Origin of the sequence: Natrinema sp. H-ect1 (genome assembly GCF_041821105.1) — an archaeon.
In the GTDB taxonomy this organism is placed as follows: domain Archaea; phylum Halobacteriota; class Halobacteria; order Halobacteriales; family Natrialbaceae; genus Natrinema; species Natrinema thermotolerans.
In genome coordinates this window covers 1-98161 of sequence record NZ_JBGUBA010000011.1, presented here as the reverse complement: position 1 = coordinate 98161, position 98161 = coordinate 1, and the positions used below count along the sequence as shown (strand labels likewise).

Here is a 98161-nt window from a genome sequence, read left to right as displayed (position 1 = left end):
TGACGAACAGCACGAACGCCTCAGCGATCTCAAAGACGAGCGCGGCTACACCTGGAAGGGCTTGATGCTCGAGGGCGCGAAGTGCCTGGAACGCGACGGGTCATAGTTGGTGGACAGACAGTCAAGTGTCGCATTCCTCCGCGCCGTAAACGGCGCGGTTTCCTGCTTGAAGAAAGATGAGCGCTCACCGGTGGTTACAGCGGACAACACGCTAACACTATTGAAGAAGCCGACAGGAATCGGGTAGTGAGGTACTCTGTTCGGGTCAGCATGCCAATTGAGTGGCTACACTATTCGAGGTCTCCAAAATTTGCCCTTACGATTGGAAGTGTGACGAGAATGGCCACTTGGAGAGTGATTTGGAGCAGTTTCTGTTGACCGAATCGGCTAAATCCGCGCATCACAGGCCCACTAAACCCGGTGTAGTCTCAACTTCCAAAGCACCCAGGAGTTGAGACTGACCTTCTCAATGCACAGAGGCAATATCGGTTTGAGTCAATTACATCACATCACGTCTTCCTCACATCATCACTGTCTCACTCAAGGAGAGGAACAGCATCGGTCCACAGTCGTTGGAAGTACTGCTCAAACTCGGAGACCACTTGCGAATCTTTGATCCCGATCACACCAACCCTGTCTTCACCAGATACTGGATGTAGCACATCGATCGTCGTCTCCACATTATCCACGATATCAAACGAAAGCGCAATCTCAGGGGTCGTTCTGACAGTTATGTCTGCGGGCTGGTTTTCAATTAGATGTGGGAATCGATCAGGGAGGACGGTAACTGCCTTTTCACTGAAGAGGAGGTCAACAGCCAAATCGGTATTAGCACCCTCGAAAAAGCCTTCCACTTCAGATTGGAGTGTCTCCCACGTCGCATCCTCGTAGGGAGGCCCGACAGTTGCTTTGACAACGTTCTCCGCGGTTCGCATATGCTGCTGGAGCGCTGTACTCATTTCGTCACTCCCGAGCGATCCAAGCCAGAAACTACTCTCTGTTGGTGGTGTCGGCAAAAGGTTCGAACGAACTGTTTCTGCTTTCTCGCGGTAACGATCCCACTCTTGTTTCAGTTCATACGCTCGTTCAGCCAGAAGCCTGTCGACGACGGTTTCTGGCTGTACGGCCACGTACTGATTTGGGTCGCTTGACTGTCTCCAGATCAACTTGCGAGCTTCAAGGCCGTTTAGTACGTCGTAGATCCGGCCTTTTGGGACTCCACTAGTATCAGAGAGTTCAGCTGCCGTCACTGCTCCTGTTACGAGAAGGGTTCGATAGGCCTTCTCCTCGTAACTTGAGAGTCCAAGCTCGCCCAATTCCGTCATGCTTTGTCATTGTGCCTCCAAACAAATTGTAAGTGCTGTTTTGTTTCAATAGTCGTATCTCGGGGGCTTCGAGACCTAACAATATGCATCCATACGTACTGCTCGCTGGTGCAATACTCTCCGAATTATTCGGGACAACTGCCCTCAAACTCTCGGAGGGATTTTCACAACCGGTTCCCAGTATTGGGGTTGTCCTCGGATATGGGGCGGCGTTCTATCTACTATCCCTGACGTTAGAGGAATTACCGATGGGTGTCGTCTATGGGACATGGGCAGCATTGGGTATTGTCGGTGTAGCAGGTATCGGGGCCGTTGTTTTTGATGAACCAGTTGATCTGGCAGGCCTTCTCGGAATTGGCCTCATTATCGGTGGCGTCTACTGCGTCAACGCGGTGTCACAGATGTCTGCCCACTAAGATGGTGGGCACCGGGCCTGTGTGGAAACAACCGAAAAGTGGCACTGTGTTCCAACATCTTGTTCGTCCGCTCCTGAGTAGTTGTTCTCCAACGATGTCAAACAGGTATGATGTAATCATCGCTGGGGCAGGTCCAGCGGGGGCGCAGTGTGCACGAGATCTAGCTGACCGTGGGTACGATGTTGTCGTCCTAGAAACCGAAGCAGAAGATGAATTCCCAGCTCAAAGTAACAAATCTACCGGCGGAACGTTTGCGTCAATGATGACCTCCTTCGGCATCCCGGATGACGTCGTTATGCACGCGACTGAATCAGTAGTTCTTGAATCTCCAAATGAACACCTTATCCAGGACCAGCCGGGCTTTGTCTTGGACTTCGAGGCGTTCAAGAAGTTCCTTGTCGAGGATGGTCGTCACAAGGGTGCTGAGTATCGGTTTGATGCTCGTGTTCGTGACCCGATCGTCGAAGATGGTGATCTCGTTGGTGTCCGTTATAACCGTGATCAGGAGGTCTTTGGCGAAATCGTTATTGATGCTACGGGTCCGGCTGCGCCACTGGCTAAAGATCTGGGGATAGCCAATCTTGAGCGGGAGAACCACGCGATTGGTATTGAATACTTATTCGAAGGCGTCGATCTCAATCATCCCGAGTTTGCTGATCTCACTGACGCGATGATGTTGCGGTTGGACCACGAGTACGCCCCTGGAGGTTATTCGTGGATCTTCCATACGGGTGACGACACAGCAAAAGTCGGCATCTGTTATATCCAGAACGAACGCTATCAAGAAAACGCCATTCACGATCGCACCGTCGACGGGTATCTCGAACATTGGCTTGATACTGACCCACGGTTCGAGAACGCCAGACAAATCGCAGAGAGTCCAGTTCGGGGATCAGCACATGTACAGCCCCCCGGATCGATGAGTACTGATTCGTTTATGGCGATCGGTGATACTGTCCCGTCGGTTGATCCTGTCTGGGGAGAGGGAATCTACAAGTGTATGAAATCAGCTCGCGCAGCTGCGATGACAGCCGATCGTTGTCTGACGAGGACGAAAGACACCTCTGCTAAGGAGATGAGAGTCTACGACGACCTCTGGAAGGAGCAAGTTGCTCCCAGACAAGACCGACGATTGATGATGACGAGGTTGCTATACCTTGCACCAAACGAACGGTACGACCGACTCATGCAAGATCTGAACAAGCTTTCTCGAGATACCCTTTCAGATATTAACGATGGGAGCAAGCGGGAAATTGTAAAACTGTTGTATCCCAGTGATCTATCCTACCTCTGGAAATACTGGCGAGAAACACAATTTGGGAGTGTCTCGTACTCCAACTAACCACAACACTTCCGCTGATGAATCCAACTTCTATCCAATCTTGATCAACTGGTCTTGGACGTTTTGCTATCAGTACCCACATGGCTATGACCCCCGAGTCGCGTCGAACAGTCTTCCGCCAAATCGCTCATTGTTCCTATGTCGATTGGCCAACGTATGGGTCTAGCCCGCTGTTCGATCGCTCGTCGCTTCCCGCACTGGAGTCGGATGTCCGCGTCGTCGCAAAAACGTGGTTCCAACAAGACGAACACGAGGGCGTTGAACCATTCGTCCACACATTACCGCTTGCATACGTCCAGTTCGATCCCTACGACCGGTATGCAGGATCGACGAGCTACGAGATGGAGACACTATTTCGCTTGTTCCTGCTGAAAGAATGCCATGGCTGGGACCACGAGACGGCCCTCGAAGCACACCAGAAGTTGAGACTGGTCTTCTCAATGCATACGGTTCCGGATTCAGATGGCCGCAGCGGCTCTGTTAAAATCCGAAGGGTCCTCTTCGGTCAGTGCAGCATCTGTATTGACCACAACCCAATCAGAATATATCACTTGCTGAGGATTCCAATAGAGTCAGCTCAGCCGATGAGTCCTCGCTCGAGGTCTGCATGGAGGACAACATTTTCTGGACCGACATCCTGACGATCAACCCCGGATTCGAGTTCAAAGTCGCCATCGTCAGCGACGTCCCCTTCTTGAGTTAGGGCTCGTCCGCCCCGGAGCTGTCGGAGTTCTGATCCCGATACGTGGGGCGGACGCGTCGCGGTGACCGGCTGCGACGCGCCCGCTCCGCCCGCCGTCGACGTCGGATCAGGCGGCCGGGAGCGCCCACTGCCACGCCGATCTGAGGACGAGGACGCCGAACGGGCCGCCCCACCCGGCGGCGACCGCCCCGACGGAGGGAGCGGAGTAGGCGAGGGCCGCCACGGCGGCGACGCCACAGGCTCCGACCACGGCTGCCACCCCGGCCACGCGTCGGTCGAGTGGGCCGAACGCCGTCGTCTCGACGGGGAGTTCCAACGCCTCGACAGCCCGGTCATACTCCCGGAGGTGCGCGACGCTGAGGTCATACTCCCCCACGGTGGGGGTGAGCGAGAACGTCCGAGTATCACAGGAGCGGTCGACGAACTCTCCCTCGCACAACTCGACGTTCCGGATGTCGTCGACGGGGATCGCCCACTGGACAGTATCGGTAAGGTCGTCGTACGCGACCACCGTGTCGTCGCGACGCTGGTACGCCAGCGTACCGTGAGTGAGGGCGTACTCGACGGCCTTCAGCCCGCCGATGATGGCTGGCAGGAGGCCGAAACAGACCACCATGGCAGCGACCGGCCCTGTCGATCCGCTGGTGAGCCCAATCCACGCGAAGAGGTACACCGGGCCGCTGCCGATTGCGGACTTCGCGCCCCGCCAGAACGCGGCGCCGCGGACGGCGTGCCGGTCCGGACGGACCTCAGCCGTCGGCGACGCATCCGGAGCCGCTACAGGCGGGAGCGTCCCCACCCCCTTGTCGGTGGTGGACGATTGCCCGGCGCGGTAGTCCCCCCACTCCGCGAATAGCTTCACCGTGACGAACGCGACCAGCGCGCCGGTCGGACCACCGGCGGCCGCGAACCAGAGCAACACTATAGCTACCACAGCCTCGTTCTTCGCGCTTCTGATCACGTCTCGAGGGGTGCTCGTCTCGTGGCGCCGCTTGCGGAAGTACTCGCGGTTGATGACGCCGACTTGAGAGACAATCAGGGAGGCGGCGCTCGCCGCCACCATCGGATCGGCGAGCGTCGCCGGCACGTCGATGAAACGGCTCAGTACGGCGAGGTATATCCCGAGGAGCCCCACGCCAGCCCCGAACGCTCGCGAGACGAACGGGAAGTTCCGGGGGTAGATCGGTGGGAGCGAGTTGACGACCGTGACGCTCCCGCGCCGGCGGTTGAGGTCGCTCGGTCCGACGGAGACCCCGCCTAACTCGTCGGACTTGAGCGGGTTATCCTCCTGTGGGCGCTCCAGCTCGTCGTAGTTCGGCGGGCGGCGCGCGAATAATGCCTTCAACCCGGCGAACGGGACAGCGACGACCAGTTCCATCGCGTAGACGACCGCGAACGTCTGTGCGCTCCACCCGAGGTGGAACACGCCGACCAGCGGGATGACGTTCGCCGCGACTGTCACCAGAAACACGGTAGATGAATCGTTCGATGGTGGCTTCATAGATCCATCATCTGTAGTTTGAGCACGTCCAGTTCAATCTCGGCCATGTTCAACCAGCTTCCCTTCTTGAGATAACATGAATATCCTACCTATATCGCTCGATAAAAGCGATCGCTCCAGGATACGTCCAAGTCGATCCAGATATCGCTTTTACCGTTGCGACGATGGTGTAAACGAACGTAAGGAATATCGAAATCACTAGGACGATTATCAGGAGGAATCCGACGAGCCCAAACACGAGATCGAGCGGGGCTGGGAGCAAAGAAACCTCAGTTGTTTCTCCTAGGACGTGATCTCATCGGCGCCGAGAAAGAACATCACAAGGGCGACAATCATGAGTACGGCCACGGTAACGTGCCAATTGATGGTGTGACGGGCGTTCGTCCGTGTGAACTCATTATCTGAAACAGCGTACAGGATTAGGGGACCGAGAAATCCAGTAAACAGTCCAAGCAGGTGGACGAGGATGCCACCGATAGAGCGTTTATCGGACAGTTCAGGGTCAGATAGAGTTGCTGTGAATGTCATGGATGTGGCAATCTATGATCTACAGTTTGTTCAGTGCCTCTTTCATGTAGAATTTACATCATTATGGATATAAGTACCTTTGGTCTGGAAGACATGCGCCTTATTCCCTGCAAGATGATATGGATACCATCTACAATTGATAGGTGTCTCAAGGTCAGTTCGTAGGTGAAGTGAGCAGATAGGCCACTGCTTTTGACGTGAAACAAAAAGGTCATGATACTACACCACCTTCCCTATCCAGAACGCAGTTTCTTCCCGAACCTGAGCGGTTAGACGGGTTTTTGAACGTGCTACAGCCAGCATTTCGTAGTGGCCTCAACGTGTGAATCTCGACGGGCAGTCTTTCGACGGATTGCACAACGATCGTTCGAGGAGTGGCCAGCATATGATGCAGCGCCACTGTACAATCGATCCTCTCTTGGTGGATTGAAAGAGGACGTTCGCGTAGTTTCAAGAGCGTGGTTCGTCCAGAAGGAGTACAGCTCGGTCGATCAGTTTGTTTGCCTGCTTCCGCTGGCTTACTTTCGTTTTGACCCCCATGACTGCTATACAGGGTCGACACAGTACGAGATGGACACGCTCTTTCGGATTCTTGTCCTGAAAGAATCTACGGATGGGACCACGAAACGGCCCTTGTTGAGTACCTCAATCGCCGCCCGGACATCCGGGAGCAGTTGGGTCTGGAAACGATTCCGAACCAGTCGACGCTCTGGCGTAGCTGGCACAACCGGCTTACCGAGGATCTTCGTGAGATAATCCAGGCAGCTGCACGCTCGATTCTCGTCAATGCCCAAGAGGCAGGTGTCTCAATTCCACGAGAACCGGACCGAAAGCTCTCTCGCCATGACCGCGACACTGAAGAACCAGATCTGGACAACCAGAGCATACTGGAACAGACGCAGAAGGTCACAAGCCATCTTAACCACGTTGTTTACCCCGCCTTCTCACTTGATCGGAGAGAAGGCTGTGAAATCCATGAGAAGGCCTACTGGGACTTACAAACCTATCTTGGGCTTCGAGAGAATCTGGCAGCCAACGAGGGGGCTCGCAGTTTCACCGACGAATCGGATCGGGAGCGAACGCCGTTAGGTCACGCCCATCGTGAGCAGATTCAAACTCTCTCGATACCAGAGATACGAGCAATGTACCGGCAAGCAGTGGGTAGACTCCTAGATGAGGCTGCGAACACGGAGGAGTTCTTCCGAGTTGGTATCGTGGCGATCGACATCACCGAAGATGCTCCGTTTACAGGGGACAGAGCGGGACACGAAGACGAGATTATTGGAACGAAAGAGAACACCGACGAGTACGCATATCAGTGGGCGACAGTACAGTTGGTCGGAAACGCTGTTCCACTTGTATTGGATGCTCGTCCAGTACGACGTGGCGAGACGCGTAAAGAGATCGTCGAGGATCTGCTCGACTCAGCCCAAGAGATGGTTTATGTCGATAACGTGCTGATGGACCGTGAATTCGACAGTCAGCACGTCCTCGAGATGATCAGTCAGCGTGGACTTTCATACGTCGTGCCAAAGCGGATGCAGACCAGTGAGAAGGCCCAGGCCAAGCGCCTCCTCGAACGCGATCAGGACCGCTACGAAACCGACCGCAAACACCATTTGGGAAATGACGAGTGGCACGAGACGACATTGATCTACCGGCGGAAAGAAAACTCTGAGCATGATGACTATCGCCAGTATTCGGTGTTCATGTCGAATCGAGGTGGGCTCATCGCTATGTATGCCTATCGGTGGGAGATTGAGAGCGGCTACAAATCGATCAAGCGGTTCATGGCCGAAACGACGTCGAAAGATTTCGGGCTACGATTCTTCTATTTCGCGTTTGCCTGTCTCCTGTATTCGATCTGGCGGGCTGTCGATCTACTTGTACAGGTCGAACTGACTGGTGAGTATGAACGCTCGCCAATCGTCACAGCCGATAACACTCTAACGCTGCTACGGAAGGAGACTGGAATCGGATAGAGTCCCCCTCAGTTCGGCTGACCGCCGTGTTTTCGAGTGGCAACACTAGCTCTGACCTCGGAAAAACCGTCAAAATAGTCACTGTGACAACAAAATTTGGCGCTTCGGAGGTAATCTGAAACGATTCCATACCACTGATTCGGCTAAGTTCCTGCATTACAGGCCCGCTAACCACACTGTAGTCTCATCTTTCAAAGCACACTGGTAGTTGAGACTGGCCGTCTCAATGTATACGATTCTCGGACTGCTTCGACGAGGCTACGGGCGGAGTATCTCCTTCAGCAATTTCGTCGCTTTCACACCTAACACTCATTACGATTGACACCGTATTTCTGTTCAACGATGTCCATCGACCGAGATACCTTCGAGAAGACGAGCGAGGACGAACTCGAGGAACTTTCCGTCCCGGATCAGGTCCTCGGATTTCTCGCCGCCAACGATGATCGCGCGTTCAAGGCCCGCGAAATCGCCTCTCAGATCGGTCTCGATGAGGGCGCGGTCAGCACCGCGCTCTCGAGACTGAAGGACCGCGATCTCGTCGAACACAAAGCGACGTACTGGGCGATAACCGACGACACAGAGCGACTCGACGGATACAGCGGGTACGAACGAGCGACCGCCCTGTTCAACCAGCGACTCGGTACAGAGGACAAGGAGTCCTGGCGCGAACACGCACCCGAGGAACCACATCCGAGCGTCGAGGACGAACAGTGACCGACGAAGAGAGACCGATTTTCGAGCGTGGCGACGTCGTCTACGGGGATGATCCGTTCAAAGGCGAGCAAGATGCTCGGCCCTGGCTCATTCTCTCGAATCATGAAGGCCGTCCGTTCCACGGCGAGCAGTATATTGCGCTCACGTTGACGTCGAAATCCTGGATGGACGGCCTGATCGACATTCCCGAAGAGAAATGGCTGCGTGGTGGGACGCCCGACGAGAGTCGAATCGTCCCATGGGGCGTCCAATCGATCGACCACGAGGATATCGACTTCTGGCAAGGACAGGTGGAGAGCGGGCTTGTCGACGAAGCGGTCGCTGCCCTCGCCGAAGAGTTGCAGTAGTTGATCTGTACGAGACCAACCGGAATCTACAGGCATAGCAGGACGAGTGCCTCGGGGCTTGACCCCGAGGATGAAGGCTTGCTAACGCTGTTGTCTGTTACTGTAGTATCTCGCGTTATGATGGCTGAGTGAGAGCGTATAGAGTTCCGTTGGTTGTTTGTGCAAACACTTGCTCGTCACCGGCACCTAGGAGAAATGTCTCACTGGAAATCGTCGTCTGAGCTTGCTCAAATGAAGAGAGTCTATCGACCCACGTGACCTGTCCGGCATCTGTTCCGACAATGAACCTGTCCAAGGTCGAAGTTGTTTGTGTTACGGGCGTCTCAAAGCGTCTCTCATAGCGTTCCGTACCGTTCTGAAGTGAGAGCTCATATAATGTCCCAAAAGTTCCAGAAGGTGCTTGTGCTGTCGACTCTGCAACTAAAAGGGATGATTCAGTTTTGTGGACCCCTTGGACTCGGGCATCCATTCCAAATGACGATCGCCACTGGAGCTGGCCAGTTGTCCGATCAAGTGCGGCGACGTTACCGTCTGCTCCAACATATACATGGGAATCGGCAGGAAGAGGGCCGACAGTTGTTGACGGCCAGTCCTCCGGCTGCCACGCCCACAGAAGTGTTCCGTTACTGGGTGAGAGTGCGACGACGCCTCCTTGGTTACCAAAGTAGACCGCCGTATCATCAGCTGCAAGTTGGTCGTCTGGTGCGGCAATCACGGTGAAGTCGATTCCATCGATCGACGACTGCTCCCAGCGAAGTGTTCCATCACTCGTCTCAAGGGCTGCAAGGGAGCCGTTCGCCGCGTAGAGGATCTCATCCGAAACAGTGAGCGCTGAAGCGAGGTTATTCACGGCCTGTGTCCACAATTGCTCACCACTCGATGCATCGAACGCGTAGATCTGTGCTTGTGCACCACGGGGGCCGCCTCTCTCGCCAGCGTAGATGCGGCCATCTGAAGCAGTGAGGCCAGTTATTCGTTCTAGATCAATATCCCACTGTCGTGTCCCGTCTGTTGCATCAAAAACCGCGAGCTGGCTATTCCCAGATTGACTGCTATGATACCCACCAACTGTAAGCCATCCGTTCGTTACACAGGGTGGGGACAGTGATGTTGGTTCAGGAACTGATGCGGTCCATTGCGTCCCATCTGGCGATTGTGAAAGAATTGTCCCCGAGCAGCCAGCGAGAACACCTGCCAAGAGCGTACCACTAGTGGCGAGGAACGAACGGCGGGAGGGCATACAGAAATCCACCCACCCGAATCATATAGACATTCTGGAAGCTATATCTAGAACCCACTCTGTTACATCCTCACTCTACATCTAACGATTAGCTGCACCAGTCTTGTTGGCGACTGAGGAATCCAATAGAGCTACTGAAACCACTATACAGGTCAGTTAGACGGACTCTTGGGCATGTCCGGGCTATCTATCCGTAGTGGTCGCGACTCGCGAGTCTCGATGCAGTGTCTTTCGACGAATCGCACACCACCAGCACGTCGAGTGGCCCACATATGACTCGACGCCGCTGTACGATCGAACCTCGCTCGCCGGGTTAGAATCGGACGTTCGAGTCGTCTCGGGTGCCTGGTTTACGCACCCTGATCATAACTCACTCGAACAGTTGGTCTGCTCGATTCCTCTGGCCTACTTCCGCTTCGAGGCCCACGACTGCTACGGAAGTTCGACACGCTACGAGATGGATACCCTCTTTCGCGTGTTCGTGCTGAAAGACCTCCACGGATGGAAGCACGAAACATCTCTCGTCGAGTACCTCGATAGCCACCCCGGACTCTGCGGACGCCTAGAGTTGGGGACGGTGCCCGATCAATCGACACTGTGGCGCAGCTGGAATGAGCGTTTCACGCGAGATCTCCGCGAGACGGTCCAGAAAGCGGCTCGAACGATCCTCATCAAAGCGCAAAACGCGGATGTCGTCGTACCACGCGAACCAGAACGAAATACCCGTCAAGGCCACGACGCCGCTGAATCGAACCCTGACAACCAGGCCATCCTCAACAAGACAGGAACGATTACCAAGCACGTCAGTCGCGTCGCGTTCTCTGCGTTCTCGCTCAACCGCGGCGAGGGCTGTGAGATTCCCGAAAACGCCTACTGGGGCTTACAGACCTACTTAGGACTCCGTGAGAACTTGGCCGCCAACGAGGGCGCTCGAAGCTTCATCCACGAGTCGACGCGTGAGCGAACACCACTTGGGCATGGTCATCGCGACCAGATTCGCGATCTCCCTATCGAGCAGATTCGCGAGATGTACCGACAGGCAATCCGGCAACTCATTAACGAACTCGCGGAGACAGAGGAGTTCTTCCGCGCAGGTATCGTTGCCATCGACATCACCGAGGACGATCCCTTCACGGGCGATAGGACGGACCACGAGGACGAGATTATCGGGACGAAGGAGAAGAACGACGAGTACGCCTACCAGTGGGCAACAGTCCAGCTGGTCGGCAACGCTGTCCCACTCGTGCTCGATACGCGACCAGTTCGACGAGGTGAGTCACGTAAGGAGATTGTTGAAGATCTGCTTGATTCTGCAGAGGAACTCGTTCACGTCGATAACGTCCTGATGGACAGGGAGTTCGACAGTCAGCACGTTCTGGAGATGATCAGCCAGCGCGAGATCTCCTACGTCGTCCCAAAGCGGATGCAGACCAGCGAGAAAGCCCAAGCCAAGCGCCTTCTCAAGCGAGGGAAAGATCGCTACGAGACTGATCGAAAACTGCACTTGGGCGACAACGAGTGGCACTCGACGACGCTAATTTACCGTCGGAAAGAGAACTCCGAACACGACGACCATCGGCAATATTCGGTGTTCATGACGAACCGAGGAAGTGGCCTTCTCACTGAGTATGGCTATCGGTGGGAGATCGAGAGCGGCTACAAGTCGATTAAACGGTTCATGGCGGCGACGACCTCGAAGAATTTTGGACTGCGATTCTTCTACTTCGCGTTCGCCTGTTTGCTGTACTCGATCTGGCGAGCGGTCGATCTACTCGTGCAGGTCGAGTTGAACGGTGAGTATGAACACTCGCCGATCGTGACGGCTGATAACACGCTGACGCTGGTGAAGAAGGAAACCGGAATCGGATAGTAATGGGGCTCTCCCCGTGGTAGCGCAGCATCTGAGTGGCAACGCTGTCGGACGTCTCCGAAATTCGCGTATATGGTTGTAAGTTCAACAAGACAGGCCGTTTGGTGAGCAATCTGAGTCAGTCTCCACTAATTGAACCGGGCGAAACCACGCATCACAGGCCCGCTAAACCCGCCATAGTCTCAACTTCCAAAGCACACCATTTCATATATCAATATATGATTTATCGATTGGAAATATACTACACTGATGGATTCTACCCCTCGAATTCTGGCGAATCACCGCCACAACAGAACACTCTTGATTAGTCGAATAATCAAGTGTAGTTTTATGAGTATCCACTCCCTCTGGGAATCACGAACGATGGATCTCGGCAGGAACCGGCGTCTCGAGGGTGATCGAGCGTGACTACCTCCAAATCGACACCGGTCGGAGAGCCGCTCGAGGCGTTCCTTCGATCAAAATCGAAAGGCGGCGAGGAAAGCGGGAACTACCGACGGAACCTCGAGCGTTGTGTCGAGGACTTCCTCGAGTGGCTCGCGGCCGATCCCGACTCGAACGGAACCTTCGACGACCTGGACGAACGGACGTTCCGACGGTACGCACGAGAACTGACGAGCCGAGACCTCGCATCGGGGACCGTTCAGACGTACTATGCGCAGGTCAGCGCGTACGTCGGCTGGTGCGTCCGCGAGGGGCTCCTCGAGGCGAACTACGCCCAGCGCAACGTCGCCACGGAACCGCTCCCGGAGACCGACGGTCGACGGTCGGGCGATCAACAGGCCTGGACCGACGACCACAGATTACGGATTACGCGCTACGTCGACGAACGCGCACACAACGCGGCCGACGAGAAGGGCCTCGACGCCGTCCGGGAGTTCCGCGATCGGGCGCTCGTCTACGTTCTCTGTTACTCCGGGGTCCGCGGCGGCGAGATCTTCGCGGATCCGAAAGACGACCGTCGGAACGGCCTCAGGTGGGACGACGTCTCGCTCGAGGATCGGACGATGACCGTTCTCGCCAAAAAGCAAGACTGGTCGGATCGATCACTGACGGAGCAGACGATAAATCCTATGTCGCGATACAAAAGATTGCTCGATCCCGCCGGGGGAGACTGGCCGGTCTTCCCCACGTTTCATCTTCCGACGCTCTATGAGACGCTTCGGACGGGATTACGGGACGAACACGGCTGGTCGGCAGCCGAGATAGAGGAGTTCGTCGACGGGTTGACCGGTCAGATCGCCGTTTTCGATGCGCTCCGGGAGTACGAACTGACACCGCCCTCGATCAACACGGACGGCGCTCGACGGATCATGCGGCGACTGTGTGAAGAGGCCGGGATTCGACTCGAGGATAAACACGGGTATCTCGCACCGCACGGTGGCCGACGGGGAGCCGGCGAAGTCATGGTTCGCCAGCGGGGCTTTACCGCCGCTGCTCGACTTCTGGATAACAGCGAGGAGGTGGTTCGGCAGTCGTACTCGCATATCGAGGCAAAGGAGATGGCCGAGGACGCCGGCCGTGCGTTTTCGGAACACGACTCGTGACGGCCGCCGCGTCCGTCAGCTCTCCTCGTGGTCTCGCAGCGAGGCCCGCCGGACTTTGCCGGTGGCGGTCTTGGGAAGTTCGTCGACGGTCTCGATTTCGCGCGGGTACTCGTACTTCGCAAGCCGGTCGCGGACGTGCTGGCGGATCGACTCTCGCAGGTCGTCGCTCGGTTCGGCGTCGGCGGTCAACACCACGAACGCCTTCGGCACCTCCCCGCGCTCGTCGTCGGGGACGCCGATCACCGCGGCGTCTGCGACGGCCTCGTGGCCGGCGACACTGTCCTCGACTTCTTCCGGCCCGATGCGGTAGCCCGCGGAGATGATCACGTCGTCTTTCCGCCCCACGAACGCCACGTAGCCGTCCTCGTCCATCCGCCCGAGGTCCTCGGTGAGCAGCCAGCCGTTTCGCACCTTGCCCGACGTCTTCCCCGGTTTGTTCCAGTACTCCACGAAGCAGACGGGGTTGTCCTCGTAGCGAACGGCGATCTCGCCGGTCTCGCCCGTCTCGACGGTCGGTTCGGCCGTCTCTGGATCGACGATTGTCACCTCGTGACCGGGACCGGCGCGGCCGATATAGCCCTCGCGGAACTCCGTTAAGGCGGTGCAGTCGCCGACGAGCATGTTCGCTTCGGTCTGTCCGTAGCCTTCGTGGACGGCGGTGTCGCCGAAGGTGTCCTGTGCCCAGTCGACGATGGACTGGCCCAGCGACTCGCCGCCGCTGGCAATGGTTCTGAGCGTCCCCACGTCGAACCGATCGGTGTCATCGACTTGCATCATCATGCGCAGGGCCGTCGGCGGCGCGAAGAAGTTCGAGACGCCGTACCGTTCGATGAGTCGGAACGCCGACGCGGGGTCGAACTGACCGCCGTTGTAGGCGACGACCGGCTTCCCGTAGTAGAGCGCGGGCATCACCACGTCGAACAGAGAGGCGATCCAGGCCCACTCGGCGGGCGTCCAGAACACGTCGCCGTCCTGAAGATCCATGTTCCCGAAGGTGGTGACGAAAAGCGGCAGATGACCGAGTACCAGCCGGTGTGCGTGGCGTACGCCCTTCGGATCGCCGGTCGTCCCGGAGGTATAGATGAGGATGGCGTCGTCCTCGGCGGCCGTCTCGACGGTGTCGAACTCCCGTGAGTGGTCGTCGATGGCGTTCCAGAAGGCCGCTTCACCGGCCGCCTCATCCGGCGTTACATCGCCGACGGTCAGCGTAGTCTCGAGATCCGACAGTGACGCGCGGGCCTCCCGGAAGTTCTCGATATTAGATTCGTCGACGACGGCCGCGACGGCGTCACAGTCCTCGAGGCGGTACTCGACGGCGTCGGGGCCAAAGAGCGTCGAGAGAGGGACCGACATCGCACCGAGTTTCCAGGCGGCGAGATGGGCAAACACCGTCTCCGGCCGCTGTGGCGCGTTCACACCCACGCGGTCGCCGGCCTCGACGCCCTGGGCCCGCAGATAGTTCGCGAGCCGATTCGTCACGTTTCGCATCTGCCAGAAGGTGTACGTCTCTTCGGTGCCTGCTGCATCCTCGGCAAACAGTGCGACGCGGCTCTTGTCGTCGGCCCACCGGTCACACAGGTACGTCGCCATGTTGAACCGGTCGGGTACCTCCCACTCGAACGCCTCCCGCAACTGCTCGTAACTGTCCCAGTCATCCTCGTAGAAATGGTACGCGTCCAAGCGTTGTCCTCGTGTCATGGGTGTCTGTGATGTAGTAGCATTGGTTTCTCCGGTGATTCACTCGCTCGGCGAGGTAACAAATGACACATCGGCAGACGGTAACAAAAAGGTAAGGTGAAAAATCGGAGAAAGGTTTAACAGAGAAACTATAGTTAGGAGACACCATGGTAGATGCTACCATCAGTCTCGTCGATAGGGGATCGATTCGAACCGACCGGAACTTCCTCATCGAAAACGAGACGATGGGATCGGCCGCCGATCCGAACCCGGACGTGGAAATGATCGAGGGGCCAGTGTATAACCTCGTTATCGACCACCCCGAGGCGACCATCCTCTGGGACACCGGGTCCCACCCCGAGTGTGGGGACGGCTACTGGCCAGCGGAACTATACGCCGCCTTCGAACACCACGACGCCGACGAGCATCCGCTCCCCGACGCGCTCGAGGACGTCGGGTACAGCGTCGACGACATCGACGCCGTGGTCCAGACACACCTCCACCTCGATCACGCGGGGAGCCTCCATCGCTTTGCCGGCACCGACGTCCCGGTGTTCGTCCACGAGCAAGAGATAAAATACGCCTACTACTCCGCCAAGACCGAACAGGGCTCGAGCGCGTACGTGCCCAGCGACTTCGATCACGACCTCAACTGGCGGATCGTCCACGGCGATACCGAGACCCACTTCGAGGACGTCGAGTTCCTCCACCTACCGGGCCATACCCCGGGCGTGATGGGCACGCGTATCGACATCGACGGATACGGGACCGTCGTGTTCACCGGCGATCAGGCGTACACGCGGGCCAACTACGACGAGGAACACCCGATGGGCGGGGAACTGCTCTGGAGCAAGCGGCACTGGGAGGAAAGTCTCCAGCGCGTGCAAGAACTCGAGCGCCGGACCGACGCCGACGTGTACTGCGGCCACGACCCCGACGACGTCGAGGAGCTTCGCGACGGCCTGCCCTGACGGAGCTGGATTCAGTTCCCTGCCGCTGGGAGACTGGGCGGTGCGGTCGGCCTCAAGGTAAGTCTTTTTCGAGCGTCTCCGCGGGAAGACGCAGGTCCCGATACTGGTCCGCGTGCTACTCCGTGCTTGGGAAACGCAGGGACGAAAGCCGAAGGCGAAAAAGGCGACGACGAAGGGGGCCTAATGAAAGCCTTCGACGAACTCGACCTGCCAAGTTACAGCGATCGTACTGGGGTTGCTGTCGTTGGCGCTGGCGGGTGTGGGAACAGCGGTGAGCTTCGAGCTGGCTTGTTAGTCGTCGTCGATTCCGAACAGTCGGAATGAACTATAGAATAGGTCCGATAGGTAGAATGTTTCAAATAGTTTTAATAGGTGCAATAGGAATAGCAAACGACCTAATGGGCGTCGCCGTCCGCTAACGCTCTCCACATTCATCAAACTCCGCTGCGTAGCTCTCGCTAAGCAGGTCTGCGAGCGTCGTTCCAAACCAACTCTACGACCTGCTCACTTCTCAAACCGCGCTAACTAAACGGTGCCTAGATAATCGCCCGAAAGCATTTATCAACTCTATTGAGATTTGAGTGCATGAAACGTCGTTCCGTACTTCTGGCGACCAGCACAATGGGTATTGCTGGCTGTATGGAGTCACCCACCAACGACAGTACTACCGAGTCACCAAACAACGACAGCACTACCGAGAATACTGGATTCGATAACCCTACGTGGAGATATGAGATTCCGGGAGATGATTTGACCGTGTCAGAGGGGACACTCTACGGTTTCGAATCATATCCACATAATGACAGGAAGAAAGAGAAACTTAGAGAAGAAACGGATATCTCTGGGCGTGTATTTTCTCTTAATCTAGAGAATGGAGAGCGGAAGTGGGCTCATGGGTCTACTGCTTATCAGCATGAAGGGAACAGTAATTTGACTATAGAGGACGCCATTTATTACCAAACAAATAATGATGTAACCAGTTGGGTGTCCGCAATTGAGTTTGATGGAACAGAGCGTTGGGCAGGATCTGAGGGCCACAGCACACTTGAAGGGTCACTCACACATGTCGCTGAGGGCGCTGCCTACGTGCAAAATGTCACAGATATCAAAGTTATTGATGCCAGTGAAGGTGATCTCTTATGTTCAGGTGTAGGATATATCTATTTCGACACTGCCGCTAAGGACACTTTTGAAATGGTCTATGTCAGGAGGCAGGAGGGTAGCGACGAGGTCGTCGTTGCACTGGATGCAGATGATGGGAGTGTGCAATGGCGTTATGGGCAAGTCGATGACTACAGAGTGCATGATGTTTTTGATGGTGTCGTATATGCGACGGATGATGGGACTGTTATTGCAATTACTGATGGCGAAGAACGGTGGCGAGTAGACCTGTCGAAGCCGTCGGGTTCTTTGGATATTCTCGAGTTCTCATCTAATTCTGTATTCATGAAAGATGATACCTATCTGTACGCAGTAGATATTTCTAAAAGGGACATACAATGGAAGCAAGAGATGAGAAGTCCTCGACGTAGAGGTGATTTGCGAATTTATGGTGATAGAATATACGTTGGTAGATACGGTGAACAAGAAGTGTCTGCATTTGGATTAGAGGAAGGGACTGAACTTTGGGACACGGACATCGGTAGTGATGTAGAATCGTGGAAAGTTGTCGGTGAAGGCACAGTAGGTTCGGAAGAGTCACTTTTTGTTCGAACTGAAAAAGAACTACATCAGGTAGGTTCGGATGGTGAAGTGGCTCAAACATGGACACCGAACGAAGTGATACATGGTTTTGCAGTGGATGAGTTCATCATCATATCTACGGATTCAGGGATCTACGCGTTAGAACCCTAATAAGGCCGCTTACTTGCTTCGCTCGTTCGCGGGTGCTACGATTACAATCCGACCGCAGCGGTAAGTCCTTCACCTGTACTTACCGCTGGTTCGCAATCTCCTATCCGACTCTACCGTAATTCTCGGACATCTCATTTATCCAAACACTTTTCTCCCGGCATGTTCATTCTCCAATAGGTATGGACACAATTGGTTACCTGCATATCGGGAGTCTAGTACTGCTGCTCAGTGGCGGCGTACTGTTACTCGGATCAAGTCAGACAGTTACTGGTCTAATTAGCTTCACACTCGCTATCATGGTTGCGTATTCCTTCACTGAGCGGCGCAAACGCAACCAAATGAGTTTACCCACGTAATCCGGAACGTGTTGTTCTGCACTGAGCGGTCTGTGCTTCACCTGTACTGCCTATGAAGCTTATGACCGATTCTGGATAGAGAAACTATTCCAATCTCTACTGTCAGATCAGTCCGTTCTCCCGTGCTTTCTGCCGTAAGGACTCGAGATCGAGTTCGTCGCTCATATGGAGGTTTTCGAGCGTCGACAGCGCTGCATCCAGCGGCTCGTACTCGTAGTAGATCCCGCCGGCGCGGCCCTCGTTTTACTTGAACCGACCGTACGGACACCCCGTGTGCGAGATGAATTGAATAGTGGGTTAAGTAGGGTCACCCCGTGTGCGAAGTGAATTAGCTGGGAATGTCAAATGAATACCCTCCGTGTACGAGATCGTTCCTTGGTCCAGCAACACGGGCACCCCGTATGAGAGATGGGTCGAGCGGGGACACCCCGTGTGCGAAATGAAATCCAGCTTGGAGTGGAAAGGTGGCTCAGCTCAGGACGATCTGAAGAAGGCACACACCGTGTGCGATATGAAACGTGCGTTGAGAGGGGGTTTATTGGTGCTATCATCAAGAGAGCGATGTGAGCTACCGTAGTTCTGTAGAATTCGATAATGGATACCCCCACACCCCGTGTGCGAGATGAATTTGACGAATAAGTCGGTCCGATAAAATCGGAGAAAGTACAAGAATAGGCGGAAGAACCAATCTAAAAGGAGAATACAGAAGAACAGGACGAGAGAAACTCCCGTCCAACACCTGAGCAGATAGCTCACATCACAACGTATACTATTTTGTTTCGGCTGACTGTAGTCCTAGTGCGGTTCCTGTTGACAGAGTATCTATGTAAAAGTTTCCCTAATAGAGATCCGTTGTTGTTTTAGTCTTCCCAGAGGATCTTTTCCGTAAAATCGTCTGTTTAGCGGTTTCTCGGTCTGACTCGTTGCTTTCCGTCTCCCGCCTCTTTCTCAATTTCATCTCGCACACGGGGTGTGGGTGTTCCTGTTAACCAACACTTCTGGGACTTTGTTGGTTAATTTTCTTCAAAACATCCACATCAAATCTCGATGTTCTGACTTTCCGTAGGATCACTCTCTGTCCGCCGCTCTACAGACGACTTCTCGTTTCACAACTGTCCTATCCGTTACTCTCGGTCCAGAACGATTGAATCAGTGGTGTCTGTCTCCCTCCGAACGGCGGAACGTCTGAATGGGTGGTGTGTTTGGTCCCACGGCGGTTACGATTGAATCGGTGGGGGGGTCTGGAGCCGACCGACCTCGTTAGCCGGTCCTACGCCCGGTTTGTTGGCAGTATTCGCGATTGATGCTACCGAACGTATGGTCTTAACCAACAAAGAGGGAGAGAAGACTACTGTTGGTTAAGGCGCTGGAACCAAACTGCCTTCGGCGCTACGTGAGAGAGCTATCAGACACGCCTCTATCGAAGTGTCTCTGGGAGTCGCTCACGGATATCTTGAGTCCGAACGACTGATCGATGAGGAACGAATCGAGAAAACTCGAGCGAAGCGGGATACCCCTCTATCGATCTGTTTCCGATCAACCCGTTTCGTTCGAGAGGGTGCTGTCCGAGAGGGAACGGCCGGATGGGGAGACAGAGACACCCCTTTATCGATGTGTTCGAAGTGTTCGTGGAACGGTGAAAATGAACGAGCGGACGAGAAGAAAAGACACACTTCCTCGAGGATGTGGGCTAAGAAGCGGTCTAAGAGATGACTGAAGACGGTTCTGTGTTTGAAGAACGTTTTGCGGTATCGGAAGTGGAGTCGAACGGCAGCAGAACACATCGATGAGATCCCAACACATCGATAAAGGGGTGTAGGGGTCCCTAGTCTAGTCCTAGACTAGTATTGTAGTAGTAGTAAAGAAGAAGAGACAACTGCTAAAGCGTCCTTCCACCTTTTCCAGTGATTTCATGCGCTTTCAATGCTCTCTAGGCTCTCCAGTACTAATCGCAGTCGCTGACCACCCCCACCCCTTCGACACTTCGAACACATCGATAGAGGGGTGTCTGTCTCGATGTATTCCGCCGGAACACTTCGTCGCTCGCATTCTTCTTCTATCGATCCTTGTTCGACACGACGTGAAATATTCCGACCTCGTCGACTCAGCCGATGAAATACACATCGATAGCGGTGGGAACACTTTTGTCCCTCCTCTGTATGGTCCATCGTATGGACGACTTTGATGCTCCTCGGGACGAGACGGGGACATCAACGGACGAATCGCCGGACGAGTCTCCTTCTCCCCGTTCGGAGATCACTTCTGGAGCGGACGAACCGCCGGTGAACGGCGACGCACAGACGATCGAGGAGATGTTACTCGAGTTCGATCACCAGGACGGACTCATCCGCGACCGATCGCTCCTCGATCCGAACCACATCGTGTCGGAAGAGCGTATCGTCGGCCGCGACCGGCAACTCAAGGAGGTCACGAAGATGCTTCGCGTCGCGCTCGGCGACAACCGGCCGCCGAACCTCTTTCTTTACGGGCCCTCCGGCACCGGCAAGTCACTCATCACGAAAGCCGTCTGCAAAAACATCAGCACCATCTGTGAGACGCGGGACATTCGGTTCGGAACGATCGAAGTCAACTGCCAGGATCTCGATACGCTCGGCGTTGCGGTCTACGAACTGGCGAGTCGCGCCGCTGAGGAAGCCGGCGTCGAGGTCGACGTCCCGAAACACGGCGTCGCGACGAAGGAAAAGTGGGACGAACTGTATCGGATCGTCAACGAGAACTTCGACTCGGCGGTGTTCGTCCTCGACGAACTCGACATGCTCGTCGGCCGACGCGACAAGCAAGAGCCGGCGTTCTCCCGGCTTCTCTATCAGCTCTCTCGAGCCGGCGCGAACAACGATCTCACCGCTCACGTCTCCGTCGTCGCGATCTCGAACGACACGAAGATGATGGAGTCAGTGGGGAGCCGAGCCCTGAGTTCCTTTACGCCCGAAGACGTCCACTTCGACGACTACGATGCGAACCAACTCCAGTCGATCCTCCGCCGGCGGCGGGATGCCTTCTACGACGATGTTCTCGACGAAGACGTCATCCCGTTGGCGGCGGCGTTCGCCGCCCAGACCCACGGCGACGCTCGCAAGGCCATCGATCTGATGCGCGTCGCCGGCGAACTCGCGGAACGGGAGGGCGACGAGCGCGTTCGCGAGGGCCACGTTCGTGAGGCCCAGGACAAGGTCGAGAAGAACCGCGTCCTCGAGGTCGTCCGTGGGATCAGTACCCAGAAGAAGCTCTGTCTTTACGCGACGGCCGCCGTCGCCGCCGAAACTGACGACGAGTCCGCCCGGAGTACGACCGGCTACCGCGTATACCAGTTCCTCACCGACGCGATCGACGCCGAGCAGTACCACCAGGAAACCTACGTCAACAAGATGAAAGAGATGACGACGTACTCGCTCGTCGACTTCGAACGCCGAAGTCACGGTCCGAGTTCTGGCATGTTCCTCGAGTTCCAGTTCGGCGAGCGCCCCGAAACGATCCTTGAAACGCTTCGGGAGGACTCACGTATTGACACGGTTTCGGCGGACGAAGTCTCGAGCGTCGTCAAAGCACAGGTCCGAAACGAGAACTGACCTGCTGGTTCGCCAGCCGGTCCGTCGACACACACCCCTATCGATGTGTAATTCGCGTTCTCACTGCCTGAGGATCGACTGACTGACTCTCACATATACTATGATTATTGACTACCCTGTTTACTTTTCATCTCGTATGAATGCTAGTCTCTCCCTCAGAAACTGCGACTTTCGTTTCCACCTGACCACACACCTCTATCGAAGTGTTCGGCACCGGGTTCCGTCTGCACTCCTTGCAGGACACCCCGTTATCGATGTGTTCAACGCGGTTCGATACGGAGTCGCAGTCGGTATTGGTGTGTTTCTCCTTTGTTGAACCCCTCAGACGGTGATCGGTTTCAGAAAAGCAGCTGAATAGATCGCGCAGGTCTATTTTATCAGCGGTAGGTGTCAGTAAATATTGCTTATTCTTGCTCGTCAAGGCGGTAGGTAAAGTCGTACTTCGTACTCCCACCAGACCCCTGTACAATTGTGATTTCTCCGGTCCGATCCGTTCCGCCCCACTCGGCGTTGCTGTCCTCAGGAACCGCAAAGGGTGCATACGTTGTCTCGAACGGTGCTGTCTCCCCCGGTGAAACGACTAAATCCGAACGGTTCGGGGACTGTGGGCGACTCGGCCCGGTTCCCAGTACTCCCGGCCCAAACCCAAGCGCCGAGAGGTCGAACGATTCGTGCTGTGGATCAACTGTCGGATTGGGAACGTCCCCGGAAATAGCGACGAACCGAACGAGTAGCGGCGTTTCGCCCTGATTCGTGATATCGAACTGGGCTTGCCCTTCTGGTCCGACGTCGACAGCGGACGTGTAACCGTGTGCGGGTCCCTTCCAGATCCACTCGGTGACCGTCCCCCTAGCCGTTTTCACCTCGAGATGGAGTGATTTCGTGGCGTACGTCTCTAGGCGGTCGGGGAACACCACCTGAAACCGGCAGTTCGACGGTGGCTGTTCTACAGTCGCATACTGTGTATCGCTCGAGGAATCGTAGATGCTGGCCTGCTCAATGTCGAACTCCTCGCTGAGTTGGACGACCAACTCGGTTTCCTCGTAGTGGTAACTCGTGATAACTGATTCGGCATCAGGGGGATCATTTCCAAACGACAATGATTCAGTACAGCCCGCTACAGTCCCGAATACGGCGGCACTGAGCGTAGCGAGGACCCGACGACGATTCATACTATATGTTGTAGAACTGCCATTCAAATACTTTCTCCAAATCGAACTGCGGACATATTTGTTACGTCTCTCAGCGAGAGATTCAACAAGACCTGCGCTTCGAATTTCGGTACTGTTGGGCCGTGCCATATTGGTGCCGTCTCGGTGTCCTACTGCTCGAGTACTCCGAAGGGGGAGAAACGAGTCGGAGCCATCCGTTCACCTATTACAACTGTTCTGACTTTTATACCTGTTCAATCTATTTCACTTATTGCACCTATTGCACCTATCCTTTTGTGGTGGGCGGAAATCTCCCGGAATATAGGATCGAGCTACCGGAAACGGCCCTCGGTCTGGTTGCCGTTCGATCTCCTTGGACTGGTTACACGCTTTGACGAACTGTTCCTCGCTACGGAAGTCAGGTCGATGTCGCCAGACGATTCGATCGGTGTCAGCCCACCATTGCGGGGCGCGAGTGACGAAACGCATAAGTCATTATCGCGATAATCATTATCCAGAGTATGACCTTCTACGACCGGGTCGATGAACTCGACGCCCTCGAAACGGCACTCGAGTCGCCGGGCCACGAGTTCTACGTCGTCTACGGGCGCCGCCGCGTCGGGAAGACCGAACTCCTCAAGGAGTTCTGTTCCGACCGGCCGCACATCTATTTCCTCGCGTCGCAGGAGGCCGAACACCGCCAGCGGGAGAAATTCGTCGAGCAAATCGCCGGCCACTACGACGATCGCGTTCCGCGCATCGGGGGGTGGGACGAGGCCTTCGACTACCTCGCCGAGAAACTCGCGACGGAACGACTCGTCGTCGTCATCGACGAGTTCCCCTATCTCGTCGCGGAGAACGACTCGCTCCCGTCGTACATTCAGTCGTTCGTCGACGAACACCTGCAGACGACGCAGTCGATGCTCGTTCTGTGCGGCTCGAGCGTCAGCACCATGGAGTCGGAGGTTCTCGGTCACGAGAGTCCGCTCTACGGTCGCCGTACGGGACAGATCGACCTCCAGCCGTTTTCCTTCCAGCAGGCTCGAAATGTCATCGCATACGACATCGACGACGCGATTCGCTCGTATGCGATCACGGGCGGGACGCCGATGTACCTCACCTTGTTCGATTATACACGGTCGCTCGCCGAAAACGTCCGGTCGCATATTTTGACGCCGACGGCTGTCCTGTACAACGAACCCGAATTCCTGCTCCGGACGGAGTTGCGAAATCCCGCCCGGTACATGAGCATTCTCGAGGCCGTCGCAACGGGCCATACGACGCCAAACGAGATTGCCGGCGCGACGGGTATCGGGTCGGGACCGCTGTCGAAGTACCTGCAGACGTTACGTCGACTGCGGCTCATCGATCGTGACGTCCCAGTGACCGCCTCTGCCAAGCAATCGAAGCGTTCGCGGTATCGGGTCGCGGACGAGTTCCTGCGGTTCTGGTTCCGATTCGTCGAGCCGAACCGATCCAGTATCGAAGAGGCTCCCGGTGTCGTCTACGACGGGACTATCGAGCCGAATCTTCCCGATCACGTCGCGTCGACGTTCGAGGACGTCTGTCTGGAAGCCGTGTGGGAGGCGATCCGACGCGACGAACTCGGGCCCTACTCGGAGGTTGGTCGGTGGTGGTACGGGGAAGACGAAATCGACATCGTCGGTCTCGCGCCGGAGGACGACCGCGTACTGCTCGCGGAATGCAAATGGACGTCGGATCCGGTCGGCCCGGCGCTCGTCGACTCGTTGCGCGACAAAGCGACCCGCGTTCGATGGGGACCGGACACGCGTACCGAGGAGTTCGCGCTCTTCTCGAGGAGCGGGTTCGTCGACGGACTCTCCGACGAACTCGACGATAACTGGTCGCTTTTCGATCTCTCCGAGATGGACGCTCTTCTCACACCGGACCAGTAGGTCCGGAGCGGGTCACGGACTGTCGTTGTCGATCGTTCCAAGAACCGTCGTCTGGAGGTTCCATTAGTCGGCCGCCCCCGTAGAAAGCCATGCCGTTCAGCGGCTGGGGACTGTCACTGCTCTCCTGCTTGTCGCCGTTCCTCGAGGACGAGTTCGGCGATCCGTTCGGGTTCCTCGTTTGCGAGTCGGAGGACGGCGTCGTGAATCTCTCGGGTTTCCTCGTCGATAACGTCCGCCTCAGCGAGTGTCGGGACGATCGTCGTTCGGATCGCGTTCTCGAACTCGTTGACCGTCTCGGTGCGAGCGTAGAACGGCTTCTGTTTGACCTCGCTGTATTCGAACGCCGGTCCCGTTTCCGCGGGTGACGCCGGTTCGTCGGTCGTGTCCGTCGTACTCTCTGCAGCGGACTCGATGTCGGGTGATGGTTCCGAAGACGGCTCGTTGTTCGGACTCGAGTCGGACGCCGTCGGCTTCGAAGCGGCCTCATCGGTTTCTCCTGGTGGCGATTCTGCGTTGGACTCCGTTTCGGTCTCGGTGGTCGAGTCGGCCGTCTCGGTCTCTTCGTCGTCTGCCTTGAGATCGTCGAACGGATTGCTCATCGTTGCACCCCTCCAGTAGCGACGATCTCAGCCAGTTCTTCGTAATACGGAATCTGGTCGTTCTCCGGATCGTAATCCTGAAGCGGTTGGTTATGCTGGAGCGACCGCGACAGGGCCGACCGATGGCGAATCCCCGGCTTCGGCGGGCTCGTCTCGCCGGCGTCGATCGCGTCGAACTCCTCGGCGGTGATCCGGGCGAAGTCGGGCACCGCCTCTTGGAGCGGCTGTCCGGGGTTGACCTCGTAGGTCGCCGTGTTGAGGTTCTCGAGGAGTTCTCGATCCTCGGTCTGTTGGTCGATCCGGTCCGAGAGCTTGTTCGGGATGACCGCCAGCACGTCGACGTCGATGTACTCCCGTGCCGGTTCGATGAGTCGTTCCATCGTTCGCTTGTAGCCGCCGATCGCGCTCGAGCCCGGCTCGATCGGGATCATGACGTTCCCCGTCGCGACGAGGGCGTTGTTGTTGAGCATTCCCGGATACGCCGGACAGTCGAAGACCACGTAGTCGTATTCGTCACCGAGCAGCGGATCGACGATTTTCGACTTGATCCGTGCCGAGCCCTGCATCGCGCCGGCGAGATCCTTCTCGACGTCCTCGAGGGTGTTCGAGGACGGTAGCAGATCGAATCCGTGGTCGGTCGAGCGGATCAGGTCGTGTGGCGTCGCCGACCCCTCGAGGATGACGTCCCCGAGATTGGTCTCGCTCTGGTATGCCTCTTCGAAGCCGAGCCCGTTCGTCGCGTGACCGTTCGGATCGAGGTCGGCGAACAGGGTCGTCCCGCGCTCGGAGAGTTGGCGCGCGAGGTTCATCGAGGTTGTAGATTTCCCGACACCGCCTTTCAGAATGACCACGCTGACGGCGCGTGGTTCGGCTGTTGACTCATTCATTGTTATATTTGCTCGTTCTGTTGCTTCGCAATAGGAACCTATTGTCTTGGAAGGTCCCGTCTCAACCTATTGAGACCGTATTACATTCCTGAAGGATAATTCTACCTATTGCAACTCAAATGGGTTGGGTAGACACAGCAGGTGAAATAGGTGGAGTAGGTTCAATAGGTTAGGTAGGTGAGATAGGTTGGGAAGGTGGTGCTAGAAAGGTACCTATTGTAGATTGTGTGCCTGGTAAGGGAACCTACCCTACTTCTCGTCCCTAGGGAGGCTAACTGTAGCTGGCTGTTGGACCGATTTTGCAACAGCTCTCACAACGAGCAGCGGAATTCTCCTATTATATCCATTCTTTCTATTGTAACTATTCTACCTATTGTTCTATTAGCTGGCACGCACTTCTCTCGAATCTCGGCAAAATTGCGCCACTCGGAACCAACTCGACCCACCGCTTTTTCGACGGTGGGGAGCGACATGGAGTCGTAGCGAGTCGCGTCGGAGTACCTCTCCGCGTGGTGGCGAGCCTACTGCCTCAGATTGCCGAGTCCGGGGCTCGAACGAGGAGGTGTTAGTGCCGTGACCGTGGGTCGAACGACTGCTCGACAAACGGAACACTGACAGCGTGACCAGCAACGTGAGCGTTCAGCTTCGCCGCTGCTGGCGACTCTCTAATCGTCGCATCATCATACCCTGCCTCGCTAAATGAACCTGCTGTACTTATTGCTGTCCTCGAAAAGTGAGTTCGCGGACACGGCATACTGCAAGAACTCACGCTAGATCGTAGCTGCATACAATCCACTGATACACAACGAGACCCCCTTCTGAGATCGTTGTTTGCATTCGATGTCACTGGATTCGCCTATGCCAGATCAATGAGGCCACTATTTGCATTTAGGACCGTTAGATTCAACTATGACGGATCAATAGAGCAGTTACGTGCATGGAGGGGACGGAAGTTCAAGAGTCGGCACCTGGCGAGCTCATCTCCTACGGGAGAGAGTCGTACTACAAGCCGGATCCACTACCGCCCTCGCGCGACCTCGCATTAAATAGGGACTTCTACGACCTACTCGCCGATGCCACGTTTTGGCTCGGCAAACTCAGCGGTGTCAGTCTCGAACTTGACTTTCCGCCCGTCCTCTACACGTCGCTTCTACGGAAAGAAGCGATGGAATCTGCCGAGATCGAGGGGGCTGATGTCGACTATAATGCTCTTTACAGCCTCGAGACGCGGAGTCTCGACGAAGCCGAGGACGGATATTCTATCGAACCAACGAGTGACACAGATACCAAGGACACGCAGGAAGTCCTCAATTACGAGCAAGCTGTCGAAGACGGTATTGAGATACTCGACAACGGGGGAGAGATTTCTGTTTCGTTTCTTCACGATCTTCACGAAACGCTACTCACGGACGTTCCGGACGACCGCGTCGATACCGACACGATCGGTGCCTACAAGACGGTTCCAAACCACCTCGGAGACTTTCTGCCACCGGTTCCAGGCGAAGTTGACGGGCTGATGGACGCTCTGGTGACCTACTACCGGACTGGCGGGAGCTATCACCCGCTCGTAGATATCGCGCTCTTCCACTACCAGTTCGAAACGATCCACCCGTATGGTGACGGGAATGGACGACTCGGACGTCTGCTTATCACACTTCAGCTGTACGATGGCGGCCTTCTCGAGCGCCCGAACCTCTATCTCAGCGAATACTTCAATCGGAACAAAGCCACGTATGTCGACCGCATGGACGCTGTCCGATCCCGCGGCGACTGGGAAGAATGGATCTCATTTTTCGTGAAAGGCGTTGCCCAGCAGGCAGAGGAGTCCGTTACCCGAACGTTGGCACTAGACGAGCTACGACGCAGCTACGAGGAGGAGTACGGTGGCGTCCAATACGCGAGGAATCGCTTAGCGTGCAGTCTTTTCGAGCAGCCGTACGTAACGACCAAAACGGTCGCGGAGCGGCTCGACATCGAGCGATCGACCGCCTACCGTGCGATTGACACCTTGGAAGACGAAGGAATCTTAGAGGAAGTGACGGGCAAAGATCGCAACAAGGAGTATCGGGCGAAGGAAATATTCGAGATACTCGAGCGGCCGCCCCAAACGTATTGAGCTTTCATCTAGAACTGCGACTCGAGAACCCATTCGAATCTCTCATCGTCGCACTTGTGATGATCGAGTTTCGCCGCGAAATCGTTCGCGCGAACGAGACGACCGGCCGGGTCGTTGCCGCGGCTTCGGGTGGCATCACTGACACTCCCCAATCGGCTCTCGGACGGGACGGAAACGTCCTCCTCGCGCGCGGAGAGTACGGCCTGTCGACGGTTGCGAACGGCACTTCCTCCCCGATCTGGGAGTACTACGGACTCGACGAAATGAACGACGTCGCGACGACTGGAGACACGTTCTACGTCGTCGGCAGCGAGGGGTACGACGCGCCGAACGAACTGATCGCCGCCACGTTACCGAAAGCGTCGATCAGTACGACGCTCGACGGCCCGCAGCAGGTCCGTGCAGGTGCCGACGTGACCTACACGGCACGGACCGTCGGCGACGTGGCCGCCAGCAGGTGGACGCTCCCGAACCATACCGTCCGGAACGCGACGAACGTGACCGTTTCCCTCAGTCCGGGCGTTCACAACGTCTCGTACCGCGCAGAGACTCCATCCGGGTGGGTGGCGACCGACGAGCGTCGCGTCGCCGCGACGCTCTCTCCGTGGTTCGACTGGACCGGGACGGTTCCGGTCGATCGGACCGACAACGGTACCGCCGTCTTCGACGCGACTCACCTTGAGCCCGCAGTCTCCTCGATCGCGTGGCGCTTCGAGGACGGGACGACCGTAACGGGTGCGAACGTGACCCGTGACTACCGGTTCAGCGGCTATCAGACGGTCAGGGCCACCGTCACCGACGAGACGGGGTGGACGGCGACGCGGAACCTCTCCGTGTTGGCCTCGCGGACCGCCGAGAACTGGACGGCCGAGCTGCCGATCGATGACGGCGACCAGCAATTCGAACCGAGACCACCGGCGGGTGGCTTGCCCCTCGAACAGAGGCTGCCGACGGGCGAGTTCGATGTCGTCGATGGGCACGTCTACGCCGTCAATGAGGGCGAACTGACGACGTTCGATGCCGACGACGGCGGACGATTGTGGTCGTTCAGACCCGACCGCAACCGGGACGAGGACGAGGAATACGCGCAGATATCGTCCGCGACGACGACCGCAGACGGGGCGATCGTGACCCACTTCAACCTGAGTTCGTCCAACGGAGACCGAGCGTCATATCGCGTCCTCAAGCGTCTGAACGCGTCCGGCGAGACCGTCTGGTCGACGCGTCTCGGCCGGGCCGAGCCGGGCGACTCCCTCCTGGGCGATCCCGTCGTCGATGACGACCGGGTATACGTCGTAAGCGTCGCGGAGACCGCTGACGGACCCGAACCGATGCTGACCGCACGCGAGTTGGCGAGTGGCGACCCGGTCTGGAACACCACGATCGAAACGCCGCCGGAGCGAATCGCGCTCGACACCGAGAGCGGGACGATCGTCACTACCGGTTCCCAACGAGTCACCGCATACGACGCGAGTACCGGGACCGCGTCGTGGAACGCAACGCTCGAGAGCCTGCTCGAGACGCCAGACAGCTTCGAACAGAACGCCCGCGGACTCGTCGCCGAGAACGGGACCGTGTACGTCGCCGGGCAGAGCCCCTACTACCTCGAAGACGGGCAACTCCTCGGCAGTGGCCCGCTTACCGTCCGGGCGCTCGACGCGACGACTGGAACGCAACGATGGCACGAATCGGCGTTCTGGACCGGGAATCGCGTGAGCGACGCTTCGATAGCGACCGTCGACGAGACCGTCGTCGTCGGTGGGGGGCCGCATCTCGCCGGCCTGAACGCGAACGGGACCACCGTGTTCAACGAAACGCTACACGGCAACTACGAGACGCGACTCACCCCGGAGGGGCTCTCCGAAAGGCGGCGGCCCGCGAACGTGGTCGACCTCGCTACGAGTACCGGCCGACTACACGTCGTCACGCGTTCCGCCTTCCGAGATCAGGGCCGTCTCAGATCGACGGACGACGTCGCGTACCTGACCGATCCCGACCCGGCCTTCTCCGGCGGAACCGTCCGGACCTACACGCCGGAGGGTGGCCATCTCTGGACGAGTGCAGCGTCGCCTCGGACGGGTCGGCTCGCAGTCGACGACGACGGACTCTATCTGCGCGAACTGGGGCAAGTTCGGGCCCTCGAGCGGCCGGACGAGGCCCCGTTCGACGCCCGTATCGACGCTCCAAGTACCGTTACCGTCGGAGATGAAACCTCGCTCGTTGCGAACGCGTCCGCCGGGCTCGTGCCCGTCGCGAACGCTACCTACACGTGGGAGGTCGAGGGCGAGACCGAGACTGGCCGGACGGTGACGACGTCGTTCGATACTCCCGGTTCGAAGACGGTGGCGCTTACCGTTCGCTCCCCTTCGGGTCCGGAACGGACTGTTTCGACTAGTATCACCGTCGAGGCCAGCGAGAGCGGGGGCGGCGGCTTCGGTGGTGGACTTCCCGGCGGCGGTAGCGACGATGACGGAAGCGGCGAACTCGACGGGACCGAAAACGGTACCGGCGGCAACAATACTACTGCTGACCCCCTCGACGACATCTCCACGGACGATGTGGTCGTCACCGACATAACCGATGCGGACTCGGAGCGAGCTGGAACGACCGTCGCGATCGACGAAACCGATACCGTCGAAACGGTTACGTTCGACGCGGAGTCGCCGACGGGCCAACTCGAGGTGGCCGAGTACGACGAGCCGCCGACCGAACTCGCCGATGCAGTGAGGGGTGGACTTTCCGAGAACACCACCTCGACCGCGCCGTCGGTCGTGACTGCCGTCGATATCTCCCCCACGAACGATACCGTCTCGCGGTCGTCGGCGACGGTCGAACTCACCGTGGCTCGCGACGAGGTGAACGATCCGAGCGCTGCCGTCGTCGTACACGAGACTGACACCGGCTGGGAGCGCCTCGAGACGACCCTCGAATCGGCGGACGGAGAGTCGGTGACGTTCCACGCACGGACCGACTCGTTCTCGATGTTCGCAGTCGTCGAGCCGGAACCGAGACAGGACGGGTCGTCGACGGGAGCCGGCGCGTCGACCGACGCCGACCCCGTGACCGATGAGGACCAGCAGATCTCGGAAGACGGCAACGACGGTAGCGGATTCGGGGTCGTCGGGATCGGCGCTGCGATCGTTGCTGTCATCGCCGGAATCGTCGCGGTACTTGTCCGACGTGGACGCTGATTTCCTCTTCCACCCTGCGCTCCCGCTGATGGGGTCGCTCCTTGATGGCATGCTTGAACTCGTCCGGCGACCGGAATCCCGTCGAAGCGACCGCGAGGTTGTTCACGCCGCCTCGAGTCAGACATGAAGGGTATCGACGCGAGCGTCCCGCGCCACTCGCCACCCGGCGACGATCGCGCCGAGCGTCCCGATACCGACTGCGATAACGAGTCCCCCGACGTAGACTTCCGGCGGCGTCCGCAACAGGTCATCGAAGCCGACGACCCGTGCGGCGACGCGATCGAGCCCGAACGCGAACACCGGGGTCGCGAGGAGGCCGAGAAGTCCGCCGATCAGTCCAAGCGTCAATCCCTGTCCACCGACGAGACCGGCGAGGAACCCGCGTGACAGGCCGATCGCTCGCAACGCGGCGAGTTCTTCCCGCTGCTGGACGGCCACGAGGACGAGCGTGTTCACCGTCATGGCGATACCGGCTATCAGTGCTAACACGACGAGCGTCGCACCGCTGGCGAGGATTAGGAGATACTCACTCAGCAGCGACTCGAACTGTTCCTCGCTCGTCCGAACGTCGTACTCGGGATACGACTGCTGGATCGATTCGCTAACGGCCGCCCGGTTGGCATCCTCCGCCGTCGTGACCGTCACGTACGTCGCCCGATCGGTGCCGGTGGTTCCCGTGACCGTCTGTAGTTCGCTGAGGGGCATCGTCACCGTCGAGGATCCAAGGAACTGCGAATACGCCGAGGATATCCCAACGACCTCGAACTCGCGCTCGGTGGCACTCGAGCGACTCGAGCCGACGTAGAGCGTATCGCCGACGTCGACGTCGAATCGGTCAGCCGTTTGTGGATCGATGAGTATCTCTTGGCTCATCGGCCCGTCGTACGTGCCGTTCGCATAGTGGCTGTCCCCCTCCGAGAACCCGGTGCCGCGCTCGAGCGAGAGATCGCCGTGGGTGTTCGGAACGCCGAGCCCGGTTACCAGTTCGAGATCGTCCGGTTCCGTCCCGACGTAGACGCCGTGGAACGCAAGTGGCGACGCCGTCCTGACGTCGTCGCGTCGCTCGAGGTCCGCGGCGAGTCGGTGGGAATCGGTAATCGGGTTTTCGATGCCGCCAGTCGCAGTCAACTCGACGCCGTCGGCCGTGATCCAGATGTCCTGACCGGCCCGATCGAACCGCTCCTCGCCGGTCTGGAGGACGCCGAGGCCAACGCTTGCCAGAAGCGTGACGGCCAGTACGGCCAGTGCGATCGAGAGAACGACGAACACTGTTCGGCCGCGTTCGTGACGCACTTGCCGAAGTGTAAGACGAGCGATCGCGCGCATTTTCGTGAGTAGTCGGCGCATGCTTATCGCCCCAATTCAGTGACGACGTTCGTTCGTGCGACGAGGTAGAGCGGATACGGAAGTGCGAGGACGCCGGCGATCAGCGCGACGGCGACGGCATAGAGTCCGAACGCGGGACGGAGCGTCGCGATCGGCCCCGGCGCAACGGTCGCCGTCGCGACGTAGTTCGTGACCGAGACGCCGATGGTTCCAAGGACGATGCCAACCAGAGCGCCGGCCAGCGTCAGACTTAACGTCGTGACCGCGACAATCGCGAGCCTAGACCGGGTCGAGAAGCCGATCGCTGCGAACACGGCAATCGTCTGCCGGTCCTTGTCGATTGTCAGCGCCGCCGAGGTCGCGACGAATAGCGAACAGATCACGACTGCGACGATCAACGCGACCAAACTCGTCGCGAGCGCGAAATCGTTGCTCCGGATCGACGCCAACTGGCCGTCGTCACCCGCCTGGACCGTCGCGTTCGGATACGCGTCCGCCGCCGCCGACTCGACCGCAGTCGTCGACGCGTCCGGTCCGGTTTTCACGAGTACCTGATCGGCCAGATCATCGTCGTCGGCCCCCGATATCGACTGGAGTTCGCTCAAATGAAGCATGACGATCGGAAGCTCACCGCTTACACCGTTGGCTTCCGTGTCTTCGATAGCGGTCGCGGTGTACTCGGGTGAGCCACTGGTGGCCTCTCGATTGAGTGTCGCGGCCGCCATCGAACTTCCGACCTCGAGGGAATCGCCCTCAGAGGCGTTGATAGCGGCGGCCGCTTCGTCCGTCAGAACGACTTCACCGGTCCGAGCGCCGTCGTACGTTCCGTTCGCGAAATGGGGATCCCCCGGCTCGAGTGGGGCAGTCGAGACTCCCTCGATCGCGATCGGCTCGGCCGGCGGGACGACGCCCATCGCGAGGACGGTCTCCGTTTCGTCGCTCCCGTCGACCTGAATACGGACCGCTTCGACCAGAACCGGTGTCGCGTATGCAACGTCCTCGCGTTCATCGAGCGTCGCGGACGTCTCGTGAACGTTACCGAGTCGCGCGGTCTCGACGTCGATGACTGACGAGAGCGTCCCCCCGCCGGCCGGAACGATACGAACGTCGGCTTCGCTGTCGGCAGGCGAATCGGTCGCAATGCCGGCGGCGATTCCGGTCACGATCACCAGGAGGGCGATCGTAACGGCGATAAGAGCGACCGTCACGATCGTCTGTCTCGGTACGCGGCGAAGTCGTGCCACCAGCCGGTAGACAGCGATCCGGAAGAGTCCGACCCACCGACGAACCCGGCGGCCGCGAGGTCCACCTCGATTCCGTTCGGGGAGATCGCCGCTCATTGCTCACTACCGAACTGCTCCGTCTGCCGCACCTCTCCATCGAGGAGTCGCAGAACGCGGTCGGTCACTGCCATCGCACGCTCGTCGTGCGTCGCGACTAGTACCGTCCGTTCGTCCGCGACGTCGACGAGGAGTTCGAGGACTCGCGCTCCGGTTCCCGTGTCCAGTTCGCCCGTGGGTTCGTCAGCCAGAACGACCTCGGGGTCGGCGACCAATGCCCGTGCTATCGCGACGCGCTGTTGCTCACCACCGCTCAGCTCGCTCGGCAGGTGGTCCATTCGATCGTCGAGACCAACTTGCTCGAGTAACTCGGCCGCTCGCCGCTGCCGCTCGCGCCGTGCCACGCCACGTTCGATCAGTGGGAGGGCGACGTTGTCTCGAGCGGAGAGTGCTGGCAGCAGGTGAAACTGCTGAAAGACGAACCCGACGTGATCGCGACGCAGTCGCGTTCGCTGCGCTCCAGAGAGTTCCGTGAGGTCCGTCCCGAGTACGTCGACGGTGCCGTCACTCGGCTCGAGGAGACCGCCGATAACGTGGAGTGCCGTCGATTTGCCGCTCCCGCTTGGACCCACGAGGCCGACGACGTCGCCGGTGGCCACCTTGAACGAGACATCGCGGAGAGCCGTGACGGTTCGTGACGCCGTCGACCCGACGCCGCTCGAACCGGTCCCGTACTCGTGCGTCACACCATCACATCGGACGGCGACCGATGACGGCTCCGCCGTTCGATCAGCGCTGTCGCTGACCGGTCGCATTCGGGGCCTCTCGTTCTCGGTCGGGGATGAGTCGCGGGCCATTCGCTTGATTGTTCGAAGAACGCCGAGCGCCGACTCATTGTTTCGAGCCGCTTACCGAGCTTTGTATAATATTACAAGGCAGTAGTAACGGCTTCACAGGGCCCGCACACGCGGCGGCCGATCGTATCGCCCGTCGTCAGAAACTGTTACAGTCGAACACTCGCGGTCGTTCTCGGACAGACTCGAGGAGCTGGTTTTGGCTCATCGTTTCGACCCGCTCAACCCGCGGTTTCCGGTGACACGCTCGAGAGCGCGGCGACCGTAGCCGAGACCGGGCGCGCCGTCACGATACCAGGCGAGGAACGCGATGCCAACGAGCCCCAACTGGACCCACTCGTACCACCCCATCGAGTACCGCAGGAAGCCGGCGAGAATACTTTCGGGACTCTGGTACTGTGGTGGCTCGAGGACGGGCCAGAACAGAAACGTCGTCGCCGACAGGTCTCGAGCGAGGATCGCCGTCGGCGGGATGTCGGCAACCAGATGCGAGGCGTGCCCGATCGCGAACGCCACTCCGGTCTCGGGGCGACCGAGACGGCGGGACAGACGGTAAGCCGCCGGGAGAAGCAACGCCGCGACGAAGATCGAATGCGCAAGCGTCCGCCCGCCCGGGAGGAATCCGAACGTCCACGCGGCCGGTTTGTCGATCAGGTCCGGAAACTGTGAGCCGATCGCGAGGGCGATCACCGGAAGCGCTCGCGGCGGCCGGCGGTCGCGTCGCCAGTGATAGCCCGTGTAGAGCAGGTACGCGACGGCGAGGTGTCCCCAGGGCCACATCGGGTCGGGTTTGCAGCGGGGCCGGCAAAGACATGTCGTTGTCGCCGGGCGGTTCGCTTTTCCAGTCGCCGTTGTCGAGGTGGTATCAAGCACGCCGAAGTTGCGGACCGGGAGTCAACATACTCGAGAGCGAGTTCCGAGAGATTGTACTCGGTCGGAGTCAACGCAGCGAAGCCGATATCGCTGGTAACGATCGTTGGTTCCCGCTCGCGATGTTCGAATGCGACGACGATGATCGAGATGTCTTTCGACTGAACGGCGGTAATTATGGTGAGGAGTTGTGATAGTGCATTAGTTTTATCAGATTATGTTCTTTGATTCCACTATGACACGTCGACGCGCTCTACTTGCAACGCTTGGGGCAGCAGGAGTGACTTCATTCGCTGGCTGTAGTTCCAGCCAAGACAATAGCCCCGGGAACGATAGCGACGGAAGTCCCAGTCAAGACAATAGCCCCGGGAGCGATAACGACGGAAGTTCCTCCGCGGCATCACTCGTGGAAGAGTATTACACAGCGGCTGCTAATGGAAATCTCGAACAAGCAGCTAGTTGTCTCTCAATGACGCAACTCGAGGGATCTGGAGACGGGATGTCGGTCGAGCAACTGACGGATACGATGCAGAACAATCGGGGGATGAGCCAAGAGGGGGTCGATGTTTCCCTCGGCGAATTTAACGAACTGTCCGTATCCGAGTTCGCCGCGTTCACGTTTTACGGCGAGAACGGCGAGCAGCGACAATTAGGGGAGGAACAAGTAGCTGAATCCGTGCCTGAAGCGGCGGCGTTTGGCGGCGACGAAGAACAGATCACTCTGGTCCACCACACCGGCGGCTTTATACCGGAGATCTGGGTTCCATACCAACCGACCGAGGAACCCACTGATGGTTGGGGTGAGGTAATCGTCTACGTTGGGTCGTTTGAGGGCGAACCGTTCATTATCGGCGATTTCAAATCATACACTGACTTAAAAGTGGCTGCGGAGTGATGTCTGTGACATCCTCCCCACGCTAAAGGGCGGGGCTTCCCGAACCGCACAAGTGGCGGTTCCCGTCAATTCGGAAGGTTGGGAATCTAAGGTTTGCGACCGACGGCGCTGGCTCTGCCACGAAGCCGTTACTCTTACCGTGTTGACGGCTTGGAGGTATCTTGTTTTGTGTCGGTCGGCGCGGTCGGCTCACTTGTTTGATTTCGGCTCTCGCCGTGGCAAACACCGAGTCAACTGCCAGTTTCCCGCGCACAGTCCACAATACACCGCGTGGGACTGTGAAACTGCCGATTCACACGAAAGACAGACGATGACGGCGCTGTATCCCCGCCCTGAAGGACGGGGTTTTAGCGCCTGCAATTCAGATAATGTTATCCGAAAACAGTGAACAGGCTCGTGATTACCGGGTTGGGAGTATGCGTCTTTCTAATATGATCAACTCTCACCGCGAGTCCCATTGAAACCAGTCCAATCGAAGAGGTATCTCGAGGTCGCGAGGGAGAGCATCGAGTTCGTCGAGAGTGCGCTACGTTTAGGTAGCCTGCGGTGGCTCGTTGACGTAGATGCCAACGCAGCGTCGGATGCAGTTCGTTCGCGGGAACGTCGCGTGGATGGTCGGGACGGTCCTCGTCCTCGCCCTCCTGAACGCGCTCTCGTACGAACTGGTGTTCGTCTGCTCGCTGATCGGGTTCCTCGTCGTCACGGAGCTGACGGCCCCGTTCAACGTCACGCCGACGTGGCGACGCCGGCTCCGGTGGCTCATCGCGGTCGGACTCGTCGGCTTCGCGATCATCGTCGTACGGCGGATCCTCGAGATTCTTCCGCCGGAGGTCATTCCCGTATGACCCAGCAACGCATCCGCTCTCGAGAGTGGTCGATCACTTACCGTCCGGGGGTATCACGATGAGCTGGCACGGTGGCGTCCTCGGCGACGGGGACGGCGTCGAGTGGCCGCGCGTTCTCCTGCTCGCACTCGCTGTCACCGTCGTCGTCGCGCTCGGCACCGCCGCCGCGACATCGTCGACTGCGTTCGGCCCCTATAATCCGTCCTGGGACGGCTCGTCCGATTTCCGCCAGGACGTCGAGACCGACTCGACCGTCGAGCGTCATCTCGTCCGCGACACCGCACAGTACGACCGCGTGCCGGCCAACGACACGGTCGCGTTCGTGATCGCGCCGGACGAACGCTACGACGGGGCCGACGCCGAGCGCGTCCGCGAGTTCGTCGCCGACGGTGGGACGCTCGTCGTCCTCGAGAACTTCGGCGACTCGGGGAACGCGCTGTTGTCCACGGTCGGTGCCGAGGCGCGGGCCGACGGCCAGCTCTTGCGGGACGAACGTAACCACTTCCGCGGGCCGACGATGCCGGTCGCGACGAACGTCACGGATCACCGGTCCACGACCGGCGTCGATCAGTTGACGCTTAACTACGCGACGGCAGTCGAGCCCGGAAACGCGACTGTACTCGTCGGAACCAGTGAGTTCGCCTATCTCGGACCCGAAGATGACGATCTGGACGAGCAGGACGATCTCCGCTCGTATCCGGTCGCAACGGTCGAGAACGTGAGCGAGGGCCAGGTCGTTGTCGTCGGTGATCCGAGCATCAGTATCAACGCGATGTACGACGAACCCGACAACACCGCGTTCGTGCGCGGCTTATACGCCGACGCCGATCACGTGATCATCGACCGGTCCCACGACGCTGCGGTCCCGCCGCTGACTGCCACATTGCTGACGATCCGAAACTCGCCGCTGTTACAGTTGCTCGTCGGGGCTCTCAGTATCGGGCTCGTGGGGCTCCTCTCCCGGTCCCGGACTCGCTCCCCGCTCGAGACCGTCCGATCCCGGTTGCCGATGCAATCGCAGCCTTCGGATGACCGTGACAGCACGTCCGGGGCTCCCGGTCTGTCCGACACCGAGCGGGCCGAATACCTCCGTCGGCGCTATCCCGAGTGGGACGCGGAACGGGTTCAGCGCGTGATAACAGCCCTTAACCATCCGCGTTCGGAAGATAACACAGACGAATGAGCGGCACCACCGATCCGGCCGACGGGACGAGCGGCGATCCCGAGGCCGTCTACGAGAAGCTGCAGGCCGAAATCGGCCGCGTCCTCATCGGGAACAACGACGGCGTCGAGTACCTGACGATCGCCCTCCTGACCCGCGGCCACATCCTGCTCGAGGGCGTGCCCGGAATCGCCAAGACGACGCTTGCGAACCTCTTCGCGCGGACGTCCGGGCTCGATTTCAACCGGATCCAGATGACGCCGGATACCCTCCCTGCCGACATCACGGGGACGCACATCTATCGACAGGGTGCGGAGTCGTTCGAACTCCAGCGCGGCCCCGTCTTCGCCAATCTCGTCGTCGCTGACGAGATCAATCGCGCGACGCCGAAGACTCAGAGCGCGCTGCTCGAGGCGATGCAAGAGCGACGCGTGACGATCGAGGGCGAGACGCTCGCGTTGCCGGACCCGTTCATGGTCGTCGCGACCCAGAACCCGATCGAATCGGAAGGCGTCTTTCAGCTTCCGGAAGCGCAACGCGATCGCTTCCAGTTCAAACTGACGCTTGACCTTCCGAGTCGGTCGGACGAGCGCGAACTCCTCGATCGGTTCGACGAGAACCCGGATCTCGGCCCCGAGGAAGTCGACCAAGTCGTCGATCCCAAGCAGCTCGTCGCTGCCCGCGAAACCGTTCAGACGGTCCACGTCGCGCCGGCCGTCAAGGAGTACGCACTCGATCTGGTCGCCGCGACTCGAGACCACGCCGATGTCGCTCACGGTGCCTCGCCGCGTGCGACACTCGCGTTTCTCAACGGTGCCAAAGCACGGGCCGCGATTCGCGGGCGTGACTACGCGATCCCCGACGACGTGAAATCGATGGCCGAGCCGGTGTTACGCCACCGACTCGTGTTGAATACTGATGCGGACTTGAGCGACGTCGATCCCGTCGCGGTCGTCGCGGACATCGTCGACGCGATCGAGCCCCCGAGCGCCGATACGGGTCGGACGTTCGATTCGGCTGCAGCGAGCGACGGTGGCAACGTCGAGTGAAGCCTGCTACTCTCCGCTGTCCTCACGCACACCAGTCTCGCGGTCAGTCGTCTCCGCCAGTTGCCGTTCGTCGGCACCGAAATCCCACCGGCAGGTGACCAGCCAGTCCGACCGATCGTCGCCAGCCGCGACTTCGAGTCGGATCGGGCGCTCGAGACCGGTCCCGAAACCGACTGCGAGAAACGAGGCGATGGGGTGGTCGAACCGATCGACTGCACCAAACGCGCTGTCGACGATTGCGACGGTGACGCGTCCGCTTGCGGCGTCGACGTCCGATTTGGCACTGTCCGCGAGTTCGAACTGCTCGACGAGCCCGTCCGTCAACTGCGTCGCGAGCGGTTCGGGCGTAGTCGCGAGTTCGCCGGAGAGTGCCCGCTCGAACGACTCGAACAGCGCTGCCCCGGTCGGCTCGAGGACGAGGCCGCGATGATCGGGCTCGGTTACGATCGGCCCGCTGCGTTCGGCGATATCGGGCAACTCGCCGGGCGTTCCTTGGGGGACGTACAGACGCATCCCTTCGGCGCTGCCGGTCGGGAGGTAGATGCGGTCGTCAGCCAGGCCGAGTTCCGCGGCGATCGCTGCCTCGTTCGTTGCCATCGCAGCGTAGATCCGTTCACCGACGCCCGCGGCGACGAACGTCTCGGGGGTCACGTAGTAGGTGAGGACGCCACCGAACAGACCCACCGCAGCGAGCGCAAAGAGGACATCACGGGCGTCGGGGAAGAGGAGACCGGCGAGGCCTGCGAGAACCCCGACGAGCGCTAATCCCGCCGCAGTACGACGGTATTGTGAGTGGCGAGCGCGAGCGTACTCGGATCGCAGTCGCTCGTTTTCGGCTTCGAGGAGTTCCGCTCGCGCTGCGAGTTCGAGTCGGTCCCCATCGTCTTCATCGGCTCGATCAGCGTCCATCTCGGTCCTGTCGGCATCACTCATAGCTCAGTCATCCTCGGTCTGTCGCTGGGTGTCCGTCCCGACGGGTTCGGGAATCGATTCGTCGGCCGTCGACCGGTTTCGTCCGTCGTCGGCGGGAACGAGCCCGAGGCGAACGACCTCGAGTCGGTGCAGGGCGTACGCGGCGATCGCGAGGCAACCGAGTATCGTCAGCGCCGCGAGAGCGGTCGACTGCGAGTCGACGACGAGCCACGCGATGCCTGCGATCACGAGCGTACTCGCGAGTGCGACGCCAACGAGGGTGATCGGGTTCGTCGTCCGTCGAAGTGGGGCGAGCAAAACGGCGACGAACGCGGCTTCGACGACGACGATCGAGATCGGATCGATCCCGATCGGGGCGATCGCGGCGAGTGCGACGTGGCCGAGCGCGAACGCGTACGGTGCCCCGAACAGGTAGCCGACGAGCGCGGTCGCTGTCCCCGCGAGGATACCGATCGGGCCCGAGACGATGCCGAATCCGACGATGATAGCTCCGAGCGCGGCGCCGCTCACCCAGTCGCGGCCGCCTGCTGCCGGTCGCGTGTCGATCCGAACGCTCATGCGCGCCCCCCAGTTGATCGCCCTGCGTCGAGAATCGCTGCCAGTCGATCTGCTGGTCCCACCTCGAGAGCCGTCACGTTATCGAACGTCGCGAGTTCGCGTCGAAACTCCTCGAACGAGACGTATCTGTCGTAGGCGCGTTCGATGTCCGCCAGTCCGCCGGGTTCGTACAGGACCGTCGGCGCGAGCAAGACCATAACGTTGCCTCGCCGCCGTGCGAACGATACCGTCTCGCGGAGTTCCGCCGGCCGCGAATCGTCCGTGCAGATGACGGTCCAGAGCCGCCCCTGTGCGTTCGTCACGCCCGTTCGGACGGCGTCGTACAACGGATCCTTGCTCGCTTGCTCGCGGTACACCTGCCGATCGGCATAGAACGGGCGAAGCGTCCGCGAAAACGCGTCGTCCCCCTTCTCGAGATCGCCGAACGACTGCTGGGCGTCCGCGGGGGAAGCCGCGTTCGGCTTCTGCCCACGAATCCGTGACGGCGACCTGTCCGCAGGGCGGGGCGGTGACGAGAGCCCGTCTCGACCGGAGACGGCTGTCGCGGGCGGCTCACTCGTCGCTGTCGGCTCGAGGTCGAGCAGTTGGCGACGAATCGTCCCGTGGGTAACCGCTGGCGATGCCAGTCCGGTTCGGCCCGTGATCCCCCCGTCACCGACCGTCACCAGTCCGAGCGGGTCGTTGAGACGGCGTGCGGTCCCCGCGATCGACAGCGCGACCTCACGGAGCGAATCGAGTTTCGCCTCGGTCCGTGCGCCGGTACCGAGCGCTGCGCGGTGGTCGACGACGAGGAGGGTCCGCCGGTCGGTTTCAGCCTCGTACTCGCGGACGTACGGCGTGCCGTACCGGGCGGTCGCTTTCCAGGCGATTTGCTTTCCGGTATCGCCCGGAACGTACTCGCGCAGTTCGGCCAGTTCGATCCCCGATCCCGACCGCTCGGTCCCGTGAGTGCCGTACGAGGCAGCGATACGATCGCCACCCTCGCCGACGTGAAGCGTTCTGGGGGTAGGCGGTTCGACCGTCACCGTCGGTGTCGGCCCCGTCGTGATCGTCTCACGGAACAGCCCGTCCGTCGCCGTAACGGTGGCGGCATCGAACGCGTGGCGACCGGCGACGGGCCAGGTGACCGTCCGCGTCCGGTCCGTTCGTTCGGTACCGGGCTCGAGGGTCACCGAGATCGGCTCGGTCGTCCTCGCCCCGACCGGGAGTCCGGCGGTGATCTCGAGGGTCAACGCCGTCTCGGTCTCGCGCGTCGCGGTGAGCGTAACCGGGATCTCACTTTCGGTGTGGACGGTCGTCTGTGCGGGCGATTGCACGATCGACAGAGTGTCGGTCGTTTGTTCGAGATCGCGAAGGAAGCGATACTGCTGGGTTAGCAGCCACGCACCGACGAGGACTGCGCCGCCGAGGACGACCGGGCGTGCGAACACCACCGCGAGGACGGCGAGCACGACGGCCAGTGCGGCGACCGTCCAGCCCCGGCGCGTGGGATGCATATCTCGACAGATTTCGCTGAGCGAGTTGAAAGTACTGATTCCGCCAGCCGAGACGCTCCAAACAGCTCGCCCTCTCGAGAGAGAATACCTTATTGGGATGCGTTGCGAACTGATCGGCCGTGAACACTGTCGGCAGTCGCGCCCTCGTGCTGGCTCTTTCCGTCACCGTTCTGGTGATTATCGGCGGAGTCGTTCCAATGGGCGCGGCCACTGCCGTTTCGGACGGTGATATGCAGCAGCGCGTCGCGGTCCAGCAAAACGATTCGGCCGAGGAACGAAACGAGACGCCATCGCATCAAAACCCCGATGAGTATTCCGAGGACGGCGACCTCGAGGGCGTCGAACGCTGGCTGTCGAATCGCCTGTCGTCTCAACTCGGTGAGAGCGCGATCCAGTTGAGCGAGGGCGAGTACGAACTCGCGAGCGAATACGTCGGTGACGAGTACCGCGACCGGCTCGAGCAGTACGTCGACGTCGCCGGCCAGACCGACGGGGAGAGCAACGAAGAGACGTTCGAGGAGACCGGTGAGCAACAGGCGCGGTTGGCCGAAGCCGTCCAGGAGTATCGCGCCACCAAAGCGGAGTACGACGCGGCTCGACAGGACGGTAACGAGGAGCGCGCCCGCGAACTCGCCCGCGAACTCGAGTCGCTGGCCGACGAGATCGAGTCGCTCGGGGGCTCCGTTCGCGAGGGGTATGCCGACATCGAGACGGAGACGGGGACTGACCTCTCCGAGCCGGACGCCGCGATCGAAAACGTCACTGACGAAATCGAGTCCGAACAGGCCGTCGTTCGCGAACTGGAGTTCGAGGAGACGGTCCTGTCTCTTACGACCGAGCGCGAGACGATCTCGTTCCGCGACCCGCTGGTCGCAACTGGGGAGCTGCGGACGCTCGACGGGAGTCCGATCGCGAACGAAGAGGTTAGACTCGATATCGGCAACCACACCGAACGGGTCACGACCGACGCGGACGGCGGGTTCACCCTCGAGTACCGCCCGACCGACGAGTCGCTCTCGACCGACGAACTCGACATCGAGTACGTTCCCGACACCCAGTCGATCTATCTGGGCAACGAAACGACAGTCGACGTCTCGATCGAGCAGGTCGAACCGACGCTCGTACTGGAGGAGACGCCGAGCGAGGTGGCGTACGGCGAACGACACACCGTTACGGGTGAGTTGATAGTCGACGGTCAGCCGGTCGATAGCGTCCCGGTTTGGGTTTCCCTCGGCGGCCAACGGCTCGAGACGGCATCAGTCAGAAACGGGGTGTTCGGTTCGTCGAGCCCGATTCCGGCGGCTGTCGAAGACGGGGACCGAGAACTAAGCGTTCGGCTTCCTTTCGAGGAGCAAGCACTCGCCGGAACGGTTACGACGACGACCGTGACAGTTCGCGAGACGCGGAGTACGATCGCGATAGACGAAACGTCGGCCAGCGGGCAGGAGGTCACGGTCAATGGGTCGTTCGCCACCGTCGACGGGGACGGTGTTCGAGGGGAGTCCATACGGATCCGGATCGACGGGTCGACCGTCGATACCGTCACGACCGCGGCCGGCGGCTCGTTCGGGACGACGGTGTCCGCTCCGAGTTCGAGCGGCGGCGACGTGACAGTCGCCGCGGTTTACACAGGTGATGGGTCGAACCTCGAGGCGACCAGGGCCGAAACCACTGTGGCAATCGATGGCTCGACATCACGGATTCCGACGCCAGCCCTGCTTGCGCTCGGCTTCGCCGCGGTCATTGCGGCCGGGGTCGGCCTCTGGTGGATCCGTCGCTCGGACGAGGGCGCGTCGCCTGATAGTTCGGCGGGCGATCAGGGGACCGTCGCCGGAGAACGGGCACCCGCCGATCGATCGACCGGGTCCGCAACGAATCCGGTAGAACCCCTGCTCGAGCGGGCGGCCGAGCAACTCGCGGCCGGTCGACCGGACGACGCTGCACGAACGAGTTACGCCGCCGCTCGCCGTGCGCTGGCGTCTCGGATCGACGGGCAGGAGTCGCTGACTCACTGGGAGTTCTATCACACATACCGCGGTGCCGATGCGGCGGAGACGGACTTGCTTCGCGCCGTCACTCAGGGATACGAACGTGCTGTCTTCGACTCCGACACCGTTCCGGAGACGGAGTCGGCGGCTATCCTCGAGAAGGCGCGCCGATTGTGCGGTCTCGGCGAGTCGTCGGACGAGAACATCTCTGCCGATGACTAGACGGTCAGCTACTAGGAAAAGACTTACATGCTTGATTAAGTTTATTGTCGCAGTGCAAAAAGGTATATGACAACGGATGGGGGAGAACAACCCCGTGAAACCGGAGGGGGCGTATGAGTGATACACGAACACCGAACACCCCAAAAGGGAACGAACGAAACCGGCATCACCCGCGAGCGGTCGTCCACAAGCGAATTCTCTCGGTCGCGGAATCGCGCCCGGGGGCATCGATGGAAGAAATCGCCGATGATGTTACCGGTGCAACGACATCGCTGGTCGAACAGGTGCTTTCCGAGTACGGCGATCCCGCAGGGGATGACCCAGCCTCGGGAACCGATACGGCAGCGGCGGCAGACACTGATTCCGGCTCGACGACAGACGCGAACGAGACGTCCGATGACGAAGCTATGAGCGGCGATTCGACCGAGTTCGATGGCCTGACCGAGGTCACCGAAAAACAGCGGGAGACCCTGCGGGAAATCCGCGAGCGACCGGACGCGACACAGGCCGAACTCGCCGAGCGCCTCGGCGTCACCAGCGCGACCATCAGCCAGCGGGTCAACGGCATCGACGGATTCGACTGGAGCGACAGGCAGGCATTCGTCGAGCGGTTTTTCGAGAAGGCCGAGACCGACGCGGACGACTCCACACCCGGCGACCCGTCAGTCGACCACGATCCCGAAAGCGTCGCTGACGGACATCGATCGGAACCGGACCCGGCCGACCCGGCACTCGGTGACGGCGGTAACACCGATGGGGACGCGGCGTTCGAGACTGCGGAACCGTCCGCGGGGAACGCCCTGCCGTCCGAGAAACGAGACGACGACGCTTCGGACGGCACCGACCGCGAGGACCGGGACGCGACTCCCCCGACTCGAGCGAGCGCGAGCGGCCGATCGGACACGGATCTCGCGGAGTGTCTCGGCACGCTCACGGCCCGCATCGAGTCGCTCGAGCAACGGATGGGCACGTCCCGGTCGGTCGATCCGGACCTCGCACGGAAGGTCCTCCGTGCGTGTTTCGAGTCCGAGCAGATTTCGGCCGATGAGGAAGTACAGGTGGTAGAGCGAATCCTCGAAGCGGACACGCGGGCGAACGTGTCGCTCGACTCGAGCGACCGCTAGCCGCGGATCGAGACGGCCATCGGCGGGGTGTTTTCGGACCGTTTTTACCGCCGTCCCCGATACTAGCGGGTGAATGGTCGCTTCCCGGTCGATGTGGCTTCTCATCCCGCGGCCGATCAGGCAGTTGCCGGCCGATCTCGCTGCGGTTGCCGCGTTCGTCGTCGCGACGAACGTGGCCGTGTTCGCCCCGATCATTCGGGAGACGCCGCTGCGCGTGGCGCTCGGACTCGTCTTCGTTCTCTTCGCTCCGGGATACGCGTTCATCGCAGCGCTGTTTCCCGAGGCCGGCGAGGAAACGGCTCCTGATACGGACGGAGACGAGACGGCGGACTCGGACGGCTGGTCCGACTCACTCGCCTCTCGGGACGGGATCGACGGCATCGAGCGCGTCGCGCTCTCGTTCGGCCTCAGTATCGCGATCGTCCCCCTCATCGGGCTCGTACTGAATTTTACCCCCTGGGGGATTCGCCTCGTTCCGATCGCGGTGGCGGTCAGCGGCTTTACGCTCGCGTCGACGGCCATAGCTGCCACCCGCCGCTGGGAGCTGCCGGCCGAGGACCGCTTTCGGGTCCCCTACCGCGAGTGGTACGCCGCCGGCCGCGCGGAGTTGCTCGAGCCCGACACGCGCGCCGACGCCGCACTGAACGTCCTGCTCGTGCTGTCGGTCTGTCTGGCCGTCGGGAGCGTGGGGTATGCGGTGCTGGTCCCACCGTCCGGCGAGCAATTCTCGGCGATCTATCTGCTGACCGAAGACGACGACGGCGACCTGGTCGCCGACGACTACCCCACGGAGTTCACGCAGGGGGAGAGTCAGGAACTGATCGTCGGGATCGACAACCACGAACACGAGACGACGGACTATACGGTGGTGGTCCTCGAGCAAGACGTCGAGGTGATCGGCAACGAGACGGGCGACGGGAACGCGACGGTCAACGACACCGTCGTCCGCGAGCAGCGCGAACTCGACCGGTTCAGTACGACGATCGCACACAACGAGAGCTGGCACCACGAGTACGACCTCGAGCCGACGATGGTCGGCGAGGAGCAGCGTATCGTCTGGCTGCTCTTCCCCGGCGGTGACGTGCCGGCCGAGCCGTCGATGAACGACACCGAGTACTCCGTCCACCTCTGGGTCGATGTCGCTGCGTCCTCGAACTCGAGCGCTCCGAGTGGTGGCTAACTCGCACCGGACTGCAGTTTGGCGTTTCTCGTTCGTTCCGTGACTCTCTCTCGGCGAATCCGATTCAAAATGGATACGACCGATGTCATCTCCGCCCTAGCAATGGCGGTCCGTTCACCTATCGGCGCTCCTGCAACGATTCACACACCGATCGCAACGCTGTCCCGCGATCGGGTGCGCAGTGACTTTCAGGAGCTACTATAATACCGAACGTTTATTCAGGGGTTTCCAGTATAGCGTATCACCAACAGATATGGGGGCCGACAGAAATACCTGATATGAACGTGACTACCCGACCGGTTTCCGACTGTGAGAGACGACTACTATGAGTACATCAAAAGAGAGCGAACAGCAGCACTCGTCGGCACAGGAGTCGACACAGCAGCGACTGGACGACGACTCTGAGCCGGACCCGGGCCGCTACGAGCGTGGAGGCGATCGCGAGGCCGACGACTTGCTGCTCGGCCCCGACAGCGAGCAGACGCCGGCCCTGAGCATCGTTATGCCGACGCTCAACGAAGAGGCGGGCATCGCCGAGTGTATCGGTCGCGCGAAAACGGCGATCAACGACCTCGGCATGACCGCCGAGATCCTTCTCAGCGACAGTTCGACCGATCGGACGCCCGAGATCGGGCGGGACCTAGGCGCGATCGTCTACGAACCCGACCAACCCGGCTACGGCTACGCCTACCGGTACGCGTTCGATCGCGCTCGCGGCGAGTACATCGTCATGGGCGATGCCGACACGACGTACGACTTCGAACAGATCCCGCGCCTGCTGGCTCACCTTCAGGAGTACGACGCCGACATGGTGATGGGGAGCCGGCTCGAGGGCGAAATCAAGCCTGGCGCGATGCCGTCGCTCCACCAATACGTCGGGAACCCGCTGCTGACCAAGTTTCTGAACGCCTTCTACGGCGCGGGTGTGAGCGACGCCCACAGCGGCTTCCGGATCTTCACGCGGGAGGCCTACGAGACGATGGACCTCGAGACGACCGGGATGGAGTTCGCGTCGGAGATGATCATGGAAGCCGGCGCGAAGGACCTCGACATCGTGGAGACGCCGATCGTCTACCACGAACGCGAGGGGGAAGAGACCCTCGACAGTTTCAGCGACGGCTGGCGGCACGTCCGGTTCATGCTCGTAAACGCCCCCGGCTACCTGTTCTCGGTCCCGGGACTCCTGCTCGGTCTCGCCGGGCTGGCCGTGATGGGAATCGCCTACACCAGTGTATCGATTGGCGGCGTGACTCTCGGGACTCATTCGATGATCGCCGGCAGCCTGCTGACGATCGTCGGCTATCAGGTCGGTAGCCTCGGCGTCTTCGCGACCGTCGCGAGCGATCCCATCCAGAAACCGACCGATCCGATCACCGAGCGCGTAACGACGTCGCTGTCTCTCGAACACGGCGCGACGGCCGGACTCGTGCTGTTCGGCGTCGGTGGGCTCTACGCGGCCGCGCTGGTCTACCAGTGGGTCACGAACGGGTTCGCGTCGCTCGAGTTCACGATGGGGTCGCTCGTCGCGTTCACGGCGATCGTCATCGGCCTCCAGACCGTGTTCTCGTCCTTTTTCCTGAGCGCGATCAATCGGTAACGATCGTTCGCTCCCGTTCTCTTCGAACAAACCACTAGTAGCTGGCGGCACGATCTAGTCCCGCTAGAAAAATCCGGCCGGCTGCGACTAGTAGGGCTCGCAGACCCGCTCGATGCCCTCCTCGAGATCGATGTCCGGCTCCCAGCCGGTCTCTGTACATCTTGCTCGAGTCGGCACAGGTCTCGTGGACGTAGACGTCTTCGGGAACGGGAGTTGCGCGTATTCGGGCTCGATGTCGGTGCCAACTTCCGTGCGGTTATCGAATCGGCAGCGTCTGTCTTTCGTCCAGAAAAGAAAACGGCCGGTATTACCAGAATTGCGCGCCGGGTGTCTCACACGAATCGCAGATGACGGCCGTGTTCCCCTTGTAATCCCCTCGAACGAGTTCCCCGTCGTCGCAGAACGTACAGTTCGTTCCCTCGAGTGCGTCGACCGGCGAGTTCTCGGCGGCTTCATGTTCCTGCTGTTGCATATCACGTAAGCTGTTCTCTCACACCATAATAAACCCTCTGCCACCGAGGACGAAACCGGCAGCCGTGAGGCGGTTCACCTGCACCGTTACTAGTGACGCTCGGACGCGGGGGACGGCTGCTATCGGGCGGCAGGCTCTGAGTCTTACTCGTCGGTACTCGAGCGGTCCGAGACGCTCCATCAGTCCGGGAGGCTGGCTCGCGTTCTGTTGGGACAGTCGGTCCGTCCGGCCGTTCGGAAACGGCGACGGCAGGTATCGGGCTGTGTGAGCCAGCCGACCGCGACCCACGCACCCGTTCGAGGCCACCGGACCGATGGCCGTGTGGGAGCGTCCGACGAACCCACGGAAAGGCTCGGGGCTCGACCCCGAGTCGGCTCGCTCGAAGCGCTTCGGCGGTCGCGAGTTCAGTCCCGCAGACCGAACTCCGCGCACAGTTCCCGTGTCGCCTCCCGGACGGCCTGATCGCTCTCGTGGGCCGGTTCCCACCCGAGGGCATCGAGTTTCTCGATCGAAAGGCGCATCTTCGGCACGTCACCGGTCCAGCCGCGGTCGCCGCCGGTGTACTCGTACTCGGGCTCGAGATCCAGTTCCTCGCTGACGATGTCGGCGATGCGAGTCACGGACGTCGTCGTCCGCGTCCCGAGGTTGTAGGTCGCCAGCGGGCCGTCCGCGTGTTCACAGACGTGTACCATTGCGTCGATGCAATCGTCGACGTGCATGTAGGACTTCTCTTGGCGGCCATCACCGAGGATGGTGAGCGTCTCGGGGTCGGCCTGTAGCTTCTCGATGAAATCGGGGACAACGGCGCCGCGCAGCCGCGCGCCGACGATGTTCGCAAACCGGAACGTGCGGACGGTCAGGTCGTGAGAGTACGCGTAGGTCGAACAGAGTCCCTCGTCCGCGAGTTTGCTTGCCCCGTAGACACTGATCGGCTCGAGCGGCGCGTAATCCTCGGGCGTCGGCCGCGGTGCCTCGCCATAGACCGTCGACGTCGACGTATAGGCGAGGTCCGTGACGCCAACCTCGTCCATCGTCTCGAGAACGGTGTAGGTCATCTGCGTGTTCGCCTCGAACTGTTCACGCGGACTGTCGGTGTTGACGGTCTTCGAGGCCGCGAGATGAAAGACGCGGTCGAAATCGCTCGTGAGAACGCCCTCGAGGGCGTCGTCGTCGGTGAGGTCCCGTTCGACGAGCGTCGCACCCTCGGGAACCCACTCCGCGCGGCCGTTCGACAGGTCGTCGACGATCGTCACGTCGTTGTCGGCCTCGAGGAGCCGATCAGTCAGGTGCGATCCGATGAAGCCCGCGCCACCGGTGACGAGAATCCGTTCGTTTTCCATACGAAGGCGGGAGCAGCGGGGAGGGTAAACGGTTCGACTTCGCGACAGGTATGGTGCTGCTTCCCACTAGTGTACTAGGCGGTGATCTATCCGCAGTAATCAGAGCTGTGTCGCGGCCGCGGGGCCACGGTCGCGATTGAACGCTCTGGACTGTACGTTACCCGCTCGACGGTGGTTCAGTGAGCGTCAGCTCCGGGCCGAGTATCGCCGATTCTATTCCGGTCCCGCGGAGTTCGGCACCCGTCCCGATTATCGCTCGCTCAACCGTGCCGCCGGTAATCGTGGCGTCGGGGAAGACGACGCAGTCCCGGAGGGTCGCGTCGGTAACGTGGGCCCCCTCCATGACGTGTACGTTCGCCCCGACCGTCGTCCCCTCGAGCGACGCGTCGGGGTGGATCGCGCTGTCGCCGTCGAACTGCCAGGCGACGGCATCGAGGTAGCTCTCGGGCGTCCCGATGTCGAACCAGGCGCCGTCGAACGTGAACGCGTCGACGCGCTCCCGGTCGACGAGCCACTGGACGAACCAGCCCGGCTCGTCGGGGTTGTTCTCTCCGGCCAGGTACGTCTCGAGCAACTCGAGGTCGTCCGCGCGGAATCCGTAGCAGGCGACCGAGACGAGCGTACTCGGCGGGTCGTCGGGCTTTTCCTCGAAGGCGACGATCTCGCGGCCGTCGTCGGCAAGTTCGAGGACGCCGTAGGATGTCGCGCGGTCGTAGTCGCCCACGTCGTAGGCGGCAAGCGTCGGGGTTTCTCGTCGGCGGAAGCAGTCGACGAACTCGCTCACGTCGAAACTGAGGAGGTTGTCGCCCGCGATCACGATCGTGTCGTCCGTGAGGTTCTCCCGGTCGACGAGCTGGGCGAGCGCGCCGATCACGCCGAACTTCTCGTCCTCGTCGGTCGTGTCTTCGATCGATAGCTGGGGCTTGTGGTAGTCGTTGGTCTCGAGGTGGGCCTCGAACTCGTCCGCAAAGCGTTCGTTCGTCGAGACGTAGACGTCCTCGATTCGGTCGTCGGTCTCGAGGTCCTCGAGGACGCCGTCGATAACGGTCGTGTCGGCGACCGGGAGGAACATCTTGGGTCGGTGGCGGGTGATCGGCCAGAGTCGTGTAGCGTAGCCGCCTGCGAGTACGATTGCGTCCATAGGTGGGGAATTCTCCGTCGTGTAAAAGATATTTTCCTATTTAATAGATTGGTCTCGGGATGTCTCTCTATTGTCGCTGTTGGACAGAACATATAGTATTCCATTCCCATGAAAGCAACTCTCGGAAGAGGAGAGAACGTAACTCTGACTATCTATTGAGGACAACGCAAGAGGTGTTTGAGATCAGCGGTTAGCTTATTTCGACTTCTAATCTGATCAAATAGTGTACTGGGGGGGCAATAGACCGATCCTCACACCTTAAGGAGAAACCACTGACTACTACAGGAACAATGATAGATATTCCGGTTACGTAGACGTATCCGCAGAACTGAAAGAAGGACTCACACGCTGCTGACCGCAGGGAACCCATTTTAATATATAATCATTCAAAATAGCCTAAGTTACGAAGTCGCTCCTTCACCTCGTTAGGATTTTGTTTTTCGTCTAGTTCTACTTCTGGATTGGATGTTGAAAGGTCCTCTGCTGTCGTTTCTACCCAGGGTACTTTTTTTAGAGACGGATGCGGGATTCCTACTCCGTGATCATATAGACCCAACTCACCGAATAACTCCCCATGATCCGATGTTATCACCACATCATTAGCTGAGAAATTACGTAGTAAACGTGAGACCTCGTCCAGAACATAACGCAAGTTATCCATATATTCGTCCCATACTTTGCTCTTTCTTTCCCCATTCCGTAATTCCTGGAAGGGATAGCGCTGCCAATCTTCTAATTCTTGGTCATTATCGCGATTACCTAAGTAAGGTGCATGAGGCTGCATATAATGAACAATAGTCTTTGTGGGTGATTCTAAGCGACCAACTTGAATAGCATAATCAGTAACATCTTCAGCATATGGGGTATGTCCATGATTATGGCGATCAGAGAGATCCCAAATAGGATGGTAACTATCCAAATCTCCCTTATTGACTACATTACGTCGGAGTAGAGGCTCTACCCATTCTTGATGGCTTATCCATGTTCCCTCAGTTGCACCCCACTCTCTCCAATTTGGATCCCGAGAAAGTACATCGGAGGAGAATCCATTGGCCGATATATATGTTGTTTCCCCAACCATGTCTTTATTTTCATCTCTAAATGTATTCGCCATCCATTCCTTCGACGTTGAACCTACTGACCATTCAGACTGGATATTTGATATGAAATCGTATTCTTCTTCAACTTCTTGGATGGCGTCTACTCGACAAGCATCTAGGATAATAATTAAATCCCACTCATGGTCATAGATATTGGAACCGATCTCCATATATTTTGATGTGGTTAAATATGCGAAAGCACCGACAGCGTAGGCCTCCTCCAACAATTTCCAGATTCTGTTGTTCATCTTTTGTACTACACTTCCCCTCAGGGAACATAAATTACATCATGGGACTCTATGATCGAGTTCTCTTCTACTATTGCCTTGATCATATAATCCTGTTCTTTACCCATGTAAGATCTACGTCTAAACGAGATTCCATCTGCTCGATGAGGAAAATATCGTTTTGATCTATTGACCGGGTCAGTATCAGGGATAGTAGATGTATGATAGATATCAGTATTCCAATCACAATCAATTCAAGCAAGTTAAAAATCATACCAGTAAGAGAGAGTGAGATTAGAATAGCTAATATTGTTGTTGGGATAAGCGGAAGTATATTGTTTCTTGTGAAAGGATGAGCCGATGATATTCTAAGAATAAAATATACTTCTATTATATTATAAATTGCAAAACTAACTACTGTAGCTGCTGCCGCTCCGATGATTCCAAATTCCGGAATTAAGAGAAAATTCAATATAAGATTTGCTATCACTCCTATAGCTGCGCATGCCAACTCTAATTTCGTTCTATTAATAGCTTTAATGAAGTCTGTGTCCAATCCGACTATTGCTCTAATGAAGAGACCACCAATCAAAATGGAAAGGACAGAAGAAGCAGGGATATAAGCACTCCCCAAAAATACTTTTATGACACTCGTTGGAAAAAGACAGAAAACCAATACTATAGGTAGGGTGAGCGAAATTATCCACTTTGTTGAAACTCTATATAACTGATTTAGAGCTGAGTAATCATCTGATTCAAAAAACTGTGTTGCTAATGGCAGGAATAGGAATCCAAACGAACCAGATACAAATGTGGTTATTTGTCGGAATGGCTGAATTGAACGATAATAGCCAACCTCTGTAGCATCAACATATATACCCAGTATTAAAAGATCTAACCTTGTGAGAAAGAGGGACAGTGTTGCGCTCAAAGCAAGAGGCCAAGAAAATCTCCATAGTTTTCTGATCATTTCTCTGTCTACTGGACCAATATGATATATATTGTGCTTTCTAAGACATACAATAGACGTCAAGATCATACCTGTCGGTACAGTAAGCCAATAAACAATTGGGCCGAATCTAGGTGGAGACGTAAGCAAGAGCAAAATAAGCAAGGTTATCCCTGCTATCTTTGGGACGACCCATTTAGATATTGTTGCTGCAATTGACTTCTGCTTTCCTCTTAGACCGGAGAACAATACTTCGGCAAACGGGTATAGAAATATATAGGGTGACAGTAGGAGGAGAAAGGGACGCATGCCATTAACACTAAACACATACTCAATACGGGATGATACTAATAAGAACACCAAAAATGAAATAGCAGTTGCGGTTAGTATTATTATATATCCTGCAGACAATATGGCGGAAGAACTGCTTTCAGTGTTTGCGGATAACAATCTAGTTACTCCAGCCGGAACGCCTAGTAAAGCGATAACACCAAATGTTGAAACAATTGCATAAGATAGACCTATCTGTCCAAGTAATTCTGGACCGACAAATTGTATAATGAGCAACTCTCCAAGCAACCCTAACGATTGTCCAAAAATAGTCCCTATGGATACAACGATAGCACTCTTAGCTAGATCAGCAATTCCCTTCATATCTATGATCAGCTTAGAGTAGCTTTATCAGGCATTGGCCAGAATGCTATAACAGTATGACAGACCATCCAAGTATTGCAGTTGTAGTCCTAGATACTCTTCGAGAAGATATATTTCGTTCGCTTTTCGATTGGCTTCCTGGCATGAGATTTACTAACGCATATTCAACATCTCATTGGACGGTACCGGCGCATGGATCCTTATTTACTGGATTGTACCCTAGTGAGATAGGCGTCCACAGTAGATCTCAAACGCTGGATTGTGAGAACCCCACCATCTCAGAAGTGTTAAATGAAGAGGGATTTGACACAACTAAATATAGTGCGAATTTAAACATTCATGCGTGGGAGGGCTGGAATCGTGGCTTTGATACAAATATCGGGCCTGATGATCTAACTTCTCCTTTTAATGTTGATACAGTGGATTTCACCGAATTCAAATCTAATTCAGGTCATACCGGTCTCCAATTGTATTTAGCATCAGTTCTTAGATGTTTCAAAGATGATTCTTCAACTATTTTCTCACTCTTAGAAGGAGTTCGCCAGGTTCTAGAATCCTATGATCGGGGTGGGAGTAAAGCAGTCACTCGCAAAGTACAACAGGAAAGCTTTGAACAAAATCATTTTTTATTTGTAAATTTGATGGAATCTCATAGCCCATATTTTCCTCCGGAAGATTATCGTCGATTAGATAAGTCAGTAAGTCCTAAAAGTTGGGAATCCTTCTTAGATGGTATAAGTAATTTAGAAGATATTGAGATAGCATATGAAGACTCGGCTAAATACCTATCCGACAATTATAAGGAATTATTTAAAGAGTTGTCTAATGAATTTGATTATGTTATCACGTTATCAGACCATGGTGAAATGCTTGGTGAGTATGGAATGGTCGATCATGTATCTGGCTTATACCCAGAACTAACGAAAATACCAATTGTGATTTCTGGAGAAGATATACGAAATACTACTGTTCAAGAAGCTGTTAGTATTTTAGACGTTCATGCAACCATTGCCGATATTGCTGGAGTTGATGTAGGCTCACGTGGCCAGTCTTTGTTAATGGAAATTGAACCTCAAGACAGACTAGTTGAATATCACGGCCTCCCTTCTTGGCTCCGAGAAACTTATATTCAAAAAGGTGTCTCTAATGAGATATATGAAAGCTTGAATGAGAATCGCTATGGTTTCGTTGGATCCGATGGTGAATACTCTTTCGAAACTTCCACTGGCGAATTAAAGGTAACAGCAGATTCGCAGATAAGTGCATGTAATCGGAGGAGTAGAATGAACGATCTTATAGCAAATCTGAATAAGAGAGAAGTAAAAGAAAGCAATTCAGAGCCAGACGATGCCGTACTCTCTCGACTGGAAGATTTGGGATACGCTTGACTCAGTGAACTCCGTATACAATATTATACATAACCCCCTTCCTGTTGGATTATTTGAGTGATTCAGTATAGTATAGAGGTTCTGCCATTTCATGTACGTCTGGAGGATTAGGTGGTTCTGTGCCGATAACAGATAAAACTGCCTCTGCTAACTGCTGAGGGTTCTCTGGATCTACTATTGATGATTCATCAAGAATCATTGCAGCACCAGCACTTGAGGTTGTTATCGCGGGAGTTCCACAAGCGAGTGCTTCTAAAACAACGATTCCCCAAGGTTCATGCCGTGAGGGGAGTACTAACACATCGGTCTGTTGAAGTAATTTTGTCTTGGTTGATTCACTAACTCTCCCAAAGATTTCTACTCTATTATCTGATGTAGTAACGGTTTCAATAGGATCTCGAAGAGGACCTTCTCCTGCAATCCAGACTTTTGCTGAGTCTGGAAAGTCATCAATAGAATTGACTAAAACATCTACACCTTTTCGCCTCTCAACAGTGCCGAGAAAAAGGATTGTTGGTTCGCCCTGTGGAGGTTCAAAATTTGAACTAGGAGTCGAGAGTATTGACGGGTCAATCGCCTGTGGGCGCGTTATGATCTTTGAATTAGATGCATCTTTATTCAAGGCTGCATCTCGAGCTAATTCGGAATAAGCAATGATCCGGTCTGAGGTTTGGTATAGGATTCGTTGGCCCATACCTGTGCTCTTCCAGAACGCTAATGCAAGAAAATGCTTTAAAAGAGATTGTTGCTGGTAACGATTATATCGGTAGTTTGTATCGATCTCCTCTGTCCATATTGTAAATATTGAATTCTTTATTATTATAAACGGTAGTATAAGAAGCATTGTCGGAACTAGGTTGGTATCGCTCGTCCCGACTACTTCCTCAAACTCTCCTCGGAGGAGATGGCACGGGAGTGTTGGCACAAGCAGAAAAGGGCCAACTCTAATCGATGGGAGTATTTTTTCATCAAATGAACCCTCTCCACTAGCAGAGTCCGGTGACCATCGATCTCCAGATCCATCAGATAGATAATAATAAACAGTGACATCTCGTCTTTTTCCTATTTCATTGAAAACAGCTCGCCGATATGGCGTGGGGGCACGTTCAACGATAGCAACTGGGCCCGATGTCATATACGACTCTTACTCTCCAGATGAATAAATCAATTGGAGAAGCACCTCTAGTCTGTTCTTTGTATTTCTTCATTTTCTAACAACCATGTTGTATGTTGGCATACCCCCGGAAATAACTTCTCGATAGCTAGTTAATCTCTATGAGTATAGAAAACAAGATCGTTAGTCGTCGTGTTGATAACGAAGGGTAGATGGGAGAGGTCAGATCTACAAACTCCAAGAAAAAGAACCAAGTGGAGGACATGAATGGTGGGATTGAAAGGAGATTAGAAAATATATACTGCCAACAATGGATATTGGCTATACTGATACAGAAAATATAGATGAGGAATTAACCAGAATCTTTTTCTACACATTACTAACAATATATGCCTAGGCTCTATTTGATCACTAAAGTGATAGCCAGATATACTGAAAGGAAATAACTGCTCTGACATAGATTATAATAAATGGATATAGTAATAATAACAGACCTTTATCCACCAGAGGTCATCGGCGGAGCGGAAAAACATGCCTCAGACGATGCGAAGAAACTTGACGGGCTAGGGCATAACGTCCAAGTAATCACTACGGGAGCAGAGGCACCCTACAAAAAATTCTCAGAAACACACCGTTCGGGAATACAAATTTTCCGGTTTCGCCCTATCAATATTCATCCACCAATTGAATATCAGGATGTTTCTCTATGGGAGAAAGTAATTAACCATGTGATCAATCTCTGGAATCCTCATGCAAAACGTATGGTACAAAACCAATTACGTGATCTCGATCCAGATGTAATTCATATCCATAATTACAGAGGATTTTCGGGAGCGGTGTTTGCAGCGGCCGCTACGATTGATGTTCCAGTAATCCTTACCCTCCACGATTACGCGTCGTTACACGTTAGGTCGAGTCTGTTTAAAGAAGGGGAAATTATTGAGCCTGGACGAATAATGAAAATATACCAATGCTATAATGACAAAAATATAAGTGATAGTGTTGATAAGATTGTTGCCCCCTCTCAGTTTATCATCGATAAGCACCATGAAGAAGGCATATTCATCGATGTGCCAGCCGAGCGAATACCACTAGGGATAGATAAAGGTGACCTGGATAAATTCGATGGTAAAATGACTGATTCATCTATAAGCCGTCTTCTCTACGCAGGTCAGCTCACCCACAGCAAAGGAATTGACATTCTCATCGACGCGGTGAAACAAATCGAGGATTCCGATCTCGAACTCCACGTTTTAGGGAAAGGACCGAAGCGAGAATCGCTCGAAGAACGAGCGAGGAGCGACGATCGAATCGAATTCCATGGGTTCGTCTCCGAGGAAGAATTAGCTCGCCAGTACGCTATTGCTGATTACACTGTCGTTCCCTCCCGATGGTACGACAATTCGCCAATGGTCATATACGAAAGTTATGCACGCCAGACACCGGTTATCGGAGCTAATATTGGTGGTATTCCTGAACTAATTGATGAAGGTGAAACGGGATATTGCTTTGAACCTGAACAACCAAATGCACTCGCTGAGGTAATCGAGACACATCGAGAGGATTCCAGTCGGCTTTCAAAAAATCTAGAGGACGTTGATGTGAGTCTCGATACCCACGTCAATCGACTCTTGGACGTGTATGAGTCGCTATTAGACTACTAGATACTGTTCAACCCTATGGTGAATCTCTACGCACTGTAGTGCGTGCAACTGAACCTTCGCAAACGCTCTTGTAGACTGTCTCCATAGCTTCTGCACTTGCTTGCCATGAATAGTTTTCTGCACAGAGATTTCTCGCTGCTTTTGCATCGAAATCCTCGTTCGATAATGCAGTTCGAATTGACGAAGCGAGTTTATCAGGGTCCTCCTTAGGAGTGATCGTTCCGATAGGTTCGTTATCGACCTTTTCAGCGATACCGACGACGTTCGTAGTTACAACGGGCGTACCGCAAGCCAATGCCTCCAGTAATACTAAGCCAAATCCCTCTTGGTCGCTACTTGTCGAGGGCAGCACGAACAGATCGACTGCCGAATAGTAACTGACAATATCTTCTTCGGGGACCCGTCCCAGGAAATTGACGAATGAGTTAATACCGAGTTCGGTGGCTCGCTGTTCATACTTGGACTTAGCCTCGCCGCCTCCGCCGATTAGGAGTTGTGGGGTAGTTATATCTTCATTGGCTAGCAATGCCATCGCCTCCAAGAGGTCAGTCAACCCTTTGTATTCGTGGTGACCGTCAAGGACACTTAAGAAGAAAAGTGTTGGACGTGATTGGTCGAATCCAAGACGGTCCAACTCATCGGTATCGACCATCTTTGGTTTGAAATAGTCGATGTCAACTCCGTTTGAAATGACCTCAGTCTTTCCCATTTTAGAATTGAGATGAGATGAATCCTCCAAATAATCTGGCTGGGTGACGATGATCTGATCTGAATACCGAAGCGTCCCTTGGAGCATGGTCTTATTGTAAATCTTAGCAATGTGATTAGCGATTCCCTCACCTACGATATCATTATGATAGGTAAGCACAACTGGTGTTCCAGTTGCTAGGCCAGCAAGTACACTGAGATCGGCGAACCACGGCGTTGGTAAATGTGTATGAATTATATCTGCAGTTTGTGCTTCCTTCAGTAGTACTACTGGAAGAGTGGGGGTGATGTTCGTGTTCGCAATCTGACCGACGCTGGTCAATCGTCGCACGTCGATACCATCGATGGTTTCACGACGAACTGTCTCGTCATTGACCTTCGCACAAACTACTGTTACATTATGGCCGAGTCCTACCAATTTCTTCGAAAGATCGTGAACGTACGTTTCGACACCGCCGATATAGGGGAAGAATCGGACCGGCGTGTGGAGAATATTCATTGAAATTTAGTAAGATATATCCAAGTATCAAAGATTCGGTCTCGAACTGAGCGAGCTTGATGCCTCACCAATCAATCTGTTGCTACTATTGGGATGTGGGAAATAATTCACTAATTAGGGACACCGAAACAGTATTTTGATTCCCTTCTCTTTCGGTTGATAATGCGTGTCGCTTTCGTGAGTAACGTCGTATTCCCTTTTGTTAAGGGAGGTGCTGAAAAACGGATTTACGAAATAGGCATTCGCCTCGTCAATAGAGGGCATGACGTGACTGTCTACGGTAGACACTTCTGGGACGGTCCAAAAGAAATCGGGTACGATGGAATGACGCTCCGAGCCACTGCACCTGAGTACGACCTCTACGAGGGTGAGCGGCGTTCAATTACTGAGGCAATTGACTTTTCGGCCCGCCTCGTCCCGACGCTGCGGAAGCACGTTGATGAACACGACCTCGTAGTCGCTTCCGTCTTCCCATACTTCCCAGTGCTGGCTGCGAAGCTCGATACACTCGGTATGGATGTCCCGTTAGCGGTCACCTGGCACGAGGTCTGGGGATCCTATTGGGAGGAGTATCTCGGTCGTCTCGCACCGTTCGGAAAGAGCGTCGAATACGTGACCGCGAACACGCCTCACTACCCGATCGCCGTCTCGAGCGTCACAGCCGATCGTCTCACAGAAATCGGTCCGTCGCGAGACGAGATCGAGGTCGTCCCCAACGGGATCGACCTTGACCAGATCGAATCGACACGGTCCGCCGACGATGAGTTCGATATCCTGTACGCGGGTCGACTCATCGAGAACAAGCACGTCGATCTCCTCCTTGAGGCCTTCGACCGAATCGCTGAAACTAATCTTGACGCCACACTTGGAATCATCGGTGATGGCCCGGAGTTCGATTCCCTTGAGTACCAGGTCCAGACTCTGACCCACGCCGATCAAGTAACGATGCTGGGCTTCCTCGAAGAGTACGACGATGTCCTCGCGCATATGCGCGCGGCGGACGTCTTCGCGTCGCCGTCCACTCGAGAAGGATTCGGGATCACGTTCGCAGAGGCAATGGCCGCCGACTGTACCGTTATCGCCGCTGACCATCCCGAGTCTGCAGCCTCCGAAGTGATAGACGACGCAGGGTTCCTTGTCTCCCCTACCGTCGATGATCTCGCTGACGTCCTCCAGCGGGCACTTGATGGCAAGCGACCCGAGACGGATCCAGTGGCGCGAGCCCAGCGATACGACTGGGACACCGTCGCCGAACGGGCAGAACAGTGTTACCGGCGAGCGATCGACGGCACCTGGTAATGGACCATCCCAGAAACCAATCTATACAGCCCGATCAGTCCACTACTGGGCGGGACTGAAAGGAGCAACCCGCTTGAGGTGCGAGACGACGCAAGCACTGCAGCGTAGCAAGGAGCGCAGCGAGTCGTAGCCCTTCGACCGCGTCGGAACTTTCTGAGAGACTCACTACAAAGTTGCAGGAAAGAATAGACATCAATAATCCTGCTCAAGGTCACTCATCTCCAGTTCCCCTTCGAGATCCGTAAGTCCTCAATCAGTGATTTGGTAGTAGCCGCGTTTCTCATCGGTCTTTTTGAGTAGTCCGGCGTCAGAAAGCACATTCATTCGTTGCGAATCGTGTTCTAACTCCGATCGAGGACATCGAGTTCTTCGATGAGATTGTACCAGACGACAGTCGCCGGTAATGCGAACCGATGACCCGTCTTGATATTGAGTCTTGGATACCCTCTAAATTCCACCCCATTATTATTAATATAGAAGTGGAGAAGATAGGTGTTGACCAATCACAAAAAACGGGACAGCTAACCTCAAGTTGACTCGGCGATCACGATGTCGGCTCGCACGAGGACAATATGGAACTCAAGATCAAACGAGGGCCTAGCCAAACTTAAGTACATCTCCGAATACAAACACGCTTCTTTTCTATCTGATCCAGCATGTTAAACGATGTACCAAGCGTCAAGAAGTGGCATTTTGACTTGTTGAAGGTCACTTGAGTCCATATTACGCTATCTGGTAGAGTGGTAAATAGATGATATTAATTGGTGTTAATGGTTGTAGATCTGGTGTTTGTTCGGAGATTTAGGTATGCAAGTAGTAGAATTAAAACGATCAGTCTCGTAACCGCCGGTCCAACAAACTCTCTGTAACCTAATATCTAGTCGATTACTGTTGCGACCGCGCCAAGTAATAATATAACTCCCATAGAGCGTGTCATAGAAAACCTCCCGTGGGAGGTCGCAGGGTTTGGAAACTGTGTCCAGCAGTACCAACGCCCTGCAAGACGTAGCTTCGGTAGACGACTTCTTGAATGCGGCGGCTACGGAGACAGTACCGCTGTTCGACCATCTTGAGTTCGAGTTTCTCCTGGAGTACGACGTGTTCGCCCCCGCTTCGAGGGGGCGAACACGAGTTCACGAGCCACCAGACCTCTTTCGCGGCTTTCTGCACTGCTACTACGAGAATGTCTACGGTACTCGTCCGATTACACGCGAACTCCAGCACGGTCTCGTCTGGTACTACTGCGGTCTCGACAAACCGCCATCTAGAGACACGATTGACCGCTTTCTCACCGACCTCGAACACGTCATTGACGATGTCTTCGACAGGCTCGTCGAGCAGGCCGCCGCCCGCGGCCTGCTCGACTCGACGTACTCCATCGATTCGACGCACATCGAAGCAATCCAGTCCAATGACGCTGCTTCGTGGAACTACGATCCGACAGCTGAGGAGTACTACTACGGCTTCGGCTGTACGATCGTCTCGACCGGCGCAAAGATCCCGATCGCGGCAGAGTTCACGCAGGCCAAACAAGCGCCCCAAGAGACGGCGATGCGCGTCACGCGTGACGCACTCGCCGTCGAAACACCGATCTGGATGCTTGGAGACAGCGCCTACGATCTCCTCGATTGGCACGACCTACTGCTGGCCGCAGGGGTCGTGCCAATCGCCCCGTACAACCCGCGAAACACTGACGATCCGAAAGACATCGACTACAGGGTCGAAGACCGCATCACCGAACACAGCGACGACGTTCAGCTCAAGCAGTCCGTCCTGGATGAGACGTACAACAGTCGAACAGGTGTCGAACGAACCAACGACGCGGTCAAGGATTGCGGCCTCGGGTACGTCCGCGCCCGAGGCCGCGTCCACGCACGAACACAAGTGTTCCTTGCACTGTGTCTGCGGATCGTCGTTGCAATTACCAACTACGAACGGGGAGACGACCCTGGCCGAGAGAAACTCACGCTATGAGACTGATTCTATGACACGCTCCCCATAACTTAGGAACCGCCCCTGGCCCAGAGTCATTGTTAATTATCTGGTTATAGTGAGGCATAAATAGGTTGCGAGCAAACATGTGATAGTATGGACTTACGGCCGAAGTGTATCTTCGTTCTGCTGTTCCTTGGATTTGCCTTTTCAGTATACGTCTCTCGTGTCTCATACTTTGCTGCTGTAGCGTTCTATACCCTGTTACTCGCAGGACTAGCCTATACTTCCCCAAATGATGAATTTGGTATCGGGATATTTCTCACTGGACTTACTGGACTTCGGACATTCATTTACCTGATTATCCCCTCGATGGTTGGTCCTGACCCAGATAAGGTAGCGTCCGGTGTCGCACACGTTTCTCATTTCCATTCTAATTCCGCGATATCTGGACTCTCCTTCTATCGATGGGCCAGCGGCCTCCACTGGGCTGGAGCAATTAATCACTATGTGGTCGGTCCTCTTGGCCCCCATCCTTGGCGACTCGCGCTAGTGTTCATCCCGATCTCTTTGACTATCGTTTCCGGTCTTGCCGCCTTCGCCCTTAGTCGAAGGCTTGGATACCGAGGGCTGGCTGCGGGTATCCTCACACCGACCGGCGGGATGGTCGCAGCATGGAGTCTACAACCGGTTCCCCAGACACTTGCTGTGATCACTCTGGCTAGTATCGTTCTCCTCGTTGTGATTTTTCTCCAGGCTACGACCAGTCCCCATCTCGTTGGGCCCCCACAGAAGCGATGGATCCAAGTAACAATCCTGTTGCTCTCGGCCTCTCTCTTGTTGACTCATAAACTCCCACTATTCGTGATTACACTTTATTTCGCAGCAGCTGCAATCCTCACCCGATCGCCCCAGCGCATGAGTCACATGCAGATAGCCCTCGTTCTCGGGATAATGACGGCGGTTCAATGGTTTTGGGCAACTGACTTTGCATGGGCAGCCGTTCGTAAGTTAATCGCGTTCTTCCTCAGCGCAGGGATTACTACAGCATCGCAATTCGATACACCCGCATCTACAGTTGTTCTTGGCGGTATTACTGGCGTACTGATACGGAATCTGCATTGGCTTGCCCTTAGCGGCTTCGCTGGTTTTGGATGGTTGCTGCTTATCAACGACCGTCGGAAAGGTAACACTTCCGACTCTGCAATGTATGTTGCCGGTATTGGGACTGCTGGGGCCGCTCTGGCTGCGATGAGTGTGGTTGCTCCAGGGTTCTCGTACTCGCGAACAATCATGGTGGTCACGCTCCCACTCGCACTTTTAGCTGGAATAACAGTAGAACGGACTGGGAACATCTCGGCGGGGGCGGCGATCGGATTAATCGCGTTTCTCCTAGTAGCTCAAGTGGGTGCTCCGTTTGCGACTCCAGACCACCCATTGAAAGTTCGATACCACCTGACCGACGAAGAGATGACTGCAAAACAGACCATCGACGGTGTCACAGAAACCATCTATACTGATGACTACTACGCAAGAGAGTTGAGTGAAATCACCCATGAGACGACATACAATACGGGGACAGTCGGTGCATATCAGGAGGGGTGGAACCCTTTGGGAGAGGCCCTCTACACGTACAATTTGACCTCAGTTAATCACCCGATTGTAATTAGGGACACGCGGTATCTTCGGCTGCACGGGACCCAGCGCCTCGATTATGATCCTGATGACCAACTTCAGGCAGAGCGAAGTCTCGTCTACAAGTCTAGAAATGTTAAAATGTACTCCAGGTCAAATAAGAATTCTTAGCCATCCTATGATAATGGCCGCACCGTTGGTCAGGGTGTGGGATCGACTGGTCGCCGACCTCGAGAATCGCCGCATCATCATCAACTAACCGTCCAGTTCGACGACCGCCGGATGAGTCGTAATTTCGATTTCAGTCCCAGTAGCGTACGCACTCGCCGACTTCTCGAGTTCGAACTCGAACGTAAGCCCGTTATCGCCGGCGAGTAGGCTGTTACCCACGCTTGCATCCGCTCGCGTCGGCTAATCGAGTCCGGTTCGTAGACACGAAATGATCCGGTTCGATCGGACGTGACTGCCATCTCGTCTGGATCGGACTCGTCAAGGATGTCGAACGATCCGAGTCGAGTTCTGTCGTTATCAAGATGGAGCATCTCGTTTTACGAGAAGACGTCCTCAACCAGATCAAACATTGAGAGTTGGACGGCGCTGTCGTTGCGCGTCACATCGAACTCGGCAATCAAGTACTCCTAGTCCTCGGCAACGACCGTGCCGACGAGCGCTGCACCAGCAAGTTTAGTACGAGTGAAAATACTCCATACACAAACTTATCAGCGTTGAACGCTTTCTGCGACCGTATAGACGACTGTGAAAACGCCGAGGGTCGCAAATACGTTCCACTCCTAACCCAGTCCGTAGTCAAACAGCAGGACTAGCGAAGCAGCGACAGCGAACGTAATTATACTCCGTGCCATCAGTACACCGATGACACCTTTTAGAGGGAAGTCCAGATTAGTACAACATATATATTACCGCGGCAAGTGTATTTATATATGATGTTACGAAGAATGGCCCGTGTCTACTATCAAGAGGGAGGTCGAATCCTATTTTGGAAAATATGGGCAGAGATTGTTTCTAGAATGCCGAAGAAGAGTGGAGATAAAATTCGGTTGGCGGGTGTTGAAACGCAGAGGCCAAATTCACGAGTGTTGGATGGGGTAATTGGGAGGCCAGGTTATGAGTCGATTGAGATCAGTGCAATCCGTGAACATGTGAAGCCAGGGGATACTGTTTTAGATATTGGTGCTGGCTTTGGAGCAACGACAGTTCAAGCAGCACAACGGTGTGGTCCAGAGGGGAAAGTAGTTACCTATGAGGCCTCATCGCACGCATCAGAGGCCATCCAATATGCGACTGAGCAGAATGAGTGTCCAGCCCCTGTTGTGGTCTATAATGCAGTTGTTGGATCGGGACTTGATATCCGTCTCGACGGGGGTGATGGAGCAGATAAAATCTCTCCCTCTAATCTCCCACCATGTGATGTAGTTATTTGCGATGTAGAGGGTGCAGAGGCGGAGATACTAGAGGATATGGGCTGTACCCCTTCAACTGTAATTGTCGAAGCACACGAGCATATGGACTCCGGTTTCACAGAGATTACTGACATACTCACAACCCGAAACTACCGTATTGAAGAAGTCAAGGGCGATATCGACACAATCTCGAATATCATCGCCAAAAAGTAATGTGGACGACGCACTGTCAAGCACGTGGAACGCCTTCTTTGATGTTCTCCGACGCCAGATCTGCTAAGAGATTCTGGTTGTAAGCACTTGGTTTCGTGCCTACCATCGCGTCACGGAGTATATGGAGGACCTCTCGGAGAAAGTCATCGCCATCCCATGATCCACTAAACTCGACGCTCTCGCCAACAAGAGTCTCCTCATGGTCGTACATGTCCACAGTGTTGCCGTCAGAGTCGAAATAACAGGTCATATTCTCACCCCCAAGAGAATGGTCGCACGGTCAAACGCAGATAAGTTAGTTCCGGGGTTGGTTTCCCCCTCGAACAGTAGTTCGATTCTAATTAACATTTTTCATCAATCCACCACTCTTCCCAGTCATCGTGGTGTTTTCTCACGGCTTGTAGTTGGCGCATCTGCGCATCGACAGCTGGGTAAAAGATGGCAGACATAAGGGCGAAGAATAACCCTTGCCACCCATCAAGGATTGACCGCTCATAGAAATATCGGTATCCAAATGCCCCGAACCCCTTCAGATAATAGTATAGAATCGACGGAGTTTGGCCATTCTGTGTGTCGTCGAGCGCATCCGCAGCTGTATATCGCAACCACTTGTCCACGTATTCGTCTATTTCGTCGTAGGCATAGTGATGGATCGGATTCTGCAACTTTCCGGCGTTGAACCCATCACGGACGTGCCATTCCTCGCCAGCAACAGCATCATCCCAGTCTAATGCCTGCCTACGGGCAAGGATTGGTCGCTCCTTGTGTTCCGCGTGCATCCAGCGCCCCCACATCCGGTTTCGTTTCGTCGTCTTATAGGCGTCTCTCGAAGGTGCAGTGAGTTTTTCGCATATCTCCTCTGCTAGCGGTTCGCGGACTTCCTCATCAGCGTCAACGTAAAGCAACCACTCGTTTGAGGCACGCTCCTTGGCCGTTTCAAACATATCCGCGAACCCCTGAAACTCATAGTCGTAGATGATTGCTTGGTCGTAGCGCTGTACGATTTCTCGCGTCCCGTCATCCGAGTCGCTATCAAGAATGACTATCTCGTCGGCAAAGCCCGAAACGCTATCAAGTGCTCGGGCTACTGTATCCGCATCATTGTACGTGGGTGTACAGACCGACAGCGATTCCATATGATCCCATATATGGCTGATGGATAAATAGTCCTGAGATTGTTATTAGAGAGTGGATCCAGTGACGTGGTCACTATGGCACGGCGAGGATGTTCGCCTTCGCAGTCTAATCGTATTATAAGTGCCCCAGAGAGTTCCAGAAGTCCCACGGAGCGAATTGCCGATATAGCGGGCAGAGCATTTCCTCCGTAGACGACGCGTCCTTAATCTCGGATCTATTCCCCGGCTTGCTTGTTTCCAGTTGTAGCTACGCGAAGCAGGCACATCGAATTCAACGGAACCAGTAGCCATATCTTGCACGTCGTCCGAAACCTCCAATATATCCTATTGGGTGGTTATGGTGCATAGCTCTCTGTCGGGTGACTGTATGCTCGGATCGGTAACTCAATGAGACAGAGGCGATGGGTCCACGATGTCGGCAGTACGATCCTCCCAGGACGACCAGCAACGAGAACCTCAGTCACGCCGAGCGTTGACGCCCGCACGAGATTGATCGCGAGGCCGATCGGGTGGCCGGCGTACCGACTCTATAGTAGCCACTGAAACGATTTACACACTGATCGCGACGCAGTCGTGCGATCAGGTGTGCAATGACTTTCAGTGGCTACTATAGGTGTCGGCTGTCCAAGGACGATCACGGAGCCGCTTGTCAGCGTCAGTCGGTAGTCGCCGCGGTTGTAGTCCGCTGAACAGGCAGAGCAGTGCTACCGGCGGGCGATTGACGGCAACTGGTAGGAGCTGCGTTTTCCGTCATAGATCAACTATCGGTTTTGTTCAGTTCAGTAGAGTCGTCGTTTTCGTTCATCGAATATTCCTCGTACTCCCCGCCGAGTGGTGTGTATCGTCCTTTCGCGTACTCGCGACCATACGGATGATCTAAGAGCCCCAATAGAGGAGCGCCCGGTGGAGTCGTAGTCCTAGGCGCTTCTGGAAACTCATACAACTATCTCGATGACTATCCTAATACGGATGATGCCAACTACGCGTTCGATAACTATACTCGACGAACGAAAATCGAAGTCGATCACAGGTAACTGCGCTATCGTTGACCGGATAGACTAGTTCTGCGCAAATACCCGTACTCTGTACTCGTTACCGATAGCTTGCTAACCGGACTACCGCCGGGTGGGACTGAAAGGGGCACGCGATCGAGGTGCGAGACGATGTAAGCACCGCAGCGAGTCGCAGCCCTCGAGCGCGTCGGGGCTTTCTGGATCTAGTTGTTCCCCTCGAGTTCGCTCACGTCGAGTTCCCCCTCGAGATACGCGGTTCCCGTATCCGTCAATTGATAGAGACCAGTATCGACTGATTCGATAAGTCCTGCATTGGTTAGTTCGCTACATCGCCGACTTACGTACTGGCGATCGTATTCGATGTTCACCGCGAGTACTTTCGGAGAGACCAGAATCGGATGAGCCTCGAAAAAGAGCATAATCTCGTAATCGACAGGTGCCATCCAGGATACCCGCTCTACCATCTGTTCGTGAGTGCCTACCATCGATACGGAAAAAGTAGTGCTATCCGAGAGGGCTTCGTATACGAATGTCTACCTACTTAGACAACGTTCGTTGTCAAGATTTATGTCAGTGGATGTTCTTTTCTCCAGCACGGAAGCTAAATGTGACTCTTGCGGTTTCAGAGTTGCAAAATTGCGGACCGGTGTTTGCGGCACCGAGTCCGTGAGAAGCTCCCGTAACTACCCTACGGAAGCCATGACAAACGACGATTCGCGGGGCCTTGAAAGCCCCGACCGACACGCATCGACGGACACCGACCTAGACACAGTCCGCAACCGCCTCGAGGCGATCACCACCCTCACCGAAACGCTCCTCGAGGACGTCCGCCGGACCGGAGCGACGCTCGACGAGGAGACGCGCCGCGACGCGACCCGTCGGCTGCGGGAGATCGACGCGGAGGCGCGACGCGTCGGCCTTGAGCTGTGTGACCGGCCGCTTTCGGTGACCGAGGACCCCGCGACGCTCGCGGGCTGTGACTCGCTGACGACGACCTATTCCGGCCCGGAACCGGGGGCGATCGACGCCGTCGGATCGAAGCGCACGGACGACCCCACGCAACCGACCGACGACTGCAACGGCGGTGATCGCGATGGCGAGTGACCCGGCCCACGACGACCTCGCGGCGCTGCGCGAGCACGTTGCGACCCTCTCCGAGCAGGTCGCGGCCCTTACTGACCGGATCGACGATCTCGAGTCCGAGTGCGCCCGCAAGGACGAGCGCATCGCGGATCTCGAGTCCCAATTAGACGAGTGCGAGTCCCGGACGACGGAGACCGAACGCGCCGCCGAGGCGGCGCTCCGGAAGGCCGACGCCAACAAGGACCGCGTCCGCGAACTTCAGGCGCGGGAACTCGAGAAGGGGGCCCACCTCCGGACCGAGACCGTCGATCCCCACGAGGTCGCCGTCGCCGGCGACCGCCTCGAGAAACTGACGAAAGATGACGGCGAGACCTACTACCGCGTCCCCGACTCGAGCGATCCGCTCGATCGGAGCGACGACGTGGCGCTCGCTCACGGCGATCTCCTGCCGATCCAGCAACTGGCCCGCATGGACGCGGACATGCGCCGGTCGACGGCCAACTCCCTCCCCACCCGACTCGCGGCGAAACTCTGGCAAGCCAGGACCGATCCCGCCGTCGGCGACGACCCCTGGACCGAGGGCTGCAAGTCCGTCGACGAGTACGTCACCGCCTCCGATCTTAAACACTGGATCCGCCGTCAGGAGGACGGCATCAGCGAGACTTACGCGAAGAAACTCGTCTCCCGCACGATCGATGCCGCGCTCGACCTCTCCAAGCATCGACTGGCGGTCCGCAAACGCACCCAGCGCAAGAACGGCCTCGAGTACACCGAGCGCCGACTCATCCTCCCAGCCGACGCGGCAATCCCAGGCGAGACGACGACCTCGACGGTCACCCGGCCGACGGACTCGAGCGGAACGCCACCGGATTCGAACGAAACCACGCTGGACTCGAGTCCCCCGCGGGACTCGAGCGAGAGCCCGCGAGTGACCGCCGACGGGAGCGGTCCCGGAGACAGCTGACGTCTTCGGCAGACCGTGGACGGGTCAGTCGGCCGTCCCTCGAGAGAGTCCGCATCTCGCACGCGATACTGCACTCCCCCGCGACGAGCCGGTGATCGGTGGGTTCGGTAGCTGTGGGTCTCCTCGCTCGAGCAGTCGTCGGCAGTCACCACTGCGACGGGCTCGACGTGGTGGCCGGAGACGACAGTCGTCCACGGAGCGGGAGCTGACGAGTCGGTCCCAGCAGGGCCAGTCGATGCGATCGGCCGCTGTCACGCAACTGCGGTTAGCATCGGCCCCCCACTCTCGGTCGTCCGGTCCGACGGGTCGGCGTCTCGAGACTAGTACCCGCGTCTCGGACCCATCCGGAGCCGCCTACTCGACGGACTCGCCGCATTGCATGCAGATATCGTCCTGCCACGGGACCGTAATGCGGACTTTGCGTGCTGTCTCACAGTTCGGACAGTGAACTGTCCTCGTGGTCGGATCGTCACTCATACTTTTCCCCTCCCCATAGTCGGCCGATTATGTCACTCTATGCTCATCATCAACAAAAATTTACTTAAACGTTTGTGTTGGAACATACTGTTGGTGTAGGGAACGCGTCCACGTCCCGACTGTGGGGTGGACGATACCGCGGCCGAGAACGACGCGCTGACCATCGACAACCGAGCCGGAGGCACGGTCTCCGACCCGCTGTCAGAGGCGGGGGCTGTACTGCCACCGCTCGAAACGCAGGTCAGCGCCCACCGCGTCGACGAACCTGCGGCCCTCGTATTTCTGAGGGAGCAACCCCACAGTGGAAGAACCCGACGGCGTTAGCCGTGGGAGGACGTCAGTCTCCCGTAGAGCCCACCGAGTAGGACGACGCTCACGAGGACTGGGACGGCGTTTACCGGCACCGAGTCGGTTCCGCCGTCGGTCGCCGCATCGTTGCCGTCATCCGTCGGTTCGATCACGGACTCGTTGCGCTCGGACTCCGACGTGTTCGATCCATCATTGTCGGGCGAGTTCGTTTCGTTCCCGTCGAGGGGATCAGTTTCATTCCCGTCCTCAAGGGGATCAGTTTCGTTCCCCTCGAGAGGGTCGGTTTCGTTTCCGTCGAGAGAGTCGCTTTCGTTCCCGTCGACGTTACTATCACCAGTATCGGTCTCGTCGCTGTCACTGCCATCGTCGGTCCCGCTATTGCCGTCGTCGCTATCGCTACCGTCGTCGTGTGTCACTCGGAGTGTGGCGCCGTCGCTGACGCCGAGCGCCTCCGGTTCGCCTTCGTATTGCTCGGTGCCCTGAGCGACGGCGTACACGGCATACGGCTCTCCAACCGCGAAATCGGTGGTGGAGAGGGTGGCACGGTAGGTTTCCCCGTCGACGTGCGTCGCGGGCTCGCGGATGACCGTGTCGTCGTTCCAGGCGACGACTTCGACGCCCGCGGGCGAACCCTCGGCAGTGGTTGCCGTACTCGTGACGTCGACGGTCACGTTCTCGGTGCCCGTCTCGACCGACGTGGGGTGTGTCGTCGAGACGTCGTAACCGCTGATGACGACCGGGAGGTAATCCACGTAGTCGCCGTCGATATACAGCGTCAGTGCGTACGTTCCCGGATCGACGGGTGCCGTGTCCATCGTCAGCTGCTGTGGACCGACTCCGCTCTCCGAGAGTTCCACCTGCTGCTCGCCGTTGTAGAGGTAGACGTTGTAGTTTGTATTCGACCCCGTCGAGACATCGACCGAGATCGAACCGCCCTTATCCACGCTCGCGAGTTCGGAGACGGTATACTCCGACCCCTCGATCGTCACGGTCCGTGTCGGCGTATCGATCGTGTCCGAGACTGTGAGTTCGGAGTCCTCGGAATCGGTCTCGGCGGCCGCCGATACCGTGCCGATGGAGCCGACGAGAACGACGAGGATGAGCGCGAGTACCGCTACTTGAGACAATCGGGAGTGCGTATGAGACAGTGCCATAGGTTCGGTTGAGGCCGTGTGGCGATCGAACGCCCGCTGGCCGTCGTGGCGGATTCGCGATACAGCGATGTGAACGTATCGGTTTCTGGAACACTAGTCACTCGCTGAACGCGGGCCCCCGTTCCCAGTTTCGTGATTCGTCCGTCGGAAAGCGCTCGTCGTCGACTCGAAAACGGAGACGGGCCCGTGTAGTGGCCCGGTATCGGTACCGATTAGAAAACGATACACGGCCCTCGTTTTCGTTTTGGATTCCGTTCGTCGCGTCGGACTGAACCGTTCGTATCTCGGGAATACGTCTGTGACGATGGAAAGAAATAACTAAATAGATAACAGTCATAAGACCATGTCTAAATCGACTGTCGTTATCGGGATGATACTGATCCTGATAGCGGCGCCGATCACCGGTGCGGTGGGTGCGACATCGTCACCAGTAGCGACGACACAGACCACTGGTGATCAGATATACGACACGAATATCGAGAACGTCTCTCTCTGGGAGCGATCGGTCATTCCGTATCGGGCCGACCTCGAGGCGGCCGAGACGACGGTCCCGCTCCACGACGTTCGAATCAAGAGTCCTGACGGCGAAATTCCAGCCAACCGGTATCAGGTGGGTGTCTTCACGAACGGGACGGACGTTCCACTCGAACTCGACAGTAGTGACTCTGCTAATACGACGCGGTTCGCTGGCGACGAAGTCCGAGTGATCGTTGCCGAACCGGACGTCGACTCGAGCGTCGAGATGACCGACCTCTTCGCATTCCTCGACGCGAACGACATGTCCGAGATCAACGACAATATGACGTTCACAAGCGTCGAGAAAACGAAAGTCACCAGCGAGGGTGCCCTCGATGCGGACGTCACCTACCCCACCGAAAGTGCTGGGCAGTACATCACGATGGTGACCACGATCGAGAGCGGTGACGGCCTCGATGTCGATAACGGGAACCTCGTCGATGCCGGTGAATCGACGATCATCGGGCTCGACGCGTTCCAGGTTCAAGAAGGAACATCGTCGGTGACTCCCTCGGATGCTGATCTCGGAGAGAACGTGACGTTCGAGACGACCACGGGCATCGAGCCCGGTAGCGGCGAGGTCGGGCAGGGGGTCTTCCTCTACGATGCAGCGGCGTTCAACGATACCGCGACGATATTGAATATCACAGCCGACCCGAGTACGAACCTCTCTACTGAGAACATTACGCTCGAGCCGGGTGTGAGTGGATTCAACGGCGATTTCCGGGTCGACAACGAGACGTTCGATAACACCACGCTTGCGGCGCTCAACTCGTCGCTCGTGAACGAGAGTACGACTGGCGGGATCACTCTGAACGCGTCTGCCACCGCAGTGGCGACGAATAGCTCGAACGCGACGATCGATGTCGGCACCCTCGAAGCGTGGAGCGAAGGGACGTATCGATACGTCCACGTTGCAGCGGATTCGTCCGGCGACCAACTCCACACGGCAACGGGAACGCTCACGTTGAATACTGCCGGTAGTGGCGGTGGCGGCGGTGGCGGCGGTGGTGGCTTCCCGCCGGGCGGTGGCGGTGACGGTGGTGACGAACCTGACAATCCCAAGCCAACGGCAGTGATGGTTATCCATCCTGAGTCAGCGACGGTCGGCGAAGAAATCACCTTCTCGGCCGCGAAGTCGACTGACTCGGAACGGGAGATCATCGCCTACGAGTGGGAGATCGACGGCGACAGCTACACCGGCAAGACCGTCACGACCTCGTTCGCCGAGCCGGGCACCTACGATGTCGAACTCACCGTCAGGAACGACTTCAGTGAAACCGATACTGTGACGGATACGGTGACCGTCACCGAGAAGGACCCCGGCAAAGGTGACGGCGACGGTGGCGATGGAGATGGCGGCGACGGTGGCGACGGTGGCGACGGAGATGACGACGATGGCGATGACGGTGGGAGCGGACCGATTCCCGGCTTCGGAGTGAACGTCACACTCGTTGCCCTCCTTGCGTTCGCGATGCTGGCGCTTCGCCGCCAGCAGTGACGAATCGGCTGTGTTTCTGAACTCGTAGTTTTCGAGTATTCGAGACCGTTTTCGCAACGCTCGATTGAGATCTATCTCCACCTACCGGCAACGGAATGTCGACCGGCAGAGCGGAACTTCACCGCGCTTCACAGGAATTGTTGGACATCCTAGTATCGCTCATCACATGCTCCGAGCAGGGATCCTCGTAACTATAGGATATACTGAACTACCAGTCCATTAGAATTATGTGATGGGAGCGTAGTTGACGACATGTACCGGGAGTAGGTGATGGGGGCAATCAGAACCTGCTGTCGGCTACTACAATACATAATCATGACAGAGATAGGGGAGCGAACCTATGTCGCACTCCTGTCAGTTGCTGTGGTCGTCGCTGTTTTTGGGGGCACCATAGCAGTTGCGGGGAGTGCGGCCGCGACAGCGAATGCCGTCGACGTTTCAGAGGAATACGTGGAGTCGAATGGAACGGTAACAGTATCGACTGCAATCGATGAAACAACTGCCGGAAACGCGACGTTCCGGATTACTGACGCTGATACCAATACTGCAATCGTCACGATTGAGGACGACGGGAGTCGGGATCTCGAGAATAATACTTCGGGCAACATTACTACCGAGATCGACCTGACTGCTCTAGACGGACTGACCTTTGAGGCCGGTGATACGGTCACTGTTGCTGTGGATGAAGGACAGGAGTTCGTCGAATCGGAGGGGGCCGATTCTGTCGAAATTGACGGCGCCCCGGCGATCAGTAACCCAACGCCGTCGGATGGGACAGTCACGAACGATGCAAATCAGTCCTACACGGTGGCTCTCACCGACGAGGCGTCCGGTGTGGACGCCGACTCGATCGCGGTCAGCGTCGAGAACAACGGTTCGACTGTGGTGGACGATGCCGGGATCGGTGATGACAACGTCACCTACGATAGCGGGAGTGGGACCCTCACCCTCGAGCCCGCTGGATACGCCTACGAAGACGGCACCGTTACCGTCACGGTCGATGTGGCGGATAACGCCGGTCACGCGGCCACACAGTACGAGTCGTCGTTCGTCGTTGATACGGTCTCGCCAACACCGACGATTGACCTCCGCAACGAAGCGGGTGTGACCGTGTCCTCGGGGAGTACCCTCGACATCACCTACGACTATCTCGAGACCAACACACAGAACGTGACCGTCACGCTCGAGGGGGAAACGTACAACGCGACCGGGCAGACCTACACCTACGAGATCGACGATGGGGGATACATCAGCGACGCCTCGAAATCCGTTATCCTCGATCTCGACGAGCAGAGAACGACGCCGGGGGACCTCGCCGACGGCGCGTACTCGGTGACGATCGAAGCGACGGACACGGCGGGGAACACCAACAGCACGTCGACTGACGGCGCCCCTGTCGTCGTCGACGACAACGACCCGGAACTGACTGCCGTGGAACTGAACACGACCGAGGACATCGCGCCGGGTGATACGGTCGACGTCACGTACGACTACGCCGATGCCACCAACGCGACGGACCTCCGTCTCGAGTTGTTCGACCCTGATTCGGACGAAACGTACGTGGTCAGCGAGGCAGTCGAGCAGCGGAGCGGGACCGATCTCGTTCAGACGTTCGACCTGAGCAACGCAGCGATCGACGACAACACCGACTACAAGGTCGCGCTCGTTGCGGCGGACAGCGTTGACTGGACGAGCGATTCCGCCGATTACGTGACGACCGTCGACGTAAACGCTGCGGCGCCGTCGATCAGAAGAGTCGAATCTAACGCTGGCCAAGACGCGGTTATGGTCACCTTTTCCGAAGGCATCGGTGACCAACTCAATCTCACTGACTTCGCGTATCAGGACGTCAGTGGTGACGGTGCAGCTGCGATCGACAGCGTGACACACAGAGAAGGCAAGGCGACTGCGAGACTCACACTGGACAACGCGGTCGCTGCTAGCGACCTCGGTACCGACGTGATTACTGCGCGTTCCGGGGAGGTTCCGGACACCGCTACCGGCGAGGAACGCTACGTCGACAGTAGCGAGACGGTCGCGCTTCGGGATACCACCGATCCGACTGTCACTACTGCCGATATCGCTACACAGACAATCAACCAGGACAACGATGAAAACTACAGTGTCGGGGTCGATCTTACCGATGAGATCGTCGATGTCGAGGTGACTGTTACTGGCACCAATGGAGCTGAAGCGTCCGGAAGCGTAAATAACGTCGACGGACACACGACGATTTCACCTCTCAACGTGTCTGCCCTCGAGGACAGTGATAGCACCACCGTTACTGTCAGAGTGACGGACAAGGGTGGAAACACTAATACCGCAACGGTGTGGGGAATCGAGAAAGACACCGTCTCCCCGTCGATCAACTCCGTGCAGACAAACGCCGGGACGGACACCATTGAGGTGACGTTCGGCGAAGAGATGTCGAACGTAGGCCCTAACGCCTTCGACCTCAACGGTGTCGATGCAACGATCGATGCCGTCCAGGACGGAAGTGGGGCCAATACGTATGATGTTACTCTCGACTCGCCACTTTCGTTCGATGAGATCAACACCAGCAACGCGACGATCGCAGCTACCGGTGCGACCGACGCAGCTGGCAACCACGCTGAGGGAGTGCCCGCTCAGTTGAACGACGTCGAGAAACCACACTTCACGGGTCTCGATGCGGCGGCAAACAAGACAACTGTCACCGTTCGGTTTTCCGAAGGCGTTGTGAACGCCTCCGGAGAGTCGCTGAACGCTACCGACTTCGTCTATACCGACAACAGTGGGGACGGCGCTAGCGCGATCGAAAGCGTCGACCACACTGCAACGTCGACGACGGCGGTCGTGACGCTTGACGCTGCGGTCACTGGAACCGATCTCGGGACTGACGAACTCGGCATCGCTTCGGACGCCGTCTACGACGCGAACGGGAGCGCGGCTCCGACCGTGAACCGCACGCTCGAGGACTCGATGGACCCGGACGTCGAGCTGAGTGCTGCTGTCGAAGGAGAGACGATCACCTACCGTCTCACGTCCAGCGAGGCACTCGACACGATCGAAGTCGACGTCGAGACGCAAAACGACCTCGCCGTGGAACAAGGACTCCCCCCGACGAGGGGTCCGGTCGACGAGGTACTGACTGCCGAGGACTTCAACCGGCAATCCACCGATCCGGACTACGTCTATACGGCCACCTACACGGCACCGCGAGACGGTCGGTACGACGCCACCCTCGTCATCGCAACGGATATCGCTGGAAACGGTGTTAGGTGGGAGCGCACCTCGACAGATGTCGATACGGGAGATCCGGAAGTCATTGATGCGATAATCAATCCACAGAGCAACGATGAAATCGGGATCGTCTTCGATGAACCGGTTGATATTAGTCGGATCGAGGAAGACTCGATCTCCGTCGAAGGGGGACGTGTCGAATATGTCGATAACTGGGGAACCGGTGATGATGGGCTGCTTATAGTCGACCTCGACGACCCGCTCCAGACGGGTGACAAACCGAACGTTACCATTCGGGGTGACTCCTTCCGCGAAATCACCAACGACTCGAGCCGGGGACAGACGGTGCCCGTAACGGTCCATACGACCAAGCTCCAGCTGAACGAAGGCACGAACTTCGTGTCCGTGCCGGCAATCTCCGGCGGGCAGGACCTCGATGAACTCGACACCAGTAACGTCGACGTCATCTGGTCCTACACTGGTGACAGCTGGGAGAAATACGATCCCGACGACCCCGAAAGCGACTTCGACTCGCTCGAAGGCGGTCAGGGGTACATCGTCGAGATGGAGACCGCCGATACGCTCGATATCAACGTCTACAACCGGCCTGCAAGCAGCACTGGTGACATCGATGGTGCGGTGATGAATCAGCAGCAACTCGAGGAGGGCTGGAACCTGATCGGCCACTATCAGACCGAAGAGCAGCCTGCGTTCCATGCGCTGCGTTCGATCGACGACGAGTTCCACATGGCGTACGGCCAGTCCACAGGCTACGCGTACGAACTCGTCCATCCCGACGACCCCCTCAATGCGGGTGAAGCGTATTGGGTATTCGTAAAAGATGACACGGTCTATACGCACGCCCCGTCCGAGCCGATCCGTCCACCGGATCCGATCCGGCCACGACCACCGTATCCGATCGAGCCACGACTGTAGTTACAATCCATGGGTATCAACATGTCATCTCGGTCGACGCGACTATTCGTGGTCGCCGCAGTTGTGGTATTGGTCACGAGCGGACTCACCGTCGGTTGTGCGACCGCGCAAGACGGTGGCCCACCAGCGCCGCCACACAGCGTCTATGGTGATGTCGTCGACAGTAATGGCGATCCCGTCGAGAACGCACTCGTCGAAGTCACTGACGGGGGCGGCACGGTCCTCGCCAACGATACTACCGACGAAAATGGCGCTTACAGCATCAAAGTCGATGAACCCGACGAGGGCGACGAGTTCACAGTCACCGTTTCCGGTGTCGAAAACACCGATGAAAAGGTACTTACGTGGACATCCGGCGAATCGGAGCGCATCGATCTCTCGGTCGAACGTGCCGCCGGTGGGGGCGGTCTCGGCGGACTACCGGCCCAATCGGACGACGATGGCGGACTCGACAATCCCGAGCCGACGGCAGTGATCTCCGTCGATCCCGGTTCACCGACAGTCGGCGAGGAGATCACGTTCTCGGCCGCAGAGTCGACCGACAAGGAACGGGAGATCATCGCCTACGAGTGGGAAATCGACGGCGATACCTACACCGGCGAAACCGTCACGACCTCGTTCGCCGAACCGGGCACCTACGATATCGAACTCACTGTCAGAAACGATTTCAGTGAAACCGATACCGCAACGGAGACGGTAACCGTTGCGGAAAGCAATCCCGGCAGCAGTGATGGCGGTAACACCACCGAAACCGACGGTAGTGATGCGAACGAAACCGACGGCGGAGATAGTAGTTCCATCCCCGGCTTCGGGGTAACCATCACACTTCTCTCGCTCCTTGCGTTCGCGATGCTGGCGCTTCGCCGCCAGCGGTGACGAATCGCGTTTTAGCTGTTTCTCATTTCTTTGTGGCCATCGGCGACGAAACTGACACTGGCCAGTTTAACCGTAAATCGAGCCGAACGCAGCCCGACTGCACCGTCACTCAGTCATTCAACTCCATTCAGACCAAATGGTTCATTATCCGGAGATACCTCGAGGGGAATATGGCTGGTTCCGTTGCCTCGTTCGATGAGGCCTCTTCTTCAGTCGTCGTTTCGGCGACTGACGTAACGAAGAGGTATACAAGGGGCACAGAGCCCGGCGTTCTCGGCCGATTACTCGGGCGCCAATCGCCGCCAACAGTCTGTGCTGTCGATTCAGCGTCGCTCGAGGTCAGGACCGAGGAAATCGTCGGTCTCGCGGGACCGAGCGGGAGCGGCAAATCGACGTTGCTCCATCTTCTTGCCGGACTGGAACGTCCCACGGACGGTACGGTCACGTTCCGCGGGACCGATCTCGCGTCGCTGTCTCGTCGCGAGCGAACCCGACACCGACTCGAACACATCGGTATCGTCTTCCAGCAGTTTCACCTGCTTGACTCTCTCTCGGCACGCGCAAACGTTGCGCTGCCGTTAGTCGAAACCGGCGTCGGGAAGCGGGAGCGCCGACGGCGTGCGACCGACCTGCTCGAGCGAGTCGGACTTGGGGATCGGATTACACACCGCCCGCGAGAACTCAGCGGCGGGGAACAACAGCGTGTTGCGATCGCTCGTGCCCTGATTACGGATCCGGAACTCGTGATCGCAGACGAGCCAACCGGTGAACTGGATACGGAAGCCGGGCGGACGGTCCTTCAGGAGTTCGAACGCGTTGCGGAGAACAGGGCCGTCGTTCTCGCATCGCATGATCGCGAGACCCTCGAACTCTGTGATCGATTGCTGCGGCTCCGTGATGGGTCAGTCGTCGACCAGTCACCGCCGGGAGGATCGCGGTAATGAAAATTCGGGAGCTTCTCACCCGGTGGGTCGGATTCGTCGCCCTGGGTATTCGACGGACGGCCTTGCGCGCGACGCACACGGCGCGACAACGGATCCGATTTAGCGGTCTCGGTGTCGCCGTCGCGATCGCCCTGTTGGTCATGGTCACCGGACTCAGCGTTGGTCTTGCAACCAGTACGACCGTGTACGACGACGACATCGATTACTGGATCGTGCCGGACTCGGAGAGCCCGGAATCCCCGTTGGTCGCGACTGACTCTCCACAGTTCAGTTCCGTTCACGAAACGAACGATCGCATCACCGCTATCGACGGCGTCGAGTCTTCGACCCCCGTTTTGGCACAGGTTCTTCGGGTCGGAACGAACGAATCGGACGAATACGTCCTCATCATCGGTGTCATCAATTCTCCGGCTCTTGAGGACGTGTCCGGACTGAATACGGACTCGCTCACACCACACGATCCGTACTATGGTGACGGCGAGTACAACGGTACGTGGACCGGTGATGTCGTCCTCTCGGAAGGGACGGCAGAACTGCTTGCCGTTACGACGAACGACTCCGTGACGATCGCTGGGAATCGCTCGTTTACGGTTACTGACATCGAGTCTCAATCCTCCGATGTCGGGAACGTCCCGACGGCACTCGTCCAACTGAGCGAGCTACAGCACGTGACCGGCGCGACGACGTACGACCAGGCAGACCAGTTCGTCGTGAGTACGAGTTCACCGGCAGTTCGAGACGACCTCGAGGGGATCTATCCACAGTCGTCCGTTCAGTCGCGCGGAGAGATGACGGCAAGTAGTACGCGCAACTCGGATATGGCGCTGGCGCTTGCGGCGACCGCGCTGACCGTCGCCCTCGTTATCGGGACGCTGTTCGTCGTCACGACGTCCGGGCTCGAACTCGTCGCGGATCGTCAACAGCTAGCGGTCCTCTCTGCCATGGGAATCTCCGTCGGCAGTCAGATTCGACTCGTTGGAGCGCAAACGCTTGTCCTGACCGGTCTCGGCGGGATCGTTGGTGCTGTCTGTGGCATCGGCGGGATTCGGCTCATCAACGCAGTAGCGGTTCGAACGATAACGACCGAGCCGATAGCGGTCGTTTCCCCGTGGTTCGTTCTGTACGGCACTGGCGTTGGTCTGTTCGTCGGACTGCTTTCGCTCCCGTTTCTCGTAGTGGTGACGCGCCGTGTAACTGGAGGGAAACTGGGATGAGTGGGCGATACCGTCGGTTGATGACGAGACAGTTCACGCGGCTCTGGACCGCCGGGCGGCTTACGATCGCGCAGTTCCGCGATCAGAAAGTCCGGCTCAGTTTGGCAGTTCTCGGTGTTACGCTTGCTGTGCTGGCAATCACATTACTCGCTGGGGCCGGCGTCGGTGTCCTCGAGACGGGTGAACAACAATTTCAGACGGCCGACCGCGACCTCTGGGTGACGTCGGGTGACACCCGACTCACGACCGCGGGTGGCGGGGGATTCGAAAACACGCTGTATGACTCGCGGAATCTCTCTGCAGAGATGGAATCACATGACGGTGTCGCTCTTGCGGCCCCATTAGCGTTCGAAACGGTATATGTTAGCACCGACGGGAGCGACGACTTCCAGACGTTTGTCGGGACTGGCATCCCAGGCAGTGGATCATCAATTCAGGTGACTGATGGGAACGCCCTCGAGGGAGACCCGTACTACGCAAATGGGACCTACGACGGAGAGATGACCCGCGAGGTACTGATCGATGCGGAGACCGCTCGGAGTTTGGGCGTCTCTGTCGGAGACACGGTCAATATTGGCGGGTCGTTGGCAGCTGCTCGCGAAAACGAATTTACCGTTGTCGGTATTTCACCCACGTTCGAACGGATGCTTGGGACACCGACAGTGACGATGCCGCTGAGTGAACTCCATCAGGTCACTGGGAACACACGGACGGAGCCGGCAACGTTCCTCGCAATCACTGTCGAAGACGATGCCCGTATCGAGGCGGTCAAACAGGATCTAGCGGAGGAGTACCCGGAGTACGAAATCCGGTCGAATCAGGAGCAATTAGAAGCGGTGTTACAAGAGCAAGTAGTTCTTCTCGCAGCAGGAGGGACGCTCGTCGTGGTCGCAATTGGTGCAGGAGTGGCGCTTACGTTTTCACTTCTCTCTCTCGTGATCTACCAACAGCGGCCAACGTTTGCAGCCCTCACTGTTCAGGGGGTTTCGCCACCACTTCTGCTTATGACGGTCATCGGGCAGGGGCTGCTTATTGGTCTTCTTGGCGGTGGCCTCGGGATCCTCTTGACGCCGCCTGCAGTCGTCGCTCTTAATCGGCTCGCTACAGCAGTTGTCGGCTTTGACGGCCTTATCCAAACCGCGCCATGGATTTACGCTCTCGCACTGGCAATTGCGATGGGCATTGGCTCGGTTGCCGCCGTGGTAGCCGGTTGGCGTGTGAGCCAAACACCGCCCTTGGAGGTTCTTTCGTAGGGAGAAGGTCGGACCCCGCGTACCAGGCCATAAGTTTCTCTCCTCTGCGGTATGAAAGCTATACTGCCTGGTATCGCGGGTGATTCTACATTCAAAAAATCTACCTATTGTGGCTATTCTTCCTATTGTAGCTACTTCGCCTATTGATTTTTGTAGGCCGGAGCTGTCGGTGGCCGACTAGTCCTTAATTGTGTTCCCCATTCCTTGTCGTTGGTGAGGTTTCGAAGTGCGGCGACAGACATCTGCCACCAATCGACGGGTCTCCCACGATCGAAATCATCTCGCGGTCGCCTTCGCGACAGTGTTCCTCACTTGGGCTCGAACATCCCCGGCTGGTACTGGGCAGTGAATGGCCGTCAACTGGGTCGATACTCCGACCGGCCAGAAGCCGTGGTACGTCACGCCCAACCTTGAGACTGTCCTTGTAGTGTCCGTCACTCCAATAAACGAGTCGACCGGGGCTACGACGGCCACTCGCGGACGCTGAAGAACTGCCGATCGCCCGCTCTATCATCGGGCCTACTGATGATCATGTGGCTTCCAGACGGAAGACGGGGAGATCCTCTGCAGTGAGACTCGAGCGGACATCCGCTGGGCGAACTCTCGGAGAATCCGTGGGTGTGAAGCTCATTGCAACTGGGGCGTAAATATTATTATATACAGCTACCGGAAATTTTTATATATCATGCAACCTACTATATTTTTGAAGTGCTAAACCGAACAATGGGAACAAAGAGATTCGCTACTACGAGTACACCACGCCAAGCTTACGGTGTGAGCGTTTTCACGAGGGCGGCTAGTCCTCCCGTGTTGGAAACGAGTCGAGAAGCAGTCGAATTCGGGAACTGCTGTAGAAGCGGCTGTCGTCGGAACGTTCTCACACACTCCCGTTTGCGTAGTCCGACGGGGTCCTGTAGAGTGCGCTAAACTGTTAAAAGCGATCTGTGCGTGAATATGAGTAACGATTCCCCTCACGATCCCTCCGCATGGCTCATCAACCGCCCTGATTGGTCACACAGGCTATCGACTCATACTCGCCAGTTGGTCGCTCGGCTGCGCCCGACGATACGGTCAGTCACGATCTGGCTCGTGTTTGCCACGATTACTACGGGAACAACTGCCGCCCAGTCGAACGTCGGTGACGTCTACTGTGGGACCGGTGTCGAGACCGGTATCGGAATCGTTTTCGGCGCCGTTGCCGGCCTCGGACTCCCCGCGACCGGTTTCTACGTCGGTCGAGCGGGCCTTTCGTACATGCGCGCCGGTGGCAACCCCGAAAAGAAGAACGAGGCCAAAGAACGGCTCGTCATGTCCGGCATCGGCTTCGGGATCGTCGTCCTGGCCCTCATTTCGCCGGAACTCATCGACAAGGTCGGCAGTCAGATGGGGTTCGGATTCTCCGACTGTGTGAAGCCGTTCTAAGCCATCAGCCGCTGGAACCCGATCAATGATCGAATCTCGGATGCTCGCCATCGCCCTCATCTTGGTCGCCGCGAGCGGTGCCGCCATTGGTCCGGCTGCCGGGACCGGTACCGACGAGTCGAACACGAGTACGGCGACGACGATTCCCGACGACGGTCCCGCGTACGGGGTGAACGAGACGCGGTTCCCGCTGCTGTGGTCAGAGGACGTGGAACAGGACACCCGCTCGAGCGACGAGTTCGTCGACAATGTCTCTTCTGACGCGGCGTTTGCCAGTCGACTCGCAGGATCGACTGACGTCCCGTTCGAGAAACCGATCGCAGACGTCTCGATCTGGAACAGCGGTGACCTACGGGATTTCTCTCCGGGTGACGAAACGACATCGACCCATCCCGAGGGTGCGCGACTCGAGGACGGGCTCTACGTCAGGGATGCGTACACGAGCATCTTCGCGATCCAGCCATCGACAGTGCTGCAGTCGGGAAACGCGACCACGCAGTACATCGCTTCAGAGGGAGAGGTCCTGGCGATATCCGATTATCGAGTCCGCGTTCCGGACGACGATACCACCGGCTCGATACGCGATCAGTGGTCGCTCGCTGAGACGACTATCGATAGCGTCGAGCTACGGGCGGACGGCCGACTGCTCGATACCGACAGCGGACATCGGTCCTCACTTGAGTACAGCGACCTCTCTGGAGCGCCAAATCTCACCGTTGCCGTCGAAATCGCTGTTCGCCTTCGCCACGAGACGCGAACGTGCGAGGACTACAACAGCACAGCGGATTCCTGCGAGGGCTCGTGGGAGACGGAAACCGAGGACGTAACCGAGGGGATGACGGTGACCGCCTCCCGCCATACGGTCGTCAACCGAGTCGACGATAGCGGCGGCAAGCGGGTCACGTTCGAGTCAGACTCGAATCGAACCGGTATCGTCGTTCACCCGAATGCCACGTGGTCGTCGATCGATATCGATGGCAACGGTCGTCTCCGGGGACCCTGGCGGTTCTACTCCGCGGGCGTCGACGGCTGGCATACGATGGTGTCACGGACGGCAACGAGTACGACCAGACGGAACTCGTCCGTTCGCCCAGCGCAGACCCACGCTGTCCCCGTGCAGAAACGCCCCGACATACCCAGTGAATCGACGGGTGTTGAGACGCCGTTGGCTATCGAAGAGACGTGGGGCGACGAACAAGCCGGCCCCTCACTTTCGAGCGAGATCGCTATCACGCCTGCTGACCGCTATCTGCAGGCCACGTCTGTCGCCGCACGATCGAAGACGCTCCCGAACACTGCGTTTGAGGAGGTGACGGTCCACGGAATCGTTCACGGACAGTCGCGGACGATCTCGATCGATGACCGCGGTACCGTTCGCGAAACGACCCTCGAGTTGACGGTTCTCGAGGCGAACTCGTCGGGAGCCGTCGTCGAAGCGACCGTCACGGAGTCGACGACCGGTGAGCCGGTCACAACCGGCCGCGTCGAGGTGGGCAATCAGTCCGTTCCGGTGAATGCCAGCGGTATTGCCGTCCTCGAACTCGAGGATCGGCCGTCCTTGCTCGTCGATGGCCGGTACGTTCCAGCGGACTGGTGGCGAACGGATCAGCTATACGCCGAAGCGGAAGACCGGGCGAAGATTCCGCCGAAGTATCCCACCTTCCAGAAGCTGGTACAGTTGGTTCTCGTGACGCTGCTGTGGTTCCTTCCGGTCGCCGTAGCCGTCTACGGGTTCGACTACCTCACCGGCGGTGCAGCACTCGGACTTCGAAACCGACAATGACAGAAGACACTCACACGGACGACAGTCGAATCGCTCGCCGATCAGTGCTTACCAGTTTCGGCGTCAGCGCGGCGGTTCTCGCCGGTTGTACGTCTGGATCTGACCCCACGACCAACACTTCGGACGGAAACGGGATCAGCGCCGACGGGAGTGACGTCTTTGCTTCCGTCTCGATTGACGACGGCCGTCTCGAGATCGATATTGACGACGGTCACTCGGTTGAGTTCGTCAATCTCGTCGGGCCGGACGGCGAACTGTTCGATCAACAGCGCCTCGAGTCCGGTGTGACGACGACATCGTTCGACATTCTCGATCGCTCCGACGACCTCCGTAGCGGCGAGTACGACCTCGTTGCGCTCGATGGCGACGAGGATATCGGGTCGACGACGATCACGCTCGAGGCGGCATGTACGATCACGGACGTGCTGTGGGCGGCAGCGAATCCCGAGATGGACTGGGACACGAGTTCGCCAAATTGGGAGACGTATGCGGCCGTTGTCATCGAGAACAGGGGAACGATACCAGCGGTACTCACCGAACTGCGGTGGGCAGGTGCACCGGTCGCCCGACTCCAATCCAAGGACTCTCAGTCGTATTACCACGAGACGCGCTTGCCGCCTGGAGAGACGACCGTCTATTCGAGGCGACCGGTTTATAGAACCGAAAATGCACTCGGTTCCGTTGATTGTACTGCAATCGATGTAGAACCGATGACTGTCACGGCTGTTGTTAATCCGGGAAAGTCTCCTTCCTATACACAACAGATCAGGTATGGTGGATCCCAATCGTGTGAGCTTTCTATTGTAGAAGGAGATCCAGACGAGCCAATATCGGTCGGGGGTGAGAATTGAATGCCCTGGTTACAGGATCAAGTCGAGGATGCAATCGAGAACGTTCTCGAGAGGTTCACTGATGCACTCCTCGATTTGGTGAATAATATCTATGAATCGATTTTAGGGCCTATTGTTGGTGTTCCGGCCCCGAAATCTGATTCCGGATACATGGTTGTCGGGACGCCGGACAACGCTCCGTGGGGGAGTCTGTATCAAGACGTCTATCTACCGTATATCATGCCGTTAGCGATCATGGTCTCGGTAATCGCCTTCGCGTTCGTCGGTCTTCGTGCTGGTTCGATGAGCGAGTATCGCCGAAAACAGCTTCTACGGCGACTCGGCCTCGTTTTTATGGGGACATTCGTCTGGTTTCCAATCGTATCGATACCGCTACGGTTTATCGATGCAGTAGGGATGACGATCGCCCCAACTGACGAGATGTCAGCAGGGCTTGGCGGCCTTATTCAATCCTCTCTTGGCGGTACGTTTGCCATTCTCGCAATGGTCGTCATCTCGAATTTCTTCTTGGTCGTCGCTGGATTCGTCGTTGCTCTCCGTTGGATTGCCCTCTGTGTATTAACGCCCGTAATGCCGCTTTTGGGTGTTCTATGGTCGATGGATGCATGGCCATTTAGCCCGGCGGCAAATATGGCACGTCAGGCCTCTGGTATTTATCCGGGATTAGTGCTTTCTGGAATTCCGCCGGCGATCCTTTTTCGGATCGGATGGGAAGTCGGCGGACTCGAGACCTCTGTTGACGGTCTCTTTTCGTTATTCATCGGACTGGCTCTGATTCCCGCTGCGATCATCGCGATGATCATGACAGTCTACTGGAGCAGTCCGGCAGTACGGACCATCGCTCAGAAGGGCGTCTCGGCGACGAATCCCGCAGCGGCCGCGTCCGGAGCCGCGAAAGCGAAACGGACCTCCGGGAAGGCCGTCCGTGGTGCGCGAAACGTTCACCGGGGATACGCGACCGGTCAGGTCGGTGCGGTGACCAAAAGCGGCCAGACGACACTCGGCGGTGGCGACTCGACAGCGTACAAACTCGGTGCCTCCGCCCGCTCGACGAAGTCTCATGCAGGCACGTACAATACGGTTCGAAAGTCGGAGTCGGGCCGCATGCGCGATCAGGCCAAAGACGACGTCCGCAAAATCTCCTCTCGAGCGAAGCGCGGGTTCAAAAACACGAAACGAAAGGTCTCGCGGTGGTGATCCCCCATGAGCTCGAACACGGCAGACGGCGAGTACAGCGCGCGAAAGATCCATCAGTCGCTTGGCGGTACCACGGCGTTCTTCCGTGGGTATACGATCGGCGAACTCATGCTGTTCCTCGCGGTTGCGTTCGTCACTGTCGTCGCAGCGACGTTCGTTCCGGCGACGCTGACGATTCCGGTACTGGGTTTCGGGATCATGCTCACTACGCTGCTGTTCTTGCTCCACAAGGTCAAACCCGGATATCTCTGGCTCACTGAATGGCTCGCGGCCCGCCTCGAGTGGGCAGTCAAGAACAAAGAGTACAGCCACGGCGCTGACGATTCCAGCGACCTTCGCTATCTGACCCGCTTACAGCGCGTGTATCCCCACGCTGTCGAACGCACGGACGGTGCGCTCGTCGGGGCGATGAAAGTCGAACCCGCGAACATGGCCCTCGAGGACGACGACGCGTGGGCGAAGGCCGTCCAGTCGCTCTCGGAGTTCGCGAACTCGACTATCGACTTCCCGGTGAAGATCTACGTTACCAGTCGAGAGATCGACGAAGACGAGGTCGTTCGCGCCCATCGGGATCGACTCGGCGACCCTGACGTACGGTCTCGGCCGGTCTTGAAGCGCCTGCTCGAGGAGTACGTCGGTGCGAACACGACCGAAAACGGGGATATCGACTCCGAGGCGAAGACGATCCGCGAGTACTACCTCGTAACTGCGGTCAACGACGACGATATCGAGCGGTTCGACGCGACCGGGGATAGCGTTCTCGCCTATCTCGCTACCGTTCCGGTTCTCGGTCGCTTCTTCGACCGGTTCCGGACTGATGAGCTGACCGAAGCCGAACGGGACCAGCTCAAAGAAGAGCAACTGGACGCGCGACTCACACAGCTCCGGCGGGGTAGCTCGTCGCTCTATCGCTGTGCCGTCAGTCCCGTCGACGCGTACGATCTTGCCCGACTGACGAAGGAGTACTGGACCTGCCAATCGGAAACCTACGCCGATATCACGAACGCGCTGGGTACGTTTCCGGTCGTTTCCCACGGAATCAGCGACGGCGTCCCGGCGACGCCCGATCCCGAGGATGTCCTCGATGCCATGCCCGACGGGGATGAGAGAGCGGACCCGGCCTCGAGCAACAGTACTGCGACCGACTCCGATACGGACGCTGCCGACGAGCCGTCGGTCCCATCCGCCGATCAGCTGCCGGATACCTCGACGATGCACCAGTCGGCTATTGCGCCGTCGACGGTCGACTGGGAGACGACGTACGCGGTGATCAACGACGAGACTTACGTCCGTACGTTCTGGATCGAACAGTTCCCCGAGGAGCCGTCTGACGGCCTCCTCGAGCGATTGCTTCTCGAGACGGACCTCCAGACGGACATCAGTATCCATCTCGATCCGTTCGACAGTCAGTCGGCACAGGACATGATGGCGGACTGGATTTCGGACCTGAAGATCAACCAGCATGACTCGAATAGCCTCAAGTCCGAAGACCTGCAGGACGACATCGACCAGGCGAAGTACATGCGGTCGCTCGTCCGAGCGAACAAGGCGTCGTTCTACCGCGCCGGCGTGTTCATCCGCCTTGCCGCGGAGAGCGAGCAATCGCTCGACAACCAGACGACGCGCCTGCGGTCGATCGTCAAAGACGCGCCGGCGAACTGCACGCTCAAAGTCGCGAGCCGGTGGCAAGAGCGCGGCCTCGCGACGGTGTCGCCACTCGGGACGAACGAACTCGGTCGGGACCGAATGTCGACGCTGACGAACCAGGCAATCGGGGCGATGTTCCCATTCTCGTCGAACTACATGATGATGGAGGGCGGCATCGAATACGGTTATCACGGACACAACGGATCGCCCGTCCGAATCAACCCGTGGAATCTCGAGACTGGACACAGTGAACTCGTCGTCGGCATGCCGGGCGCCGGGAAGACGTTCGGCAGCATCATGCGTCACCTTCGGATGATGAAGCGTCGCAACGACACGATGCTCGTCCTCGTCGATCCAGTGGGTGGCTTCCGCGGCATTGCGGACGCCCTGAACGCGAAAACGATCACTGTCGGTGGCGAGACGAAGCTGAACCCGCTCGAGATCCGAGAGACGCCACAACACGTCTTCGACTCAACCGACGATATCTCGCCTCTATCGGCGAAGAAAGACGAGGTCTACGCCGTTCTCGAGAATTTCCTCGACGCTCGCGATATCGATCTCGGTGCCGAGACCGGCGTCCTCTCGTATGTCATCGACGAGGCCTACCGACAGGCGGGGATCGTTGCGGACGACGTCTCGACGCACACGTCGGCGAACTCGCCGACGATGCAGGACATCCATCGGATCCTCTGTGATATCGCGGAGAATCCGAGCGATCACAACATCGCGGCATCCGAATCCGCCCGCGAACGCGCCGCACGGTACGCCGACGAACTCGCGATCGCGTTCCAGCCGTTCCGCGAGGGCGGGGCGTACGAGAACCTCTCGTATCGCTCGGAAATCGATATCCTCGAGGGCGACAACAAGGTCGTCTATATCGACCTCGGCCGGATCGAGGGCAGTGCGTCTGGAATCGATCGGCAGACGTTCCTGATGCAACTACTCCTGTCGACGATCTACCAGCAGGCGAAAAACACCGAGCGAAACGTCGAACTCGCGATCGACGAAGCACACTACCTCTTCGAAGATCAGGCAAATCTCGATTTCCTCGAGACGGCGTTTCGCCACCAGCGTCACGCCGGACTCAGAATGGTGTTGCTCTCCCAGACGGCCCAGGAGTTCTACGAGACCGAACAGTCGGAGAAGATCGTCGGAATGTGTCCGATCAAGGTCTTCCACAAGCTCCCGGATCTGGACGATCGGACCGCTGACAAAATCGGCCTGACCGAAGAACAGCGTCGATACGTCAGGCGTGCCGACGCCGGCAAGGAGGATCTCGGCTACAGTCAGTCGCTCGTCCGCGTCGAGGAACACGGAACGTATCCGCTCCACGTCGTCGCCGATGACTTCGAACAACGAATCATCGATTACGGCCCCGACGATCGCACATTCATCGAGCAGGCCATCAGCGATGACTCGGCGGAACTGCTCGCCTTCGATGGTCTCATCGAGACCGAAACGCGGCGCAACGCCCTCACGACGCAGTTCGATCTCACCGCTGACGAGGCCGATCGCTTCCTCGAGGCGGATCTCACGACCGCAGAGATCATCGAAGCCGTCGTTGAGTGTCGGCTCGGTCCGGACGACGACGAGGCGCGTGCCCGGGCCGCCGGCGGCGATTCCGCTCCCGATCGTGATGCGACTACCGTGGAGATGGGAGGGCAGGATCGTGTCTAAGCTCGAGCGACTGAAGGAAGCCGTGTATCCGTCGCCACGGTACGAAGCGACGCAACTCGCATCCGGTGAGGCCGACGCGTTCGAACAGCAGCAAGCGGACACTCCGGGGACGTTGCTCCGGATCCGCCCGTTCAAAGAGAACGAGGGGATCGTCGACGGCGCGGGGGTACTCCAGTCGGTCCACGACGTGACGACCGATTTCCGCGGCAAGAACACGAGCGACCACCACTCGTTCGAAGTCTGGTTCGATCGGGGAAAGATTACGTTCTACATGCACGCCGCCACGGAGGCGGCCGCCGACAAGTTCAGGCGGCGCGTCGGAAACAACTACGCAAACAGCGAGGTCTTCCGCGTCGAGAGCGGCCCCGCGTTCCCGCGTATCGAGCCCAACGAGTACGTCGCCGGCGCGTGGCTCGAGATGGAGAAGATCCCCTACTATCCGATTCGCCACCACAACAGCGAGGGATTCGAGACCGATCCCTACGGCGAGATCACGAGCGAGATGCTGTCCCTCGAGGAGAGTACGGTCGTCACGCAGGTCGTCTTTCGACCCGCGAAGCAGTCGTGGACCGACGGCGACCGGTTCAAACACAATAGCATCGACGAACTCGCCCACGCGCTTCGACAGGGGACGTCCGTCGGGTGGCTCAACCCCCGTACGAGACCGGCCAGTGCGAAGGACAAGCAGGCCGCGACGACGATCGAACAGCAACGGGGAAAGCAAGCGTTTCACGTCAATATCCGTGTCCTCGCCGCGTCGTCGAAGCGGGACGAAGCCGAGGCTCGAGCCCGTGGCGTGGCGGGGATGTTCAGGAAATACTACAACGCGATCACCGAACAGGGGCTCGACGACACGCCGGTCTGGCATCGCAAGAAGCGAACGCGAGCGAAGCGACTCCGTCGGTTCCTCCGGCGGATGCGTGACCGCGAGTGGATCGATCGCCACATGATCATGACCGTCGACGAACTCGCCGGCGTAGCCCACATTCCGAACTCGGAGATCGAGACGCCGAAGATCGACTGGCGGTACACCCAGCGCGGCGATCGGATCCCGGCGGATAGTGTCCGATATGAGTCGGATGCAACGTCGGTCGATGGCGACGGACGGGCGTCCCCCGGTCTGGACGAACCGCCGGCCGGCTTCGAGGAAATGGCTCGAGACCGGGAGGGATCCAATGGTCTTTGATCGACTCTTCGGTCGGGACGGGACAACTGTCGGTGAGGACCGGAACAGTGAGGAAGTGGCCACGGACGAGGCGTCCGATGAGTCGCTTCCCGTCCCCGCGTCTGACGGCACTAAACGAGTCGATCAGGAGGCTGCCTCCGAAGCGGAATCCACGCGGCAGGTGGATCCCGGTCGCCGGTACGACATCGTCGACCGCAATACGACCCGTATCGGCGGGAAGCCCATCATCACGGAGACGGTCGACGAGGGAACGGTCGCGGGGCCGTTCGTCCGGGAGATGTTCGAAGCCGGCCGCCACGACGCACCGTCCCCGCTCTGGGTCGGCTATACCGAGGACCCACAGACGGGGTTTCGAGAGGCGCCGCTTCGCTTCGAGTCCCTCTTCCGGCACACTTGGATCGCCGGGACGACCGGCTACGGGAAAACGACCGAACTCCTGAACATGATGGTCCAGTGGGCCTACGCCGGCTACGGTTTCACCTACTTCGATCCCAAAGGCCGTGATTCGCGAGAGTTGCTCCGGATGCTTCCCGAGCATCGTCTCGAGGACGTCGTCTGGATCGAACCCGGATCGACGACACACGAGAAGACGGTCGGACTGAACTTCCTCGAGGTACCCGAGTGTGAGACGACCGAGGACTTCGAGAACGAGATCGAAAACCGTGTCGAGAACCTGAAGGCAGTGTTCGATACGTCCGATTACTGGGGTATCAACATGGAGGCGATCACCGAGTCGATGGCTCGGGCGATGATGAAGTCGGAGCAGCCGTTTTCGATCATCGATATGTACTTCACATTGCTCAACGCCGAGCGACGCGAGGAGTTCGCAGTCGACGTCGAGGACCCCTATATCAGGGAATTCTGCCTCGAGATCGCTGACATGGAGGAGGAGACGGTCCGTCCGCTGCTGAAACGGATCAAGTCGTGGGTGGAGAATTCGGTGATCCGCCGAATCATCGCCCATCGCGAGAGTACGATCGACTTCCGGGAGATCATCGACAACGACCGCATCGTCATCGTCCGGACGCCGGTCGAGAACACGGACATCAAGAAGATGGTCACCCTCGGTGTCATGCGCAATCTCTGGTCGGCGATTCAGCGCCGATCGTACGAGTTGGATACGACGCCGGATCCGTACTTCGTCCTCTGTGACGAGTTCGACGACATCGCGAGCGAGAACCTCGATATCGAGTCGATGCTCGCTCGCGCCCGGTCGATGCGACTCTCGGTGACTCTTGCCTCACAGTATCCCTCGCAGTTCGACGAGGAGACGCTGAAGGCGATGCAGAACAACTGCGATAACCTCCTCGCGTTCTCGGTTAACGACAGCGACGACGCCGAGTTACTGATGAAACGCTTCCGTGACTACACGGCCGAGGACCTCATCACGACCGACCAGTTCAAAGTGTGGACGCGGATCCCGCTTTCCGGCGGTCGCTATTCCGAGCCCGTTCTGGTTCGGACGTTCCCACCCTACCCGCCACTTCGGGGATCGGACGACGTCGATACCATCATCGAGCGGAGCCTCGAGCGCTACGGAACGGATTCGTTGACCGACGGCGAAATCCTCCGTAATCTCGTCTACCGCGAGTACAACGAGGCGGCCAGTCCTGACGAGTTGACCGTCGATCGCGTAATGGCCGAAGCGATCCGTGCCGTCCAGACTCGAGCGGACGTTCGCGATCAGAACGGCTGGGTCAGCGTTACCGATGTCGACGAGGAAGTGATCGCACGGCTCGAGAACGATGAGACGGAATTTGCCGGGACGGTGTCACGTGACGAGTTTCCCGATGTCCGCCAGGAGTCCCCGCTGGTCGAGGCCGACATCAGCGTCCGCGATGATACTGTCGTCGTCCGGTTGACCGATGAGGGCGAAGCGGTCGCCGAACCCGAGACGGGGGATGTCAGCGCGGCCGGTAGCTCCGATCACGACGACCTCTTGCTCGAACTCGAGGAAACGCTCACGAGACTCGATTTCCGCGTCGAGATCCTCGAACAGGACGGTAGCGACAAACCGGACGGAACGGCGACTCACCCCGAGTTCGATGCCGTATTCGCGCTCGAAGCCGAAACGACGACGCCGAACCGGCCGGCGAAGGTCCTGCGGAATCTCAAGCGGGCCCAGGAGACCGACCGGATCCCGATGTTCGTCGTCCGTCCCGGCGAGGACGACCTGACCAGCGTCGCGAGGCGAGTCGAGAACATCCTCGAGCAGCCGATACGCGAGCTGGCCGACGGGATCGAACAGTTCTACAATACGGACGATCTCATCACGTTCGGCGGTGGCGCGGTCTCTCGTGGTGGTGTCACTGCCGTCCGACCGGCGACCGATTCGCAGCGTACCGTCTGGCAGCGTCTCGACGGAGAGTGGTCCCTCTCGGACGGCGAAACGGAATTCGCACGAATACCCGCGACAGACGGGTTTTCGAAGGACACGGTACCCGCCTACTACAGCTATGACCGAGAGACGGGTCAGTACACGGTGTACGATCGCGGTGAGACACACGTCTACGACACGTCGGAGGCGTTCGAAGCCGAGTGGACGACGATCAACCGTCCCTTCGTTCCGGCGTCCGAGCTTCCCCGTCCGGACTTCGATCGAGACAGCTACGCCATCGTGGTTCTCCCGACTGACGGGGTCGCCCGCCTCTACCGCGACGGGAAGACTGCCACGTTATCGGAGGCGCTCGAGGCACTGACGGGGCAAACGACGGGCCCGACTGAAGAGCCTGATACCGGGACTCGATCGACTCGTGAACAGGGATCCGATGACCCCAGTGAGACCGAACCGGATCCGGAGGGCGATGGTGTCGCCGTCTTCGCCGATCGCTATCTCCGTTCGGATCCCGATGGGGCCATTCCCAAGGACGAGTTGTATCAGGTCTATTCGACGTGGGTCGCCAGACACGGACTCGAGGGCACCAACAACGTCTGGTTCGCACGGAAGCTCGGAGATCATCTCGAGGTTGGAACCGAGCGGCGACGAGTCGATGGCGAACGCATCAACTTCTATACTGGTATTGCACTCACGGAGGAGGGCGAACGGCTCCGCGAAACGGCGGATGAATCGACTGAATGAGTGTTACGTACACTGTCCCGGACCAGCCAGCGGTCAGGGTAGAGTCGAACCGATCTTTCCGAGTCTTGGGACTCATACCGGTCTGTAGCGCCGCTTCTACTCGATCCGTCCGGGGTAATTCGGTCTCTAGCAGCTGTCGTCCCTCGAGCGTCCACGGTAACAATCAGTGGACGGCGGCGGTGTCCAGGGGACTCGAGAGCCGAAATCCAACTAGTATCGAACGGGCTTCGCCTTCAGAAAGAGGATGCTCGAGGCGCCGTAGTGCGCGTGTTTCTATCGGACCGGTGAGAGGGGGTGGACGGTCCAGTACCAGGGCCTCACAGAGGATTGAATTCCAATGACAGAAAATCATACAGATTCGGTCGAGACGCACGGTATTCCAGTGGCGTTGCGAGAACGCGAGCAGTGGATCTGTTGGCAGAAACAGGACCGGGACGGGAAAGCGACGAAGGTCCCGATCGTTCCCGGCACTGGCGACTACGCGTCAGCGACCGACCCGGCGACGTGGCGATCGTTCGAGGACGCGCTCGAGTACGCGACCAGTGACGACGCGGCTGGCATCGGATTCGTGTTTACCGACGAGGATCCATTCGTCGGCGTCGACCTTGATGACTGTCGCGATCCGGAAACGGGATCACCGAGCGACACCGCTCGAGAGATCATCGTCGACCTCGAGTCGTTCACAGAGGTGTCACCGTCGGGAACGGGATATCACGTCATCGTACGGGGATCGATCCCCGGCGATCGGAGCAGGCGTGGCTCGGTCGAGATGTACGAGACGGCACGGTTCTTTACCGTGACTGGTGATCACGTCGAAGCGACGCCGGAACGGATCACGGACCGACCTGCGGCGCTCGAGAGCGTCTATGACGAATACATTGCCGATGACAGTTCCGATCGAGCAGCGCAAGCGGCCGTGGATGATACAGCGGGCGACTCGGATCGGACTGACGTCCCCACGGAGGGACATCAACTCGAGGATGAGGAGTTGCTCGAGCGGGCACGGGCGGCGAGCAACGGCGAGAAGTTCGACAGACTGTGGCGCGGCTCGACGGCCGGCTACGAGAGTCAGTCGGAGGCGGACATGGCGCTGTGTTGCCTACTGGCGTTTTGGACCGGCGGCGATCCCGCTCGAGTCGATCGTCTCTTTCGACAGTCGGGATTACTTCGAGACAAGTGGGACGACGTCCATTACGCAGACGGATCGACCTACGGCGAGAAGACGGTCGAGCGAGCGATCGCGAGGACCGACGACGTCTACGAGCCCTCGAGCAATAACGAGACACAGTCGACGGCGGATCAACAGCGACCGCACACGGCTTCCCGGGATTCTGCTCGCGAGCGTTCGGCAGGGACGAGCGATGTCAGCGGCGGGGACGATGGCACTCGAGCAGCGTATCTCGCCGAGAAAAACCAGCTACTCCGCGCGCGGGTGGCCGAACTCGAGGCGACGATCGAACGGAAGAACGATCGTATCGCGGACCTTGAGGGCGAACTCGAGCGCTTGGAAGCGGAACTCGCGACTCGAGAGACACCGAACCCGTCCGGTCGGGACGAACCCGTGGAGTCGGCTGGCGACCACGGAGATCAGGAACCGTCCGTCTGGGATCGGACGAAACAACTGTTTCAGTCTGATACAGACCGATAGCGCATACCTCCGTCTTCAGGCGGAGGTCAAGCGATAGGCATAGTGCGTCAATCCACGAGTCCTGCCATTACTTAATTTCCCACACTTCACCAAAGGTATTAACACGCCGACGAACTAT

General features: G+C 57.7%; 68 protein-coding genes and 2 pseudogenes. 43 read left to right on the top strand and 27 right to left on the bottom strand.

What is annotated here, in order from left to right:
- Positions 1 to 536 precede the first annotated feature (536 nt).
- The gene (locus ACERIM_RS16885; protein WP_049967036.1) at positions 537 to 1325 is read right to left on the bottom strand and encodes a TrmB family transcriptional regulator; all 789 of its coding nucleotides are present in this window, start codon (positions 1323 to 1325) and stop codon (positions 537 to 539) included.
- Positions 1326 to 1408: 83 nt separating this feature from the next.
- Here ACERIM_RS16885 and ACERIM_RS16880 point away from each other — a divergent pair, with 83 nt between their 5' ends.
- Complete coding sequence (locus tag ACERIM_RS16880) at positions 1409 to 1741, top strand: multidrug efflux SMR transporter (protein WP_373633544.1); 333 nt, start codon at positions 1409 to 1411, stop codon at positions 1739 to 1741.
- Positions 1742 to 1835: 94 nt separating this feature from the next.
- On the top strand, positions 1836 to 3083 hold the full coding sequence (locus tag ACERIM_RS16875; protein WP_006648155.1) for a digeranylgeranylglycerophospholipid reductase: 1248 nt from the start codon (positions 1836 to 1838) through the stop codon (positions 3081 to 3083).
- A gap of 809 nt (positions 3084 to 3892) precedes the next feature.
- On the opposite strand, the gene ACERIM_RS16870 is transcribed toward ACERIM_RS16875, so the two are convergent.
- Positions 3893 to 5287 (bottom strand): DUF6498-containing protein, encoded by a 1395-nt coding sequence (locus ACERIM_RS16870; RefSeq protein ID WP_373633543.1) that lies wholly within the window; start codon positions 5285 to 5287, stop codon positions 3893 to 3895.
- 282 nt (positions 5288 to 5569) lie between these two features.
- Positions 5570 to 5815, bottom strand: a complete 246-nt coding sequence (locus ACERIM_RS16865; protein WP_006648153.1) for a DUF4870 domain-containing protein — start codon at positions 5813 to 5815, stop codon at positions 5570 to 5572.
- A 309-nt stretch (positions 5816 to 6124) separates the two neighbouring features.
- On the opposite strand from ACERIM_RS16865, the pseudogene ACERIM_RS16860 reads away from it, so the two are divergent.
- The 3 genes and pseudogenes from ACERIM_RS16860 (at position 6125) to ACERIM_RS16850 (ending at position 8858) form a co-directional block, all read left to right on the top strand.
- Positions 6125 to 7797: pseudogene (locus ACERIM_RS16860) on the top strand (transposase).
- 342 nt (positions 7798 to 8139) lie between these two features.
- A complete protein-coding gene (locus ACERIM_RS16855; RefSeq protein ID WP_094530790.1) occupies positions 8140 to 8511 on the top strand; it encodes a helix-turn-helix domain-containing protein in 372 nt (123 codons plus the stop codon).
- Complete coding sequence (locus ACERIM_RS16850) at positions 8508 to 8858, top strand: type II toxin-antitoxin system PemK/MazF family toxin (RefSeq protein ID WP_373633542.1); 351 nt, start codon at positions 8508 to 8510, stop codon at positions 8856 to 8858. The genes ACERIM_RS16855 and ACERIM_RS16850 overlap by 4 nt, the downstream gene beginning before the upstream one ends.
- A 115-nt stretch (positions 8859 to 8973) precedes the next feature.
- Here ACERIM_RS16850 and ACERIM_RS16845 read toward each other — a convergent pair whose 3' ends face one another.
- Positions 8974 to 10098 carry a PQQ-binding-like beta-propeller repeat protein gene (locus tag ACERIM_RS16845; protein ID WP_373633541.1) on the bottom strand — a complete coding sequence of 375 codons (1125 nt, stop codon included), beginning with the start codon at positions 10096 to 10098 and terminating at the stop codon, positions 8974 to 8976.
- Positions 10099 to 10294: 196 nt separating this feature from the next.
- Between ACERIM_RS16845 and ACERIM_RS16840 the strand changes: the two genes are divergently transcribed.
- Both ACERIM_RS16840 and ACERIM_RS16835 read left to right on the top strand, forming a co-directional pair.
- Entirely contained in the window at positions 10295 to 11968 is a 1674-nt protein-coding gene (locus ACERIM_RS16840; RefSeq protein WP_373633540.1) for a transposase, read from the top strand.
- Positions 11969 to 12372: 404 nt separating this feature from the next.
- Positions 12373 to 13515, top strand: coding sequence for a tyrosine-type recombinase/integrase (locus tag ACERIM_RS16835; RefSeq protein WP_373633539.1), 1143 nt, complete (start codon positions 12373 to 12375; stop codon positions 13513 to 13515).
- 15 nt (positions 13516 to 13530) lie between these two features.
- On the opposite strand, the gene ACERIM_RS16830 is transcribed toward ACERIM_RS16835, so the two are convergent.
- The gene (locus ACERIM_RS16830) at positions 13531 to 15213 is read right to left on the bottom strand and encodes an acyl-CoA synthetase (protein ID WP_373633538.1); all 1683 of its coding nucleotides are present in this window, start codon (positions 15211 to 15213) and stop codon (positions 13531 to 13533) included.
- 146 nt (positions 15214 to 15359) lie between these two features.
- Between ACERIM_RS16830 and ACERIM_RS16825 the strand changes: the two genes are divergently transcribed.
- From ACERIM_RS16825 to ACERIM_RS16815, 3 genes are all read left to right on the top strand, one after another.
- Positions 15360 to 16163, top strand: a complete 804-nt coding sequence (locus ACERIM_RS16825) for an N-acyl homoserine lactonase family protein (protein ID WP_373633537.1) — start codon at positions 15360 to 15362, stop codon at positions 16161 to 16163.
- A gap of 585 nt (positions 16164 to 16748) precedes the next feature.
- Entirely contained in the window at positions 16749 to 18017 is a 1269-nt protein-coding gene (locus tag ACERIM_RS16820) for a PQQ-binding-like beta-propeller repeat protein (RefSeq protein WP_373633536.1), read from the top strand.
- Positions 18018 to 20544: 2527 nt separating this feature from the next.
- Positions 20545 to 21960: an orc1/cdc6 family replication initiation protein gene (locus ACERIM_RS16815; RefSeq protein WP_373633535.1), complete on the top strand. Its 1416-nt coding sequence runs from the start codon at positions 20545 to 20547 to the stop codon at positions 21958 to 21960.
- Between the two features lie 404 nt (positions 21961 to 22364).
- On the opposite strand, the gene ACERIM_RS16810 is transcribed toward ACERIM_RS16815, so the two are convergent.
- A complete protein-coding gene (locus ACERIM_RS16810; protein ID WP_049905409.1) occupies positions 22365 to 23132 on the bottom strand; it encodes a hypothetical protein in 768 nt (255 codons plus the stop codon).
- Positions 23133 to 23632: 500 nt separating this feature from the next.
- On the opposite strand from ACERIM_RS16810, the gene ACERIM_RS16805 reads away from it, so the two are divergent.
- Positions 23633 to 25027 (top strand): ATP-binding protein, encoded by a 1395-nt coding sequence (locus ACERIM_RS16805; RefSeq protein WP_373633534.1) that lies wholly within the window; start codon positions 23633 to 23635, stop codon positions 25025 to 25027.
- Between the two features lie 113 nt (positions 25028 to 25140).
- Here the strand turns inward: ACERIM_RS16805 and ACERIM_RS16800 are convergent, their stop codons facing one another.
- Together ACERIM_RS16800 and ACERIM_RS16795 are read right to left on the bottom strand one after the other, a co-directional pair.
- Positions 25141 to 25626, bottom strand: coding sequence for a hypothetical protein (locus tag ACERIM_RS16800; RefSeq protein ID WP_006648138.1), 486 nt, complete (start codon positions 25624 to 25626; stop codon positions 25141 to 25143).
- On the bottom strand, positions 25623 to 26513 hold the full coding sequence (locus ACERIM_RS16795) for a ParA family protein (protein ID WP_373633533.1): 891 nt from the start codon (positions 26511 to 26513) through the stop codon (positions 25623 to 25625). Before ACERIM_RS16795 ends, ACERIM_RS16800 begins: the two co-directional genes overlap by 4 nt.
- Positions 26514 to 27450: 937 nt before the next feature.
- On the opposite strand from ACERIM_RS16795, the gene ACERIM_RS16790 reads away from it, so the two are divergent.
- Both ACERIM_RS16790 and ACERIM_RS16785 read left to right on the top strand, forming a co-directional pair.
- Positions 27451 to 28629: a Fic family protein gene (locus ACERIM_RS16790; RefSeq protein ID WP_373633532.1), complete on the top strand. Its 1179-nt coding sequence runs from the start codon at positions 27451 to 27453 to the stop codon at positions 28627 to 28629.
- A gap of 59 nt (positions 28630 to 28688) precedes the next feature.
- On the top strand, positions 28689 to 31820 hold the full coding sequence (locus tag ACERIM_RS16785; protein WP_373633531.1) for a PQQ-binding-like beta-propeller repeat protein: 3132 nt from the start codon (positions 28689 to 28691) through the stop codon (positions 31818 to 31820).
- A gap of 117 nt (positions 31821 to 31937) precedes the next feature.
- Here the strand turns inward: ACERIM_RS16785 and ACERIM_RS16780 are convergent, their stop codons facing one another.
- The 4 genes from ACERIM_RS16780 to ACERIM_RS16765 all read right to left on the bottom strand — a co-directional run bounded on the left by ACERIM_RS16780 (position 31938) and on the right by ACERIM_RS16765 (position 36060).
- A complete protein-coding gene (locus ACERIM_RS16780) occupies positions 31938 to 33089 on the bottom strand; it encodes an ABC transporter permease (protein ID WP_373633530.1) in 1152 nt (383 codons plus the stop codon).
- Between the two features lie 80 nt (positions 33090 to 33169).
- Positions 33170 to 34354 carry an ABC transporter permease gene (locus ACERIM_RS16775; RefSeq protein ID WP_373633529.1) on the bottom strand — a complete coding sequence of 395 codons (1185 nt, stop codon included), beginning with the start codon at positions 34352 to 34354 and terminating at the stop codon, positions 33170 to 33172.
- Positions 34355 to 34482: 128 nt separating this feature from the next.
- Complete coding sequence (locus ACERIM_RS16770) at positions 34483 to 35283, bottom strand: ABC transporter ATP-binding protein (RefSeq protein ID WP_373633528.1); 801 nt, start codon at positions 35281 to 35283, stop codon at positions 34483 to 34485.
- Between the two features lie 201 nt (positions 35284 to 35484).
- The gene (locus ACERIM_RS16765; protein ID WP_373633527.1) at positions 35485 to 36060 is read right to left on the bottom strand and encodes a metal-dependent hydrolase; all 576 of its coding nucleotides are present in this window, start codon (positions 36058 to 36060) and stop codon (positions 35485 to 35487) included.
- Positions 36061 to 36619: 559 nt separating this feature from the next.
- Between ACERIM_RS16765 and ACERIM_RS16760 the strand changes: the two genes are divergently transcribed.
- From ACERIM_RS16760 to ACERIM_RS16745, 4 genes are all read left to right on the top strand, one after another.
- On the top strand, positions 36620 to 37045 hold the full coding sequence (locus ACERIM_RS16760; protein ID WP_373633526.1) for a hypothetical protein: 426 nt from the start codon (positions 36620 to 36622) through the stop codon (positions 37043 to 37045).
- 563 nt (positions 37046 to 37608) lie between these two features.
- Positions 37609 to 37890, top strand: a complete 282-nt coding sequence (locus ACERIM_RS16755; RefSeq protein WP_049905996.1) for a hypothetical protein — start codon at positions 37609 to 37611, stop codon at positions 37888 to 37890.
- 58 nt (positions 37891 to 37948) lie between these two features.
- On the top strand, positions 37949 to 39073 hold the full coding sequence (locus ACERIM_RS16750) for a DUF4350 domain-containing protein (RefSeq protein ID WP_373633525.1): 1125 nt from the start codon (positions 37949 to 37951) through the stop codon (positions 39071 to 39073).
- Positions 39070 to 40101: a MoxR family ATPase gene (locus tag ACERIM_RS16745; protein WP_006650912.1), complete on the top strand. Its 1032-nt coding sequence runs from the start codon at positions 39070 to 39072 to the stop codon at positions 40099 to 40101. Before ACERIM_RS16750 ends, ACERIM_RS16745 begins: the two co-directional genes overlap by 4 nt.
- A gap of 6 nt (positions 40102 to 40107) precedes the next feature.
- Here ACERIM_RS16745 and ACERIM_RS16740 read toward each other — a convergent pair whose 3' ends face one another.
- From ACERIM_RS16740 to ACERIM_RS16730, 3 genes are read right to left on the bottom strand one after another with little or no spacing between them, the layout of a single operon-like run.
- Positions 40108 to 41034, bottom strand: coding sequence for a hypothetical protein (locus ACERIM_RS16740; protein ID WP_373633524.1), 927 nt, complete (start codon positions 41032 to 41034; stop codon positions 40108 to 40110).
- 3 nt (positions 41035 to 41037) lie between these two features.
- On the bottom strand, positions 41038 to 41592 hold the full coding sequence (locus ACERIM_RS16735; protein ID WP_373633523.1) for a hypothetical protein: 555 nt from the start codon (positions 41590 to 41592) through the stop codon (positions 41038 to 41040).
- Positions 41589 to 43088 carry a DUF58 domain-containing protein gene (locus ACERIM_RS16730; protein WP_373633522.1) on the bottom strand — a complete coding sequence of 500 codons (1500 nt, stop codon included), beginning with the start codon at positions 43086 to 43088 and terminating at the stop codon, positions 41589 to 41591. Before ACERIM_RS16730 ends, ACERIM_RS16735 begins: the two co-directional genes overlap by 4 nt.
- A 230-nt stretch (positions 43089 to 43318) precedes the next feature.
- On the opposite strand from ACERIM_RS16730, the gene ACERIM_RS16725 reads away from it, so the two are divergent.
- The 4 genes from ACERIM_RS16725 (at position 43319) to ACERIM_RS16710 (ending at position 49199) form a co-directional block, all read left to right on the top strand.
- Positions 43319 to 45298 (top strand): hypothetical protein, encoded by a 1980-nt coding sequence (locus ACERIM_RS16725; protein ID WP_172704606.1) that lies wholly within the window; start codon positions 43319 to 43321, stop codon positions 45296 to 45298.
- Positions 45299 to 45411: 113 nt separating this feature from the next.
- Complete coding sequence (locus tag ACERIM_RS16720) at positions 45412 to 46422, top strand: helix-turn-helix domain-containing protein (RefSeq protein WP_373633521.1); 1011 nt, start codon at positions 45412 to 45414, stop codon at positions 46420 to 46422.
- Between the two features lie 73 nt (positions 46423 to 46495).
- On the top strand, positions 46496 to 47602 hold the full coding sequence (locus ACERIM_RS16715; RefSeq protein WP_373633520.1) for a DUF1616 domain-containing protein: 1107 nt from the start codon (positions 46496 to 46498) through the stop codon (positions 47600 to 47602).
- A gap of 325 nt (positions 47603 to 47927) precedes the next feature.
- Complete coding sequence (locus tag ACERIM_RS16710; RefSeq protein ID WP_373633519.1) at positions 47928 to 49199, top strand: glycosyltransferase family 2 protein; 1272 nt, start codon at positions 47928 to 47930, stop codon at positions 49197 to 49199.
- Positions 49200 to 49286: 87 nt separating this feature from the next.
- On the opposite strand, the pseudogene ACERIM_RS16705 reads toward ACERIM_RS16710, so the two are convergent.
- The 6 genes and pseudogenes from ACERIM_RS16705 to ACERIM_RS16680 all read right to left on the bottom strand — a co-directional run.
- Positions 49287 to 49448, bottom strand: a pseudogene (locus tag ACERIM_RS16705) (nucleoside-diphosphate sugar epimerase); the annotation flags it as partial.
- Positions 49449 to 49506: 58 nt separating this feature from the next.
- The gene (locus ACERIM_RS16700; protein ID WP_006650904.1) at positions 49507 to 49671 is read right to left on the bottom strand and encodes an HVO_A0556 family zinc finger protein; all 165 of its coding nucleotides are present in this window, start codon (positions 49669 to 49671) and stop codon (positions 49507 to 49509) included.
- Between the two features lie 404 nt (positions 49672 to 50075).
- On the bottom strand, positions 50076 to 51011 hold the full coding sequence (locus tag ACERIM_RS16695) for an NAD-dependent epimerase/dehydratase family protein (RefSeq protein ID WP_373633518.1): 936 nt from the start codon (positions 51009 to 51011) through the stop codon (positions 50076 to 50078).
- 157 nt (positions 51012 to 51168) lie between these two features.
- A complete protein-coding gene (locus ACERIM_RS16690) occupies positions 51169 to 52152 on the bottom strand; it encodes a sugar phosphate nucleotidyltransferase (protein WP_373633517.1) in 984 nt (327 codons plus the stop codon).
- Positions 52153 to 52534: 382 nt separating this feature from the next.
- Complete coding sequence (locus ACERIM_RS16685) at positions 52535 to 53500, bottom strand: sulfatase-like hydrolase/transferase (protein WP_373633516.1); 966 nt, start codon at positions 53498 to 53500, stop codon at positions 52535 to 52537.
- An 82-nt stretch (positions 53501 to 53582) separates the two neighbouring features.
- Positions 53583 to 55082 carry a flippase gene (locus ACERIM_RS16680; RefSeq protein WP_373633515.1) on the bottom strand — a complete coding sequence of 500 codons (1500 nt, stop codon included), beginning with the start codon at positions 55080 to 55082 and terminating at the stop codon, positions 53583 to 53585.
- Between the two features lie 56 nt (positions 55083 to 55138).
- On the opposite strand from ACERIM_RS16680, the gene ACERIM_RS16675 reads away from it, so the two are divergent.
- The gene (locus ACERIM_RS16675; protein WP_373633514.1) at positions 55139 to 56470 is read left to right on the top strand and encodes a sulfatase-like hydrolase/transferase; all 1332 of its coding nucleotides are present in this window, start codon (positions 55139 to 55141) and stop codon (positions 56468 to 56470) included.
- Positions 56471 to 56519: 49 nt separating this feature from the next.
- Here ACERIM_RS16675 and ACERIM_RS16670 read toward each other — a convergent pair whose 3' ends face one another.
- A complete protein-coding gene (locus tag ACERIM_RS16670) occupies positions 56520 to 57605 on the bottom strand; it encodes a glycosyltransferase family 4 protein (protein WP_373633513.1) in 1086 nt (361 codons plus the stop codon).
- Positions 57606 to 58054: 449 nt separating this feature from the next.
- Between ACERIM_RS16670 and ACERIM_RS16665 the strand changes: the two genes are divergently transcribed.
- Positions 58055 to 59248, top strand: a complete 1194-nt coding sequence (locus ACERIM_RS16665) for a glycosyltransferase family 4 protein (RefSeq protein WP_373633512.1) — start codon at positions 58055 to 58057, stop codon at positions 59246 to 59248.
- A 13-nt stretch (positions 59249 to 59261) separates the two neighbouring features.
- Here the strand turns inward: ACERIM_RS16665 and ACERIM_RS16660 are convergent, their stop codons facing one another.
- Complete coding sequence (locus tag ACERIM_RS16660; RefSeq protein WP_373633511.1) at positions 59262 to 60455, bottom strand: glycosyltransferase family 4 protein; 1194 nt, start codon at positions 60453 to 60455, stop codon at positions 59262 to 59264.
- Between the two features lie 162 nt (positions 60456 to 60617).
- Here ACERIM_RS16660 and ACERIM_RS16655 point away from each other — a divergent pair, with 162 nt between their 5' ends.
- From ACERIM_RS16655 to ACERIM_RS16640, 4 genes are all read left to right on the top strand, one after another.
- Positions 60618 to 61754, top strand: a complete 1137-nt coding sequence (locus ACERIM_RS16655; protein WP_373633510.1) for a glycosyltransferase family 4 protein — start codon at positions 60618 to 60620, stop codon at positions 61752 to 61754.
- 975 nt (positions 61755 to 62729) lie between these two features.
- Positions 62730 to 63728 carry a transposase gene (locus tag ACERIM_RS16650; RefSeq protein ID WP_373633546.1) on the top strand — a complete coding sequence of 333 codons (999 nt, stop codon included), beginning with the start codon at positions 62730 to 62732 and terminating at the stop codon, positions 63726 to 63728.
- Positions 63729 to 63842: 114 nt separating this feature from the next.
- On the top strand, positions 63843 to 65492 hold the full coding sequence (locus ACERIM_RS16645; protein WP_373633509.1) for a hypothetical protein: 1650 nt from the start codon (positions 63843 to 63845) through the stop codon (positions 65490 to 65492).
- 770 nt (positions 65493 to 66262) lie between these two features.
- The gene (locus ACERIM_RS16640) at positions 66263 to 66955 is read left to right on the top strand and encodes an FkbM family methyltransferase (RefSeq protein ID WP_373633508.1); all 693 of its coding nucleotides are present in this window, start codon (positions 66263 to 66265) and stop codon (positions 66953 to 66955) included.
- Between the two features lie 16 nt (positions 66956 to 66971).
- Here the strand turns inward: ACERIM_RS16640 and ACERIM_RS16635 are convergent, their stop codons facing one another.
- From ACERIM_RS16635 to ACERIM_RS16625, 3 genes are all read right to left on the bottom strand, one after another.
- Complete coding sequence (locus ACERIM_RS16635) at positions 66972 to 67166, bottom strand: hypothetical protein (RefSeq protein ID WP_373633507.1); 195 nt, start codon at positions 67164 to 67166, stop codon at positions 66972 to 66974.
- A 130-nt stretch (positions 67167 to 67296) separates the two neighbouring features.
- Positions 67297 to 68091 (bottom strand): glycosyltransferase family 2 protein, encoded by a 795-nt coding sequence (locus ACERIM_RS16630; protein WP_373633506.1) that lies wholly within the window; start codon positions 68089 to 68091, stop codon positions 67297 to 67299.
- A gap of 1216 nt (positions 68092 to 69307) precedes the next feature.
- Complete coding sequence (locus tag ACERIM_RS16625; RefSeq protein WP_373633505.1) at positions 69308 to 69568, bottom strand: MarR family transcriptional regulator; 261 nt, start codon at positions 69566 to 69568, stop codon at positions 69308 to 69310.
- 235 nt (positions 69569 to 69803) lie between these two features.
- On the opposite strand from ACERIM_RS16625, the gene ACERIM_RS16620 reads away from it, so the two are divergent.
- Entirely contained in the window at positions 69804 to 70208 is a 405-nt protein-coding gene (locus ACERIM_RS16620; RefSeq protein WP_373633504.1) for a hypothetical protein, read from the top strand.
- Positions 70198 to 71151 (top strand): hypothetical protein, encoded by a 954-nt coding sequence (locus ACERIM_RS16615; RefSeq protein WP_373633503.1) that lies wholly within the window; start codon positions 70198 to 70200, stop codon positions 71149 to 71151. The genes ACERIM_RS16620 and ACERIM_RS16615 overlap by 11 nt, the downstream gene beginning before the upstream one ends.
- A 797-nt stretch (positions 71152 to 71948) precedes the next feature.
- Here the strand turns inward: ACERIM_RS16615 and ACERIM_RS16610 are convergent.
- Positions 71949 to 73091 (bottom strand): hypothetical protein, encoded by a 1143-nt coding sequence (locus tag ACERIM_RS16610; protein WP_373633502.1) that lies wholly within the window; start codon positions 73089 to 73091, stop codon positions 71949 to 71951.
- Positions 73092 to 73434: 343 nt separating this feature from the next.
- Between ACERIM_RS16610 and ACERIM_RS16605 the strand changes: the two genes are divergently transcribed.
- The 14 genes from ACERIM_RS16605 to ACERIM_RS16540 all read left to right on the top strand — a co-directional run bounded on the left by ACERIM_RS16605 (position 73435) and on the right by ACERIM_RS16540 (position 98043).
- On the top strand, positions 73435 to 75108 hold the full coding sequence (locus ACERIM_RS16605) for a PKD domain-containing protein (RefSeq protein ID WP_172704601.1): 1674 nt from the start codon (positions 73435 to 73437) through the stop codon (positions 75106 to 75108).
- Between the two features lie 807 nt (positions 75109 to 75915).
- Positions 75916 to 79266 (top strand): hypothetical protein, encoded by a 3351-nt coding sequence (locus ACERIM_RS16600; RefSeq protein ID WP_373633501.1) that lies wholly within the window; start codon positions 75916 to 75918, stop codon positions 79264 to 79266.
- A 48-nt stretch (positions 79267 to 79314) separates the two neighbouring features.
- On the top strand, positions 79315 to 80142 hold the full coding sequence (locus ACERIM_RS16595; RefSeq protein WP_172704600.1) for a PKD domain-containing protein: 828 nt from the start codon (positions 79315 to 79317) through the stop codon (positions 80140 to 80142).
- A gap of 170 nt (positions 80143 to 80312) precedes the next feature.
- Complete coding sequence (locus ACERIM_RS16590; RefSeq protein ID WP_373633545.1) at positions 80313 to 81083, top strand: ABC transporter ATP-binding protein; 771 nt, start codon at positions 80313 to 80315, stop codon at positions 81081 to 81083.
- On the top strand, positions 81083 to 82300 hold the full coding sequence (locus ACERIM_RS16585; RefSeq protein WP_373633500.1) for an ABC transporter permease: 1218 nt from the start codon (positions 81083 to 81085) through the stop codon (positions 82298 to 82300). The genes ACERIM_RS16590 and ACERIM_RS16585 overlap by 1 nt, the downstream gene beginning before the upstream one ends.
- Positions 82301 to 82320: 20 nt before the next feature.
- Positions 82321 to 83553, top strand: coding sequence for an ABC transporter permease (locus ACERIM_RS16580; protein ID WP_006650880.1), 1233 nt, complete (start codon positions 82321 to 82323; stop codon positions 83551 to 83553).
- A gap of 1080 nt (positions 83554 to 84633) precedes the next feature.
- Entirely contained in the window at positions 84634 to 84975 is a 342-nt protein-coding gene (locus ACERIM_RS16575) for a pilin (RefSeq protein ID WP_100243434.1), read from the top strand.
- Between the two features lie 25 nt (positions 84976 to 85000).
- Positions 85001 to 86758 (top strand): hypothetical protein, encoded by a 1758-nt coding sequence (locus ACERIM_RS16570; protein ID WP_373633498.1) that lies wholly within the window; start codon positions 85001 to 85003, stop codon positions 86756 to 86758.
- Positions 86755 to 87609, top strand: coding sequence for a hypothetical protein (locus tag ACERIM_RS16565; RefSeq protein WP_373633497.1), 855 nt, complete (start codon positions 86755 to 86757; stop codon positions 87607 to 87609). Before ACERIM_RS16570 ends, ACERIM_RS16565 begins: the two co-directional genes overlap by 4 nt.
- On the top strand, positions 87610 to 88806 hold the full coding sequence (locus ACERIM_RS16560) for a hypothetical protein (RefSeq protein ID WP_373633496.1): 1197 nt from the start codon (positions 87610 to 87612) through the stop codon (positions 88804 to 88806). It abuts the gene before it with no gap.
- 6 nt (positions 88807 to 88812) lie between these two features.
- The gene (locus tag ACERIM_RS16555; protein WP_373633495.1) at positions 88813 to 92130 is read left to right on the top strand and encodes a VirB4 family type IV secretion system protein; all 3318 of its coding nucleotides are present in this window, start codon (positions 88813 to 88815) and stop codon (positions 92128 to 92130) included.
- The gene (locus ACERIM_RS16550; RefSeq protein ID WP_373633494.1) at positions 92123 to 93316 is read left to right on the top strand and encodes a hypothetical protein; all 1194 of its coding nucleotides are present in this window, start codon (positions 92123 to 92125) and stop codon (positions 93314 to 93316) included. Before ACERIM_RS16555 ends, ACERIM_RS16550 begins: the two co-directional genes overlap by 8 nt.
- Positions 93306 to 96395 (top strand): TraM recognition domain-containing protein, encoded by a 3090-nt coding sequence (locus tag ACERIM_RS16545; protein ID WP_373633493.1) that lies wholly within the window; start codon positions 93306 to 93308, stop codon positions 96393 to 96395. The genes ACERIM_RS16550 and ACERIM_RS16545 overlap by 11 nt, the downstream gene beginning before the upstream one ends.
- A gap of 337 nt (positions 96396 to 96732) precedes the next feature.
- Complete coding sequence (locus ACERIM_RS16540) at positions 96733 to 98043, top strand: hypothetical protein (RefSeq protein ID WP_049905988.1); 1311 nt, start codon at positions 96733 to 96735, stop codon at positions 98041 to 98043.
- The last annotated feature ends 118 nt before the right edge of the window (positions 98044 to 98161 follow it).

Excerpts from the sequence above, each read along its gene's own strand:
- ACERIM_RS16885 (WP_049967036.1), bottom strand. The coding sequence starts at position 1,325 with ATGACGGAATTGGGCGAGCTTGGACTCTCAAGTTACGAGGAGAAGGCC.
- ACERIM_RS16880 (WP_373633544.1), top strand. The coding sequence starts at position 1,409 with ATGCATCCATACGTACTGCTCGCTGGTGCAATACTCTCCGAATTATTC.
- ACERIM_RS16875 (WP_006648155.1), top strand. The coding sequence starts at position 1,836 with ATGTCAAACAGGTATGATGTAATCATCGCTGGGGCAGGTCCAGCGGGG.
- ACERIM_RS16870 (WP_373633543.1), bottom strand. The coding sequence starts at position 5,287 with ATGAAGCCACCATCGAACGATTCATCTACCGTGTTTCTGGTGACAGTC.
- ACERIM_RS16865 (WP_006648153.1), bottom strand. The coding sequence starts at position 5,815 with ATGACATTCACAGCAACTCTATCTGACCCTGAACTGTCCGATAAACGC.
- ACERIM_RS16855 (WP_094530790.1), top strand. The coding sequence starts at position 8,140 with ATGTCCATCGACCGAGATACCTTCGAGAAGACGAGCGAGGACGAACTC.
- ACERIM_RS16845 (WP_373633541.1), bottom strand. The coding sequence starts at position 10,098 with ATGCCCTCCCGCCGTTCGTTCCTCGCCACTAGTGGTACGCTCTTGGCA.
- ACERIM_RS16830 (WP_373633538.1), bottom strand. The coding sequence starts at position 15,213 with ATGACACGAGGACAACGCTTGGACGCGTACCATTTCTACGAGGATGAC.
- ACERIM_RS16825 (WP_373633537.1), top strand. The coding sequence starts at position 15,360 with ATGGTAGATGCTACCATCAGTCTCGTCGATAGGGGATCGATTCGAACC.
- ACERIM_RS16820 (WP_373633536.1), top strand. The coding sequence starts at position 16,749 with ATGAAACGTCGTTCCGTACTTCTGGCGACCAGCACAATGGGTATTGCT.
- ACERIM_RS16815 (WP_373633535.1), top strand. The coding sequence starts at position 20,545 with ATGGACGACTTTGATGCTCCTCGGGACGAGACGGGGACATCAACGGAC.
- ACERIM_RS16810 (WP_049905409.1), bottom strand. The coding sequence starts at position 23,132 with ATGAATCGTCGTCGGGTCCTCGCTACGCTCAGTGCCGCCGTATTCGGG.
- ACERIM_RS16805 (WP_373633534.1), top strand. The coding sequence starts at position 23,633 with ATGACCTTCTACGACCGGGTCGATGAACTCGACGCCCTCGAAACGGCA.
- ACERIM_RS16800 (WP_006648138.1), bottom strand. The coding sequence starts at position 25,626 with ATGAGCAATCCGTTCGACGATCTCAAGGCAGACGACGAAGAGACCGAG.
- ACERIM_RS16795 (WP_373633533.1), bottom strand. The coding sequence starts at position 26,513 with ATGAATGAGTCAACAGCCGAACCACGCGCCGTCAGCGTGGTCATTCTG.
- ACERIM_RS16790 (WP_373633532.1), top strand. The coding sequence starts at position 27,451 with ATGGAGGGGACGGAAGTTCAAGAGTCGGCACCTGGCGAGCTCATCTCC.
- ACERIM_RS16785 (WP_373633531.1), top strand. The coding sequence starts at position 28,689 with ATGATCGAGTTTCGCCGCGAAATCGTTCGCGCGAACGAGACGACCGGC.
- ACERIM_RS16770 (WP_373633528.1), bottom strand. The coding sequence starts at position 35,283 with ATGGCCCGCGACTCATCCCCGACCGAGAACGAGAGGCCCCGAATGCGA.
- ACERIM_RS16765 (WP_373633527.1), bottom strand. The coding sequence starts at position 36,060 with ATGTGGCCCTGGGGACACCTCGCCGTCGCGTACCTGCTCTACACGGGC.
- ACERIM_RS16760 (WP_373633526.1), top strand. The coding sequence starts at position 36,620 with ATGACGCAACTCGAGGGATCTGGAGACGGGATGTCGGTCGAGCAACTG.
- ACERIM_RS16755 (WP_049905996.1), top strand. The coding sequence starts at position 37,609 with ATGCCAACGCAGCGTCGGATGCAGTTCGTTCGCGGGAACGTCGCGTGG.
- ACERIM_RS16750 (WP_373633525.1), top strand. The coding sequence starts at position 37,949 with ATGAGCTGGCACGGTGGCGTCCTCGGCGACGGGGACGGCGTCGAGTGG.
- ACERIM_RS16745 (WP_006650912.1), top strand. The coding sequence starts at position 39,070 with ATGAGCGGCACCACCGATCCGGCCGACGGGACGAGCGGCGATCCCGAG.
- ACERIM_RS16740 (WP_373633524.1), bottom strand. The coding sequence starts at position 41,034 with ATGAGTGATGCCGACAGGACCGAGATGGACGCTGATCGAGCCGATGAA.
- ACERIM_RS16735 (WP_373633523.1), bottom strand. The coding sequence starts at position 41,592 with ATGAGCGTTCGGATCGACACGCGACCGGCAGCAGGCGGCCGCGACTGG.
- ACERIM_RS16730 (WP_373633522.1), bottom strand. The coding sequence starts at position 43,088 with ATGCATCCCACGCGCCGGGGCTGGACGGTCGCCGCACTGGCCGTCGTG.
- ACERIM_RS16725 (WP_172704606.1), top strand. The coding sequence starts at position 43,319 with ATGCAGCAGCGCGTCGCGGTCCAGCAAAACGATTCGGCCGAGGAACGA.
- ACERIM_RS16720 (WP_373633521.1), top strand. The coding sequence starts at position 45,412 with ATGAGTGATACACGAACACCGAACACCCCAAAAGGGAACGAACGAAAC.
- ACERIM_RS16715 (WP_373633520.1), top strand. The coding sequence starts at position 46,496 with ATGGTCGCTTCCCGGTCGATGTGGCTTCTCATCCCGCGGCCGATCAGG.
- ACERIM_RS16710 (WP_373633519.1), top strand. The coding sequence starts at position 47,928 with ATGAGTACATCAAAAGAGAGCGAACAGCAGCACTCGTCGGCACAGGAG.
- ACERIM_RS16700 (WP_006650904.1), bottom strand. The coding sequence starts at position 49,671 with ATGCAACAGCAGGAACATGAAGCCGCCGAGAACTCGCCGGTCGACGCA.
- ACERIM_RS16695 (WP_373633518.1), bottom strand. The coding sequence starts at position 51,011 with ATGGAAAACGAACGGATTCTCGTCACCGGTGGCGCGGGCTTCATCGGA.
- ACERIM_RS16690 (WP_373633517.1), bottom strand. The coding sequence starts at position 52,152 with ATGGACGCAATCGTACTCGCAGGCGGCTACGCTACACGACTCTGGCCG.
- ACERIM_RS16685 (WP_373633516.1), bottom strand. The coding sequence starts at position 53,500 with ATGAACAACAGAATCTGGAAATTGTTGGAGGAGGCCTACGCTGTCGGT.
- ACERIM_RS16680 (WP_373633515.1), bottom strand. The coding sequence starts at position 55,082 with ATGAAGGGAATTGCTGATCTAGCTAAGAGTGCTATCGTTGTATCCATA.
- ACERIM_RS16675 (WP_373633514.1), top strand. The coding sequence starts at position 55,139 with ATGACAGACCATCCAAGTATTGCAGTTGTAGTCCTAGATACTCTTCGA.
- ACERIM_RS16670 (WP_373633513.1), bottom strand. The coding sequence starts at position 57,605 with ATGACATCGGGCCCAGTTGCTATCGTTGAACGTGCCCCCACGCCATAT.
- ACERIM_RS16665 (WP_373633512.1), top strand. The coding sequence starts at position 58,055 with ATGGATATAGTAATAATAACAGACCTTTATCCACCAGAGGTCATCGGC.
- ACERIM_RS16660 (WP_373633511.1), bottom strand. The coding sequence starts at position 60,455 with ATGAATATTCTCCACACGCCGGTCCGATTCTTCCCCTATATCGGCGGT.
- ACERIM_RS16655 (WP_373633510.1), top strand. The coding sequence starts at position 60,618 with ATGCGTGTCGCTTTCGTGAGTAACGTCGTATTCCCTTTTGTTAAGGGA.
- ACERIM_RS16645 (WP_373633509.1), top strand. The coding sequence starts at position 63,843 with ATGGACTTACGGCCGAAGTGTATCTTCGTTCTGCTGTTCCTTGGATTT.
- ACERIM_RS16640 (WP_373633508.1), top strand. The coding sequence starts at position 66,263 with ATGATGTTACGAAGAATGGCCCGTGTCTACTATCAAGAGGGAGGTCGA.
- ACERIM_RS16635 (WP_373633507.1), bottom strand. The coding sequence starts at position 67,166 with ATGTACGACCATGAGGAGACTCTTGTTGGCGAGAGCGTCGAGTTTAGT.
- ACERIM_RS16630 (WP_373633506.1), bottom strand. The coding sequence starts at position 68,091 with ATGGAATCGCTGTCGGTCTGTACACCCACGTACAATGATGCGGATACA.
- ACERIM_RS16625 (WP_373633505.1), bottom strand. The coding sequence starts at position 69,568 with ATGGTAGAGCGGGTATCCTGGATGGCACCTGTCGATTACGAGATTATG.
- ACERIM_RS16620 (WP_373633504.1), top strand. The coding sequence starts at position 69,804 with ATGACAAACGACGATTCGCGGGGCCTTGAAAGCCCCGACCGACACGCA.
- ACERIM_RS16615 (WP_373633503.1), top strand. The coding sequence starts at position 70,198 with ATGGCGAGTGACCCGGCCCACGACGACCTCGCGGCGCTGCGCGAGCAC.
- ACERIM_RS16610 (WP_373633502.1), bottom strand. The coding sequence starts at position 73,091 with ATGGCACTGTCTCATACGCACTCCCGATTGTCTCAAGTAGCGGTACTC.
- ACERIM_RS16605 (WP_172704601.1), top strand. The coding sequence starts at position 73,435 with ATGTCTAAATCGACTGTCGTTATCGGGATGATACTGATCCTGATAGCG.
- ACERIM_RS16590 (WP_373633545.1), top strand. The coding sequence starts at position 80,313 with ATGGCTGGTTCCGTTGCCTCGTTCGATGAGGCCTCTTCTTCAGTCGTC.
- ACERIM_RS16585 (WP_373633500.1), top strand. The coding sequence starts at position 81,083 with ATGAAAATTCGGGAGCTTCTCACCCGGTGGGTCGGATTCGTCGCCCTG.
- ACERIM_RS16580 (WP_006650880.1), top strand. The coding sequence starts at position 82,321 with ATGACGAGACAGTTCACGCGGCTCTGGACCGCCGGGCGGCTTACGATC.
- ACERIM_RS16570 (WP_373633498.1), top strand. The coding sequence starts at position 85,001 with ATGATCGAATCTCGGATGCTCGCCATCGCCCTCATCTTGGTCGCCGCG.
- ACERIM_RS16565 (WP_373633497.1), top strand. The coding sequence starts at position 86,755 with ATGACAGAAGACACTCACACGGACGACAGTCGAATCGCTCGCCGATCA.
- ACERIM_RS16560 (WP_373633496.1), top strand. The coding sequence starts at position 87,610 with ATGCCCTGGTTACAGGATCAAGTCGAGGATGCAATCGAGAACGTTCTC.
- ACERIM_RS16555 (WP_373633495.1), top strand. The coding sequence starts at position 88,813 with ATGAGCTCGAACACGGCAGACGGCGAGTACAGCGCGCGAAAGATCCAT.
- ACERIM_RS16545 (WP_373633493.1), top strand. The coding sequence starts at position 93,306 with ATGGTCTTTGATCGACTCTTCGGTCGGGACGGGACAACTGTCGGTGAG.
- ACERIM_RS16540 (WP_049905988.1), top strand. The coding sequence starts at position 96,733 with ATGACAGAAAATCATACAGATTCGGTCGAGACGCACGGTATTCCAGTG.